Raw genomic sequence first — 89,275 nt, 5'->3', positions numbered from 1 at the left:
CAGATGCTCTCCCAGCTGAGCTAATCTTCCGAATGCGAACAAAACAAAAGCCGTTTTGACAACTATTTAATAATATCATCATACTAATTGGACGTCAACTAAAATCTTGATTTTTATTGGCAGATAACATCAAAAAATTGATTATCAGGACTCCTTAAACGATTACTTCATTATATAATCGCTTTAATATCGATGGCAGATCTTTTCGATTAGCAGCTCCCCTCCCACTGGGCTTAAGAATTAATTATACAAATTGCTGGGAATCTGAAAGCTGCTTCGAATAAATGTTACAATTAGGTCGTAGTAAATTTAACTAAGTCGTGAAAGGATGATTATTTTGGCTGAAACACATCAAAAAGTTGTACTAGTTGGGGACGGCGCTGTGGGTTCTTCATACGCCTTTGCCATGACTCAGCAAGGGATCGGTGAAGAATTTGTCATCATCGACATCAATAAAGAACGTACCGAGGGTGATGCACTCGATTTAGAGGATGCCACTCCATACACCTTCCCTAAAAACATCTACGCTGGCGATTATCCTGACTGCAAGGATGCCGACCTGGTGGTCATTACTGCTGGTACTCCGCAAAAACCCGGTGAAACACGATTAGATTTGGTGAACCGGAACCTTAAGATTCTTGCTTCAATTGTAAAACCAGTTGTCGCATCCGGATTTAATGGGATTTTCCTTGTTGCTGCTAATCCCGTTGACATTTTAACCTACGCCACTCAAAAGTTATCTGGTTTCCCCAAAGAAAAAGTGATTGGTTCTGGGACCTCGCTTGACACTGGTCGCTTCCGCGTCGGAGTTGCCAAAAAATTAGGCCTTAATCCAGCTAGTGTGGATGCCTATATTTTAGGTGAACATGGAGATTCTGAGTTTGCCAATATCGACGAAGCTACGGTCGGTAACGTTCCATTAGTTGATTTTGCCGCCAAACGGGGCTTAACCAAGGAAGATCTTCTACAGATTGAAGATGAAACCAGAAATAAAGCTTACCAAATCATCAATATGAAAGGGGCAACCTTCTACGGGGTTGGAACTTCTCTCATGCGAATCTCGCGTGCAATTTTACGCGATGAAAATACCGTTTTGCCCGTTGGTGCTCCTTTAACAGGTCAATATGGGTTAAATGATATCTACATTGGGACCCCTGCCGTCATCAACGCCAGCGGAATTGCCGATGTCTTAGAAATCCCATTAAGTGCTGAAGAACAAGCTAAAATGGATGCTTCTGCTAAGACCTTGCTAGCAACTGCTCACAAGGGAATGGAAGAAACAGGCTTAGAATAAGCCACTTTTGCCCAAGCTGCTCTGCTTAATTTTATAAATAAAAAAGCACCTTCGCTAATTAGGCCGACTTAGTCGACTAGTTGTTGAAGGTGCTTTTATTTAGATATTTAATTTTATTAATTTTCAAGCCTGTCGTTTTTGCCTAGTCTTTAACCGTTAACATAGGCTTTCAAGCGGGCGACTGCTTCTTCAAGCTTAGCTTGACTGGTAGCATAGCTGATGCGGACATAGCCTTCGCCACCGGCGCCAAAACTACTCCCCGGAATCAAGCCAACTCGCGCTTTTCGCGCTACCTCCAGACAAAACTCATAACTATTTTGATTGAACTGTTGCGGAATTTTTGCAAATAAATAAAAGGCCCCCTGCGGCAGTTGATTAGCAAAGCCGAGGTCATTTAAAGCCATGTGCAAATAGTCTCTCCGACGCTCGTACTCAACCCGCATCTGGGCTGCATCGTCTTCACCATCGCGAAAAGCGGCTGCAGCTGCAATTTGAGCAGCGGTCATAACCGAAGTCGAAATCAATTCATGCACTTTAGCAATTTCCGTCATAATATCTGCAGGACCAGCAACAACCCCAATCCGCCACCCGGTCATAGCGTGCGATTTTGACAATCCATTAAATAACAAGGTTTGCGCTGGGATAAACTCAGCAATCGAGGTATGCGTTTGGTCATAAGTCAATTCACTATAAATCTCGTCACTGATTACCAATAGATCGGTTTTTGCTAAAACTGCCGCCAACTCCTGCACCTGTTTGCGACAATAACTAACTCCCGTCGGATTCGCAGGGAAATTCAAAATAATTGCCTTAGCCTTTGGATGCGCCGCCAACTCTGTTTGCAAACGGGCCGGCGTTAGTTGGAACTGATCGTTGGCCGTGTTGATTTCCACCAAGCGAGCTTCGTTTAACTCTAATAATGAGTCATAGACCGGAAAAGCTGGCGTCGGCATCAAGATTTCATCTTGTGGATTTACAAACGTCTCTAGCGCCACGTACATCGCTTCGGTTACTCCATTAGTGATCACCACTTGGGTCGTTGGATCATAATCAAGTTGATATTTATTACGCAAAAACTGAGCCGCCGCCGTACGGGTCTCCAAAAGACCGCGCGTCGCTGTGTAGTGACTCTGATCAGCATTAATCGCCGCAATTGCCGCATCCTTGACGTGGCGTGGCGTGGGGAAATCAGGCTCGCCTAAGGTAAGATTGATCAACCCAGGAATGTCCGCAATTTTCTCGCTAAATTGATAGATATCAGAAAGCCGCGCCGCTTTAACGGAGGGCTTAATTTTTTTCATTAAATCTGGTGTCATACTCTCGCTCCAATTACTTTCAGAATCCAAACAAACATAGCTTATTTTACACTAATTCCTCACAAAAACCGGGAATAAGGGTACAATTAACTAAATTATAAAGGAGTTTTGGCATGAAAATTAATCAATTTGCTACTATCACAACTGATTATCACACCCAACTAATCGAATTAGAACGTGTCGGCTTCAAAACCAACACGATCGGTGCCAAGCAGCGGCTAGCTGCCTACTTAGAAAAAGTCTATTGGCAACAACAGCAAACTGGATCCCTCCAAGAGCAAGAAGCGCAGTTGTTAGCTACTCCAACCCAGACAATGGCGTCCTTTTTGGCGAGCAAAGCGCCCCTTACACCAACCATCTTTGCTTTACTTAGCCTGCAATTACTGGGATTTTTACCGTGGGATGATTTTGATCCCAACCACCCCCAAACTAGTCGTAAAAATCTTGGTTTAGCCCCAATTGAAATGGTAACAACCGAAACAGACGTCGCAAGGGCTTGGTACCAGTTGCTAACTACCCATACCCGTTTTGGCCTCACCTATTTAGATCACCTAGCCAGCCAAGGATATTTCACGCAACCACATTTTCGACAGAATCAGCAGCTCTTTTTCAATGGTAAGGCCCAGGCAACCTTTCAAACAAATGCCTTTCATCATGAACTAGTGTACGTACCGACTGATGTTGATACTGATGGCGATGGTTTGCTGGATTTAATTCGGGTTGAAATCACCCGTCCAACCAGTTCGGTACCAGTTCCTGCCGTCTATACCGCCTCACCCTATGATCAAGGAACTAACGATCGCTATGGCGAACAGCTCACACATCAAGTTGACGTGCCCCTGACTAGAAAACAACCGGCTCAACATCACCACCAACCTTTCCAACCGCTGCCACGAAAAGCGAAGTCCCCCGTAACCGAGCCTGCCACCAGTCAAACACTTCAATGCCCACCACCACATCCGGGATATACGCTCAACGACTACCTGCTTCCGCGGGGATTTGCCAGCATTTATGCCGCCGGAATTGGTACCATCGATTCTGACGGTCTCCAAACCTGTGGTGATCCTGCCCAAACAAACGCTACGATTGCCGTCATTGAATGGCTACACGGTGACCGACCAGCCTTTGTTAGCAAAAATCGTAAGCAAGCGGTGGCGGCAGACTGGTGCAATGGCAACGTTGCCATGACCGGTCGCTCCTATCTGGGGACGTTAGCAATTGCGGCGGCAACGACTGGGGTTCCTGGTCTCAAAACGATTATTCCAGAGGCGGCGATTTCTTCTTGGTACGACTATTATCGTGAAAATGGGCTGGTGGTTGCGCCTGGTGGGTTTCAAGGTGAGGATTGTGATGTGCTCGCTGCTGAAACTTTTTCCAGACGTCAACGACCGGGGGATTATCTAAAAGTACAAACGGCGTTCGAGCAAGAACTCGCTGACTTGCAGCAAGGACAAGACCGAACTAGCGGTAGTTATAACCAGTTTTGGGATGATCGCAATTATCGTAACCACTTGCAACAAATTAAATGTGATGTCCTGTTAGTCCACGGGTTGAATGACGAAAATGTTAAACTTAAAAATCCAGCAGCCTTGTGGGCTGGTCTCAAAGACCTCCCAATTAGTAAAAAATTGATTTTACACCAAGGTCAGCATGTCTATCTAAACAACTTTCCGTCCTTTGATTTCACAGACATCGTCAACCTGTGGCTTAGCAATAAACTCTATCAGTGTGATAACCACGTTGATCAAGCACTACCAACGGTTATTGTGCAGGATAATCTACTTCCAGAAACCTGGGAAACCCGCCCGAACTGGCTCACCGCTCCCCAAAAGTCCCTGCCACTAAGCTTTAATCATGCTTCGTTTCACAATGAAATTGAGCCAGCTACCTTTAAGTTCTACTGCCAAAATCCGGAGCGCTGGAAAACTGACCTATGGAACCTTTCAGATGACAGATTAGCTAACCAACGAGTCACCGCCTTAATCCCGCACAAAACAGGAACCATTAACGGAATTCCTCGTCTGGAATTAACCCTTAGCAGTAGTCAACCTCTAGGCTTGATCAGTGCCATGCTACTTGATTACGGCGAAGCGCACCGACTCACCACCCAGCCCACCAAGTTAATGCCCAACGGGATGCCTCTGGGGTATCGCTGGTATACCGACAATCTTTTTGAGTTTACACTGGCTCAGCAACCGAGCGCAGCGCACTTGATTGCCCGTGGTCACCTAAACTTACAAAACCGGATTAGTGCAGATCAAGATCAAAACTTAATTGCAAATCAGTTTTATCACGTTGAACTCCCATTACAACCAACTTACTATCATCTTCTCGCGGAGCGCAAACTAGTGGTCATTTTATTTAGTACCGACTTTCAGATGACCATCCGTGGCAACCAAGCCATTACCTATCAACTGCAGCCGCAAGCCAGTCGGTTAATTTTACCCTGGCAAACTGACTAAGTTTCATCAGACGGTCTGCCTGCTAATGTTGTGTAAATGACAAGCCTTATCTTGCTAAAAAAACTTAAGCAAAAAGCCCTAATCAAAACTGATTAAGGCTTTTTTGCTTGGGTTTCGAATTACACGGAGCTGCTCAAAAATTAATGTAGGCGTCGTCGCAGGTAACTGGACAAACCGTCAATCAGAATCACCATTAAGACGATCCCCAGTAAAATCACTCCGGTTTTGGACCAATCGCGCGTTTGGAGTGCAAACATCAGCGGAGTTCCCACCCCACCGGCGCCCACAATTCCTAAAATGGAAGCAGAACGGACTGAGATCTCAAACCGATACAAGGTTGCCGATAAAAAAGCGGGCAAGATTGCCGGAAGCGTTGCCAACCAAAAACGTTGCAACTTCGTTCCTCCAGTTGCTTTAATCGCAAGCTCTGCTCGGTGATCCATTGCTTCGATGGACTCGGAAAAAAGTTTCCCCAACATTCCCACCGAGTGAAATCCAACCGCCAGGACTCCCGCAAACGAACCGGGTCCAACCGCTTTGATAAACATGATGGCCAAGATAACTTCGGGAAAGGCACGAATCGCTGTTAATAATAATTTACCAATGGTCGCCCGCGGATGAAACCACCGCGAATTGGTCTGGGCAGCAAGGAAGGAAAAGGGCACACTAATGATGGCCGAAATAAAAGTTCCCAAAAATGCGATGGCTAAGGTAATGACCAGTTGGGACACCAAATCTTCCCCACTACCATTGTAAATATAGGACCAATCTGGATTAAACATGCCATGCAAAATTGATGCACTAACCTGCCCAGCAGATTTTTGAATGGGAACTAAGGGAATCCCACGAATTGACCACCAGTACAATGAAATGATGAGGACAATACCAATCATCCATTCCCAACGACCCCATTTACTCCGTAACTTCTTCATTGTAAATGCCTCCTCGTCAGGTTGCTGATCAGATCAATTATCAACACGACCACGAAGATAGCAATAATAATAACCGCCGTTTGTGGATAGGCAAACTGATCCAAACTCTGTTGCAAATCGAGTCCGATTCCGCCAGCGCCTAGATACCCAAGCACGGTTGACGCACGGACATTAATTTCTAGTGCATACAAAATATCACTAGCAAATCGACCAGCTAACTGTGGCAGCATGGCAATCCGAATCGTTTGCAGCAAACTAGCTCCCGTCGTCTGAAGCGCATACACCGGACCCATATCGATGGTCTCAATAATTTCATAAAAGAGTTTTGAGACCATCCCAAAGGAAAAAATTGCTAGCGTAATCATGCCAGTCATTGGTCCAATTCCAAAAATCGCCACAAAAAGAGCTGCCAATAACAGGTTTGGTAAGGTTCTAATCAAAGACAAGCCTAATCTAACCAAGCTCCTTCCCCACCAATTTTTAATGATGTTTCGGGCGGCCAAGAAGGCGAATGGTACTGCCAAAATCGTCCCCAGCGTGGTTCCCAATACCGCCATTTGAATTGTTTGTGCCAACGGCTTTTGAATTTGACTGAGATAATTCCAATCCGGTTGCTGCATCTGTTTTAAGATCACCAGAAACTGGGGCGAATTTTTTGCAAATGCACCCACGTCCACGCCCGTCAGCTGGGCGGAAATAACCGTCAAGAGACCCAGTAGCAGGGTCACACTAATGCCAAGCACGTGATAGCGTTTCCAAAAACTAAGTTGCGGGACTTGCATAACTACTCCTTTCCGTGTTCATAAATTTCTTGTAATTCTGCTTGGTTACTCTGGTCAGCAGCCCGATCGTAGACTATTCGTCCATCCCGCAGACCAATAATTCGGTCTGCATATTTGAGTGCCAACTCAACGGAATGTAGGTTAACTAAAACCGTGATTTTTTCATATTTTTTCAAGTTGTATAAATCGCGCATAACGCCAGTGCTAGTCTTTGGATCTAGGGAGGCCACCGGTTCATCTGCTAAGACCAGGGTCGGATCCTGCATCAAGGTTCGGGCAATCGCAACCCGCTGTTTCTGCCCACCAGAAAGTTGATCCGCCCGCTGGTATAATTTTTGGACAAGGTTAACTTTTTTTAACTGTTCGACAGCCAAGGCTTGGTCCTGCGTACTATACCATCCCAGTAACGTTTTCCAAGTCGGATAATAGCCTGTTCGACCAGCTAACACATTTTTTTGCACCGTTGCCCGCTCAACTAGATTAAAGCCTTGAAAAATCATCCCGATTTGACGCCGCATGTGCCGTAGCTTTCGCCCACGAACCTTGGTAACATCTTGCCCATTAACAAGTACGGATCCATTAGTGATTTCAATCATCCGATTAACCGAATTTAGGAGCGTACTCTTCCCAGCTCCAGACAAACCAACCACGGCGACAAACTGTCCTTTAGGTACGGAAAAATTAATGTCATCCAACCCCAAAACACCATTTCGATAACGTTTGCTTACATGTTGAAACTCCAATACCGTCTCTGCTGTCACCAAAATTCCTCCTATTTACTAAGCTGATTAACAATTTTCAAATTCTTGCGAACGGGGTCAAAATTGCTATCCTTCGCTGCCACATAACCTTGATGCCCATAAATTTGATAGATTAAATCGTGCCCTTTTTTAGTTTTAGCAATGTTTTCAAATGCCGTCGTAATCTTACGATTCCAAGCTGGATCCATATCATTTCGTACTGAAATCGTATCGTTTGGAATCGGTTTGGTCATATATAACACCGTAGTATCGGTCATTACCTTAGGATCATCCTTTGCGGCAATCTTACGAGCTCCCTGAAAGACAAACGCGGCATCAGCATTCCCGTTATAAACTGCTAGGACTCCCTGATCAGAACCTTTGACGGTAAAAGTCTTAATCCCATCTTGATTAATGTTGATCCCCTTCTGTGATAATTCGGCCGCTGGGAATACGTAGCCGGCAGTTGACGTGGTATCTTGCGTGGCAATCTTCTTCCCTTTTAAATCAGATAATTTTTTTACTTTTCCGCCTTTTTTAACCACAATCTCACCATAGTAATGATCACTGGGCGTCTCAGTTAGATTCTCATCATTTCCAGCAGCATATTTATAACGAGTTGCTTGCAATAACGCCTTAATGCCATAGTTTTTGTGTCCTAGAACATAACTAGTGGGAGTAAGAAACGCGATGTCGGCTGTTTTAGAACCAAGCGCCTCTACCATTGCATTTCCACTAGTCGCCACCGTCACCTTGACCGGCACGTGCAACTGTTTTTCTAACATCTTTTGCATCGGCTTAGCCTGTGCTTCCATCTTGCCCGCATTTGAAGATGGATTAAATTCAACCGTCAACTTTTTGGGCTTATAGTTAGCCGTTGTTGACTGATTGGACTTGCCACAGGCTGCCATTCCAACTGCTAAACAAACCAGCGCGCTTCCCAATAAACCTACTTTCCACCACTTCTTCTGCATCATTGAACTCCCTCCAACTCCTAGTGTTTGTAATGATGCTAGTTTAGCAGAATAAACCAACAATAACAATGTTTTTTGATTAATTATTCGTAATTATCTAATATTTTTGTCTTAAATATCCTTTACTTAAATAATGTTCGTGTTTTACTCAAAAACCGGGATTAAAAAAACAGCCGTTGCCAACGACTGTTAACCAATGATTATTTAAAATTGTGGTTGCGGAGTAAGCTTTTTAATCCCGTGCATATAGGGTTGCAAAGCCTGTGGAATCGAAACGCTACCATCCTCATTTTGAAAATTCTCCAAAATTGCAGCCACAGTTCGTCCAACTGCCAAGCCAGAACCATTTAGGGTATGCACATACTGCAAATTCCCAGCTTCATCTCGATATTGAATGTGAGCTCGTCGGGCTTGAAAATCAGTTGTATTTGAACAACTAGAAATTTCTCGATAGCAATTTTGCGATGGCATCCACACCTCGATATCGTGGGTCATTGCTGCCGTAAAACTCATGTCACTGCTGGTTAACGTAATGACATGATATGGGATTTCTAATTTTTGTAACGATGCTTCCGCCTGTTGGGTGATTTCCGCAAGTGCTTCCCATGAATCTTCTGGTTTTGTAAACTGCACCATTTCGACCTTGTTAAATTGGTGGAGCCGAATCAGTCCCTTCGTGTCCCGACCGGCACTACCAGCTTCCGAGCGAAAAGCAGGGCTAAGCGCCGTGAATTTCACGGGTAACTTCTCTGACGGAATGACCTCATCTCGATAGAAATTCACCAGGGGAACCTCAGCCGTTGGAATCATGGTTAGATCGCTGTCCTTGATTTCAAAACCGGCCTTTGTTTCTTTGAACTTAGGAAACTGCCCTGTCCCATACATCGAAGCAGAATTGACCATGTAAGGTGGGAGCACTTCCGTATACCCTGCGGCCTGATTTTGATCTAGATAAAAATTATAAACGGCTCGTTCTAACAAGGCGCCTGCTCCCAAATAGTAAACAAACCGACTCCCAGAAACTTTGGCACTCCGTTTAAAATCTAGAATGTGGAGCTGCTCTCCAATTTCATCATGAGAACGAGGGGAAAACGAGAATTGGGGGAGCTCCCCAGATTTCCGCAATTCCACGGCGCCCTCTTCCGTCAGACTAACGGGAACCTGATCACTAGGAATGTTGGGTAAATGTGCTTCGAGGTCTAATTGTTGCTGAGTAAGCTGTTCTAGCTGTTCATCCAACTGTTTAATCTGATGGCCAGTCGCACGCATTTGTGCGATGGCATCATCGGCTGCTTCATGGCGTCGTTTCTTTTGTGAAATCTGATCAGAGACGTCATTTCGTTGCGCTTTAAGCTGTTCCGTTTTGACAATTAGCTCTCGACGCTGTTGATCTAACTGCAACAATTCATCAATAGTAGTCGCCTGAATCCCTCTAGTTTCCATTTTTTGCTTGAACCAGGTTGGGTTTTGGCGAATAAGCTTACGATCTAACATAGTTTCCTCCTGAAAATTTGGCTAAACAAAAAGACTTTCGTCATCACTGGGACGAAAGTCTTTCCGCGGTACCACCCAAAGTTCCTGCTAACGCAGACCCTTAATTTATAATTGTAACGGCATCACCGGGCAGGATTAACTGCCAGCATCTACATACCGGAATTTTCGGACGATGACTTGCACCAACCGCCATCTCTCTGTTGTCCTACTTAAAAGTATGCTGCATTAATTAATGATTAATATAGCATAGATTCTAATCAAGTGCCATAATTTGTTTGATTTTAGCATCAAGCGTTGCCAAGACGACCTCTTGATCAGCTGGATTGTTAACAAAATCAAACTGATCGCCATCAATTTGAATTTTAGGGGACAGCTTATAGTTAGCATACCAACTGGCGTACCGCTGGTTTAACTCTTGATAGTATTCATACAAACTGGCATCATTGTCCAGTTGTTCAAACACCCGACCGCGCCGCTGAATGTGTTCTAGCATGGTCTGAAAGGAGACCCGCACGTAAATTAACAAATCTGGAATTTTTTGAAAATCATTTTCCCCAACTTGATCCAACATATTTGCCAACAGTTCATCATAGGTTTCCACTTCAGTTGCGGTAGCCCGCCCGAGATCAGCATTGAGATGAAAAAGAAGTGAGTCCTCAAAGATTGATCGATCCATAACACTCAACGGGTCAGCGGTCGCTGCTCGCAAACTAGCTAACCGTTTATTCAAAAAATAAATTTGTAACAAAAAGGCATATTTACGTGGATTTTCATAAAACAACGGCAGAATTTCATTATCATCAACAGACTCGTAAAAAGCAGGAGCCTGCAGATGCTGCGCCAGGATCGTAGTTAACGAAGTTTTCCCTGCTCCGATTGGTCCAGCTAAAACCAGCATCGTCACACCTTCTTTTTATTGTTTTTGGTTGTCATCAGTTAACTGTGCCGGTGAGACATCAATGTCATCAAGGGGAATTAGTTTTGTATGGTGAATCCATTTATAACTAAGATATAAGATCAGTACCAGCGGAACGCTAATGTAGGTTACTCCAATTTGAAACCAGTTGCCGTGGGCAAAGGCCCCCACGTCCTGGCCAAAGATTACCACAATACAAAGAATCAAACACATAATGGGCCCAAATGGGAACCACTGGGCGTGATATTTTAGTTCTGACAAAGTATGTCCTTGTTTAACAAAAGCACGGCGAAACCGGTAGTGAGATAAGGCAATCCCGAACCACGCAATAAAGCCGGTTAAGCCTGAGGCTGCCACTAACCACAGATAAAGTTTTGGCCCAAAAAAACTGGTTAAAAAGGTTAATAAAGAGACTACGGTAGTCGCCAGCAGTGCCAACACTGGGATCCCACGTCGACTGACCCGACCAAACCGTTTCGGTGCATAGCCTTCATCTGCCATTGAATATAGCATCCGCGTGGAAGCATACATCCCCGAATTGGCTGAAGAAATCACCGACGTCAAAATAACGGCATTCATCACACTTGCAGCCGCAGCTAGTCCCGCCCGTTTAAAAACAATCGTAAAGGGACTGATAGACACATCGCTAGCCGTTGAGCCTAACAGATCGGGACTAGTGTACGGAATAATGGCTGCAATCACAAAAATGGCTAAGAAGTAAAATAAAATAATCCGCCAAAAAACCTCATGAATTGCCTTTGGCACACTGTGACGAGGATCATCAGCTTCCCCGGCCGTAATCCCGACTAGTTCGGTTCCTTGAAAGGAAAAGCCGGCAACCACAAAGACACTAATAATGCCGGGAACGCCACCAACAAAGGGAGCCTGGCGATAGGTGAAATTAGTTAGCCCCGTCGCATGTCCGCCCATAATTCCAAAAATCGTTAAAAATCCAACTCCCAAAAAGATAAAAATCGTCACCACTTTAATCAGAGACATCCAAAATTCAGTTTCGCCAAAAGCCGAGACTGCCAGCACATTGATTCCAAAAATTAGGATCAATGCCAACCCACTCCAAATCCACGTGGGAAAATGTGGGAACCAGAACTGCATGACTAAGGCAACGGTCGAAATGTCAACGGCAACTGTAATCGCCCAGTTAAACCAATAATTCCACCCCATGGCAAACCCCACGGCTGGATCAACATACTTGGTTCCATAAGTAGCAAACGAACCTGAAACGGGGAGATTCGTTGCCATTTCACCAAGGCTGGTCATTAAGAAATAAACCATGATCCCCATCAGGATGTAAGCCACTAGCGCTCCGCCTGGCCCCGCGGTGTGAATCGCCGAACCACTGGCCACAAACAACCCCGTCCCAATACAGCCTCCTAAGGCAATCATTGATACGTGTCGAGACTTCAAACCTCGTTTAACGTGTTCTGGTGCCGTCTTTACCATGTAAAAATCCTCCAAAAATAATTGCAAACAAAAAGACGTCGTCGCAAACTGCGGTAACGCCCCTTTGTCTGGTAAATCGATCCCACAAAGCGCCCCGCATTTACATGCGACAGTGTTTGACTTGTTCAATCAAACCCCAATCAAGCCAGTGCTAATAGCTTGATTTCGGCGATGGCCCCTTTTAATTGGTTTCTACGACTGAGCAGCCTCCCCCAATTTACTAATGAACAACGCACCTCTTTATTTAAGATAATTAAACTTATTCTAGTATAGATTTTTAAAATTCGGATTGCAAGACGGAATTAATTTTTGAGCCGTTTCAGGTTATTATATAATGGAAAGCAGAAAGGAGTTTCCAATGAACAATCATGCTCTCTTAGTTATTGACTATACGAACGATTTCGTGGCCGACCAAGGTGCTCTATCCCTAAAAAAACCAGCCCAAGCCTGTGAAAATCGAATTCTCGAACTGGCCGAAAAGTTTCGTAAAAACCAGCAGTTTGTGATTTTACCAACTGATGTGCATCAACCCGATGATCCTTATCATCCAGAATCAAAACTTTTTCCAACCCACAACGTCCGAAATACGTGGGGAAGATGCTTATATGGCGGTCTACAGACCTGGTATGAAAAGTACCAGCAACCAGGTAAAATTTGGCAAATTGATAAGACCCGCTACAGCGCCTTCACCGGTACTGATTTAGATCTACGCCTGCGGGAACGCCAGGTTAGCACTGTTCATTTAGTTGGGGTAGCCACCGATATTTGTCTGTTGCATACAGCCATCAGCGCCTACAACCTCAATTATCAGATCATTCTGCATACCGGTGGTAGTGCTGGTTTTACCGGTCAAAACGAACAATTCGTCTTTGACCATCTCAAAAGTAGCCTTGGAGCTAAAGTTATCGAATAAGCCAGCAACTAGCAATTAAAATTAAAACAGCGCCTACTGGCAATTGCCAAGGTCGCTGTTTTTTTTGTTAAATTATGAAGCAGCACTTCGTTGCTGGAGCTTGGAATGATGGACTCCATACCCAAAATAGACCACCACTCCAATTACCAGCCAGATCGAGACTGAAAGCTTGGTTTCAGTCGGCAACATAATAATAAAGTAAATACTGGCTAGCCCTGCCAGCACAGGGAGGACTGGATACCAAGGCATTTTAAACCCATCATTTTTAATGTCAGCCCGCTGTCGCAATGGAAGGATTCCAAAAGAAATGCAAGCAAATGCCAGCAAAGTTCCAGCATTAATCAGTGATGCCAGCTGAGCAAGTGGCACTAGCCCTGCAAATACGGCCTGGATAATTAGTGCAAAAATAACGGCATTCGTTGGAACATGATGTTTGTCAGAAACCTTTCCCATTACCTGTGGTAGCAAGCCATCTCGTCCCAAGGCATAAACCAAGCGTGAACCTCCAAAGAACATCGTCAACATTGCCGTGAAAATCCCAAACAACGCCCCAATTGTAATCAGTTTGTTCCAGCCATCCAAATGAACCACGTGCAAGGCATAGGCCGCTGGATCATCCACATTCAATTGTGAATAATGCACCATGCCCACTAGTACTAACGAAAACGTGACGTACAGTACTACTGCAATCAAAACGGTGCCGAGAATCCCACGGACCACGTTTTTCTTCGGATTAATGGTTTCAGCAGAGTTAGCTGCTAGCGCATCAAAGCCAATAAAAGCAAAGAAAACGGTTGCCGCCGCGGTCGAAATGCCCCCCATTCCAAACGGTGCCCCATGAAATTGTTTTGGATAAAAAGGAACATAGTTACTGGTCTTAATATAAAAAATTCCGATCCCGATAAAAATCAAAATAATTGCAATTTTAACAAGCACCGCCACATTTTCGACCCGTTTTGACAATTCTGCCCCTAGCAAAACTATCACTGCAATCACACCAACAATGATGACCGCGGTTAGATTTATTACCCCGCCTTCTAAAGGTCCAGCCTGTAATGCCACCGGAATTTTAATTCCAAATGGCGCTAGCAAATTTTGGTTGAAATAAGCAGCAAAACCCGTGGCTTCCGCAGAAACTGCCAAAAAGTACTCAAGTACTAGCGCCCAACCAAGGAGCCACCCAACGATTTCACCATAAACCACTGTCCCAAAAGAATACGCCGAACCGGCAATCGGCATTGCTGATGAAAACTCCGCATAAGCCATCCCAACAACCCCTGACAACAAAGCTGCCAGTAAAAATGCAATTGCCACGGCTGGCCCAGCATGTTGTGCTGCTTCATGTCCTGGCAAAATAAAGATTCCAGTTCCAATCACTGCACCAATTCCTAGTGCGACCAAATCCCAGGCCGTCAAAGTTCGCTTTAGTTTTGCATCAGCCGCTAGATAATGCGCAACTGATTCTTTTTTAAAAATGTTTGTGGACATACTATTTTCTCCCCATTAGTTAAAATTATTTTAGGTCTTGCAGTTAAACTAGTTTAGCAATAAATTTAATATACAAGGAGCTTTTGAATAAGTAAAATTAATCTTTTTAATTTAAGTATTAGGAGAACTTATCTATGAACCGGTTATTAGCACTACAAAAAATTATTGAGACCGGTAGCTTTACCCAGGCAGCTGCTGCCTTAGGCTACACCCAGTCCTCCATTAGTCAAGCAATCGTCAGTCTCGAACAAGAATTTCAGGTACAACTGTTGAATCGCTCCCGTAGTGGAGTATCTTTAACCCCCGCAGGCGCAAAACTTTATCCTGCGTTTCAACGCTTATTACAGACCTATAACGATACCCAAGTCTTAGCTAATCGGATTAATGGGTTAGAAACTGGTACGGTGCGAATTGGAGCAACTAATAGTTTGTCGCGGTACTGGCTTCCAGATCTCATCAAAGGCTTTGAAACAGAACATCCCCACGTCCATTTCACGCTGTATCAAGGTGACTTTGATGAGATCAGAACCGATATTCGAACCGGAAAAGTGGACTATGGCTTTTTAAAACCAAGTTATACCAGCGGACTTACCACTAAGTTCCTTAAAAACGAACAATACGTTGCAATCGTTGAGCGAGCGCACCCGCTAGCAACCAAGCAGACCATTACACTTTCAGAATTAAAAGCCGGCTCCCAAAACATCATCCTTATTCCCGAAGGATCCCATCAAGAAGTTTTAGCAGCCTTTGCTGGCGCCGGCGTTGATCCAGAAATTAAAGATCAAATCCAAGACGATTACACCGTGATGGCGATGGTGGCAGCAGGGCTAGGCGTTAGCGTGATTTCAAAATTAATGGTAGATTCTGACGCCTTTCCCATCCAACCAATTGCACTAGATCCGCCAATTATCCATCCAATTGAACTAGCATACCGCCCTCATGCAACGCTTTCATTAGCAAGCCAACACTTTTTACAGTACATGCTAGCCCAGCGTCAACAACTCCGGTGAGCAAGTCAGCTGCTAACTTTGCTTATTTTACTTTCAAGGTGGTTAAATCTATGGACAAAAGTCGGTTACTACGAATCAAAAATGGTTATAACATTTTTATTGTACTGTGTGCCCTCGTCTCAGTACTCATGGTGCTCTTGGATTTTGCAGGAGTGTTAAAACTCAACCACCAACCCTATCAACGGATTGATCTCACCATCTGGGTTATCTTTGTCATTGATTATTTTGGAGGGTTCTTCTTAGCTCGGTCCAAAGTAACCTACTTGCGATCACATTTCTTTGACCTATTGGCAATTATCCCTGTCAATTCCATTTTTTCGTTTTTCAAACTATTTCGTTTCACCCGCTTATTACAGCTAACCAAACTAGCTAAGGTATCACGTTTATTCCGACTGGTCGGGATTTTTGGAAAACTGCGCAGTCGAGCAGCTCAATTCTTAAAACAAACCGGTTTCATCTATCTACTATTACTCTGTGGTTTGATTTTTATTATCTCTGCTGGCGTCTATTCCCTTTCAGAAAATGTTTCATTTGCAAAAGCTCTCTGGTGGGCCGTTGTAACCTCCTCAACCGTTGGCTACGGTGACATAAGCCCCCACTCAACGGTTGGCCGCGTCGTCGCTGTTTTATTAATGCTGGTAGGGATTGGCTTCGTAGGGATGCTCACCAGTGCGTTTATTGCCATCTTCAATCCGCCTACTAACTTGCACAATAATATCCCAGCAGAAATTCGGGCTTATCAGCAGCTTGCAGCGGATGGCATCATTACCCAAGCAGAATTTGAAAACAAAAAACAGGAACTGCTTCGTTTGAAGTAGTTCCTGTTTAGATTAAATTTAAAAGTTAATAACTCGAATTTTGAAAAATATGCCAGTGACTCAACTGCGGTGCTAACCAGCGGTAAAGATACTCTGAAATTTGTAGCCATGCGTATCCAAGGGCAAAGGCTCCAATCACGTCCGTCGGAAAATGAGCATTCAAGTAAACCCGCGATAGCATTACCAACACCAGCCAGATTCCCAACAGCGAACGAAGTAGCCAGCGATTAGTCTCGCGCTTCAACCGTGGGATCACTAAAATCCATAAAACACTAACCACCATCAAAGTTCCAATGACATGTCCGCTAGGAAAGCTATAACCAGTATCCTGCTTAAGATGCAACATCGGACGCGGACGAGCAACTATTGTTTTGACCACAAAGGCCAGGGCATTAGCTCCGACCAATAACGCTAACGAAAAAATCGCTGGGATCTTATAGCGCGATCCCCACAAAAAGAATGCAATTAGCAACATCCAAATCACATCTAACTTCGGACTAGCCATAAAGCTAACCAAGGTGTACAACGTATCAGCAGATCCGAACTTTAACTTTTGGACAACCATAATCAGTAAGGTGTCAAAAAAGTTTAAAAACCCCGTCTGCATCTGCACCCCAATCAAAACCACCCCAAAAATAATAGCGGCAATCACTAACTTATAGGGGCGACTTGGATCTTGTTTTATAATCATTTTTCTTACCTCCGCAAACATCTGAATAAAGTATACCATACCAAACTAATTGTTACCGACCATTCACTAAAAAGCAGGCGATTTTAAACTACCTAAAAAAAGCGTACAATAACAACCATGACTACCATAAGGAGTGAAAATTTTATGTACCTAAGCTTATTGATAATGCTAATCGTCGGTGTCTTAGTCGGGATTTTCGGTGCCGTCCTCGGAATTGGGGGTGGCATGATTATTACCCCCATCCTAACCCTTGGCTTTGGTCTTGACATTAAGTATGCCATCGGGGCCAGTATCGTAGCTGTCATTGCCACCAGTTCGGGAGCAACCATTGCTTACTTAAAAGATAACGTCCTCAACCTCCGCGTTGCTATGTTTCTAGAATTAGCTACCTCCCTAGGAGCAATTATTGGCGCGCTCCTAACCGGAATTATCAATCCATTGTTTCTCTACCTACTATTTGGTTTGCTACTGTTTTTTTCCGGATTCAATATGGTGCGCAAGTTGTGGGGACACAGTCGAGAAACCGGAGCAGCTCATGATGATCGCTTGGCTACCGCACTAAAATTAGATGGATCTTACTACGACAAACAACTTCAAAAACAAATTGACTATCACGTTACCAATGTACCTGGTGGTTTGAGCGTGATGTTTGGTGCTGGGATTGCCAGTGGGTTGCTTGGAATTGGTTCGGGGGCTTTCAAAGTGATTGCCATGGACACCTTCATGCAAATGCCATTAAAACCATCCAGTTCCACTAGTAATTTGATGATGGGTGTTACTGCAGCTGCCAGTGCCACCATTTACTTTCTAAATGGTTCAATTCTCCCGCAAATCGCCGTCCCAATGGCACTTGGAATTATTGTTGGTGCCGCAGTTGGTTCTCGTATCATGCAGCACCTTTCAGCTAAATCAATTCGGATCATTTTCATTCCGATTTTACTATATCTCGGACTACAGATGATTCTAAAAGGATTTGGGGTGACAATTTAAAATGAAAACAACCAAAAAACCAATTGCAACCGAAACCAATCAATTGGAAAAGACCATTGGTCGCATCATGCGCTGGGGAGTAACACTAGCCATCATCATCATGGTGATCGGTTTACTGGCGTTTCTCCTGCACGGTGGCCTTGGTTATCCAAACAATTACTATGTGCACAGTTTTAAGGAACTTTTTTCAGGTTTAGCCGAACAGAAACCATATTCAATTATGATGCTAGGTATTTTTATCTTAATCTTGACTCCGGTTCTTCGCGTAGTTGCCTCGATCTACTCATTTTACCGCGAACATGACTGGCTCTACGTCGTTATTACTGCGCTTGTCTTGCTCATCCTAATCGCTAGTTTCATCCTCGGAATTTACTTTCGTCGATAATTAGTCGCTCGCCAAGTCGAAAACAAGCGGTGCACTACGTCTCCCGCTTGAATAAATAGTTCTGCCAACAAAAATCCCATTGCCAGGGCTCCTGCAATCATGACCACCTGCATCACATACGAAAATGCTACATGGGGCTGGCGAAGCGCTATGTACTTCATAACTTGATAAGCCTGCCCGCCCGGGACAAGGGGCACTAATGCCGGAATGTTAAATACAATCACCGGCATTTTTTTATACCGTGCTGCTAGCATACCCACAATTCCAATTGTAAACGCCCCCACCAAGTTTTCAGCTACGTAATTGTCACTAATCAGCGCCTGATAACCCAGATAACTAACATAACCGGCCGTTCCGACCAAGCCACTGAGATTTAGTGCCCGTGGCGAAACATTGATCAGGACAGCAAACCCGACAGTGGCAATATAAACTTCAATTAAAACCAGTATAAAATACATTCATTTGCTCCTAACTACCCCAACCAAATCAAAGCCAGTGAAACACCAAATCCCAGAGCACAGGCACAAATCAATGCTTCAATGCCCCGTGCTGGTCCACTAATCAGATTCCCATAGATCAGATCCCGAACCGCATTAGTAATCTGAACTCCAGGGACTAGTGGCATCACGGCCCCAATGATAATATTGTCGGCACTATGACCCAGTCCAAGGCGCACTGCCATAATTGCAACCATTCCAATCACCGTTGCTGCCACAAATTCACTAATGAAGCTAGCGGTAACTCGTTTTCGCACCCCCTGATAAATCAACCAGCCAAGCATCCCTACGACCGAGGTCAACCAAAAATCACCATAATCGTGGGTAAAGATAACTGAAATCATCCCAGAAAGCAATGCTGCCGCCAAGAGCCGTTGCCAAAATTGATAATAACGACCAAAGTACGGAATTTTTTGTAGCATCCGATAAAAACGATGTAAAGTAATTTGATGAGCAGCAAATTTGCGCGACAGCCGGTTAACAACTTCAATGCGACGCAAATCAAAGTCTCGCTGATCAATCTCAGCAATCTTAGCAACGGTGTCGTCATCATCAATTGAAATCATAATTCCCGTAATTGTCACATAAGCTCGCAAATTGGGAACGCCTGCATTGGCTGCAATTCTTTTGATCGTGTCGGAAACTCGATTAAGTTCCGACCCGTTTTCAATCAAAATTTTCCCAGCTAGCAGGCAGGTTTGAACCAATAAATTCTTTTCTTTAATTGAGAGAGTCGGTTCGTTCATTACATCAGCTCCTTTAATTGGGCAAAAACATCATTACCGTTATTTTACTATCGTCAGGGACGTTTTAACAGGCAGCGCAGAAACCAATTTACTAACATTCGCAAAATCGCTATAATTAAGAAGATAGTGCTGCTGTTTAATTAGGAGGATCTCAATGAGCGATAATTCAACTTTTTCAAACTTGGAAACTACCGCCAAGGCAAAGGCAATTAAATCATTTCTACCTTTTTACATTCAAAAGCTGCGAAGTGATGAATTGGATGTTATGACAACCTTTGACAAACGGCAAGTCATGGCTAATATTAACCGCGTCATTTTTGATGCCAGTACTCAAGCAACTAACAACTTATACGACTTTGTCGCCGACTACTGTCACGAAAACCTCTTAATGCTCATGCAGGAATTACCACAAGCATACTTTGAAAATGGTAATCCAACAACTGATTGGGATGCTTGGTACACCGAACAAACGGATCAACTAGATCCAAATGCCACACTGTAATCGGTAAAAAGACCTGCGGTGATCCAAATCGATTCGCCGTTTCATAGATGTTTCAAACAAAAAGGCCACTCCATATCAACGAGTAACAGATTGATATGGAGTGGCCTTTTCTTCAATTTTAAACTATTCATTTCTTTCGAACACCTTGCCAAGCGTCTGTTTCCTTGTGAACGGGATTATGCATGCATCCAGCAAGCGTGCCAACAGTGTGATTATCATTAATCAGCGCTTATTTAGCTACCAATGATTTGCCAATTCGATGGTCAAAATTCATAATAATCGGAATGATAATCATGGGAAGTGCAATCAGCAAAATCAATCCATTACTTGGTCTAGCAAAAAAGCCACTGATTACAGAAGCAATTGGTGCTAGACTACCAAAAATAGCAAAGACAATCCCCATTACTAACCCTAACATTTTTCCTGGAACTTGTTGTTGAATGGCAGTGACAAAAATCATATTGGCAAAAAAGCTGAAGATGCCGTAACCTAACCAAGCGATTATGAGAAAGCCAAAGCGCATGGTTTGATTGGACATCAACTGAAAGCTAACCGGTAACAATCCCAGCCCGAGTGCTTGCAACAATAAAAATTTAGGATAATTTTTAGCCATCTTCATCAATTTATTCGCATGTTTACTAAGATACAAGCCCCCCAGTAAGGCTGAGACACCAATGATTAAATCTTGCACCGAATAAGCAATCGGATACTGTGGCAGTTGCTGACTTAGATACAGTGGCATGAGATACCAATACAACCAAAAGCTTAAATTGACAATGGCTGCGTAAGGTAAAATACGCTTAATAATTGGAATTTGTAGCGTTATTTTAAGATCCTTCCAAAGTGAGCGCTTACTTGTACCAACAACGGGAGCAGTAGCTGCTTCTACTGGTTTTTTGATGAACAAAACCAAGAGTGCTGATCCAATTAGTAACCCCAAGACCACTGCATACGCATCAACAACATCAAACAACATGATCAACACTCCCCCTAACGCTGCCCCGGCAATTGTAGCTACTTGCGTTGCGATACTTATCAACGAGTTATTGTGGATCAGCTCGCTTTCATCGGTGGCGTAATCAGGAGCGATTGATTCAATTGCGGGTCCATAAAACGATCCTAGTATACTTAATAGCAGATTAAGTGCGATGAGCAGCAATACCAATTGATGTGTTACATAGTAACTAATAAAAAAGAGGGCAAATAATAAACATCTGAGCATGCTCGCATACTTAATAATCGTTATCTTAGCAACTTTATCGGCAAAACGCCCTCCCAGCGGTGTTAATAAGATATTAATGATGGATAACGAGCCAAAGACCGCGACCATCTTCTGGTCATGTAAAACGGCTCCCAAATACCAAATCGTGTAGACCGAAAATGCCATTGAAGCAGTGGCTGCAACGAAATCATTAATTGCTAATTTCCAAATAGTTTTCATATCAACGAATTACCTCAATACCTAAGTCTTTTATCTTTATTTTCTTTTGAAATCATTTTAGGAAAATAAAATGGAATATCTTCATTCAAAACTAGCAGTTGTAACGGTTTATAAAAATTATTAAAGTTCATAATATTATGCTTTTATGCCCTTGTAAAGACATTTTTATTCGTTTTTTACTGTTTATGTAATAAAAAAAAGCTACATAGTACGTCTCTATGGTTGCTAACGATGGCTTCGTCAGAAAATGCTAACATCTAACTTATTGATTCAGTAATTAAAAAAGACGAACTCGGAAAGTTTATCCAAGTTCGTCTGTACTACTAAACATCCTGATCTGTATCGGAAAAGAGCGCTTCGTCCGCCCCCCGAGTCGTTTCAGGTTGAATCGTTACGTGTTTAATTTGATATTTCGACTTTAATAGTTGATTAATCTGATCGTAGATTGGTTGCACTGAGCTTAGCGGCATGTCACGCAGATTGACGTGGGCTGAAAAGACGATGCTGTTTTCATCGACCATTAAAGCATGTACATGGTGCACACTGTAGACGCCGTCAATTAACAACAGATCATGCTTAATGGCCGGATAGTCCAAGCGGGGAGCCGCCTCCATCAAGATCGAAATGGTGCGCCGAATTACCGGCCAGCATTCCCATAAGATGTAGAACGAAACCACCAGCGTAATCAATGGATCGATGATGGTCCAGTGATACAGTTGAATCAAAAGCGCTCCGACAATAATCCCCAGCGATGATAATGTATCACTCAAAAGGTGCAGATAGGTCGCCTTCATGTTTAAATTATGCTGTGAGCCTCGATGTAATAAGAGCGTTGATCCTAAGTTTGCGATGGTACTGATGACCGCCACGACAAACATTAATCCTCCGTGAACTCTTTCTGGGTGCTGAATCCGGCTAAGGGCTTCCACCATTAAAAATACCGAGATCAATACCAAAAAGATCGAATTAAACAGTGCCGATAAAATTTCTGCCCGCTTAAACCCGTAAGTATTAGTGTGCGTTTGTTTTCGACGACTCAATAAATGAGCGGCGTAGCTAAAAATGATTGAGAGCGAATCACCTAGATTATGAACCGCATCTGAAAGCAACGAGAGACTACCAGAAAGTAGTCCTCCGACAAATTCCAAAATGGTAATTAATGAATTCAATACCGTAACTTCGAGAAATCGGAGTCCGGACAGCGAATCCTCCTTCATAGTTAAAGTCCCCTTTTTCAGGTTTAAATTCTTGGACCTTCATACTCACTGCGGGGCAATTTCTCAAAATCATACTCGGCTACTGCTGCGGGATCTTTCAAATATGCCTGTAAGCTTTCAGAAATCATCAAATTAACCGTGGCCGTTTTTTCTTGAAAAACAATCACCGGCTTTTTCATCTGAACAGCCGCCCCAATTTCATAAGCAGTGCCGCTATCAACTTGATCATCCACAAAGTCAACAATCGCTAACACTGCATCGGCAGCCATTAAATGTTCCATATCGACGCGGTAAATCGCCTGCGCCCACGGCTTAGTAAATTCTTGATAATCACCTTGCAATTTATATTTACGAGGCGAGAAATAACTGGTTACTGTCGGATTTTGTGCAAGAGCTTGTTCGATTTTTTCAATCCGAGTGACCTGTTCTGCATCAAAAAAGGGACTAGCTAAGTAGATTTTGGCCATTATTCTGGTTCTCCTTTGTCATCTGCTACAAGGCGCCAATCGCCTTCATTTGCTTTTGAAATTAGATTAAAAAAATGTAGTAATTGTGCTGCTCGTTGCCGATCGTGTTGAAACAGGCGGTTTAATCCTTCTCCGGTATTCAGTGGCCGATCGAGAGCGAACTGTCCATCAGTTGTGCTGGTTCCTTGGGCAAGAGCCATCACAGTTGCTTGTGTTGCAATCTTGGTGACAACCAAAAACAGCGTAAAATCATCATTGGCTTGCATATAAACTGGCATGGCCCACACATCCGAAGCAATCTCAACCAACTCATATTCGTTAAATTTATAATCTTTATGATTTTTGGAAGTGACCGGTGTTTTTAGCGTGAACATCATCTTAGCAAATGCCGGTTGCCCTAACTCTAATTTGTCCTCCATCTCATTCCCCCGTCTCCAGTTTCTATTGATAGTTTAGCATATCATCTGGGAGCGGAGCCGTAAATTTTCGCAACTGCTGACAAAAAGGATCAAACCATTCTATACGCAAGGCATGCAGTGCTTGCCGATCCATCCCTGCATGCATTGGACCTCCATATAATTGATCACCCAGCAACGGATGCCCCAGTGCTGCAAAGTGGGCCCGAATCTGATGGGTTCGACCAGTCTGCAGCTGTACTCGGACGACCGTGGCCGTGGCTGTTTGTTGCTCAACCCAATATTCAGTTTGAGCCGGTTGCCCAGTTGTAAGCACTGCTCTAGCAATTTCACCCGGGCGACGACCCAGCGGTAGCGTAATAACGTCATGCTGGTTAGTCAACCGACCACTGACTATCGCTAGATATTCTTTATGAAAAGTCCGGTCAGCAAGCTGTTGCGTAGCATAGTTGTTTGCCAACCGATCCTTAGCAATCAGCATGATCCCACTGGTAAACCGATCCAACCTGGTTACCAAATGCGGACGAAGGTTCTCACTTCCCGCCTGCTCTAACCGACCTTTAACTCGATTAACTACAGTATCCGTCCGATTACTTGGTCCGGGAACGGAAGTTAAGCCCGCCGGCTTATTAATGACCAGCCAGTGTGCGTCCTCATAGATGACCTCCAAGGGATGCAAACTACTGGCTAACTGGGGATCTGGGCGTTCCGGTGGAAACACTACCGTAATTTGATCACCTGGGGCGACTTGAGCAGCCGGCGTAATCGGTTGCTCATTACGATAAAAAGCTTGTGGCTGTTGTTTTACTTCTGAGTAGAGCCGCTGGCTTACCCCTTTAAGCAACAAAAACTGCTTTACTCCCAAGGTCGTATCAGTTCGATTCATCCAGCTAATTTTCATGGGTATCGCCTCCTCATTGAATTTATTCATAAAAAAAACAGCTCCCAATGACAGAAGCTGTCATTCATCAATCACGAAAAATCCGATGACCAATAAATCGCAGATCGTAAATCCCGATTCCCCCAATTAATAACAAACCGATGCCAGAGATTAAGAAAGATAGTCCTGGAGAGTTCGTATTAAATAGATTGTTGACACTTCCTAGCGCCACAGGAGCTAGGAAAATCCCACAGTTACTTCCGATTAATAAAATTGATGTAACAACATTTAAATTTTGGGGTTCTGAAATCTCAGTCGCAATATTTAAGATATAAGAGACCACAATTGTGTCAAGCATCGTCACCAAAAACATCCCGAAGGCTGCTGTAAAAAACGAGTGGGCAAAAGAAACAATTATCTGACTCACTCCGCTTGCAATAATCGCAAGTGGTAACAAATATTTCCGCAAATACTGCAAGGCTCGCCCAAAAATAATTCCGCCCATTAATCCAAAAAAGGGAGCAATACTAATAATCATGGCCGCCTGTTGCACCGAGCCAATCTTACTATCCTCAATGAACTCCGCCAGTCGGACAGTCGCTCCCACGTAAGTAATCTGGTAAACCGCTAATAAAATTGTCCAAAAAAGTACATCAGGATTTAAACGCCGCCGACGCTCCTTTTTAACCGCTGTTGGAGTCGATGTTGGGGTGGTTGGTTCTGGAACGTAGAGATAAAAAAGAATTGCGACGGGAAAAGCCAGCCCATACACTAGAAAAGAGCTGTGCCACCCGTAATCAACTAGCAATGCTCCCGCAATATAAGCACATACGGCATCCCCAAACATTTCAAAACCACTTCGAATCCCCATCAAAATGTTTTTTTCATCGCCAGCAAAAAAAGTTCCAATCAGACTAACTGCCAGTCCATTAATTAGCCCCAACCCGACCCCAAAACCAAACCGGGAGAGCAACATCAAATAGTAATTCGTGACTATTAGTGGCAAAATTCCAAATAAGCCACTGATAATTAGACCTAAAATCACTGTCTTTTTGGGGGAAAGCTGTTTGGCAATCCAACCACTCAGTAACAAAAAGATAATAACTGCCAGCGAAGGCATCGTGGCAATTAGTTCGATTGCAGCATATGAATGACCTGGAAAGGCCCGCTGCCACTCTGGAACGGCAGCAGAAACTGAGAGGGAACTAGCTAATACCAGTGAAACCGATAACAAAGAAAATCTCATCATTAACGGATATTTAGATTTGTTTTTCACCTTGGATCGTAGTCTAAAATTAGCCATCGTCGTCACCTCACAAATTGAATGTCTTCATGGTAACGCATGTCAGTACTTCCTGCAATTACCGCACCACATCCCATGAGCGAAATAAAAAAGCGTTCGCAACTGCGAATGCTTTTTATCTTAATCAATTTTATTAAGCCGGAGCAAGAAGGCATTGATAGAAACTACCACCGTCGATAGTGACATGATAATGGCTCCAATTGCTGGTGACAAAACAATTCCAATTGGGGCTAGCACGCCAGCAGCGAGTGGCATCGCAATAATATTGTAGCCTGCTCCCCACCACAGATTTTGCACCATCTTTCGATTGGTAGCCGTTGCTAGATTAAGAAAGTTTACAATATCATCTGGATTACTGTGCACCAAGACTACATCGGCAGAATCGATGGCCACTTCTGTTCCGGCTCCAATGGCGACTCCGATATCAGCACGCGTTAAGCTTGGCGCATCGTTAATTCCGTCACCCACCATCATCACGTGGTGCCCCTGTTGCTGATAACTCTTGACGATTTGTTCTTTATCATCAGGTAGCAATTGTGACTGATAGGCAATCCCACCAAGTTGTTTTGCCACCCGTTGCGCAGTTAATTCATTATCACCCGTAAGCATCACTGGTGTAATGTGCATTGTTTGTAGCGTTTTGATTAGTTGAGTGGCTTCTGGCCGTAAGACATCACCCTGGGCGACTAAGCCTAAAACTTGATGATTTTTAATTAAATAACTAATCGAATTTCCAGCTGCGGCCAGCTGCTTAAATTGATCCCGCTGATAAGCGATTTGGTGCTGATCTAAATACTTAGCATTCACAATCTGATAAGTTTCATTTCCAATCTCACCTTGCAGTCCAACCCCTTGGATCGTTTGGACGTGATTGGCTGGTTGATAGCTCAATTCCTGATTTTGGACTTCTCGCAAAATTCCAGTTGCCAAAGGATGGCTGGAATTAGCTTCCAAAGATGCAAACTTTTTTAGCAACTCCGTTTGCTTCAGCTTTTGATTAGCAACAACTTGGTTGACCTGAAAAACTCCTTGAGTCAAGGTTCCCGTTTTATCCATAAAGACGTAATCAAGCTGGCGCACGGCCTCTAGTGACTCGCGATTTCTGATTAGCAAACCATTTTGAGCAGCGATCGAGGTACTCCGTGCTACGACAAGCGGAATCGCCAACCCCAAAGCATGAGGACAAGCAATTACTAACACCGTTACCATTCGTTCCAAGCCATAACTAAATCCCGCAATCAGTGTCCAAACCACCAATGCTAGAATACCAATCACTAAAGCAGCATAGAACAACCAACGTGCCACCAGTGCGGCCATGGTTTCTGCCTTTGACTTCTCTTGTTGCGCTTGTTGAACCAATTTAATTACCTGGGCTAGATAGCCATTCTCACCAGTAGCGGTAACTTTCACTCGGAGGGTTCCGTCGCCATTAATTGACCCGCCAATTACTTGATCGGTGGTCTTTTTCTCGACGGCTTTTGCTTCTCCAGTGACCAAGGATTCGTTGACCGAACTTTCCCCAGCAATCACGACCCCATCGGTTGGAATTTTAGCTCCAGCTTGGACTAAGACAATTTGACCGTCTTTCAGATCACTAAGTTTGATCGTTTGCACCTGCCCAGCAGAGTCAACGACCTGGGCTTCGTCTGGGAGCAAGGCTGCCATTTTTTGTAATGCATTCCCGGCGTTCATCACCGAATTCATTTCAATCCAATGTCCTAACAGCATGATGACAATCAAGCTGGCCAATTCCCAAAAGAAATTCATATAGTGTCCCTGAGGATTCACAAACTGCTGCATAACAAATGAATATAGACTATATAAATATGCCACGCTAATTCCCATCGTAATCAGGGTCATCATCGCCGGTTCATGCGCACGAAGTTCTCCTTTAGCACCCGCAAAAAACGGTTGCCCACCGTAGAAGAACAACAGCGTCGCAAAAATCAGAACCACCCATTCTGAGCCCGGAAAACTAGTTTGAAACGGCAATACTATTCCCATAAATGGTGATAATAGCAGAATTGGTAATGAAAGCAGCAAAGAAATCCAAAACCGTCGTTTTAAATTTCCCATGTGCATCATGTGTCCACCCATCATCATGCTACCATCCATCGATCCATGATCCATCTGCATCTTGCTGTGATCCATGTCCATCTGACCCATACTAGGTTGATTTTGATTATTTTGCATATCCATTGTTTTCACTCCATTCTAGTTAAATTAATCACAAGTTCCATCTGGTAAACAATTGCAATCGACTTGTTTCGGTGCCGTCATGGCTCTGACATGTGCCAATTTTTCAATCTTTTGTAAATCAGAGCGACTCAACTTTTCCTGTTCGATTAATTCAATCAAAGTTTGTCCTTGTTTCATAGCACAAAAATGACTAAACATCGTCACAGCAGTTTGATTCATCGCCGTTTGCTCATTCACCACTGCCTGATAGGTAAACTGCCGTCCCTGCTTGGTTGTTGTTAAAAATTCTTTATCGCAAAGACGTTTTAATAATGTTTTAATGGTCGAATCCTTCCAGTCAGATTCGTTTTGTAACGTGTCAATCACTTCCCGGGTTGTACAAGATCCTAGCGTCCACACAATCCGTAACACGCTCCATTCTGCTCCAGAAACTGTTTTTTCGGTCATTTATCCGCCCCATTTTTCGTCTACAATCGTAATCAACAATACTTAGTATAGTTTACATTTGTAAACTATACAAGTAAAATGACTGCTAACTTTTCATAAAAAAAACGCCAGAATCAAATTGCAATTCAAGCGTTTTTAACCTTCTAAATTTAGTATTGACGTAGGTACAAGCGATCGATTCGATGTTGTTCTCCTTTATGAATAATCAAATTAGCACGGGGACGAGTCGGAAGAATATAGCGTTCTAGGTTCGGTAAATTGATGGTTTTCCAAGTCTTAACTGCCATCATCAAAGCCGTCTCTAAATCATACTTAGCATATTGATTAAAATAGTTATTCGGATCAGTAAAGGCAGTTTTCCGTAATTGTTGGAATCGATTTAAGTACCACTGTTTTATCAAGCTCGTATCAGCATCAATATAAATTGAAAAATCAGTAAAATCACTAATAAAGACATTTTGATCTGCTGGTAATTGGAGCGTATTAATCCCTTCCAAAATCAAAATATCTGGATTATTAATTGTCACATGCTGATCAGGAATGATGTCATAACTTTGATGAGAATAAACCGGGGCCTGCACCTGCTGAGCGCCACTTTTAACCTGCTTTAAAAATTCGATTAACGCGGGCATATCATAACTAGCTGGAAAGCCTTTACTAGCAAGCAAGCCGCGCTGTTTCAAGACTTGATTGGGGTACAAAAATCCATCAGTAGTTAGTGACTGGGTTTTCCGATTTGGTAACAGCGTCTCACAGAGATACTGCAATAAGCGTGCCGTTGTTGATTTCCCAACCGCCACGCTCCCAGAAATCCCCACAATAAAAGGGATATGGGGTGGTTGTTCCTGCAAAAACTCAGCACGCGTAATCTCTGCTTGACGTTGACTATTAACCGTTAAATTTAGTAAGTATACCAACGGTAAGTAGACCTGTTGCACATCAGTCACATCGATCTGGTCATTAAAGGCTTTTAAGCGATCTAACTGCTCACTACTAATCGGATTAATATCTGCTGGGTACAAACTATTCCATTTTTGTTTAGTGTAACTATTAAAATTTTGCATCAATTACTCCCTTACTAGCTGATAATCATCTGGATTAACTTGGGAAAAAGCGGGCGCTGGAGTCCCTACAGAGATAATGGTCAGTTGGTGCATGGCTCGCGTGCACATCGTATAGACTAGTTCATTAGTGCTCTGGTTAGGATAATTTTCTTGCGATACGTTCCATAACATAACCTGATCAAATTCTAATCCCTTAGCGAGATAAGCTGGAATTACCAGTATCCCCCGCGTCAGTCGTTGATTTTCCGTTTGAATCAATCGGACGGTTTGCCCGCAAGCTTCAAGCTGATCACGGACCACGTGAGCTTCCTCAAGTGTCTTAGTGATAATTGCTGTGGTCCCCTGTAACTTAGTTTGTAACTCATTAGCCAAAAATTGGTAGGCCGCTGTCGCCGATTTAACTTGCTGGATAACGGGAAGGGGGCCGCGACGAGCAAACGATTCGATCGTCGCTCCCGTTGTTAGTAATTGTTTGCTAAAGTTGGTAATTTCTGTGGTAGAACGATATGATTTTTGCAGGTTGATCATTCGAGTGGTGGCGGGATCAAAAAGTTGGCTCAATTCTCGGCTCCAGGCAGGGGCACTTTCATGCGTAAAAATAGCCTGATTGAGGTCACCCAAAAGCGTAAACTTAGCCCGTGGAAAATTCCATTGTAAATAGGCCAACTGGAACCCGGTATAATCTTGTGCCTCATCGATAAACAGAAATCGCATCTGAGGGTCTGGATGTTTGCCAAGTGCTAAATCAAACAGCGCCAAATAAATGGAAACATCACTCAAACTAATCTTACCAGCTTTAAAATCGCGAACCGTTGTCGTTACAGCTTGCTGCCACCTAGGCGCATCTAACCCCACCGTTGCAAGAGAAACTAGTTTTGGCACCGCCTGCAAAAAATCAATGAATTGCTGATTAATATTGAAGAACCGGTTGCGTTTAATCTGATTACGGACCTTTTGAAAAGTCTCTCGTACCAGTTTTCGGGCTAAAAATTGATACTGTTGCTGCTCTGTTTGTAAGGGGGTTGGCGCCGTGGCAGTGAGCTGCTCGATTTCTTCGCGTGAAAAGTTTTGAATTTTTTCATCAACCCACCGCTTCTTCATCTCACTTTGAATGTGGCGATTAACAATTTTTAATAGCTCTGATTTGGTGGCTTCCAACCGATTGTGCAGGTTATAGTTTTGGTTAAAATGATAATAAATTTCTGTAATTTGCTCCTTACTGATCAAAACCTGACCCCGGAAGAGAATGTTTTTAAAATCCATTCCAGCTTGATTGAGCTGCTCTGCATACTGTTGCAATAACTTAAAAAAGTTGAGACTATTCTTAAAATCTGTCACTGCTGCTCGTTGTGGGTTCAAATTGTTCAGGAATCTTGCTTCTAATGTTTCGATTGTCAAACGTGGAACTCGCCGACTTAAAAACTGATAATAAGTCATCTGCACCATATTTTGTTCCCCCAGTTCTGGGAGAACCTGGCTAATGTAGTCGTTGAACAGTTGATTAGGTGAAAATAGGATTAGCTGACCGGGCGTTAAATTGCCTCGATAACGATACAATAAGAAAGCAACCCGCTGAAGCACCGCTGCTGTTTTTCCAGAGCCCGCCGCTCCTTGAACAATTAAGAGCTCCGACTTCGTATCCCGAATAATCGTGTTTTGTTCCTGCTGAATGGTCGCAACAATGCTCTTCATCTTTGGGTTTGATTGTTGTTGTAAGTTCTCAAGGAGCACGCGATCTCCCACCGCTTCTTCAGTATCAAAGACCAGTTTGACCTGAGAACCAACTACCTGCAATTCTCGTTTGAGTTGCACGTTAACCTTTCGCGACCCCATCGGGGCTTCATAGGTCATCGTGCCCATTCCGCTATCATAGTAAACACTACAAATAGGAGCGCGCCAATCATAGATTAAATAATTATCTGCATTATCCAATGCGGCAAACGAAGCTAACCCGATGTAGATCTTTTCTAGAGCAGCATCCTTCCCCTCGGTTAAGTCAACCCTAGCAAAATAGGCATTTTGTTCCAGTCGTTGTAAGGTCTTCAAATCCCGAGTGGCGGTCTGCCAACGGTTTTGATGCTGGGTCAGTAACTGTTGCTGTTGGCGAACTGATACTCCCGTTTCCATCTGACCTTCATAAGTACTGGTTTTTACCCGCACATCATCATAAAAGTTACTTTCAAGGTCTTTTTGTTTTGCCTTAGACTTTTTAATCGTATCACCAAGCTGTTCTTGGGCAACTGCCAATTGTCCTCTGACAAAATCAAGCCGTTTTTGTTCTATTTTGTATTGATTCGCGGTTCTCTGATCCATTATGTAGCTTCCCTCCCAATAACTAAACTTGACTAGTAATTTTACCATAAATAACTCGCAATAACGACCTTTCCAGGACAGAGACGTAGTATGATAGAATCAAACTAGTTTATCTCCAGGAGGATTATCGCAGTGGCAACTACCAATCTCTATTTCGTCCGACACGGACAAACCCAGTTAAATCGATATCATCGCCTCCAAGGGTGGGCCGATTCCGATTTAACCTCCCAGGGAATCGCGGATGCAAATCAAGCTGGGCTAGAACTTGCTCAAATCAATTTTACCCAGGCGTTTAGCAGTGATACCATCAGAGCTCAACACACCGCTAACTTGATTCTAGCAGCTAATCAAGTATCATCCATTACTGTGGCTGAACCCCAAGCCGCACTAAGAGAAGAAAATTTTGGTTTCTTTGAAGGCAATGATGCGGGTCAAACTTGGAACATCATCGGTGGTCCGCATAATGCGGTAACCTATGGCGAACTAATTCGTCAATTTTCAATTGAAAAAACCCGTGACATGATTGCAGCAGCAGACCCTTATGGTGACGCAGAAACTGATCAACAATTCTGGGATCGCTTACAACCAATCCTTGATCACATTAGTGCACACGCACCGGCTAATAGTAACATTCTAGTAGCCTCACATGGAACTTTAATTCGTAGCCTTGTTAGCAAATATAGCGATCATGATATTACCGCTCCCATTCGCAACGGTAGTCTCACAAAAATCACTGTTACTGATCGTCAGTACCAAGTTGCTTGGTATAACCAGAGCAGCTTGCCGACTGACTAGAAGGGAGCCTCCTTGGAACAAAATATCAATACGATTATTATCGGACTTAATCTGGATCAAGCCGATTTTAATTATTCAATGGAAGAACTGGAGCAACTTACCACCGCTAATCATTTAAAAACCGTGGGTAAGGTAACACAAAAACTTCCCCATCCAGAAGCGGCAACCTACTTTGGCAAGGGGAAAGTCGAAGAAGTGGCTCAACTAGTAGTTACCACCAACGCCAGCACCATTATCGCTAACGACGAACTCAGTCCTAGTCAGATTCGCAACCTTGAAAAAGCTACTAATGCAACTGTTATGGATCGAACAGGACTGATCTTGGAAATCTTCGCTACCAGGGCTCACACTCGGGAAGCAAAATTACAAGTAGAGTTGGCTAAATTAAAATACCAGTTACCACGTCTGCGAACCGGAGCCAGTCAACACCTTGACCAGCAATCAGCTGGGGGCGGGCTCGCCAACCGGGGAACCGGAGAAACAAAATTAGAATTAAACCGGCGAACGATCGAACATCAGATTAACCACGTTCGCCATGAACTCAAGGAAAGCGAACAATCCCACGCCACTCAACGAAAGCGCCGCGCCGAAAGTCATCTCAAAACCGTCGCGTTAGTTGGTTATACTAATGCTGGTAAATCAACCATCATGAATCAACTCGTGCAACGTTTTGGCGAAAATGAAGACAAACAAGTCTTTGTTAAAAATATGTTATTTGCGACTTTAGATACTAGCGTACGTAAGTTAGAGCTTCCTGGACACCGTAGTTGCTTGCTCAGTGACACAGTTGGGTTTGTTAGTAAACTACCGCACCAACTGGTCGCCGCTTTTCAAAGCACTCTTTCAGAAGCAGCTCAAGCTGACCTGCTCCTCCAAGTCGTTGATTATTCAGATCCTAATCAAGCCCTGATGATGGAAACTACGAATGCCACACTGCAAGAAATTGGCGTCCCAGAACTTCCTATGATTACCGTCTTTAATAAAGCCGATCTCGCTGGGACTGCTTACCCCATTCGGACGGGGCATGAGATCATTATTTCCGCTAAAGATGAGCATTCCATCGATCTCTTGGTGGAGACCATCACCACTCAATTATTTGCCGACGAAGTAGTTAAATCATTTACCATTCCGTTTGCTGATGGAGCCGTCGTTGAATCCCTCAACCGTCAATTCGCCGTCCAACAAACGGACTACACTGAAGCTGGAACAGTTCTAACAGTCCGGCTCCCCCAGGCAGCAGTAGGTCGTTACCAAAAATATTTAACCAGTAATTAAAATTAACGTTTGACATTTCAATTTAAAGTGATTAGAATACAATTACTACTTGAAGAAGAAATCTAAGCGTTGCTTCAAAGAGAGTCTGATGTATTCTGTAATTCAGATGTTGTTGCTTAGTTAGCCGCTTCAGGGTTTAGCTTAATACCGATAAAAGTGCTTCCAGACTGCAGCTGGAAGAAACTGGGTGGAACCGCGCACTCGCGTCCCTGACATTGATTTGTCAGGGACTTTTTTAATTTTTTATCGGGATTAACTTTCTTTAGTCATAATTAGCTATCAAGGTGCTTTGAAACTTTTTCAAAGAATTTGGGTGGAACCGCGCGCTTGCGTCCCTGGCAGTAATTTGTCAGGGACTTTTTTATTTAGGAGGAATTATCATGAAATCACCAGGAAATTCAGAACAGGTTGAACTAAATCGTTCCCTTGGACTGTGGTCAGCATTGTCACTAGTGATTGGAACTATTATTGGAGTTGGCATCTTTGTCCGCCAAGCTGCAGTTATTAATGAAGCTGGTTCCGCCAAAGCTGCCTTATTGGCATGGCTTGCTGGTGGGTTACTAACCCTAGCTGCTGGGCTTACGATTGCAGAAATTGCTTCGCAAAATCCAAGTACCGGAGGACTCTATGCATACATGGAACAAATCTACAACCAGTTTTGGGGCTTTCTCTCTGGCTGGATGCAGATCATTGTCTATGGACCAGCCATGATTGCCGCCCTTGGTTCTTATCTAGCCGTCCTAGTGGGTGATTTTTTCAATACTGCTCCCATCTGGCACCTGCCAATTGCACTTGGATCTGTTTGTCTGGTAGGTATCCTCAATATGTTCCCCAATCGTTATGGGGGGGCATTTGCCATCATCACCACGATTTGTAAACTAGTTCCCGTTGCCGCCCTCATCATTTTTGGTCTCTTTTTTGGTCGCGCAGATGCCTTTTCTAGCAGTATCCAGGGGCTTCAGACCACGGCCGGGGGCTTTGGGGTAGCAATGCTCGCCACTTTATTTGCTTTCGATGGTTGGATTTTAGTTGCCAACCTTGGCGGCGAAATTAAAAATCCCAGAAAAATGTTGCCACGAGCCATTACGCTTGGAATCTTAACTGTCATGGGAATCTATCTTTTGGTTTCTTATGGGGTATTAAAAAGTATCGGTGCCCAAAAAGTTCACGACCTAGGAACGGCTGCCATTCCTTACATTGCGCAAAAAGACTTCGGGCAAATCGGTGGTAAAATCCTCAGTATTGGGATTATCATCTCTATTATTGGTTGTATGAATGGTAAAATTATGACTTTCCCCCGCATTATGTATGCAATGGCCAAACAGGATCAGCTTCCATGGTCGAAAAAGTTGGCCTATCTCAACCGCAAAACGCGCACCCCAATTTTTTCAATCATTGCGGTCATCGTGATTGCTGGGCTCATGATTGTTTTGACTAATCCGGACCGCATCTCAGAACTTTGCATTTTCACCATCTATTGTTTCTATGTCATGGCGTTTGTAGGGCTCTTTCTCTTGCGACGCCGAAATCCAAACCAACCACGGGTCTTCTCTGTTCCGTTATTCCCACTTACTCCCCTATTAGCAATTGCTGGGTCGTTGTTTGTGATTGGCTCAGAGATTTTATCTGATCCGATCGGTGTCATCGTATCGCTCAGCATCGTGGCAGTTGGCTGTCCCGTCTATTACTTTAAAGTGATGCGCAAGCACCATAACTAATGCTAAGTCCTCAATCCTCAGAACAATTAAGGAGCGAGGGCTTTTTAGTTCGTAGCGACCTCGTCTAAAGCTGGGCGTGAGCTTGTTTAAATTTTAAATTCTGTTAAACTACTTAAATATTCGCCCACTAGGAGGATTTTATGAAATTAGTGACAGATACTGCCCCTTTCAGCTCACAACTTCAAGCCTATCGCATCACCAATCCTGAATTCACTACTCCACCAATTACTGCGATTGAAAGGGCACATCGCGATCAAAACCAACATCCGGTGCTACTAATCAACGATGCTAACGAAGTCTGCACTTTTTTAATGCTCGATACTGACTCCACTAAAGATAAGTACACAGAAAATCCACATAGTATTTTATTAAAAAGCTTTTCCACAAACGAACGTTTTTTAAGACACGGCTACGCCCAAGCCACCTTAGATTTATTGCCAGGCTATCTTAGCACTAATTATCCGACCATTACTGAGTTAGTCTTAGGGGTAAATCAGCGTAACCAAGCCGCACAACATCTTTATCAAAAGGCTGGTTTTACAAAAACAGGTCAAGTCATTTCTGGTCCAAATGGTCCCCTTCTTGTCTTCACCAAATCGCTGAGCTAACTTGTTGGTAATTAAAACCAGCTGATTGCATGACCAGCTACCAACCACCCTCTCCATACTAAAAAGCATCCGTTCAATCATGAACGCATGCTTTTTAATTTGAATTAAGTTGTTTTAGTACGGTTTACGCTGGTTGTGAATCAACCCGTTGGTTAATCAACGTTGTTATAACAACAACCAGCTAGTGCTTACCACTTTTATCCCTTTTGTAGTGGCATTTTTCTAAATTAATGTTGGGATTTAAAATTTAACTTACCCATCTCGGATTATTTAGCTGATTTTCTCTGTTTGTTTCTTTTTATTCCAGTATCGGTAACCAACGACCAACGCCATAAAGAAAATCACTGTCGCAATTACTGAGATCCGCGTAGCTTGATCAAAGAGGAGCACGATTAAGATTGCCACGTAGAAGGCAATGGTGACATAACTGGTAATTGGAAACCAGGGCATTGCAAACGTTGCCGGTTGTCCGACCGTCGCTTGTTTAAATTTGATGTGGGTCAACATAATAATCAACCACACAAAAATAAAACTAATTGTTGCGACTCCCGTAATTAACACAAAAATCTTGCTAGGGAAAAAGTAGTTTAATAAGACAATGCCCAAAAAGACCACAGAAGAAACCAAAATACCCACGTATGGAACGTTGGCACGCGATAATTTGCTAAATACTTTGGGAGCCTGACCGTTACGGCCTAAAATATACAACGTCCGCGACGTGGAAAAGATCGCCGAATTAGCTGCCGACAATGCTGCCGTTAAAACCACAAAATTAATCAAATTAGCTGCAAATTTAATCCCCAATCCCGAAAAAATTTGAACAAACGGCGACTGATTGGGATTAATTTCATTCCATGGATAGACCGACATGATTACAATCATTGACCCGACGTAAAAAAGTAGAATTCGAACAGGAACCGAATTAATTGCTTTGGGAATATCAGTTTGTGGATCCCGGGTTTCTCCGGCCGTTAATCCGACCATTTCAATCCCCGTAAAGGCAAAAATCACCATGGGAAAGGCCAGAATGAATCCCCAAACGCCGGTCGCAAAAAAGCCCCCGTGACTCACTAAATTAGTCAATGAAGCGGTATTCCCTTGGGTATGAAAACCGACAGCAATCATCCAGACTCCCGCTACAATTAGCGCCAAAATTGCAAAAATCTTAATACTAGAAAAAGCCGACTCGAGCTCACCAAACCATGCCACGTTGATCAAGTTAAAAGTCACTAAAATTGCCACAACAATCAGAGGTGTTACCCACTGCGGAAGTGCTGGAAACCAGAAACGGAGATAGATCCCAGAAGCCGTTAAATCGGCCATTGCCAAACTAGCCCAGCTCAGCCAGTACGCCCAACCAATCGCAAATTCCCAGCGATCACCTAAGTATTCGCGCACAAAATCAATAAAAGAATGTAAGTGCAGATCTGACAAGAGTAATTCTCCGACTGCCCGCATCATTAAGTATGAGAAAATCCCGGTAATCAGATAAGCCACAATCAGCGCCGGACCAGCTGATTTAATCGCCGTCCCAGAACCCAAAAACAGTCCGGTTCCGATCGCCCCTCCAATTGCAATCATTTGTACGTGTCGCGAGGTTAAACCGCGCTTTAAATCCTGCTGCTGTTTTGCCACCATTTCCATCACCTTTCTTTAACAAACTAATGATTTTCGTAAAATAAGTATAGCGGTAATCTTATCAATTTATAAAAATCTAGTCAAACAGACAAAACCTAGTGTAACTGCTAGAATGTGACTAGGGAGGTGTCCATGTGCATAAACTAAGAACAATTCTATTGATTACCGCGTTTATTTTAATTTTGATCTGTATGACCGCACTTTCGATGTACTCAAAGCAGCGACACCCTCAAGTAACAGGAAGTTGGCTGGCTACTACTACACTGGTTTGTAACCAACCCGGATAGCTTAAGCCCCAACCAAAAAGAGCAGTCTTTCGACTGCTCTTTTATCGATGAAAATTTTCACAGGGTTACCATGTTTATAAATCATGGAAAACTGAATCCTGTTCGTTGTCGGTTGCTATTACCCTTAAACCTTGCTAATTTATTTAGCTCTTCAGCCTCTTTAGCAAGTAAAGCATTCTTTTCAGAAGCTTTTAAATTGTATTTAGAGATCGTCTTGTAAACTGCCAATTATTTTTAAAATCCATTCGTCATATTTATCATCTCTTTTATTTATTATAATTATGGTATAATAATTTCTTTAGGAGATGCTTCGATGAATGAAAATTTTATTAAGCTAAAAAAAGCAAACTTGGGTTATGGTCATGATGAAAAACATATCGTTTTAAATGATATCAATATTGATTTTTTACCTGGAACAATCACAGCAATTGTTGGTCCTAATGGCGCTGGAAAATCTACTCTTATAAATTCCATTGTTGGGGTTTTGCCACCCCTATCTGGAAAAATTGAATTTAAGGTTACAAATGATTTAAATCAGCCAAATTTTAATAAAGTAGGGTTTTGTCCTCAAGTACCACTAATTGATTGGTTTACTAGTGTTAAAAACAACGTTATTCTGGGACCGCTCCTATCCGGAAAAACCCTTAAAAAAAGCCGTAAATTAAGTATTAGTGCTATGAAACAAATGCAGATTTATGATTTAAGGAATCGACCAATGGATCATATTTCCGGAGGTCAACAGCAAAGAGTGCAGATTGCAAGAGAGTTGGCTAAAAATCCCGACGTCTTTATATTAGATGAACCAACTACGGGGTTAGATGTTTATTCATCGGAAAAACTATTTAAATTTTTAAAAACAAAATCGATTGCAGGATCAATCGTAATCATTTCAAGTCATGACCTAACAATTGTTGAAGAATATGCTGATAAAATCGTTTTAATTGGAAATAATAAAGTAAAATTTAATGGGTTAATGAGCGAGTTTATTCAAAAAGGTGCTCGCAATAAGTTGGTAGAAATCACACCTAAATCTGGTAATTTTAGTCAGGTGGTTAAACAATCAGTTAGTACTTTTAAAGAATCTGACAATGGTAACCTAATTATTAACTTTAGTGAATTTGAAAAATTTATGAATGTAGCTGAAAAAAATAATGAAGTTATTGATTATATTAGTATGCAGCAAAAAAGTCTACGCGATATTTATCTAGATATGAGTTTGGAGAAGTGAGCGATGGATCCATTAAATTTTAAAAAACAATCCATTGGTTTTAGGGGAGCATTTATTGTTATGTACAATGAAATTAATGCTTTCTTCTCTAATCTTGGTGGATTAATTTCAATGACGATGCAACCAATCCTTTTTTTTGCATTTCTGGTTATGGGATTAAATTCAACGACTAATAATTTTAATTACCATGGCATAATTATTTCATATGCATCATACGCTTCTATTGGTGTAGTCGGTTTAATTATGACAACTCAGATGTCGCAAGCTGTTTATCGAAGCACTGTGGACAAACAATTCGGATTAATGGCCATTAAATTTATGAATGGGGTTAGACCATTTCAATATATTTTAGGGATGAGTGTTTTCCCAATATTTGGTTATTTATATCAATGTTTGATCCTTTATTTATTGTTAATCGTATTTAAGATAAAGGGATTGGTAGTCTTATTCCCGATAGCCATCTTGGTGGGAATTATAATGTTGTTATTTTGGAGTTCCTTGGGAATAATTTGTAGTTGCCTGTTTAAAAATTATCAACAACGGGATATCTTCATTCAATTAGTATTCACCCCCATCGCATTTACTGCCCCTTCTTTTTATCTTGACGGTCATGGACCTCTATATCTAAAAATACTAGCAAATATAAATCCAATGACCTACCAGTTACGTGCTTTGCGATCGATTATATATAGAATCCCTGATATTACTACAATAATAACTTCCCTACTGCTAACCATACTTGTTGTTATTTTAACAGCTTTCTTACTTGATAAAATTCAGCTTACTTTACAGGAAAAAATTTAAAGCAGTTCCGCTGGCCTTGTTTGTTGGGCTGGTTCCTTAGATTACAGGTCACAAGCTTGTTCACATTGCAGAATCATTACTAATGATTAATTATTCACTTTGGTCAGCGAATTTTCTTTAGATTTAGAAGCATCGTCCTCTATGTCTTTCGAGTTCAAACCAAAAAGGCCTAATCACGAAATAATTAGAACCTTAATATTAAATTTACCAACCACAGTTAACAAAAAATCATAAAAAAGCGCTAATCATCCTGTGATTAGCGCTTTAATTTTTAATTTAAAGATCTTATTTAACAAAGTGACTTATTGATCTTAGTCGGTTAAATCGGATTTAATATCATTAATCTTATCTTTAACATTTCCTTTTTCTTCATCGAAATCACCAGCTAGTTTCTGAGCTGGATCATCCTTCAGCGTCCCTTCAACCTGTTCAGCTTTACCTTTGAACTGATCACCCAAACCGTCCAGTTTGTCAACTAAATAGTCAATCCCGTCAGAATCTTTCACGAGCGCGTATCCTAAGATAACATTGGCAGCTAAGCTAAAACCTAGTAATAAATTTTTCATGGTAAAACCTCCTATAATTTAATTAAGTTAAATGTAACACAATCAATCATCAGGCGCAATGACAATTAATCGGCATTATCAGCGGATGACTCGACACCCGTACCGTGATATTCAGCTTGAATTATTTGTCGCAAGTCTTCGATCAATGGCTCTTTCGGATTTGCCGTTGTACATTGATCACCATACGCTAGTTCTGCCAGTCGTTGGGAGCGTTTTTCAAGCTCTGCTTCATTAACTCCCTGCGCCTCAAGACTCAGCGTTATCCCAACTGAATGTGCCAATTCGATAAAGCGATGCACAAGCGCTTCTTTTAATTCTTCATTAGTTTGCCCCGGTAACCCTAGATAGCGAGCAATCATGGCGTAATCTTGATCTGCTCGAAACGATTCATATTTAGGCCAAGTTGCAATTTTCTTTGGTTGTTTAAAATTGTAGCGAATTACATGCGGCAACGTGATGGCAATCGCAATTCCATGGGTAATCCCAAATTCTCCGCCAATTTTATGGGCAATCGAATGGGTGATTCCCAAAAAGGCATTGGCAAATGCCATCCCAGCAATTGTTGACGCCGTATGCATTTCAGCACGGGCATGTTGATCCCCATGGTAGGCAGCCGTTAAATTGTCAAAAATCAGTTTGATAGCTTGCAACGACAACGGTCTAGTATAGTCAGAAGCCATCGTTGAAACATAGGATTCAATGGCATGAGTTAGGGCATCGAGTCCCGAAGCCGCGACGGTACCCTGCGGTACACTCATTACAAATTGTGGATCGACAATGGCAACATCTGGTGTCAATGCATAATCAGCTAATGGGTATTTGACATGGTGTTGCTCGTCAGTAATAACCGAAAACGGCGTAACTTCTGATCCGGTTCCCGAAGTACTAGGAATAGCAACCATCTGCGATTTACGCGGTTTTTCAAACCGATAAACCCGTTTTCTGATATCAAGAAATTTTTGGCGGGCGCCAAAGAAATCGGTGTCTGGTTGTTCATAGATCAACCACATCATTTTAGCCGCATCAAGTGGTGACCCACCTCCAAGCGCAATGATCGTGTCCGGCTGAAAGGCCTGCATTTGCGTAACCCCGGCCTGTATCATTTCTAGGTTAGGTTCGCCGTGAATATCATCAAAAATGTAGTACTGAACCTGATTTTGACGGGCATTTAGTTCATCTAAAACCTTGTCAACATAATGATACTTAACCATTGAAGGACTGGTAACAATAAACGCTTTAGTGATATTAGGCATGTCTTTAAGATAACGAACCGAGTTTTTTTCAAAATAGATTCGTGGTAGTTTAATCCACTGCATATTATTCCTTCGCTTAGCAATTGTTTTGATGTTCAACAAATCCATGTCGGTCACATTATGCGAAATCGAATTTTCGCCCCATGAACCTGTCCCAAGGGTTAGTGACGGAGTCATATTATTGTAAAGATTTCCGATACCTCCTAACCCCGAGGGCGAGTTCACGATTACTCGCGAAGCTTTGACTGCTACCCCAAATTTGGTGGCCAGCTCATCATCGCTAGTCTGAATAGCAGCGGTATGCCCCAAACCACCGTATTCCAACAATTTTTCTACTTTCGCAATGGCATCGTTTTGATCAGTTGCCGTATAAACCGAAATCACTGGTGACAACTTTTCTCCAGACATTGGATAATCTGGTCCAATACCAGTCATTTCAACTGCTAACACCTGAGTATCCACAGGAATCTTGAGATTAGCTAATTCAGCAATCTGCTGTGCTGTGGCTCCGGCAATGGGGCCCTTGACACTCAGTCGCTCCGGATCAAACATCGCTTCCGTTAGTTGCTGTTGTTCAGCCTGCGGAACAAAATAAACTCGATTTTTTTCTAATTCGGCTTTAACTGCCGAATAAATCTGCTGATCAATTACCGCACTGTTCTCAGTGGCACAAATCATTCCATTATCAAAGGTTTTTGACAAAACCAAATCATTAACTGCTCGCAAAATGTTAGCGGTTTTTTCAATATACACCGGACCATTTCCAGGACCGACTCCTAAGGCTGGTTTCCCCGTCGAGTAAGCGGCCTTCACCAATCCTGGTCCCCCGGTCGCCAAGGTACAAGCGACGTGGGGATGATTGATCAGATAATTCGTTGCTTCCCGGCTGGGTTTAGTAATCCACTGAATGGCATCTGCAGGTGCTCCAGCTGCCACTGCTGCATCACGAACAATTTTTGCTGCCTTGATTGACGACTGCAAAGCTTGCGGATGAAACGAAAAAATAATGGTGTTTCTGGTTTTCATGGCAATAATTGCCTTAAAGAGGGTCGTCGAAGTTGGATTAGTAACCGGCGTGATTCCAGCAATCACTCCCAGTGGTTCAGCGACCTGCTGATAATCTTCCTCAGGATTATCATTGATTACGCCCACGGTTTTATCATTGCGAATACTATGCCAAATTTCTTCTGTTGCAAACAAATTTTTGATAGCCTTATCTTCTGCAACTCCGCGGCCAGTTTCTTCATATGCCAACTGACCAAGCATTTGATGGGCATCCACCCCTGCCATAACCATGGCTTGAGTGATTTTGTCAACCTTCGCTTGATCAAATTGACTCATTGTATCCAACGCTGCCTGTGATTTTTTAACTAGTTCATCGATCGTTTGTGCGACCTGATTAGTTTGAGTTTCACGTTTCATAGTGTAGCTCCTTTAAATAGATTTTGTTCAACAATTCACATATGTGTTAAAAATAAAAGCGGTTCCTGACCGCTCCGCAAAGATTAATGCGTAAAGTCGAAGACGACCCGTCCAACAATTTTACCAGCCTTCATCTTGTCAATTACCTGATTAATATGCTCCAATTTATCCGTTCGAACGATCGGTTCCACGGCGTGCTCGGCGCCAAATAAAAAGGTTTCACGTAAATCTTCGCGCGTCCCGACTAGCGAACCCGCTACTTTGATTCCATCAAGCACCGCACTGGTAATATTAAGCCCCATTTCCCCCTTAGGTAAGGCTACCGCCACCAGAGTTCCAGCTGGAGCCAAGGCTTTTACGGCATTTGTAAATGCCTGTGAACTAACTGCAGTGACCACAGCCACTTGAACGCCCCCATTTGTCTGGGCAAGCAACTGCTCAGTTGCATCATCATCATGGCGATTAATGAGAACATCAGCACCATGTTCCTTGGCAGCAGCCAGTTTTTCTGGGTCACCATCCGTTACCACTACTCGGGCCTTAAACACATTTTTGGCTAGTTGAACTGCCAAATTGCCTAGACCCCCGGCGCCAACAATTTCAACCCAGTCACCTGGTTTAGTGTGTCCTTCCTTGAGCGCTTTATAAGTTGTCACGCCTGCACAAGTAAGTGACGTTGCCTGAACGGGATCCAGCTCTGCGGGAACTTTTACCGCGTACTTAGCATCAACAATGCAGGCTTCCGCCATCGCCCCGTCCACGCTAAAGCCAGCATTTTTAACCTGCCGACACAGGGTTTCATTACCGGTAACACAATATTTACAAGTTCCATCTGCAGAGTAAAACCATGCAATTGAAACGCGATCGCCAACCTTTAGATTTGTAACTTCCTCACCAATCTGGGTCACCTTACCAACCCCTTCATGACCGATAATTCGACCAGGAACTGCTCCAAAATCACCGGCAGCCACGTGCAAATCGGTGTGACAAAGACCGCAATATTCAACCTTCACAAGGGCTTCATAGGGCTTGATTGGTCGTAACGAGACATCCTTGATGTCCACATATCCATCTGAATTTTCCCGCACAACTGCTGCTTTTACCATTATCGTTCCTCCTAAAGCTAGTTTCAAAATAAAATTTCACTTGTTAAAACATTCACATTTACAAGAATAATAATAACACCTTTGGAATTGTTTGCATACCCGGTGTTATTTTCTTAAACTTTTTTTATTAATTTAGCACAATTCTTCCGTTTACTAATGCCACCATTGCCAGTAACGCCGCTAGTGTAATGATTATCATAACTAACCATTCAAAGCTTGTCAGCTGCCGATGTTGCTCATGAGCTGCCCACCAATAAAAGACAAAACCCAAGACATATGCAATTGAACACAGCCAGAGGTACTGGAGCCCGGCAAAGATAATCCCAAGCACTTCAAATCCCAGTGCCACTATTCCGGGAACCATAAGCTTCAGCGAGTGTTGGGCCCAGCCAACTTTGATTTGGTAAGCTCCGACCAAGGCGTAACAAACTACAATGGCAGCCGTACAAAAGGAAATCGCCACTTGGTAAGCTTGATTAGTAAAAAGGAGCGAAACTAAAAACAACTGTAGTAACACTTGGGTTAACCACAGGGAATTAGCGGGCGCTCTATGCCGATTTAAACGACCAAACCACTGGGGCAAGAGATGTTCGTTGGCCATCTGACTGGTTGCCTCCACTGGTAATAGCGTCCAGGATAGCCAAGTTCCCATTACTGTCAAAATCAAAGAAATGCTGACAAACGCTCCACCCACAGGACCAAGCATTTGTTCCACCACATAGGTTAGGGCTGGATTGCCAACGTGTGCCAATTGGGCTTGCGTCAGATATCCATACGGTAACATCGAAATGACCACGTTCAAAATCAATAAGGAGATAAACCCAATAATAGTTGCTCGACTAGCATCCGTGCGACGGCGCGCACGATTAGCCATCATCGTAGCACCCTCAATTCCAATGAAAATCCACATCATGATCATAATACAGTGCTTAATTTGCTGGAAAATCCCACTAGGGGTGGCGACTGAATAGGTAAAATTGCTGCTAAAATTTTGCCAAAAATGAGCAGTAAAAATACCGGCATTAAAGGTAACGAGCCCCAAAAGAATGAAAGCCACCAAGGGAACTAACTTTACGATCGTCACAATGGAATTAATAAAAGCCGCATTTTCAACCCCGTTAACTACCAACCAGGTCAATAGCCATGAAATAATCGATGCGGTAATGATGGCTGGTCCAGAATTCCCTGATTTAAATACCGGTAAAAAGTAGCCGAGAGCCGACATCATCATCGTAGCAAAGGCAATGTTTCCAATCCAAGCTGACAGCCAGTAACCCCAACCAGATAAGAAGCCCGCAAAATTACCAAATCCTGCTTTGGCATAGTCAGAAATTCCCGTTAGTTCTGGATGGGTTTCACTCAATGACTTTAAGCTGAGGGCTAATCCCAAGATTCCAATCCCGACAATCAACCAGGCTAATAATGCTGGCCCCGGCGTAGCAACCGCTGCCAATTGCTGACTAGCGTTGTAAATCCCAGCGCCAATGCTCGAACTAATCACTAACATGATTAGTCCCACCAAAGAAACGCCGCCTTTTCTATTCATTAGTTAAAAATCCTTCCCAAATAAGCGCTTCGATTCAAAATAAGGTTAAATCGCCGAGCGTTGCCGCCATGATCGCCATAATTGCCGGTTTCCGGTTGCCCGCTTCTTGAAACTGCCGGGCGTACTTACTACGAAAAACCGTATCGGTAACCTCCAAAGCCGGACCATCTAAACCATGACATTGACTGGCAACCTGGGCAGCCGTAGTCGTATTGCCATCATGAAAAGCCGGCAAACAATGCATGAAGATCAACTGGTCAGTGGGTGTCTTAGTTTTTTCAAGTAAGGCCGAGTTAACCTGATAGGGACGCAACAAATCAATCCGTGCTTGCCAATTATGTTCACCCATGGAAACCCACACATCAGTGTAGATGACGTTAGCTGCTCGCACCCCTTTCTCAATATCTGCGGTTACTAGTGGTCGGGCTCCGCTTTGTTGCGCCAATGTCTGTGCTTTTTGCTGCACAGCCGCGCTCGGCTGCAAGGCGGGAGGCGCGACGATGTGAACGTTAACCCCCAGCATCGAACCAGTTACCAACAACGAGTTCGCCACATTATTCCGCCCGTCACCAACGTAAGCCAGATTAATTCCACGCAAATGCCCAAAATTTTCCTTAATCGTCAAAAAATCAGCGATCATCTGCGTTGGATGCCACTCGTTTGACAAACCGTTCCAAACCGGAACTTGGGCGGCAGTGGCCAACGTTTCTAAATCTTGCTGGGCAAATCCGCGATACTCGATCCCGTCTGCCAATTCACCAAAAACTCGACCGCTGTCTTCAATCGATTCCTTCGTTCCAAACTGGCTGGAGGTTGGATCGATGTAAGCCACGTGGGCCCCCATTTCAGCGCCACCAAGTTCAAATGATAACCGCGTTCTAGTGGAAGTTTTTTGAAACAGTAAAATCAGCGACTTATCATGCAGGTATTGAGGCACCCTTCCGTGTTGTTGCTTTTCCTGCTTCAACTGGCTAGCAAATTCAATTAAAGCTTCCAGTTGGGCGGGTGTAAAATCAACTTCCTTTAAAAAAGAGCGACCCTGCAAACCTTTTAATTTATTTAGCACTGTCATCAATTTGTCTCCTGTTAGTTTGCTAGCGGAGCTCGGCGAATCGGTTGTGACATGCACCGCGCTCCGCCACGTCCTCTTGATAATTCTGATGAGTGAATTTCATACACTTGGAGTCCATGCTGCCGCATCAATTCCACTGAAACGTGATTACGATCGTACGTAATTACTTCTCCAGGAGCAATCGCTAGGTTGTTAGAACCATCATTCCATTGTTCTCGTGCTGCCACTACTGGATCACCATTTCCGGTTTCCATCACATCAATTTCTGACAAATCCAACACTTCTTTCAACGTCGCCGCCAGGTCAGTTCGATGCAACAGCCGCAATTCTCCATGTGCTCCTGGTTCTAAAATATTAATGTTCAGCTCACCTGCCTCATTCATGATTCCTGGATAGACGGTAAATTGATCATAATTTACCATTGTAAAAACCGTATCAAGATGCATCATGGCATGATTATGCGGAATTTCAACGGCTACCACTCGGTCAAAGTGTGAATGAGGATTCGTAAATAATTCTCGCGCTAACTTTTCAATTGACCGCGTTGAGGTTCTTTGCGAGACTCCAATGGCTAAAACATGATCACTCAACACTAACTCATCGCCCCCCTCTAGGCGAGCATCGCCCGTCCGTCCCTGCCAGAGATCGACTTTTCCAGCAAACCGGGGATGATATTGAATAATGTATTGTGAAATCAAAGATTCTGGTTGCCGAGCGGCAAAACTCATACGATTAATCGTCAACCCCGTTCCCATCATTGCCTGCGGATCCCTTGTAAAGTAGGCATTCGGAAGTGGGTCAAGGATAAAGGGATTGGCAGCGTCGGAACCAGCCACATCATGTAAAGAAGGCCGCTTAAAACTTACCTGGTTGCGGCGGACGCCTGCATAAATCGTCGCCACCAGATCTGCCGGTGCCAAAGTATGAAAGTAAGTCATCAAATCATGCGCTGCTGACCCAGTATAATAATGTTCTCGCAAATAATCGGTTAGAAATGCATCTAAAACCTGCTCATCTTGAAAAATATCTTCCAATAATTGCTCAACATAGACCGTCTCAACCCCGTGTTTGCGGAGAGTCTGTGCAAAGTAATCATGTTCTGCAGCCGCAATCTTTTGGTAAGGAACATCATCAAAAAGCATGCGCTCCATCGTCTGTGGTGTAATATTCTCAACCTCTTGCCCTGGTCGATGTAATAACACCGATTGTAAGCGTCCAATTTCTGAGTTGACTTGAATCGCATTGTTTTCCATGATTTAAATCCTTTCCATCCTACTTCGTTTGAGGCTTGCTGATTTAATCTCTATCGCTATTATACAAGAATTACCCACAACAATTTACCGACAGTCAACAATTAATTAAAAAAAGACTTCGCAGTCCTGCGAAATCTTTGGTCGATTAGCCTTGTTCCTGTTTTTGCACCGCCAAAACTTGTTGGTAAATTCCCGTCATCCACTCAGCATAAGTTTGCTTTGGGGGCACGGTCTCCGTAATTTTGATCACCGGAACCTGGTGCTTTTTCGCTAGAGATACCATTTGACGAACCACTTTGCTATCATTTTGAGTATTGTCTACAAAAAACGCGACCTCCCGTTTTTCCAACGACGCACGCAAATCACGCACTGCTTTAGGACTCGGATCAACTTCTTTATCGATTGCATTCGCGAAACTAGCATTTGCGACTTGATAACCCATATATTTTAAAGCGTCATTAAATACCGGCTCACTCACTGCCACTTTCTGATTCAGCTGCTTAGTAGCCAGATTAGTTCGCGCTTGGTCAGCTAGATTCGTTACCGCAGCATACTTCTTTTGTTGAGCCGCTGCATTCTTTTGAAACTGTTTTTGTTGCTTGGGACGCAAATTGCGCGCCTGCTGTTCAATCTGTGTAATCATTTTTCGTGGCATTCTTGGATCAAAAAACAAGTGCTCGTTCTCACCATCGTGGCGATCTAAAACGTGGGCTGCCACCACTTGGGGCTGTTTTTGAGCAAGCTTCGCCATCCAATCATCGTAACCAATCCCATTCCAAATCAACAGATCGGCCTGTTCAACCGTATGTGCCGTTTCGGTTCCTGGTTCAAAATCGTGAGGATCAGTCGTTCCTTGCACGATGGCCGTCGCTTTTCCCTCCTGACCCAGTACTCCTTGTGCTAATTGGGCATAAACATTTGTCGAAGCAACCACTTTTAATTGGTGGTGCTGGCTACTAGCTGGTTGCTTTTTTTTACAACCAGCTAATAACAGGGGAATGAGTAAAAGGGTCCCGATCAAAACCCAGCGTCGTGTTTGTTTCATTGCGTTTCCTCCTAATCCGTGCTAACTTAAAATTGTCGAAAGTATTAAACCAGCGTTGAATTCAACTATCAAAGCATAACACTGTTACGTAACTCTTGACAACTATTTCTTTGAAAGGAGTCGCTTATCACTAATCATCATGAGCAACTAGCCACCAAACAGGTGCTACTTGAAGCCGCCACGACGGTTTTTTTAACAAAGGGCTTTGACAATGCCACTATTCGCGAAATTTGTCGCAAGGCAAATCGCACCACTGGAGCCTTTTATCAGCATTTTCAATCCAAAAACGAACTCCTGAAAATTATCCTGAGCCCACTGTTCACAGCCCTTACTAACAGCTACAAGCAGCAGCTTCAGCAGGGACTTGCCGCTATTAACAAAGTCAAGATCGGTCAAATCTGGCAGGAGTATTTGTTGAATCTTGACCCTCTGATTACAATCATCTATGCCCACCCACAAAAACGAGCATTACTCCTATTTGATGCAGCCGGTTCCCAGTACAGTGATTTAGCCGAACTGACCACCCGGTACTTCACCCAACAATTTATTGAACTGATCAATGTTATGCAGCAACAGCACGTGATTCCCTTTGAATTTCAGTTCAATTACCAAGAACTCCACTTCCGAGTCTTTGCTTTTTTTGCAACTGTCTGTGACATCCTCAAACATAACTATCAGGAAGCAGAAACCAAGGCGCTCTGTCGGGGACTCTACCAATTTTTTTATCCCGGATGGCTTACCTGGTTACAAATCAAACAGCCAGGATAACAGTGCTATCATTTTCAAAAATGCCGAAAAAGATTTATTTTTAAAATGGTATAATTAGTTTTGAAGGGGGAGTTTATTATGAAAATCATTGCTTACGGAATCAGAGACGATGAAACACCTTATTTAGAAGAATGGGCCACCCGTCATCCAGAAGTATCAGTTGCTAAAGAAACAGAGCTTTTAGATGAAACCAGTGTCGCTAAAACTGCCGGTTATGATGGGGTCGTTGCTTATCAACAAAAACCATATACAGCGACGGTTCTCGACCGACTTGCTAGCAACGGGGTCAAAGTTCTATCATTGCGAAACGTGGGGGTCGATAATATCGATCGACAAGCCGTTAAACGAAATCATCTACGGGTAACAAATGTCCCAGCCTACTCACCAGCTGCCATTGCTGAGCTAGCTGTTACTGATATGATGCGTCTCTTACGTCATTCCAAACGATTTGAAAGTAAACAACGCCAAGGAGACTTAACGTGGGCACCAGACATTGCTGAAGAAATGAATCAGCAAACGGTGGGAATTTACGCCACCGGTCGGATTGGACGGACCGTTGTCCAGATTGTTCAAGGATTTGGGGCGCGGGTCATCGCCTACGATCCTTATCCTAATGCTGAACTACAAAAGGCGGGAATCTATGTTGAGACCCCTGACGAGTTGTTTGCCCAATCTGATATCTTGACGTTACACGCACCTGCCTTAGCTGCAAATGATCATCTCATTGATGACGAAGCCATTGCCAAGATGAAACCCGGGATCAAAATTATTAACGCTGCCCGCGGGAGCCTCATTGATACGGACGCTCTGATCCGTGGACTTGACAGTGGTCAGGTTAGTGGTGCCGCTCTGGATGTTTACGAGGACGAGGTTGGCATTTTCAATACCAAATTTGCTAACTTTGACGCAATTCCTGATGATCGCTTAAAAAATCTTATGCAACGAGATAATGTATTAGTGACGCCCCACGTGGCTTTTTACACAAAAGTGGCCGTTAAAAATATGGTTCAATATGCTTTAGATGCCAATCTATCAATTCTGACAACTGGCGCTTCTGATAAAGAAGTCCAGCTATAACTTTCCATTAAACAAAAAACAAGCACTGCTTTTCGCAGTGCTTGTTTTTTTAGTAATAACGACTGCGTTCCATCGACAAACCCCGAAAAAACGGTTATGATAACAACCGTTATGCACTTAGAGGAGGCTTATATGCAACAGTTATCAATCGTTATCATCTTATTGGCAGCCCTAATTACACCGCTATTATTAAACCGTTTTCAGATTTCAGCCCTCCCAACCTCTGTCGTTGAAATTTTGGTTGGAATTGCTTTGGGCCCTAGTTTATTAAATCTAATTCAAAATGATGGGATTTTAAAAGCACTCTCTGGAATTGGCGTAATTGTTTTACTATTTTTGAGTGGCTTAGAAATTGACTTCGGCATTTTTCGACCCGGGTCCAAAAATCCTTCCCAACTTGAACAAAAACAGCGAGCCGCTGCTTCCAAATACTCTCCCCTCAAACTTGCGGGAGCTGGTTATTTCTCAATTATGGTTCTCTCCCTACTGTTAGGCTTTATCATGAAATTGACCGGACTGTTTAACGATCTTTGGCTCGCCGCCATTCTCTTTATGACGGTTTCTCTTGGGGTAGTTATCTCCGCACTAAAAGAAAGAGACACGCTTGGAACCAGTTTTGGTCAAATAATTTTGTTGATATCGGCGTTAGGAGAAATTGTTCCTATTATTGGTCTGACCATTTATGCTTCTTTATTTGGTACCAATTCCAAATCACTGTGGCTGACCCTAATTGTCTTTGCAGTTGCCGGCTTACTCTTGTACCGGTTTCGTAATTTCTTCAAACATCTCGACCAAATCAACAAATCCACCACTCAAGTCGACGTTCGCCTCGCCTTTTTCATGATTGCCCTCCTGTCACTTATCGCAGTAAGTGTCGGTTCTGAAGCCGTTCTTGGCGCCTTTGTTGGGGGAATGGTTTATAAATTACTCCAGCCATCTGAGAGCACGCGTGAAAAATTAGATTCGATTGGTTATGGATTCTTTATCCCCATTTTCTTCATTATGAGTGGCGTCGGACTTAATCTCCGCCAGTTACTCAGCACACCAAGTACGCTCCTGTTGATTCCATTGATTCTAGCCGGCTATCTCATTGCTAAACTAATGTTGTATCCCATTCTACGCCTGCGATTTAATCGTAAAAACGCTTTAGCCGGAACCGCCCTTCCCATGGCCACCATTACAATGGTGCTAGCCATCCTAAACGTGGCAGCAGAACTCAAGGTAATCACTCCCCAACAATCAGGTGATTTTTTATTGGCAGCGATTATTACTTGTGTTGTGGGTCCCCTAACCTTCAATCACTTTTTCAATCCTGCCAAGGATATCTATCACAACATCAAACTCAATATTTTTGGCGTAAACATCGTAACGATTCCCTTAGATCAACAACTAAGTCGTAGCTGGTATGATGTCATGGTTTACACCGCCAATCCCAAAAGCTATGAATCCTTTAATAGTGAAGCCAACGTCAGCTTATTACCAACGCTCGATGCCGAATACTTGAGTGACCACGGCTATTTTGATTGTGATATTGCACTTTTTGCTTATCTTGATGCTGAAAAAAACTACCAATTAGCTAAAGCAGCTAAACGTTACGGCGTGAAACGGGTAATTGCTCGCTTTGAAGATCGTAATGTTAAGAATTCACATGAAAAGGAATTAACCAGTCTTGGCGTCGAGGTTTATAACACCTTCTCGATTAGTATTGCCATGCTGCGCGAACTGATTGAAGTTCCTTCGACCTTTAACATGATTAAATCAAACGAAACGGTAATCCATGAAGTTACGCTGAAGAACCAAAACTACATTGGAATTCCCCTGCGTCAGCTCCCATTTATCGATCAAATTACGATCAATCGGATTTTTCGCAAGGGCAAAATTGTCCAGCCCACGGGCGATACGACTCTACAGCTTAATGATCGGATCATTTTTTCAACAGCTAGCCCGCACCGATCTGAAAGTAATCGGATTCGAAGTGAAATTGCTAAATTAAATTAACCAAAATAAAAGTCACGTCCACTGGTAACTGCCAGCGAGCGTGACTTTTTGTTTGCAATCTTAATTAGGCTTGAAACCGTTGTAGTGCCCGTGAAACATCTTTTGTCGCTGGATAGATTGCTTGATAGCTCTGATATAGTTCATCATATTTAGCCACGTTGAGTGGATTAGGTTGATAAACTCGCTGCGTGGTTACAAACACCTCAGCACAAGCTTGAAAATCAGGGAACCAACCGAGACCAACCGCAGCTAACATCGCTGCTCCTAAACCGGGTCCTTGTTCATTTGCGAGCTTAGTGACCGGGGTATTAAAAATATCTGCTTGCAGTTGCAGCCAGAAATCACTTTTGGCACCGCCACCAATGGCAACCACCGTATCAAAATCTGATTGCTGGCTACGATAGATATTTAACAGATCCCGAAAACTAAAAGTAATGCCTTCAATCACCGCACGGGTAAAGTCTGCGCGTTGCTGGCGAGCATCGACACCAATGAAGCTTCCCCGAATGTTGGCATCTGCATACGGTGCTCGTTCCCCAACAATGTAAGGCGTGAACAACAACCCATGAGCTCCTTTTGGTGCTTGGGCCGCTGTCTCAATCATCTCATCAAAGGATTGATCCTCGCAAAAGGTTCGATGATACCAACTCAATGAATATCCGGCTGCCAAGGTAACGCCCATCGAATAATATGCATTCGGGATCACGTGGTCCTCCAACTGGACTTGTCCCTGATACTCGTCATTTGGTTGAGCTTCATATTTTAAAATTACTCCCGATGTTCCAATGCTGGAAAGAACCTTATTCGGGGTCAAGATGCCGGCTCCTAAAGCTCCACAAGCATTATCAGCTCCACCTGCAAAAACGACCGTCTGTTGTGAAAGTCCCGAAAATTCTGCGTACTGAGCAGTAATTGTGCCAACTTTTTCTCCCGACGGTACCAATGGTGGCAAAATCCGCTTGGGGATACCACAGGCATCGCAAATAACATCACTCCATTGGTTAGTATGCAAGTCGAGCAGCGTCGTCCCGGTTGCATCCGAATAATCAATCCCCAACGTTCCCGTCATTCGATACCGAACATAATCCTTTGGCGTCAAAAAGAGTTCTGCTTGCTTCCAAATTTCCGGTTCATTTTCTTTAACCCACATTAACTTGGGTAACGTAAACCCTTCAAGGGGACGATTTCCTGTAATCTTAACAAATTGATCGCCTAACAGCTGATCAATTTCGGCACACTGTTTGGTGGTTCGAGTATCATTCCACAAAATAGCGGGTCGCAGCACTTGGTATTGCTTATCCAAAAGCACCAAACCGTGCATTTGACCGGAATAACTAATCCCTTCGATATCTTCAGGACGGATTTGATCATCAAGAATTAACCGAACAATCGCAACGGTCGTGGACATCACCCAGTCATTGGGGTTCTGCTCACTATAACCTGGTTGCGGTTGATTTAGTGGGTAGTCAAACGATTGCTGGGCTAGAATGGTTCCGGCTCGCGTTACTGCAGATACCTTTACGGCACTTGTTCCTAAATCTACTCCTAAAACACACTTGGTGGTCATTCGTCATCCTCCTGAGCTACGCTCGGCTACTGATTTTATATTGGTTACTTGGTTTAATTATAGTAAAAAAAGAGCCGTAGCCCAACCAAAAAAGTAACTAGCGCCTAATAAGTTAGGTTAGCTAGCTACTTTGATCAAACTATTTCATTGGCGAAGAACTTGGCTGTTGATATGCTACTTGGAGCTCCACATGATAATCATCGTTATTTTCCATCAAACCGTTGCGACCCAGCATCTTATATTTACCACCGGTTAAATAAGCTCCCGCTAAATATAACTTGCCTCGTTGCCGATCTAATTGCGTAACCGATTGCAAACCCACCGTTTCAATTTTACCGATCACATCGGCCTGCGCAGCGTTGATCCCAGCTCGAACCTGGTAACCGTCTGGTTGATTTTCCAATGAAAAATAGGGAATCAAAACCCCTTTTCCAATCGCCGAAACTGTTTTGGTAGTGCCATGTTTCAGCTGCCGAGTTAACTCTCGATCAGTTGTCCCCCCATAATTTTTCTGAAGCAATTGTTCATTTTCAAGCGCAATTGCCAACTGGTTTATAAATGCTTGTTGGGCGGGATTACTAACTAGCGTTGCTGGCATGGTCTCGCGATCATCGAATAAACCGTTCGCAGGAATATTACGATACTGCGTTGGTGGCGTATCAGTAGCGCTTTTGGGGTTAATATGCAGCAGTTGATAGAGCTTAGGAGTTAAATCAATCTTTGAATTACGATTCAGAAAATAATAAATGGCATTAAGATAGAGAAAATAAGCTAAGACGATAGTCACTAACAAAAACAAACTGCCGCGAACTATCACCCCATTTGTAAGAAACCGATAACTAATGTAAATCAGATATAACTCGCCCAAAAAGCCTAAAATAACGTACAGTCGGGACTTCGTTTTTGGTTCAATGTTAATGTAAGATAACCAAGAATTGATTCCATCAAGAAAACTAAACATGGTTATTGACCCCCACTCTTCTGATTTGATGTGCTAGTTCCTTGACTACCACCTCCCGTGGTCGTCGAATTAGTTGTTTTATTGGATTGTTGCGAGTTATTTGTATTTTGGTTGTCCTCATTACTCTTGGATGAGTCGGTATTTTTATTTTCCGAATCATTAGACTGCTGTGAGTTATTATTATTCTCGTTAGTCCCAGTAGTTTGGTTATTGTCCTGGTTTTGGTCTCCTGTCTGCTTATCAGACTGCTTGGTAGGCTGGTTCTGATTATCATCGGGTTGCTGCTTAGGTTGGTTCTTATTTCCATCAGAATCAGTTTGTTGATCATTAGTCTGATTGGTCTGATCATTTGACTTGTTGGGGGTCGATTGATTGGTAACTTTAGCCCCTTCCCGAGTATGCGTTACCTGGTTCGTAACCACATTAGTGGCTCCCAACCCCAATGAAATCGCGAAAATCGCAAATGGAGTTAAAAAGGGCGGTATGCGATTCATAAGCTCATCTCCTTCAAAATCGTCAGCCTTAACTATCTCAAAGAAACGTTAAAGATAGTTTAATGTTAGCTTAATTTTTCCATAATTTCGTCCAAACGTTTGACCGTCGTCTTCCAATCTTGGTTTGTTATTTGATAAAAATTACCGCTTGGAGGTAACGAAAAATTCCAGTCGCGCTGATTTTCAGGACTATCCAAACGGTTTTGAATCGCTACCAGCTGATCACCGCGAACTTGCATCCGGTGCTGTTGGACAGTCCTACTGGATAGTTGCAATACCAGCACGATCACCTGCCGACCCAGTGCCTTTACATAAGTTTGCGCCCCCGCTGTATCTAGAACAATGGAACAAATCGATCCCTTTTGCCACGCTCGTTGCAATTCCTCATACGAAGACCCATACTGATGTCCAGCATAGTGAACTTGCTCTAACAAATGTAATTTAGCAAAACTCGCTGGCGTTTCAAAATAGTAATCTCGACCCGCTTGTTCGCCTCGTCGAGGCAATCTAGTCGTGTGGGTCACAATCGCTGGAATCCCATAGGTTTCCGTTAGGTAATCTTGAACCGTTGTTTTCCCCGTTCCGGCAGCGCCGGTCAAAACAATGAGCTGCTTCACAATCGTCATCTCCATGCCGTTTACTTTAGTGACCCAGTTGTTTTAGCGACAATGCAAGCCGACCACAACATCTTATAGTCTATTCTACCGCAGTTTGAAGGTGACGTAGTCCCCAGCGCAATAAAATTGGAGATATAATGGTTGTCAAAACAATTACTAGCGTTAGTTCGGAATAAAGCCCACTGGAAAGCAGGTGTTGCTGCAACCCCAGTTGTGAAATAATCAAGGCCATCTCACCACGAGAAATCATCCCTGAACCTACTATATTACTCGTGCCCCAATCAAGACCAAACCAGTGTGCGCTCAGACCACAGCCAATCCATTTAGTTAACACCGCGACGACGGTTAAGAGCCCGACCAATGCCAATCCTTGCCAACTAGTAACCAACTTCAGATCCAGTCCAACCGAAACAAAAAAGATCGGAATTAGTAAAACTGAACCCACCAAGTTGGTACTAGCAACAATTGTTGCCTTCCCAGAGGTTCGTGCCACTGCAATTCCCGCAAAGAATGCTCCAAGGACCGCACTAAGATGCGCTACTTCGGCTAACTCCGCTAATAACAATGCAATTATCAAGCCAACGGTTGCCAGCAACACTGGATCACGAAACCGAACGACCAGCTGAATAATGGCCGGGACTAGCCATTTAATCACAATTGCTAGTCCTCCCAGATAGCAGAGCTGTTCTAAAACAACTACCCAAAGCGACTGTCCGTTAGCGCTAAACAAGCTACTAAATAAACTCAGCAAGACAATTGAAATTAAATCATCTGCAACAGCAGCTCCTAAAATCACGGTACCGCCAATGGTCTTTAACTGTCCGAATTCTTGCAACACCGCAACGCTGATGGAAACTGAGGTAGCAGCAAAAATAACTCCCCAAAAGAGGGCATCACGCAAACCTTGTTGCCAAAGAAGCCCCAACGCTGTAAATGCAAGTAATGGTAGCAACACGCCACAAACAGCAATGCCCAGCGACGCCTTGGCGTGCCGCTTAATCTGATGAAAATCGCATTCCAGTCCGGCTAAAAACATCAGGACAATCACTCCCAAGTTTGCAGCAAGTCCTAGTGCCTGTGTAGGCTGTAACCACCCAAGCACCGCCGGTCCCAAGACCATCCCAGCTAGGATTTGACCCACAACATTTGGCAAGCCGATGCGCATCGCCAGCTGCCCTGCTAGAAGCGCTGCCACTAACAATCCAGCTAAAGATCCCAATTCACCCATAGTAACCTCCGTCTTTTACAGTCAATCAAGTTTAAACCGATCTCTTCTAGCATACCAAAATTAACCACGCCCAGAAAAAGCGTGCCTTTTTGAGAAATCCGCTGGTCGCAAAAAGAGCTGAGCGTGGTATGATTAAAAATAAAGTTTGAAAGCGGGGATTTAAAAATGAAACAAGGAACGACCATTATAACACTCGACAACGGCTACCATTTATGGACGAATACCCAAGGAACCGGATCAATCCACTTACTAGCCCTTCACGGTGGCCCAGGAGGAACCCATGAATACTGGGAAGACACCGCACAACAACTCAAAAAACAGGGACTAGATGTCCAGGTTCACATGTATGATCAACTTGGATCATGGTATTCAGACACCCCTGATTGGGACAATCCGGAAGTTGCCAGCCAGATTCAAACCTACGATTATTATGTTGATGAGATTGAAGAAGTCCGTCAAAAGCTTGGAATCGACCAGTTTTACCTGATTGGTCAGTCTTGGGGAGGAGCCCTCGTTCAACTGTATGCTGCTAAATACGGTCAACATTTGAAGGGCGCTATCATTTCTTCTATGGTTGATCGCATCTCAGACTATACAGACCATCTCAACCAGATTCGCAAGACTGCTTTAAGCCCTACTGAACTTGAATACATGCAACAGTGTGAAGCAAATAATGATTACGATAATGATCGCTACCAGCAGCTTGTCGAAAAATTAAATGACGCTTATGTTGATCGCAAAAAACCAGCTGCAATTGCTCACCTAGTCAACACCATGAGCGTCCCCCTTTACAATGCATTTCAAGGTGACAACGAATTCGTAATCACCGGTAAACTTGGGGAATGGAACTTTACTGACCACCTTAAGGATATCAAGGTTCCAACGTTAGTCACCTTTGGCGAACATGAAACCATGCCACTAGCAACGGGACGCCGAATGGCTGAAATGATCCCTAATGCGCAGTTTGTTTCAACCCCAGAGGGTGGTCATCACCACATGATTGACAACGCTCCGGTTTACTACCAACACTTAGCCAACTTTTTGCAATCTGTCGAGGCGGGAACTTTCAATCAAAAATAGCTAACCAAAAAGGCTCTGCTCGCTAATCCTCCATCATCGAGGGTTGGTAGCAGAACCTTTTTAGTTAGAAGCCCACATCGTCATTTCATTAATCAGCTGTTGTTTAAGTTCATGCGACGCAAACGAAGCCTGAACCGCGTTAAGATTGCACTGGAGCAGCTGCTCACGGGTTAAACCATTTGTTTGCGCTAACCCAAAATATTCCTCCGTTAAAGTCGTATCAGAAACGGTCCGATTATCAGTATTAATACAAAGTCGCTGTCCTTGACTCAGCCACCGTTGCAACGGGTATGCGGATCGAGTCGGAAGCGCGCGCGTTTGGACGTTACTGGTGGGACAACCTTCGATACAAATTTGACGCTGTTGCAATAATTTTTCCAAACGATGGTTCCCATGCGCTGCAATCCCATGACCGATTCTAGTACTTCCAGCCTGCACGGCATCCCAAATATTCTGAGCACAGCCACATTCACCGGCATGTAACGTCAAACCAACCTGCTGCCCCGTCACGATTAAATTAAGTGGTGCCTGATATTGGTTAACAAAATCTGGTGCTTCCGGACCAGCCAAGTCCACACCTGCAACTTGGTCATGTAGATCGGCTGCGGTGGCAAATACTTGCTCGACCATTGCTTCGTCATCCGTCCGCATCCCACAGACTAAAATATTACCATGGATCTGATACACAGCCTCTGCCTCAGCAATTCCAGTCGCCACTGCTTCAATTGCATCAATCACGCTTAGCTCCCCCGCCGTGGAAAGCGTTGGAGCAAACCGTAACTCAAGGTATCGAACCCCGTCTTGTTCAGCTTGTTCCATCACATCATAGGCCGCCCGCTTCAAAGCAGGTGCTGTTTGGAGGTATGGTAACACGAAATCAAAGGTTTTCAGGTAATCAGCTAAATTTTTCCCATCAGCCGGTCCAACCATCTTTCGAGTCAACTCCATCAAATTACTTTCAATCTCCATGTTTTGTCCCCGTGCAATCTGTCGCAAGGTATGTGGTCGAATTGAACCGTCTAAATGACAATGAAGTTCGGCTTTTGGAAATCTTTGAATCTCAGCACGCGTTAGCATTCACATCTGTCCCTTCTGAAAAAATAATTTAAATTGTTATTATGTTAATGGAAATCCTCCCTACTTGCAACCAAATTTTTACCTTCGCATTAAAAAAAGAGCGAACAATAATCAGTTCACTCTTTTTTATTATTCGTTTATTTCAAGCTAAGTTTTTCGACATCAATGACTTTGTCAGCCAGTCCTTCATAGAAACTTGCTTCATGACTGACCACAATTGCATTCCCCGGAAAGCGCTTAATAGCTAATTTGAGAGCTTTTTTCGTTTCATCATCTAGGTGATTGGATGGTTCATCTAAGATCAAAAAATTACTGGCAACAAATTCTAAGAGCGTTAACTTCACTTTAACTTGTTCCCCACCCGAAAGCATTGCCAGCGGTTTAAAGGCGTTTGCCGCCTCCATTCCTGACCGTGCCAATTTGCTACGAATTTCTTTTTGAGTTAACCGTGGTTGTTGGTCTTGAATCAACTGCATAGGAGTCTGTTGTGGGTCATCCCACACCAAATCTTGACTAAAATAGGAAACCTTGGCAGAAGGAGAAAAAGTTGCCGAACCTCCAAGTGGAGCAATAATTCCCAGAATGCTTTTAATCAAGGTTGATTTCCCCACTCCATTAAAGCCCTGCATTCCCACCTTTTGATCCGTATCCACCGAGAAAGTTACCGGCTGCAATAACGGTTGCTGATACCCGACCGACAATTGGTTAACAACCAGAGCATTTTGAGAGCCCGTTTCTAGGTAAGGAAAGGAAAATTCCGCTTGGGTATTATTTTTCGGTGGATCAATTCGATCCATGCGATCCAGCATCTTTTCTCGTGACTTAGCCATATTAGAATGACTACCAGCTTTGTTTTTTTGAATAAACTTTTCTGCTTTTTCAATCTGAACTTGCTGTTTTTCAAATTCCCGTTGTTGGGTCTTTTCTTTTTCATTACGTTGCCGCATCGCAGATTTAAAGTCACCGCGATACTTAGTGATTTTACCAAAGGCCACATTAACAATACAGTTAGTAACCGCTTCTAAAAATTCATAATCATGAGAAATAATGATGGCGGAACCCGAAAATTGATTTAGGTAATCTTCTAGCCAGTTAATGTGCGCTGTATCTAAATAATTGGTTGGTTCATCTAAGAGCAAAACATCTGGATCTTCCAAAATTAGCTTCGCTAAAATAATCTTGGACCGCTGACCACCACTCATCGTGGCAATCTCATGATCCCGGCCAATATCATCAAGTCCTAGTCCAGTAATAACCTGTTCCACTTTGGTCTCAAGCTCATAAAAATCACTGGCTTCTAGTTGTTCAGAAATTCGTCCCGCCTTTTCTAAGTAGGACTCGTCCATCGTTGTTGCATATTCATTGTATAAATCAGTCATCCGCTGATTCAACTGGTATAAATCTGCAAAGGCCGTGTGTAAAAAGTCAACTAGGGTGGTCTCTTTGGGAATATCTACATACTGATCCAAATATCCAATTCGAATATCCTTTTGCCAATTGATCCTACCTGACAGCGGAAGTTCCTGTCCCGTAATCAATTTAATTAGCGTCGACTTCCCGACCCCATTTTGGCCAACGACCCCCATGTGCTCACCCTTATTGAGTTGAAAATTTGCGTCTGCATATAATTTTTTATCTGCAAAACTCATGCTTAAGTCAGTAACATCTAATAGGGCCATACGCTCATCTCGCTTTCGTTGCAATCCATAATAAATATTTTACCAAAATTTGAGAGAATCTTACAGTATGTTATACTAGCAATTATCTTTTTTAGAAAAGGAGATGCTCCCGTGAGAGTACACGACATTGCTCAACTCCAAATTCATGTCCGTGATTTGGAAACGACCCTTCAATTTTATCATGAAGTTCTTGATTTACCAGTGCTCGTTGCTAATCAACACGAAATATGCTTTCAATTAGGGAAGCAACGACTTCATTGCCAACTAATCGATCCCCAGAAGCTAGGACCTGCGCATCCCACTTGCGGAGCTGCTTTTTTTAGCATTCTCATCAAAGATTCATTAACTGATCTAGCCGCTCATCTAGCTAACTATGCCATCCCGATCGTCAAGGGGCCGTTAACCATAAAGCATGGTAAACAACTCCAAACGGCGCTCTATATTAATGATCCAGACGGTAATCTAATTGAAATTGATGAACAACACCCCTCAAATGTTTACTCAGAAAGGATTTAATTAACGTTTATGAATAACAACAATCCAGCTAAAATCACTAAAACCAAGATGTCACTTTTTAGCGTTGTCATGTTAGCCCTCAGTTCGATCATTGGGTCCGGATGGCTCTTTGGTTCATGGGAGGCGGCCAAAATTTCCGGTCCGGCGGCCATCATTTCCTGGATCATCGGTGCCATTGTAATCGGAATTATTGCTTACATTTATATCGAACTTGGTACCATGTTTCCAGAAAGTGGGGGGATGAGTAAATACGCCGGTTACACCCACGGACCCCTACTAGGTTTCATTGCTTCGTGGGCTAACTGGGTCTCTTTGGTAACCTTGCTCCCTATCGAAGCCGTTGCCGCAGTTCAATATATGAGTTCTTGGCCGTGGAGTTGGGCCAATTGGACCCATGGATTCGTTAGTAATGGTACCGTAACTACGAGTGGCTTACTAGTAGTTTTCTTATTCATTTTGATTTTTACATTACTAAACTACTGGTCAGTGAACATCTTGACGAAATTCACAAGTCTGACGTCCATTTTCAAACTCGTCGTGCCCTCTGTGACCATTATTATGTTGTTACTATCAGGGTTTCATCCGGAAAACTTTACCATGGCAGCGGCCGGTGGCTTCTTTCCCTATGGATCGGCGCCAATTTTTGCAGCCACTACGGTTTCTGGAATTATTTTTTCTTACAACGCCTTTCAAACGGTGATTAACATCGGGGATGAAATTCAAAATCCTAAAAAAAATATTTGGCGGGGAATTGTGATTGCCCTAATTATTAGTATTGCCATTTACGTTTTGTTGCAATTTACCTTTATTGGTGCGATCGAGCCACAGATGCTCGCAAAAGTTGGCTGGAACGGCATCAATTTCAAATCACCATTTGCCGATTTAGCCATTATGTTAAACATTAACTGGTTAGTGATCCTTCTTTATCTTGATGCCTTTGTTTCACCGTTTGGAACGGGGGTCTCCTTTGTGGCCTCGACCAGTCGAACGCTGGCGGCGATGACCCAATCGCACCACATGCCTAAGTTCCTCGGAAAAATCAATCAAAAATGGGGCACCCCCCGAATTGCCATGATTGCCAACTGGATTATTAGTTGTCTGTTAGTATCTGTCTTTAAAAACTGGGCGATTCTTGCCAGCGTAATCTCAACCTCCACGTTGATTGCTTATGCGACCGGACCCGTGACCCTAGCTGCCCTTAGAAAACACGCTCCCCAATTCAAACGTCCGGTTCGGATCAATGCCTATAAAATAATGGCTCCCCTAGCCTTTGTTTTAGCCAGCCTGGCAATTTACTGGGCAATGTGGCCGACAACGATGGAGGTTATCATCGTGATTGCCCTAGGCCTACCATTCTATTTCTTTTACGAAGGAAAGTTAAACTGGTCCAACACCAAACAAAAATTTGCTGGAAGTTGGTGGATGATTGCTTATCTGTGTTTCATGGCCGGGTTTTCCTACATTGGATCTACTCCCTTTGGCGGACAGAACTGGATTCATTACCCCTTTGACTTTCTTGTTATCATTTTAATGGCCCTGGTTTTCTATTACTGGGGAGTTCACAGCTATCAAAATACTGCCGAAATGACGGATGCCCAATCCGTTAATGATCGCGTTAAAGAGCACTAGCGATTGATACTTCAAACTTTATCGGCTTAATGTGCTAATCTTTTAGTGATTGGAGGAATGAAATGAAAAACGAATCGTCAGAGCACCGTTATCGGCACTATGATTTCAACACTACGCAAACACGACAACAAAAACATCGACCCGTCCGCATCTGGCCTTGGATCATCGGGCTAGCCGTTGTGGTCCTTGCATTAGCCATCTCCGCCCGTTTTATCATCCATCGAACCCAGCCTACTAATTCAACGTCCCAACCTAGTACCACAAAGCCAACTTCTAAAAAATCACAAACTAAGCAGTCTCCCCCACCAAAACCACGCGGGGAGCAAGCGCAAAATTCACCATCCCAAACTTCAAATCAAAATAATGAGCAAGCAACTCCAACCCGCACAACGAACACCCCGGTGACCAAAAAAGCCACAGCTACGCCAAGCAAGCCTGCTGATCAAAGTGAATCACCAAGAAGTGACCCATCAAACTCAACCTCATCAGAGTTTGCGCAACCGCATGTTTTTGATTCAGTTGTCGATGCAAAAAACTGGGCTAGTGCAACACAAAATAACTGGCTCGCCGCTGGATACAATAACTACACCATTACGCAAAATAGCCAGGGCTTCTACGTGCTGACGTTCGAACGGTGATTGGTTGTTTCAAATTAATTTTTTCTTACCGCCCTTTTTAGGTTATAATGACCACAGGAGGGGTTCCAATGAAAATTCAAGTACCACTATCAAACGGTTATCTTCCTGATGCCTATACAAAGCACGCATCTGCTAATTATCAGCTTCATCATCACCCAATAACTTCATTTCCAATTACATTTGAGGATGTCCCAAAAACAGCTGTTTCATTAGCCTTGGTGTTACTTGACGATGATGCCATTCCCGTTTGTGGTTTTACCTACATCCACTGGGTGGCAGCTAATTTGCCCGCCACGCTCACTGAATTACCTGAAAATGCCAGTCAAAGTGATAAAGTTGCGATGACTCATGGTAATAATAGTTTGGCAGGTAACCTTGTCCAAGAAACTGATCCGCGCCTTTTTCAGCATTATTTGGGTCCCATGCCGCCAGATAAGGAACATCAATATCAACTAACTGTCTATGCGGTTGACCAAAAATTGCCACTTACTGATGGTTTCTGGTTGAATCAACTTTACCAACAGCTAGAAGGACACGTTCTTGCCTCGGCATCCATTAAACTGCCAGTCAAAAATTAGGAGGTTGCATATGCAAAACGAATACAAGCGCATTTTAGTTCCCGTTGATGGTTCCAAGCTAGCGGAAGCAGCACTTCAAAAAGCTTGCGAAGTTGCTCAGCGGAATAACGCACGAATCGATGTCTTGAGCGTTTTAAATACTACTAGTTTCGGTTTCTCCTACGGTGCCATTGATGGTAGTACGATCACGCAGATGGTCGATGACGAATTAGCCTATCTCAAAAAAATTACTGAGCGAGCTAGCCAAAAAACCGGTGTAAAAGACATCCATTATCACGCTCGGTTTGGTAGCCCTCGCAACGTCATTACCTATGACTTTACCCATGATTACCAAATCGATCTAATCATGATGGGCGCTACTGGCAAAAGTACTGCCGAACGAATCTTAGTTGGGTCAGTGGCTAGCTTTGTTAATTCACACGCTCCCTGTGATGTAATGATTGTAAGAACTAACCTAGATAACGAACCTATCAAGTAGCAAATGATTAACGAATGCTTGCTGAATTTTGCTTTCGGTAAGCATTTTTGTTTGGTGTTAAAACATCCCCCCACCAGGAGCCCGGCGGCTTGTTTACGGATATTTAATAATTAGTTCCGGCGTTTAACTGGTAAATTTGTAAAATATCCGTAAAATTAAGTACTAGTGTCTGAACTTTTAAAATTAAAGGAGAAATATCCATGTGTGGATTTTGTGGTTACGTCAACAAAAATGGAATTCCCAAACAAACGATTAACGAGATGGCAAATAAAATTAAACATCGTGGTCCAGATGATGATGGTTATTTTCAAGATGAAAATATTTCAATGGGCTTTCGGCGGCTTTCAATTATCGATCTAGCTCACGGAGCCCAGCCGATGTTTGGTGATCATGAAACCAGCGTGCTAACCTTCAACGGTGAAATCTATAACTACCAAGAACTACAGCAGGAACTAATTGCTGACGGGCAAACCTTCAATACTGATTGTGATTCAGAGGTACTGGTGCGTGGCTACGAAGCCTGGGGTCCTGATAAGTTATTAAGTAAAGTCCGCGGAATGTTTGCCTTCGTCATCTACGATGAAAAACAAAATCAAATTTTTGGTGCTCGCGATCATTTTGGCATTAAGCCCCTCTACTATTACGATGATGGCACCAATTTCATGTGGGCATCTGAAGCAAAAGCCTTTTTAGCTAATCCTAACTTCAAAAAGGAATTTAACGAGGCTCTCTTAGCGATCCACTTGAGTTTTGAATTTATTCCGTCTGCCGAAACCCTCTTCAAAAACGTTTATAAAGTAATGCCTGGCGAATACTTTATTTACAAAGATGGTCACAAAGAACTGCACCGCTACTATCAGTTTAATTATGATCACATTGATCATTCTCAAACAATCGATGGTGCAGCTGACGAGATTAAAAAGCTGGTCGCAGAGTCTGTTAAAGCTCACATGATTGCGGATGTTCCTGTCGGCAGTTTTCTTTCTAGTGGGGTTGACTCTAGCTACGTTTTCAATGAAGCAGCGAAAGTTAAACCTATCCATTCCTTTTCATTGGGATTCAATAACTCCAAATTTAGTGAACTGAGCTGGTCAACGAAATTTGCTAAGGAGATTAACCAGGAAAATACTCCCCTTACAATTGATGGTGATGATTATTTTAATCTACTACCAACCATGATGTACTATATGGACGAACCGCTTTCTAATCCCTCGGCTCCCCAGTTGTTTTTCTTATCTCGAGGCGCGCGTAAGGATGTCCCGGTTACACTTTCTGGTGAAGGGGCCGACGAATTCTTTGGTGGCTACAACACCTATCTAGAGGCTTTCACCTTTGAGCGCTACCAGAAAATAGTTCCTGGTGTCATTAGGCGAGCCCTTGGAAAGGCTGCCAGTATTTTCCCAAGATTCCATGGGCGCCGGTTCTTAATTCGTGGTGCCGAACCCCTCTGGCGAAGATATTATCGGGTGAACTACGTCTTTGATGAAGTTGATCGCCAAAAAGTTTTAAAAAACCCCGCCTTAAATCGAGATACTGCCAAGTACACCAAGCATCTCTTTGATGCTGTGGCCGATCAAGATGAGGTTACGCAAGAACAGTATTTTGATATTAACACGTGGCTGCCCTTTGATATCCTGCAAAAAGCAGATCGAATGAGCATGGCTAATAGTTTGGAAGTCCGAACTCCCTTAGTTGATAAAGAAGTTGCTGGCTTTGCCTCCACGATGCCAACCAAGACGCGAATCACTTTTGAAAACAAACAGCCAATTACGAAAGCTGCCTTTCGCAAAGCTGCCGCATCACAAGTGCCTAAGGTCGTAGCTGATAAGGAAAAGCTTGGCTTTCCGTCTCCAATTGCTCAGTGGATTAATGATCCGAAATACCACGAGCGAATTGTGACAGCGTTCCACTCTGATATCGCCGAAAAGTTTTTTAATGTTGACCAACTCGACTATATTTTGGAACAGCACGCTCATGGAAAATCGAGCATGCAAAAGATTTTTACGATTTATACCTTTATCCTTTGGTACGGAGTTTACTTTCCAGAGGCTACTAATACTAAATACGCTGACGACGTGGTCCTAACGCCCACCGATCTCTAAGCTATAACCGGAGCCGCCATTAATGCGGCTCCCTTTTTTATGCCACAAACCGGCTCTAACCTTAGCAACATGCTATAATTAAGCTACTTTATCCTCAGGAGGACTTTATTCATGGACGTCAATACTAATGAATTACGCGATCGCTTTTTACGATATGTCAGGGTCAACACCCGATCTAATCCCACGTCACAAACCATTCCCTCCGATCAAAAAGAGGTCGCTTTTTTAGCTGACCTCAAGGAGGAATTACAGAAACTTGGCCTTCAAAACGTCCGGACCAATAAACAAAGTGGCTATGTTTTTGCTGAATTACCAGCAACGGACGATGCTCCTCGTGCTACCCTCGGGTTAATTGCTCACGTAGATACGGCTGATTTCAATTCTGAACACGTCAATCCACAAATAATCAAAAATTACGACGGTCATTCGGTTATTAAACTTGATGCCACCGGTAATTACCGCCTCGACCCAGCGGTCTTTCCCAACCTTAAAAATTATACCGGTCAAACCCTCATTACCACTGATGGCTCAACTCTTTTGGGAGCTGATGATAAGGCCGGAGTTGCAGAAATTATGACGGCACTACAGCTTCTTAAAGCCCATCCCGAGACAAAACATGGGCGAATTGTCGTTGGATTTGGTCCCGACGAGGAAATTGGTACTGGGGCTGACCACTTCGATGCTAACGATTTTGGGGCTGATTTCGCCTATACAATTGATGGCGGCCCGCTTGGCGATCTGCAATACGAAACCTTCAATGCTGCCGCTGCAACGGTTACTTTCAAAGGAACTAATGTGCATCCATCTGAGGCAAAAGACGTGCTGGTGAATGCATCACAACTAGCCATTAATTTTCACGAGCAACTGCCTAAGCATGACCGACCAGAACACACGGCCGGTCGCGAAGGATTTTTCTTCTTGACAGACATCGCTGGCAACTGTGACGAAGCGACCCTAAACTACATCATTCGTGACTTTGACCGGCAAAAATTTGAAGACCGCAAACAACTCTTCACTAACTTAGTTGCTCAGCAAAATCAACAATTTGGAACCCCAAGAGTCCACTTAGAGTTAACTGACCAATACTACAATATGGGTGAAGTCCTAAAAAAAGATCTAACGCCGGTCGAACTTGCCAAAAAAAGCATGGAACAGGTAGGAATTACTCCTCATATTTTCCCTGTCCGTGGGGGTACTGATGGATCCAAAATTTCTTTCATGGGCATTCCAACCCCAAATATCTTTGCCGGTCCGGAAAACATGCACGGTCGTTTTGAATTTGTGTCATTACAGACCATGGAACAGGCAGTTCGCGTTATTATTCAATTAGCGCAGGCAGTTCCCACCAGATAAACCATTTAAGGGCGATGAAATTCCCCCTAACAATTTAGAAAAAATTAGAGCCCCCGAAATCTCAAAGTCAAGATTTCGGGGGCTCTAATTTTTTAGGCTATTTAAATTGAATTTTAACGTACTCCTGATATTTAGGAAGCGATTGCATCAGTTCTTGATGAGTTCCGTGGCCACTAACTTGACCATCATCAATAAAGTAAATCTCGTTAGCATCCACAATCGTACTCAGCCGATGGGCGATAATCAAGGTGGTACGGCCAGCCATCAACTGATTCAGCGCTTTTTGCACCATGGCCTCTGATTCCGAGTCCAGACTAGCGGTAGCTTCATCAAGCATTAGAATTTGGGGATTGCGCAGAAATGCGCGGGCAATCGCTAAACGTTGTCGTTGTCCTCCACTAACTTTAACTCCTCGTTCCCCCACTTGGGTATCGAGCTGCTGATCCATTTGACGAACAAATTCATCGGCATAGGCCAGTTTCAACACATGCCAGATTTCATCATCGGAATAGTCCCCTGCCAGTCCATAAGTCAAATTATGGCGGATCGTTCCAGCCATAATCGCTGAATCTTGACTAACAAACCCTAACTGCTGGCGCCAACTCTTAAGATTTAAATCGTGAATATCTTGTGTCCCGATTTTAATGGCACCGGCTGTGGGCTGATAATACCGCTCAATCAAATTAAGAATCGTTGATTTTCCACTCCCAGATGGACCAACAAAAGCTACAGTAGTATTTGGTTTAGCCGTGATGTTAATATCGGTCAAAATCGGTTGCCCTGTTTGATACGAAAAATCAACATGTTCTAGATTCAACGGCTGATTAGCAACCACAGGGATTGTCGGCTGGGAAAAATCTTCTTCGGTCTCTGCTAACAACTCCTGGATATGCTCTGTTGCTCCACTCGCTTTTGCTACCCGAACTGAAAATTGTCCTAAAATCGAAACCGGGGAGATCACCTGAAATAAATACATCAAAAAAGCAAATAACGTTCCCATCGTCATCGTTCCGGTTGCCACCCGGTGAGCTCCATAAGCTAATAGTCCTACCATTAAAGCCATCATCGTGGTTCCCATCAATGGCCCAGCGATTGAGTTGTAAATGGCTTCCTTTAAACCGATTTGATATAAATGATTAATGCTTTGATGTCCCGTCGTTACCTCGTACTGTTCCGCATTTGATGCTTTTACTAGCCGAATCTCACTCAAAGTGTCATCCACCTGACCATTGAAATCCGCAAGAGTCTCCTGGCGAGCATGTCCCACTTTCATTGTCTGGCGCATAATCGGGCGCATCATAATGAAGACTCCCGGCACAACAATGAACATAATCAGCGTCATTCGCCAGTCCATCACCAACATGAAGAAGAAAGCTCCCACCAGTTGAAAAATAGCGGTAACGGCATTGGGGAAAAAGTTAGATAATAAATCCTTAATCTGGTCGGAATCATTAACTAATCGTGAGGTCATCTGTCCAACCTTCACGTTATCAAAATACGTAATTTTTAGATTAATCAATTTTTCCCATAAAATTTGTCGCAATTTTGCAACTACTTGCTCACCAAAGGCTCCCAAAAAAGTCCCAGAAATTGCGCTAATAACTGCGCTAAGGATAAACAGCGCAATGATAATTGCCAACAAGGTGCCATTTAGCCCCTTGCTAAATTCGTTAACCAACAGTTGCGCAAACTTAGGCACTACCAGTTGCCCCAGGGTAGCGATTAACCCTAACGTTAAACCAACCAGCAACTGCCAATATTGGGGTTTCGTTTGGCGGATCAAACCAGCAAAGCTTCGAATTTTAAACTTACCAGTTTTCTGATTATCTTGTTTTTTCAATACCTGCCTCCAAGCCATAAGCTCATATTATTAATGTGGAAATAACGTCAATAGAAAAAGAGACTTCCAACCAGTACCAGTGGTAGGATGTCTCCAAGTGTCTCATCGGCATGGGCAGCAACGCTTCAATTACCGCCCAAAATGCGCTCCCCCGGAATCGAACCGGGATTATGAGGACCGAAATCTCATGTGCTATCCATTACACTAGGAGCGCCCAATAGTTTAATTGTAGCCTATTTTGCAAAAAATTCAATCTTTATTTCTTAACCAGCTGACCATTCTGAAGTGGGGTGCTAATTTAACCCCGCACACCGAGCTATCGACCCCCGGCAATCTGTTGGGCAGCGGTTTCTAAGTCCAAGCGTAACTGCAGTGCATCTGCTTTAAAGTCTGCCACTAGATCAATGCCACGAGCCTGATACGTCCCCAACTGTTTTCCGGTCACACTTGAAAAAATCAAAGTTCGGTCATCGGCCAGTGTAACGGTATCATAGAATCCCTCTTCTGCTGCAATTAAATACTGCTGGAGCAGTTGTTGCACGGTCTGTAGAATCAGGGTGCGTTCGGTTATCTGGTTACCAGCAGCGGCTTGCCGACCGAGCTCTTGGTTAATTTCTTCCATATTTTCTGGAATCGCCATTGATTTCTCCCCTTTAATTCAATAATCTGATTTATTATAACCCAATTTACTGAATATCTGAAAGAAAGCAATTTTAATAAACGTATGCTAAAGTAGGGCTGAAAGGAATGATATTATGCACATTGGCATTATTGGCGCTGGTCCGCGAGGTCTCATTCTCTTAGCAGACCTTTTACAGGCAGCATCACAAACAGGGAAACTCTCAATTTCACTTTTCGATCCCAATCCAATTGGGGGCAAAGTTTGGTCCCCAACCCAACCTTTGGATTACATTATGAATTCACCAGCACAACTAGTAACCCTATTTAATGATAATCAACCCGGTGCAAACTTCTATGAATGGACTCAGAGCAAGGTTGCTCGTGACTTCGTTACCCAGGAAAACTATCAGCATGACTTTTTGGCGCTGATGGAGCAGTTACAGCCAAATGACTATGCTCCGCGAGCTCTCTTTGGTGTTTATTGTCAATGGTTCTATCGCCAACAATTAAACCGGTTGGTCCCACAGCAGCAAGTTACTTATTTACCAACCACGGTCACCGCCGCCCAACCAACTTCCACTGGGTTCATCCTGGTGACTCCCAAACAACAAATCAATGTTAACAAACTAGTGATTAGCTCTGGAAATGTTGCAAATCAACTAACAAAAACTGAACAAGCGCTTCAGGACTATGCAACCGCCCATCAGCTAACCTATCTTGGTCCCAATCACCCCAACGAAGTTGATTTGACTAACATCAAGCCTAAAACTAATGTCATCATACGGGGGATGGGTCTTTCGTTTTTTGACTATCTTAGCCAACTTACAACTGCTCGGGGTGGTCGCTTTACCCGGAGTGGGGACCACGGTTTGACATATCATCCTTCTGGTCAGGAGCCCCATATTATTGCGGGATCTAGACGGGGAGTGCCTTATTATCCAAAACCAATCAACCAAGCCCAAGTTGGGGAACAACGACCTGCTATTTTTTTAAATCCTGCTCACATCCAGCAGGGATCAGTTGCTGGCAAGTTGCCATTTAAAACTTTTATTAACCTCGTCCAAGCAGAAATTGAGAACGTCTACTATCGCATCATATTGCAAAACAATCATCCCCAATCTGATGTCGCTGAGTTTAGCGCTGGCTTTGCGGCTGCCGCTGATCGCACAGCCTTCTTAAACAACTACCACTGGCATCCCGGCGAGCGACTGGATTGGAAAACCATCCTAAATCCTGTCGCTGGAACTAAAATTACGAACATTGCCGATTACCAACAGACCCTCCAAACTTGGCTTGCCAAGCTGGTGGCCGATGCTCGGCAAGGTTCAAATCATGCTCCCATTACAGGCGCACTTGCCACGCTGATCGATCTACGAACCACTATTCAACGGCTAGTCACTGACCAGGCCTTTACCGATCGTGATTATGTAGAAAAATTTCTTCCGAGCTTTAATTCATTTGCCGGATTTCTAACTGCTGGTCCACCAGTCGCACGCTATGATGAACTGATGGCTTTAATGCGGGCTGGAATTGTAACAATTCTTGGACCACAACTTCAGGTGGTCGGAGTTAAACACCAATTTTTGGCTCGTTCCAAATTTTATCCAGATGAACCTTTCCTTGCTCAGGCAATAATTGAAGCCCGGTTACCTAGTGCCAATTTAAAACGGACCACGAATTCTTTATTAGTTTCTTTGCGAAAACAAGGTATTATCACTGCCTACCAATTTCATCCTGAGAACAATGAAACCGTTACTAGTGGAGCAGTAAAGACTGACTTATCCACCTACCATCCGATTAATCAGCAAGGAAAGCCAAATGATCAACTTTACGTCTGGGGTGTACCCTTGAGTGGCATTGAGTGGATGACAACTACTTTGCCACATCCTGCCGTCCATGATCATAATTTTTCCGTTGCCGATTTGATTACCGAACAACTGTTAGCGAATCCCGCTGCTTCATCATAAAGAGAAGACGAATCATCGTGATTTCACCGTTCACCATCGTTAATCTGAGGTAGCCTACTTAAAAACCTTTATAAATTAAAAAACCGCTCACACTGTGGGCGGTTTTTATTGTCATTACACTATTTTTGAACTTGGACAATCAATTTACCACGTACGTGACCAGCCTTAAGCTGATCGTAAGCAGCTCCCGTTTCTTCCCAAGGAAAAACCTTGGCAATCACTGGATGTAATTCATCGTGGGTGACCCAATCAGAAATTATTTTCAGTTGGGAACCGCTTGGATGCATCAATAAAAACTGGTATTTAGTTTGCTTTGCCCGCGCTCGTCGCTGTAATGGGTAACTAGCCGCCGCAAACATTAATTCTTTCAAAATCCCCAGCTGCTGTGATTCCGCGAGTGCTGCAGTTGGGACCCCACTGATACTAATAACTTGACCACCAGGACGCAAAATCTGAAAACTATCCTGCAAGGCCCGACCACCCAGCGTATCGAAAACCAGATCATAGTCATGAAGCACCTGTGAGAAATCCGTCTTTCGGTAATCAATCACCTGATCAGCTCCAAGTTGGCGCAAAAAGTCAGCATTTTCAGCACTAGCGGTCGTGGCAACAAAAGCTCCCATTCGTTTGGCCATTTGAATGGCCAACACACCAATTCCACCAGCTCCAGCTTGAATTAGCACCCGTTCTTGGGGTTGGAGATTTGCGACATCATGAAGCACTTGGTAACTGGTCAGACCGGTTAACGGTAGCGCGGCTGCTTCCGTAAAACTCAGTTTTTCTGGTATTTTAGCAACCTGTGTTGCTGGTACCGTGAGATACTCAGCCAAGGTTCCCGCATGCTGGTGATCAGGACGTCCATACACCCGATCACCGACCGCAATACCGGTAACTTGCTTTCCAACGGCGACTACTGTCCCCGCGAACTCATTGCCCATGGTGAGGGGCAACTTCGCTTTCATCAGTGGTTTCATTTTGCCCGCCTGAATTTTGTAGTCCACGGGATTCAAACCGACCGCCATAACGGCTACTAAAAGCTCATCTGCCGCTGGTTGCGGGGTAGCTACGGTAGCAAAAGCTGCTGGTCCTTGATAACTTTTAAATTGATAAGCTTGCATCTTAGTTGAAATTTCCATCATAACCTCCGTTATTGCATAAATCTAATGGTGACCTAAAAATTGTTGCTTGGTCAGTTCAGCATCAAGATAGTCAAAAGCTATCTCAACCACTTCACTGCATCTGAATCGTTTCCGTTTACTAATCAATGGATCATCTTCATCAAAGTACCGCAACCCAAGTTCCCCGGGCTGGCGACTGCGAATCGGCAACCCAAAGTAAGCCGTCCCGTCCGTCAATTTAATGCGTACTAGCCGTTTAAACCGGCGGGACTGTTCGAGAATCATTTGAAATAAATCAACCGTTTTATCAAAGGCGCGCTCATCGTTTAGGAGCGGCTGCCGATAGGTTCCCTGACTAAGATTTAACCCCACAAAATGATTTAACAAGCGTAGATAATCACTTTTAATAATCACCTGTCCAATTTCATCTAATCGAATCAACTCATATCCACCAAACAGTCCATTCATATCCACCACTGCAAACACCGCTGCATTAGCATTAACCGCCCGCACTTGACCAATGAAAAATAATTCTGGTTTAAGTTTGGGAACCATAATTACCCGCTGTCCGTTTTCACAAGCCCGGTTGAGAATCGCAAAGATCTTGAGTGATGTTGTCTCACTAAGGGGTTCAAGATGGGGCCGAAAGAGCAACGAATGTGATTGACCTAACAACCGCAACTCAGTCCCTAAAAATTCCGCCGAACAAATCTGATGCTGATCTAGTTGGCGCTGCCCCGCTTCCCGATTATCAAATTTGTCAAAAGTACGTAACTTGACGTGGTCTCGCTCCACAGCGGTGACAAACCCTTCCAGCATCGTCCCATCCTGCAGAGTTAATAAGAGTGCTTGTTGTTCAACCAGCGCCGTACCCAATACCTGGGTAAGCAGCGCCACCTTCTGATTCAGCTGATAAGGAACTGGCTGTGCGTCAATTAATTTTAGCCGTTGCGCCATTTGAATCCGCTGTTCCATTTTAGCAAGGTCATCACTTTCAAAATCAACATCAAAAATGTCCTGGTAGGTCAAGTAAACGTAACCATTTGCCAAGCCATCTTCCGTGTAGGTCGTCATAATGACCCCACCCTGATCAAGAGCTACCACGATCCCCGTATAAAAAATAGAAGAGTTGTTTTGCATGACGTTTACCAAAGTTTCTTGCTGCAAAGATATTCGCAGATTTTCTTTAATTTCTAAGCGCTGTTCTGATGCCATTTTCCCACCTGTTTCTGCTACGAAAGCGCATTAGCCATGTAATTATGCAATGCGGTTCCGGTCTTTCCGCAACTCAAGCCGACAATTAATTTAATTCGGGCTTTTTGCCCGTTTAGTTGCTCACAAAACGTCAAACCAAGGGATCGTAATTCAATCCCCCCACCTTCGTAAGCATAAATTGGTTGAGCGGCACCGCTTAAACATCTGGATACCAAGATCAAGGGAATCTTCGCCTTTAATAAGGATTTAATCGAAGTTAAAACCGAAGCTGGCAAGTTCCCGGCTCCCATTGCTTCAATCACAACCCCCCGAGTTTCTGGACGATTAACGGCGTTTAACAAGAGATCATCCATCCCCGCACTCGCTTTTAACAAGTACACGTGATCGACTACGTGATCAATCTGGCTATAAGCACTGCCTAACAACTGTTGCGCAAAAGAAACCTGACCATGATCAACCGTCCCTAAAGTTCCATAGACGGGATCTTTAAAAGTATCAATACTGGTCGTATGGGTCTTTGTAACATAACGAGCCGCATAGATTCCACTGTTGAAAACGACTAACACTCCTTTATTTCTGGCACTGTCACTAGCTGCCACTTGGATGGCTGATTTGAAATTAAATACTCCATCTGCCCCGATTTCATTGGACGAGCGCATGGCACCAGTAACTACCACTGGAATCGTGTTGGGTAGTGTTAAATCCAAAAAATAGGCGGTCTCTTCCAAAGTATCGGTTCCATGAGTCACCACCACTCCATCAATTCCATTATCAATCGCTTGCTCAATACGTCGTTTCACCCGTAACATCGTCGCAGGCGTCATCTGCGGTGATGGTAAATTTAATAATTCGTCGTTTTCTAATTGAATGTCAGTTAATCCCAAAACTTCATTATTATCAATGGGATTTTTTTCATTTGGTAGCACTCCGCCGTTCACTCCTTGTGACATCGAAATCGTCCCACCAGTGTGAATTGCTAGAATTTTTTTCATGAAGTAAACTCCTATAATTATAAAATACTCAGCTTATATAGTACCACACTCGCCACCCATTCGATGGATTGACCAAATCTAAGGGTTTCATTTCGATCGCTTCTCAACTATACTAAAAAAATAAGGAGTCCTTACAAATGAAAGAATCGGAACGTTACTATCAACCGCATACTTCCAAAGAAGCACTCCGCAAAGTGCAAGCACTCTTCAATTCCTACTGTCGAGCACCGCTGACCACCGAACTCCTGCAATATCATCACCAGTTAACGCAACAGGTTGTAACTGATATTTTACCGGCAGCCCGCCGTGAACAACAACCGGCTCGTGTCGCTGCCGCCAACCGCATTTATCAAATCATGTTACGTTGGTCAGCTGTGCGCTTAGCGGGTCAGCCTTGGATAGGGAAACTGGTTGACTTTCAGCTAATTGAACCACAAAATAGCCCCAAACGACAGGTTCGGACCACCAAAATACATTCGCACCAGCCAGGTCGCAGTGTTCGTCACTAATCAACTAACCATATAATGAGGTGTTTTCATGGCAAAACGAAAAAAAATTGAACGTCAAGAACGCGCAAAGGTCATCATCGATATGAACGACTTTTTGATTAAATACGCCGAATCAATCCTAGGACCAAAACCTGATTTAGCTCAACAACTGTATCAGGCGGGGAAAGATGAGATCAGCGGTATTGATCAACTCCTACAAGATGACGGTTTTGGTCGCAAAGATAAATACGAAGATATTGCTACCGGCTTTGTCTATAACTTCTATCAAGTCGATTCTGCAACAAATAAACAAGTTGCTAAAGAATTAGTGCAAGAAGCCATTCGTGATATGGGGAAAAATGCTAAAAAATACAATCGCTGGGCCGAAGAGTAAACAACCCTAGTGGTTGTTTTTTTACTAAACAGAGGAGTTGATTGCCATGCCCAGTAGGATCGGTGTCCGCGAGTTGGTCAGCTTTATTCTTCGTAGTGGCGACCTCAATCGCCAACAAACTAGTATGAATACCGCCCAGGCTGGAACTAGAATTCACCAACGACTCCAGCGAAAGCAGGGAAAAGCCTATCATGCTGAATACGCTTTATCAACAACCATCCAACTAGCCGACCAGCCTTTACTGGTCCACGGTCGCGCTGATGGGGTGGTTTTCGCAGCGAAGCACGCACAAATTGATGAAATTAAAACTTCTGATGTTGAATTTTCTGAACTAACTGAAAATCAGTTGCAGCTTTACTGGGGACAAGTAAAAATTTATGCTCACCTCCTATTTGCTGAAAACCCGGAGCTTTCTAGTATTACTATGCGCTTGATCTACGTCCAAACCCCTGAAGAAACTAGTAAGATTACTACTAAAACGATCGATCGACAAAGCGCTGCCGCCTTTTTTAAACAGGTTACCGATGAGTACGCAGAATGGCTGGCACTAAAAACCAAGCTAAAACAGGAATGCATCACCAGTGCTAATCAGGTTAACTTTCCCTTTCCAAAGTTTCGCCAAGGTCAACGCCAACTTGCGGCGGTCGTCTATAAAACGATCGTAAATCGACGTCACCTCTTCGTGGAAGCCCCAACCGGTACTGGGAAAACCATTTCCACCATTTTCCCCGCTATTAAAGCCTTAGGGACTGGGCAATGCGAACGTATTTTTTATTTAACAGCTAAGCAAAGTACCCGCCGGGTAGCCGAGCAAGCCATTGCAGCTCTCAGCCAACAAGGACTACGTCTTCACAGTCTGACGATTACGGCCAAGGATCAGATCAGATTTCCAGCCGAACAGGGCGTAGCAGATGATGCCAATCCCTACATGCTAGGCTATTATGATCGACTCAAACCGGCACTCAAAGATTTATTGCTTCATCAAAACCAACTAACTCGTCCTATCATTGAGCGTTATGCACAAACCTACCAGCTGGATCCCTTTGAATTTTCACTGGATGCCAGTCTTTTTTGTGATGTCATCATTGGTGATTATAACTATTTATTTGATCCCATCATCCATTTACAGCGCTTCTTTGCCGTTGAAAATCCACTAAACTGCTATCTAATTGATGAAACCCATAACCTTGTGGATCGGGCTCGCGAAATGTATTCCACAGAGCTTGATGACGAACCAATTCAACCACTATTAAACGCCCTTCCAGCTGATCAAGCGACGCGTAAAGTCAAGACTGCCCTACGCCGCGTCCAACGCTCTTTTACTAACCTAAACCAATCGTTGGTGGAACAGCAGGTCGAATTTATTAATCAAACTAACCCTGACGAAGATTTCAATACTGCCATCGAAAAACTTAGTGCCCGCTTACATCAATGGCTTAGAAAACGGGAGCCGAGTCCACTTGTCGAGCAGGTTCTCGCCTATTACTTTGTCTGTTTACGCTATCTAAAGCTCGTTGAACTTTTTAATGACCATTTTCGTTGGCGGGTATTGCGGGTCGATCAAAAAACCTGTGTCCGACTCCTTTGCCTGGATCCCAGTCCGTTTATCGCTGAAACCCTGCAACAAGGGGGCGGATCCATTTTATTCTCAGCAACACTCTCACCGCTACCGTATTATCGCCAGCTCCTAGGTGCTGAATCTAACAGTCTCCAATACCAGTTACCTTCACCATTTCCACCCGCACGACAAGCGGTTTTGATCACATCGTATCTAAAAACAACTTATCAAAACCGGACAAAGGAACTGCCCCAGTTATTGGCAAGTCTAAAAATTTTAATTAGTGCCAATCCGGGGCATTACCTGGTTTTCATCCCCTCTAATGTTTACCTAGATCAGATTTATCAAGCCTTCCTTAGCAAATATCCCGAAGTAAAGACCGTGAAACAAACGGCTGACATGTCTAGCGATGACCGCGAATCTTTCTTACAGGCCTTTGCCCCTGAGCAACCACCAGTCCTAGGCTTTGCGTTACTGAGCGGTATTTTTTCAGAAGGAATTGACCTAGTTGGCAAACAACTGATTGGCGTTGCCATTGTTGGTGTCGGTTTGCCAAAGATCAACCCTGAAACTAATCTTCTCCAGGACTATTTTACCCAAAAAAATGGATTCGGCTTTGCATACGCCTATCAACTCCCCGGCTTTAATCATGTCTTGCAAGCCGCTGGACGATTGATCCGTTCTAGTACTGATCGTGGGATTGTTGCTCTTTTTGACCAAAGATTCACTCAGAAAAGATATACCAGGCTATTTCCGCCTCATTGGTCTCATTATCAAGTTGTGTGCAACCAACATCAGTTTAAAGAAAAGGTTAAGAATTTCTGGAATGAAGATTTATAATCTTTATTAGTTGAAATGTTGCCCCGGTTGGTTCTATTATGTTTAGGGTAACAAATTTTTAAAAGGAAGGAGGCTTATTATGGCGGACGAGCGATATGATAATGCAATGCAACGTTTGAAAGATAACGATGTGCGGATTACCCCCCAGAGACAAATTATTTTAAAGTACTTGATTGATACTGATGACCATCCCTCAGTTGAAACTATTTTCCATATTTTGGGAAAGACGTTTCCAAATTTGAGTATGGCGACTGTATATAACAATTTACGACTTTTCAAGCGGTTGAATCTCATTATTGAGATGCCAAGCGTCGACGGTGGTTATCGGTATGATTTTTATGACCATCCCCACTTGCATGCAACTTGCGACAATTGTAATAATATTTTTGATTTGGAAGATCCAGAATTTGAAGAGATTGAACAACATTTCAAAGAAATTGCTACTAAAGATGGTTTTAAACCAACCATCACAAATGTAGAAATTCACGGAATTTGTTCCGATTGTCAAAAGAAAGAAACTGCTCAAAATAAATAGCGTGATTTAAACCCCATGAATTGGTCGATTTCGGCTGAATCATGGGGTTTTATCATGGTTAAACTAGCAGTGCCCTGTTGTTAACTGCTCTTAGGGGTGGATTCTGTTATAATAGTTATTAAATTAAACTTATCATCTAAGGTGGCGGATTATGAATTTATACTCGTATCAATATCTCATCCATAACTTCAGCGCTAGTAATTATCTCTTTATTGGACTCGTCATCCTCATTGCTACAATCATCAGTTGTACCGCCTTCTTTTATTATCGTAACCGTAATAATCCGCGGTTTAGAAATCTGCTGGTGCTCGTCTCTCTGATCGGAGCCTTAATCATTGTGATGCAGACCGGTCAGTTTCTCGAACAACAAAATTCTGATACCAAAACCGGACAAACGGTAACGGTTTTAAAAAAAATTGCGAAAGAAAAACAGGTTCCACTGAACCAAATGTATGCCAGTTCTAATAATCTTAGCGATGGAATGACGATCCAAGCTGGTAATCATTATTTTGTCTTGCATTTTAATAATGATTTATCTAATTACCGTTTAGAGCCCGTCAAGCTGGTTAGTTCACCAAAACATATCAATAAAAGTAGTTTTAGTCTGACCAGCATTATTGATAATAACAATGACTATGGCACGGTCGCACTCAAATTTATTGTCGGCTTCATCATGATCGTCTTACAAATCAACCTCTCTGGAAAGGGAAATTTGGCGCCCTCTAATGCGGTTGATCAGCTCCAAAACTACATTCTTGGGGGGATCATTGGCGGAGTTATCTATAATCCCCAAATTACCGTAATGCAGTTTGCAGTCATCTTACTAATCTGGGCCGTGATTGTTTTTACCGCTAAGTTTTTAACTGGTCAAAGTAATCTACTCAATCGTTTCATTAACGGTAATCCACAAGTCTTGATTGATAACGGACAAGTTAACGTAACTCGGTCATTACAAAGTGGTATCAATGCCAATGAGCTAGCTTTTAAATTAAGAACTCATGGAATTACCAGTGTTAAAGATGTTAAAAATGCTACCTTAGAGCAAAATGGTCAGTTAACCGTTACCACCTATGATGATGAATCCGTTAACTATCCGATTATCACCGATGGTCAAATTAACAAGGCTGTCTTAGACCATCAAAAACTTACAGAAACCCAACTAGAGGAAATGTTGGCTCAACATCACACTCGTTTAGAAGACATCTATATGGCACAATTTGTAAATCAAAAATTAGAGATTGTGCCATATCCCACAAAGAAATAAATCTAAATAACTCTGAAAGATCAACGTCTCAAACCAAGATGATAATTGTTTGGTTTGAGATTTTTTTAATTTGTTACTAAATTAACTTTACTTTTCGAGTAAGATGGTCTAGAATATAATTGATATAAATTTATAAATATTATAAAGGAGTTGTCTTTCATGAGTCAACAACCAAAATTTTCACTGGCCCAAAAAATCAATGTTTTACGGGCCAGTGTCATGGGAGCAAACGACGGTATTCTCTCAATTGCTGGGATTGTACTCGGGGTGGCTGGTGCTTCCACCAGTGACTGGGCTATTCTCATTTCCGGATTAGCTGGGATGCTAGCTGGAACCGTGTCGATGACTATGGGTGAATATGTTTCTGTCAACACCCAAAAAGATTCCGAACGTCAGGCGATCACTCGCGAAAAAAGTCGCCTTAAGCATCACTTTCAAGCGGAGTTTAAATTTGTGGAGCAAAAATACCTTGCTACTGGGATTGCTCCTGAGCTGGCTACCCAAGCCACTCATGAAATGATGGATAAGGACCCCTTGTTAACTGCGGTCAGAGAGCGCTATTCGTTTGATCCCACCAAATTCACCAGTCCCTATGCCGCTGCAATTGCTTCAATGATTTCCTTTCCCTTGGGGTCGCTGCTTCCACTCATTTCGATTTTTATTGGTCCATCGCACTGGCACGTTCTCACCACCTTTGTAGCAGTGGTTATTGCGCTAGCTATCACCGGCTACATTGCTGCTATTTTAAGCCAGGCCAATCGACTCCGGTCACTGTTGCGCAATGTTATTTCTGGATTGATTACGATGTCCGTTGCTTATCTCATTGGACGCTTAGTCGGGATTTTGGCCTAGGAGGAGCTTATGAAATTACCTAATCGTCATCGCAAAACCACCATGGATGAAAAATTAAATGTCCTGCGAGCCGGTGTTCTTGGCTCCAACGATGGAATTCTGACCGTGGTTGGAGTACTGTTCTCCGTTGCGGTTGCCAATGCGAATCCATTTACAATTTTTATCGCCGGGCTGTCTGATTTATTGTCGTGTGCTTTCTCGATGGCTGGTGGCGAATATGCCTCCGTTAGTTCCCAACGTGACACCGAAAAAGCAGCCGTTGCAAAGGAACAACGCTTACTAGAAGTGGATTTTGCAAGTGAACGTGCCGATGTCATTGCTTACTACCAAGCCCGAGGCATCAGTGAAGCCACGGCAACAGCCATCGCTGATGATCTCCTAAGCAAACGGCCCCTGCAAACGATGATATCAATCAAATACGATCTTGAGATTGACCGCTACATGAGTCCCTGGAGTGCTGCATTTTCTTCCCTAATTTCGGCCGCCAGTGGAGGCGTCTTGCCTTTATTAGCGATGACCCTCCTGCCCAGTAATTTAAAATGGGATGGAACCATTCTAGCCGTAATCATAGCTGTTGCCATCACTGGTTTTCTCAGCGCCAAACTTGGTAATGGCATGGTCAAGATTGCAGTAATTCGGAATGTGTTTGTTGGAATCATTACTATGTTTATCCATTATTTTGTTGGGATTATTTTTGGACATTATTTCTAAATGTAATTAATTTTTACTAAAAATAAACCTGCGGGATCCCTTACTCAGCATTAGCTTGACCACGCTTAAAAGTTTTAAAAATTCCGTCATATCGGCTTTTTCAAGTTGTAACTTGTTTGACAATTCAAACTTGAACTTGTTATGTTGTTATGGAGGTTTTTTTAATTTGGAGTTACCTCGAATAGAAAGGAGTAGTTCTGTGGCTGAAAAACAAGTCAAAATCAAGGTCGACCATCTTAGTAAGATTTTTGGTCCCCATGTTAATAAAGCACAAGAACTTTTGTCAGCAGGAAAAAGTAAAGCCGATATTCTAGCTCAAACCAATAGTACGGTAGGGGTTGACAATGCCGACTTTACCATCAATGATAACGAGATTTTCGTCATCATGGGGCTTTCCGGATCTGGAAAATCCACAATGTTGCGAATGTTTAATCGACTCATTGAACCTACCTCTGGTACTATCTATGTCGATGACGAAAATATTATGCAACTAAGCGGTAAGGGCTTACTCGATTTGCGGCGCAAAAAAATGAGCATGGTGTTTCAAAATTTTGCACTTCTGCCTAACCGTACGATTCTTGATAACGCTGCCTTTGGACTAGAAGTCCAGGGAGTGGCCAAGGAAACGCGTAATCAAAAAGCACATGAATCACTGGAACTAGTCGGCTTAAAGGGCTATGACGATAGTTATCCCGACGAACTTTCCGGAGGAATGCAACAACGAGTGGGCTTAGCTCGGGCCATTACCAATGATCCTGACATTCTTTTAATGGACGAAGCGTTCTCAGCACTTGACCCGTTAAACCGACGCGAGATGCAAAATGAGCTACTGGATCTGCAACACCAATTGCACAAAACGATCATCTTTATCAGTCATGATCTGAACGAAGCTTTGCGGATTGGGGATCGGATTTTGATGATGCATGACGGTGACGTAGTTCAGGTTGATACTCCTGAAGACCTATTAACCCATCCGAAAAACGATTACGTCAAAGCTTTCATTGAAAACGTTGACCGTTCTAAGATTTTGACTGCCGGGAACGTCATGATCAAGCCTAATACCGTTAACATCGAAAAAGACGGTCCTAAAATGGCGCTCCGTCGCATGAACGACGATCAAATTTCTAGTATCTTTGTGGTCGATAACGACCGGCATTTCTTAGGACTCATCGATGCCGATGATGTTGATCAGATGTTAAAAAACAATCAGCGTGATTTACACGATGTTTTAAATACAAACATTCCACGTACTACCGCTGAAAAACCACTTTCTGATTTAATGGCCGAAATTTCAAAATCACCAGTTCCCTTTGCAGTCTTAGATGATGAAAAACATCTAGAGGGAATCATTCTCAGAAGTCGCGTGTTAGAAGCACTTTCTGGTGAACGAGTTGAAGGAGGCAGTGATCATGAATAACGCTCTAGTAATTTTAAGTGGCATCCCGGCAATTCCTTTAGCTAAATGGATTAACAGCTTTGTAAACTGGTTAACCGGCTTTGCTGGATTTTTCAATGCCTTAACTGCCGGGATTGGTGCCATCTTAGATTCGATTCAGTGGATTTTAGATCTTTTCCCAGCCTGGCTCTTCATTATTATAATTTTAGCCTTAACCTGGTATATCTTGAGGAGCACCAAACACTGGGGCTTCATGATTTTCGAACTGCTCGGATTGGCACTGATCTGGAATCAAGGCTTTTGGCACGATATGACCCAGACCCTCACTTTGGTATTAGCTACTAGTTTGATTATTATTGTCATTGGAGTTCCCCTCGGAATTTGGATGGCCAAAAGTAACACGGTTAATATGATCGTTAAACCGATCCTTTCCTTTATGCAAACCATGCCAGCCTTTGTGTACCTGATCCCAGCGGTGGCCCTCTTTGGTATCGGAATGGTGCCTGGGGTTGTTGCTTCCGTTATCTTTTCTTTGCCACCAATTGTCAGCACCACTTGTTTGGGAATCCAACAGGTTCCGGCAGACTTACAAGAGGCAGCTGTCGCATTTGGCTGTAATAATTGGCAAAAATTGTATAAAGTTGAACTGCCGATTGCTCGAACCACGATTATCTCTGGAATTAATCAAGGAATGATGTTAGCACTATCGATGGTTGTCATTGCTTCTATGATTGGAACGATGGGACTAGGTTCATTAGTTTACTTTGCCGTTGGTCGAAATGATGCCGGCGCTGGGTTTGCTGCTGGAATCGCCATCGTGATTCTTGCCATTATCTTGGATCGCTTATCAGAAGGTTTGGGTAGTAGCAAACGTCACCAGAACAAATAAGGAGGTGTCTGCATGCGCAAACGCAAATATTTAAAGACTGTACTCGGTCTCACAACCTTGGGAATACTCACAATAGCTCTGACCGCTTGCAGTATTACTCCAAAGAAATACGACTCAAAGGCTAAATTGGGTCCTCAGGTGCACACCACCATTACCGGAATTGATGCTGGTGCAGGAATTATGAGCTCAACCCAAAAGGTTATCCCCGCATATGGGCTGAAAGAACAAAACTGGCAGTTGCAAACTAGTTCCACTGCCGCCATGTGCAGTCAGCTACAAAAATCAATTAAATATAAACAGCCGATTGTGGTCACGGCCTGGCAACCACACTGGATGTTTAAAAAATACCCCATCAAGTTCTTGAAAGATCCCAAAAACATTTACGGAAAAGCTGAAGAAATCAAAACAGTTTCCCGCAAAGGCTTTGAAAAGGACAATCCAGGCGCTTATAAATTCTTTCAGCAATTTCACTGGAATTCTAATCTAATGGGCAACGTAATGTATCAGAATTTCAAGGGTGCTGATCCACAAACAACCGCCAAGCAATTTATCAAAGACCATCCCCAACAGGTTGCTGAATGGACGAAAGGTGTCCCCGATGGAAATGGCAAAAAGGTCCGGATGACCTACGTTACTTGGGACGATGCAATTGCATCAACTAACGTTACCGCTCAAATTCTGCGTGATAAAGGTTATAACGTCACAATTTCTGCCATGGAGGCGCAACCACAGTGGGCTTCGATTGCTCGAGGTTCTGCTGATGTAACTACGTCGGCTTGGCTTCCAACGACTTCTGGTCCCCTATACCAGAAGTTCAAAAACCAGGTTCAAGTCGTCGCTACCAACTGTCCTGGTGCCAAAGTCGGTTTGGCCGTACCAAAGTATATGAAAAACGTTAACTCAATTGAAGATTTAAAAAAATAATCTCATTTATAAAACCGTCGCTGTTTCCTTGCGACGGTTTTTTTGATACCATTTAAACAATTCCGTCAGCTTAGAAAGGATCTCAACCTATGAAAAAAACCGATTTTCCTATTAATCAAGCACTGCTAAAACAAGATCTCTATCAAGCAGTCAATGGGGCTTGGTTAAAACAAGCCGTCATTCCAGCGGATCACGCCTCCGTGGGTGGTTTCATGGATCTTGTCGATGACATTGACAAGACCCTGATGCATGATTCAGAAGCATTTCGCACTGGGCAAACAACACCGACCACGCCAGAGTTAGCTGAGTATACTAAATTTTACCGGTTAGCAATGGATTTTACTGCAAGAGAGCAGGCTGGTGCTACTCCGCTCCGTCCGTTAATCGACCGCGTTACTCAACTAACTTCTTATGCAGACCTTAATCAGCAACTGAGTGATTGGATTTTAACTGGACTCCCAGCTCCCCTTAGTCTAGAACTTGATCCGGATATGAAAAATGCCACCACCATGGCTCTCTATGCCAGTGGACCGGGACTGTTTTTACCTGATAAGACCTACTATCAAAATAACAATCCGGCTTACGAACAACTCATGCCCATCTTTGCTAAAATGAGTGCCCGCTTGTTAGAACTTACCGGTGTTGCCAGCCACGACGCCCAGGCAATAGTTAAACAGGCACAAGCGTTTGATGCCGAGGTTGCTAAATGGGTTAAATCAGCTGAAGAAGCGGCTGACTATAGCGATATGTACCATCCTTATACCGCCGAGCAGTTCGCCCACGCTACTTCTGCCCTAGATTTAAGCGCCCTGTTAAACGCTCTGGTCGACCAAGTTCCAGAAAAAATTATTGTAACTGAACCAGACTTTTTTACGCATCTCGGTGAATTGTTGCGTCCCGACAACTTTGAAAACCTGCGGGCCTGGTTGCTAGTTAAAACGGTCAACCGCTTCAGTAATTATCTTTCCGAAGAATTTCGCCAAGTTGGCGGGCAATTTAGCCGTGCACTTGCTGGCAAAAAGACCGCTGTCAAACCTGAAAAAGCGGCCTACTATTTAGCAGCCGGAACCTTTGACCAGGTGGTAGGTGATTACTATGGAAAACGTTACTTTGGTCCACAAGCCAAGGCTGACGTCCACCACATGGTTGAAGCTATGATTGACGTCTATCAGAATCGGCTCGCCCACAACGAATGGTTGAGTCCAAAAACCAAGCAAATGGCTCAGAAAAAACTGGCAAATCTTGGGATCCAAGTTGGTTATCCTGACCAGTTAGATCCACTTTATCAGCTCTTCCACGTTGACGAACAACAATCTCTATTAGAAAATACGCTTAATATCATTGCCATTAGCCAACGTGAAAAATTTGCCCAGTGGAATCAGCCCGTCCAAAGAACCCGCTGGGAAATGAGTGCTAATACCGTCAACGCTTACTATCATCCTTTCAAAAACATCATTGTTTTCCCTGCAGCGATTCTCCAAGCGCCCTTTTACAGCCTCGAACAGTCGCCAAGTGCCAATTATGGTGGCATTGGTGCCGTGATTGCCCACGAAATTTCTCATGCGTTTGACAACAATGGCTCGTTATTTGACGAAACTGGTAATCTACACAATTGGTGGACATCCGCAGATCACGAACATTTCCAACAGCTCGCTGACCGGATGATTAATCAATTCGATGGGCTTCCCTTTGCCGACGGAAAAGTGAACGGCAAACTGACAGTCTCTGAAAATATTGCCGATGCCGGCGGTTTGAGCTGTGCAGAAGCTGCTGCCAAACAAGCTACCCCGGTTGACTTGACCGAATTCTTTATTAACTGGGCTAGAATCTGGCGAACCACGGACACCACTGAGTACCAACAACTACTCCTTTCCATCGATGTCCATGCTCCCTCACCATTACGAGCTAGCGTCCAGGTCAAAAATCTGACAGATTTTTATACTACCTTCAAAGTTACTCCGACAGACGGAATGTATCTTGCTCCCGAGGACCGCGTTCAAATCTGGTAATGTATTATTTCCATAGTGAAAGCACCCCCAAAATTAATTTTGGGGGTG

Annotated in this window: 80 protein-coding genes, 1 tRNA gene and 1 riboswitch; of the genes, 38 read left to right on the top strand and 43 right to left on the bottom strand. The window is 43.4% G+C overall.

The genetic code is table 11. The annotated features are described in order from the left end of the window. The first annotated feature begins 328 nt into the window (after positions 1–328). Positions 329–1,294 carry an L-lactate dehydrogenase gene (locus B808_RS01530; protein ID WP_035421485.1) on the top strand — a complete coding sequence of 322 codons (966 nt, stop codon included), beginning with the start codon at positions 329–331 and terminating at the stop codon, positions 1,292–1,294. Positions 1,295–1,443: 149 nt separating this feature from the next. Here B808_RS01530 and B808_RS01525 read toward each other — a convergent pair whose 3' ends face one another. Beyond that, a complete protein-coding gene (locus B808_RS01525; RefSeq protein ID WP_035421483.1) occupies positions 1,444–2,610 on the bottom strand; it encodes an aminotransferase class I/II-fold pyridoxal phosphate-dependent enzyme in 1,167 nt (388 codons plus the stop codon). A gap of 113 nt (positions 2,611–2,723) precedes the next feature. On the opposite strand from B808_RS01525, the gene B808_RS01520 reads away from it, so the two are divergent. Beyond that, positions 2,724–5,072: a Xaa-Pro dipeptidyl-peptidase gene (locus tag B808_RS01520; protein ID WP_035421482.1), complete on the top strand. Its 2,349-nt coding sequence runs from the start codon at positions 2,724–2,726 to the stop codon at positions 5,070–5,072. 140 nt (positions 5,073–5,212) lie between these two features. Here B808_RS01520 and phnE (B808_RS01515) read toward each other — a convergent pair whose 3' ends face one another. From phnE (B808_RS01515) to B808_RS01485, 7 genes are all read right to left on the bottom strand, one after another. Then, positions 5,213–6,004, bottom strand: coding sequence for a phosphonate ABC transporter, permease protein PhnE (phnE, locus tag B808_RS01515; protein ID WP_009166842.1), 792 nt, complete (start codon positions 6,002–6,004; stop codon positions 5,213–5,215). Beyond that, positions 6,001–6,786, bottom strand: coding sequence for a phosphonate ABC transporter, permease protein PhnE (phnE, locus tag B808_RS01510; protein ID WP_035421481.1), 786 nt, complete (start codon positions 6,784–6,786; stop codon positions 6,001–6,003). The genes phnE (B808_RS01515) and phnE (B808_RS01510) overlap by 4 nt, the downstream gene beginning before the upstream one ends. A gap of 2 nt (positions 6,787–6,788) precedes the next feature. After that, positions 6,789–7,553, bottom strand: a complete 765-nt coding sequence (gene phnC / locus B808_RS01505) for a phosphonate ABC transporter ATP-binding protein (RefSeq protein WP_035421480.1) — start codon at positions 7,551–7,553, stop codon at positions 6,789–6,791. Between the two features lie 5 nt (positions 7,554–7,558). After that, entirely contained in the window at positions 7,559–8,500 is a 942-nt protein-coding gene (gene phnD, locus B808_RS01500) for a phosphate/phosphite/phosphonate ABC transporter substrate-binding protein (RefSeq protein ID WP_081716719.1), read from the bottom strand. Between the two features lie 204 nt (positions 8,501–8,704). Then, positions 8,705–9,994, bottom strand: coding sequence for a serine--tRNA ligase (gene serS, locus B808_RS01495; protein WP_035421478.1), 1,290 nt, complete (start codon positions 9,992–9,994; stop codon positions 8,705–8,707). Between the two features lie 253 nt (positions 9,995–10,247). Then, a complete protein-coding gene (locus B808_RS01490; protein WP_035421476.1) occupies positions 10,248–10,892 on the bottom strand; it encodes a deoxynucleoside kinase in 645 nt (214 codons plus the stop codon). A 15-nt stretch (positions 10,893–10,907) separates the two neighbouring features. Next, complete coding sequence (locus tag B808_RS01485; protein ID WP_009166848.1) at positions 10,908–12,371, bottom strand: amino acid permease; 1,464 nt, start codon at positions 12,369–12,371, stop codon at positions 10,908–10,910. Positions 12,372–12,450: 79 nt separating this feature from the next. Beyond that, positions 12,451–12,620: riboswitch (Lysine riboswitch) on the bottom strand. A 109-nt stretch (positions 12,621–12,729) separates the two neighbouring features. On the opposite strand from B808_RS01485, the gene B808_RS01480 reads away from it, so the two are divergent. Further along, complete coding sequence (locus B808_RS01480) at positions 12,730–13,284, top strand: cysteine hydrolase family protein (RefSeq protein ID WP_009166849.1); 555 nt, start codon at positions 12,730–12,732, stop codon at positions 13,282–13,284. A 72-nt stretch (positions 13,285–13,356) separates the two neighbouring features. On the opposite strand, the gene B808_RS01475 is transcribed toward B808_RS01480, so the two are convergent. Next, positions 13,357–14,772, bottom strand: a complete 1,416-nt coding sequence (locus B808_RS01475) for an APC family permease (RefSeq protein ID WP_009166850.1) — start codon at positions 14,770–14,772, stop codon at positions 13,357–13,359. A 134-nt stretch (positions 14,773–14,906) separates the two neighbouring features. Between B808_RS01475 and B808_RS01470 the strand changes: the two genes are divergently transcribed. Continuing rightward, on the top strand, positions 14,907–15,782 hold the full coding sequence (locus tag B808_RS01470) for a LysR family transcriptional regulator (RefSeq protein WP_009166851.1): 876 nt from the start codon (positions 14,907–14,909) through the stop codon (positions 15,780–15,782). Positions 15,783–15,832: 50 nt separating this feature from the next. Further along, on the top strand, positions 15,833–16,600 hold the full coding sequence (locus tag B808_RS01465; RefSeq protein WP_051393780.1) for an ion channel: 768 nt from the start codon (positions 15,833–15,835) through the stop codon (positions 16,598–16,600). A gap of 25 nt (positions 16,601–16,625) precedes the next feature. Here B808_RS01465 and B808_RS01460 read toward each other — a convergent pair whose 3' ends face one another. After that, the gene (locus B808_RS01460) at positions 16,626–17,291 is read right to left on the bottom strand and encodes a phosphatase PAP2 family protein (protein WP_009166853.1); all 666 of its coding nucleotides are present in this window, start codon (positions 17,289–17,291) and stop codon (positions 16,626–16,628) included. A gap of 144 nt (positions 17,292–17,435) precedes the next feature. On the opposite strand from B808_RS01460, the gene B808_RS01455 reads away from it, so the two are divergent. Together B808_RS01455 and B808_RS01450 are read left to right on the top strand one after the other, a co-directional pair. Next, positions 17,436–18,281 (top strand): sulfite exporter TauE/SafE family protein, encoded by an 846-nt coding sequence (locus B808_RS01455; RefSeq protein ID WP_009166854.1) that lies wholly within the window; start codon positions 17,436–17,438, stop codon positions 18,279–18,281. A 1-nt stretch (position 18,282) separates the two neighbouring features. Beyond that, a complete protein-coding gene (locus tag B808_RS01450; RefSeq protein WP_009166855.1) occupies positions 18,283–18,666 on the top strand; it encodes a DUF1634 domain-containing protein in 384 nt (127 codons plus the stop codon). Here B808_RS01450 and B808_RS01445 read toward each other — a convergent pair. Then, complete coding sequence (locus B808_RS01445) at positions 18,651–19,124, bottom strand: threonine/serine exporter family protein (protein ID WP_009166856.1); 474 nt, start codon at positions 19,122–19,124, stop codon at positions 18,651–18,653. The two genes, B808_RS01450 and B808_RS01445, sit on opposite strands and share 16 nt — an antisense overlap. A gap of 14 nt (positions 19,125–19,138) precedes the next feature. Continuing rightward, entirely contained in the window at positions 19,139–19,909 is a 771-nt protein-coding gene (locus tag B808_RS01440; protein ID WP_009166857.1) for a threonine/serine exporter family protein, read from the bottom strand. 154 nt (positions 19,910–20,063) lie between these two features. On the opposite strand from B808_RS01440, the gene B808_RS01435 reads away from it, so the two are divergent. Then, on the top strand, positions 20,064–20,411 hold the full coding sequence (locus B808_RS01435; protein WP_009166858.1) for a hypothetical protein: 348 nt from the start codon (positions 20,064–20,066) through the stop codon (positions 20,409–20,411). A 229-nt stretch (positions 20,412–20,640) separates the two neighbouring features. Here the strand turns inward: B808_RS01435 and B808_RS01430 are convergent, their stop codons facing one another. The 10 genes from B808_RS01430 to helD form a co-directional block, all read right to left on the bottom strand. Next, a complete protein-coding gene (locus tag B808_RS01430; protein WP_035421474.1) occupies positions 20,641–21,852 on the bottom strand; it encodes an MFS transporter in 1,212 nt (403 codons plus the stop codon). Positions 21,853–22,175: 323 nt separating this feature from the next. Then, positions 22,176–23,069: a cation diffusion facilitator family transporter gene (locus B808_RS01425; RefSeq protein WP_009166861.1), complete on the bottom strand. Its 894-nt coding sequence runs from the start codon at positions 23,067–23,069 to the stop codon at positions 22,176–22,178. Between the two features lie 23 nt (positions 23,070–23,092). Beyond that, positions 23,093–23,536 carry a nucleoside 2-deoxyribosyltransferase gene (locus B808_RS01420; RefSeq protein WP_009166862.1) on the bottom strand — a complete coding sequence of 148 codons (444 nt, stop codon included), beginning with the start codon at positions 23,534–23,536 and terminating at the stop codon, positions 23,093–23,095. Beyond that, a complete protein-coding gene (locus B808_RS01415) occupies positions 23,536–23,955 on the bottom strand; it encodes a hypothetical protein (protein WP_009166863.1) in 420 nt (139 codons plus the stop codon). The genes B808_RS01420 and B808_RS01415 overlap by 1 nt, the downstream gene beginning before the upstream one ends. A gap of 22 nt (positions 23,956–23,977) precedes the next feature. After that, positions 23,978–24,853: an RluA family pseudouridine synthase gene (locus B808_RS01410; RefSeq protein WP_009166864.1), complete on the bottom strand. Its 876-nt coding sequence runs from the start codon at positions 24,851–24,853 to the stop codon at positions 23,978–23,980. Positions 24,854–24,920: 67 nt separating this feature from the next. Beyond that, complete coding sequence (locus tag B808_RS01405; protein ID WP_225349209.1) at positions 24,921–26,135, bottom strand: MFS transporter; 1,215 nt, start codon at positions 26,133–26,135, stop codon at positions 24,921–24,923. Between the two features lie 120 nt (positions 26,136–26,255). Continuing rightward, entirely contained in the window at positions 26,256–28,334 is a 2,079-nt protein-coding gene (locus B808_RS01400; RefSeq protein ID WP_035421472.1) for a heavy metal translocating P-type ATPase, read from the bottom strand. 24 nt (positions 28,335–28,358) lie between these two features. Then, positions 28,359–28,781: a CopY/TcrY family copper transport repressor gene (locus B808_RS01395; RefSeq protein ID WP_009166867.1), complete on the bottom strand. Its 423-nt coding sequence runs from the start codon at positions 28,779–28,781 to the stop codon at positions 28,359–28,361. A 149-nt stretch (positions 28,782–28,930) separates the two neighbouring features. Further along, positions 28,931–29,845 carry a type I pantothenate kinase gene (gene coaA, locus B808_RS01390; RefSeq protein ID WP_009166868.1) on the bottom strand — a complete coding sequence of 305 codons (915 nt, stop codon included), beginning with the start codon at positions 29,843–29,845 and terminating at the stop codon, positions 28,931–28,933. 3 nt (positions 29,846–29,848) lie between these two features. Continuing rightward, positions 29,849–32,158 carry an RNA polymerase recycling motor HelD gene (helD, locus tag B808_RS01385; RefSeq protein ID WP_009166869.1) on the bottom strand — a complete coding sequence of 770 codons (2,310 nt, stop codon included), beginning with the start codon at positions 32,156–32,158 and terminating at the stop codon, positions 29,849–29,851. A gap of 132 nt (positions 32,159–32,290) precedes the next feature. Between helD and B808_RS01380 the strand changes: the two genes are divergently transcribed. The 4 genes from B808_RS01380 (at position 32,291) to B808_RS01365 (ending at position 36,554) form a co-directional block, all read left to right on the top strand. Further along, on the top strand, positions 32,291–32,953 hold the full coding sequence (locus B808_RS01380) for a histidine phosphatase family protein (RefSeq protein WP_009166870.1): 663 nt from the start codon (positions 32,291–32,293) through the stop codon (positions 32,951–32,953). A gap of 12 nt (positions 32,954–32,965) precedes the next feature. Then, the gene (gene hflX / locus B808_RS01375; protein ID WP_009166871.1) at positions 32,966–34,228 is read left to right on the top strand and encodes a GTPase HflX; all 1,263 of its coding nucleotides are present in this window, start codon (positions 32,966–32,968) and stop codon (positions 34,226–34,228) included. Between the two features lie 380 nt (positions 34,229–34,608). Continuing rightward, positions 34,609–35,946 (top strand): APC family permease, encoded by a 1,338-nt coding sequence (locus tag B808_RS01370; RefSeq protein ID WP_009166872.1) that lies wholly within the window; start codon positions 34,609–34,611, stop codon positions 35,944–35,946. 140 nt (positions 35,947–36,086) lie between these two features. Further along, positions 36,087–36,554: a GNAT family N-acetyltransferase gene (locus B808_RS01365; RefSeq protein WP_009166873.1), complete on the top strand. Its 468-nt coding sequence runs from the start codon at positions 36,087–36,089 to the stop codon at positions 36,552–36,554. Between the two features lie 270 nt (positions 36,555–36,824). Here B808_RS01365 and B808_RS01360 read toward each other — a convergent pair whose 3' ends face one another. Then, entirely contained in the window at positions 36,825–38,192 is a 1,368-nt protein-coding gene (locus B808_RS01360) for an amino acid permease (RefSeq protein ID WP_009166874.1), read from the bottom strand. A 134-nt stretch (positions 38,193–38,326) separates the two neighbouring features. Between B808_RS01360 and B808_RS06520 the strand changes: the two genes are divergently transcribed. From B808_RS06520 to B808_RS01350, 3 genes are all read left to right on the top strand, one after another. Further along, the gene (locus tag B808_RS06520) at positions 38,327–38,479 is read left to right on the top strand and encodes a hypothetical protein (RefSeq protein WP_155830445.1); all 153 of its coding nucleotides are present in this window, start codon (positions 38,327–38,329) and stop codon (positions 38,477–38,479) included. A gap of 313 nt (positions 38,480–38,792) precedes the next feature. Further along, on the top strand, positions 38,793–39,707 hold the full coding sequence (locus tag B808_RS01355; protein WP_009166876.1) for a metal ABC transporter ATP-binding protein: 915 nt from the start codon (positions 38,793–38,795) through the stop codon (positions 39,705–39,707). A 3-nt stretch (positions 39,708–39,710) separates the two neighbouring features. After that, on the top strand, positions 39,711–40,511 hold the full coding sequence (locus tag B808_RS01350) for an ABC transporter permease (protein ID WP_009166877.1): 801 nt from the start codon (positions 39,711–39,713) through the stop codon (positions 40,509–40,511). A gap of 311 nt (positions 40,512–40,822) precedes the next feature. Here B808_RS01350 and B808_RS01345 read toward each other — a convergent pair whose 3' ends face one another. From B808_RS01345 to B808_RS01315, 7 genes are all read right to left on the bottom strand, one after another. Further along, positions 40,823–41,077, bottom strand: a complete 255-nt coding sequence (locus B808_RS01345) for a CsbD family protein (RefSeq protein WP_009166878.1) — start codon at positions 41,075–41,077, stop codon at positions 40,823–40,825. Positions 41,078–41,142: 65 nt separating this feature from the next. Then, positions 41,143–43,752 carry a bifunctional acetaldehyde-CoA/alcohol dehydrogenase gene (gene adhE / locus B808_RS01340; protein WP_035421469.1) on the bottom strand — a complete coding sequence of 870 codons (2,610 nt, stop codon included), beginning with the start codon at positions 43,750–43,752 and terminating at the stop codon, positions 41,143–41,145. 83 nt (positions 43,753–43,835) lie between these two features. After that, positions 43,836–44,858, bottom strand: a complete 1,023-nt coding sequence (gene adhP, locus B808_RS01335; protein ID WP_035421467.1) for an alcohol dehydrogenase AdhP — start codon at positions 44,856–44,858, stop codon at positions 43,836–43,838. 127 nt (positions 44,859–44,985) lie between these two features. Further along, positions 44,986–46,404: a basic amino acid/polyamine antiporter gene (locus tag B808_RS01330; protein WP_035421465.1), complete on the bottom strand. Its 1,419-nt coding sequence runs from the start codon at positions 46,402–46,404 to the stop codon at positions 44,986–44,988. Positions 46,405–46,438: 34 nt separating this feature from the next. After that, positions 46,439–47,476 carry an ornithine carbamoyltransferase gene (gene argF / locus B808_RS01325; protein WP_009166880.1) on the bottom strand — a complete coding sequence of 346 codons (1,038 nt, stop codon included), beginning with the start codon at positions 47,474–47,476 and terminating at the stop codon, positions 46,439–46,441. A 14-nt stretch (positions 47,477–47,490) separates the two neighbouring features. Continuing rightward, positions 47,491–48,729, bottom strand: coding sequence for an arginine deiminase (locus B808_RS01320; RefSeq protein ID WP_009166881.1), 1,239 nt, complete (start codon positions 48,727–48,729; stop codon positions 47,491–47,493). Positions 48,730–48,874: 145 nt separating this feature from the next. Next, positions 48,875–49,774 carry a metal ABC transporter solute-binding protein, Zn/Mn family gene (locus B808_RS01315; RefSeq protein ID WP_009166882.1) on the bottom strand — a complete coding sequence of 300 codons (900 nt, stop codon included), beginning with the start codon at positions 49,772–49,774 and terminating at the stop codon, positions 48,875–48,877. 162 nt (positions 49,775–49,936) lie between these two features. On the opposite strand from B808_RS01315, the gene B808_RS01310 reads away from it, so the two are divergent. The 3 genes from B808_RS01310 (at position 49,937) to B808_RS01300 (ending at position 53,617) form a co-directional block, all read left to right on the top strand. Further along, positions 49,937–50,542, top strand: coding sequence for a TetR/AcrR family transcriptional regulator (locus B808_RS01310; protein ID WP_009166883.1), 606 nt, complete (start codon positions 49,937–49,939; stop codon positions 50,540–50,542). A 78-nt stretch (positions 50,543–50,620) separates the two neighbouring features. Next, positions 50,621–51,619, top strand: coding sequence for a D-2-hydroxyacid dehydrogenase (locus B808_RS01305; protein WP_009166884.1), 999 nt, complete (start codon positions 50,621–50,623; stop codon positions 51,617–51,619). Between the two features lie 132 nt (positions 51,620–51,751). Next, a complete protein-coding gene (locus B808_RS01300) occupies positions 51,752–53,617 on the top strand; it encodes a cation:proton antiporter family protein (RefSeq protein ID WP_009166885.1) in 1,866 nt (621 codons plus the stop codon). A 64-nt stretch (positions 53,618–53,681) separates the two neighbouring features. On the opposite strand, the gene xylB is transcribed toward B808_RS01300, so the two are convergent. From xylB to B808_RS01275, 5 genes are all read right to left on the bottom strand, one after another. Then, entirely contained in the window at positions 53,682–55,184 is a 1,503-nt protein-coding gene (xylB, locus tag B808_RS01295; protein ID WP_009166886.1) for a xylulokinase, read from the bottom strand. A 139-nt stretch (positions 55,185–55,323) separates the two neighbouring features. Next, a complete protein-coding gene (locus B808_RS01290) occupies positions 55,324–56,145 on the bottom strand; it encodes a DUF6681 family protein (RefSeq protein WP_035421459.1) in 822 nt (273 codons plus the stop codon). Between the two features lie 2 nt (positions 56,146–56,147). Then, a complete protein-coding gene (locus B808_RS01285) occupies positions 56,148–56,639 on the bottom strand; it encodes a hypothetical protein (protein WP_009166888.1) in 492 nt (163 codons plus the stop codon). A gap of 65 nt (positions 56,640–56,704) precedes the next feature. Beyond that, positions 56,705–57,256: a nucleoside/nucleotide kinase family protein gene (locus B808_RS01280; protein ID WP_404825384.1), complete on the bottom strand. Its 552-nt coding sequence runs from the start codon at positions 57,254–57,256 to the stop codon at positions 56,705–56,707. Positions 57,257–57,335: 79 nt separating this feature from the next. Then, positions 57,336–58,484, bottom strand: coding sequence for a cation:proton antiporter (locus tag B808_RS01275; protein ID WP_009166890.1), 1,149 nt, complete (start codon positions 58,482–58,484; stop codon positions 57,336–57,338). Positions 58,485–58,649: 165 nt separating this feature from the next. Between B808_RS01275 and B808_RS01270 the strand changes: the two genes are divergently transcribed. After that, the gene (locus B808_RS01270) at positions 58,650–59,564 is read left to right on the top strand and encodes a proline iminopeptidase-family hydrolase (protein ID WP_009166891.1); all 915 of its coding nucleotides are present in this window, start codon (positions 58,650–58,652) and stop codon (positions 59,562–59,564) included. Between the two features lie 60 nt (positions 59,565–59,624). On the opposite strand, the gene add is transcribed toward B808_RS01270, so the two are convergent. After that, the gene (add, locus tag B808_RS01265) at positions 59,625–60,641 is read right to left on the bottom strand and encodes an adenosine deaminase (RefSeq protein WP_009166892.1); all 1,017 of its coding nucleotides are present in this window, start codon (positions 60,639–60,641) and stop codon (positions 59,625–59,627) included. A gap of 137 nt (positions 60,642–60,778) precedes the next feature. Then, positions 60,779–62,320, bottom strand: coding sequence for an ABC-F family ATP-binding cassette domain-containing protein (locus B808_RS01260; RefSeq protein ID WP_009166893.1), 1,542 nt, complete (start codon positions 62,318–62,320; stop codon positions 60,779–60,781). 111 nt (positions 62,321–62,431) lie between these two features. Here B808_RS01260 and B808_RS01255 point away from each other — a divergent pair, with 111 nt between their 5' ends. The 7 genes from B808_RS01255 to pepT all read left to right on the top strand — a co-directional run bounded on the left by B808_RS01255 (position 62,432) and on the right by pepT (position 69,614). Then, positions 62,432–62,836, top strand: coding sequence for a VOC family protein (locus B808_RS01255; RefSeq protein ID WP_009166894.1), 405 nt, complete (start codon positions 62,432–62,434; stop codon positions 62,834–62,836). Positions 62,837–62,845: 9 nt separating this feature from the next. Continuing rightward, positions 62,846–64,465: an APC family permease gene (locus B808_RS01250; RefSeq protein ID WP_009166895.1), complete on the top strand. Its 1,620-nt coding sequence runs from the start codon at positions 62,846–62,848 to the stop codon at positions 64,463–64,465. 62 nt (positions 64,466–64,527) lie between these two features. Further along, positions 64,528–65,103 carry a superantigen-like protein SSL4 gene (locus B808_RS01245; RefSeq protein WP_009166896.1) on the top strand — a complete coding sequence of 192 codons (576 nt, stop codon included), beginning with the start codon at positions 64,528–64,530 and terminating at the stop codon, positions 65,101–65,103. 68 nt (positions 65,104–65,171) lie between these two features. Continuing rightward, positions 65,172–65,681: a YbhB/YbcL family Raf kinase inhibitor-like protein gene (locus B808_RS01240; RefSeq protein WP_035421456.1), complete on the top strand. Its 510-nt coding sequence runs from the start codon at positions 65,172–65,174 to the stop codon at positions 65,679–65,681. Between the two features lie 10 nt (positions 65,682–65,691). Further along, on the top strand, positions 65,692–66,159 hold the full coding sequence (locus tag B808_RS01235; RefSeq protein ID WP_009166898.1) for a universal stress protein: 468 nt from the start codon (positions 65,692–65,694) through the stop codon (positions 66,157–66,159). 200 nt (positions 66,160–66,359) lie between these two features. Then, positions 66,360–68,261 carry an asparagine synthase (glutamine-hydrolyzing) gene (gene asnB / locus B808_RS01230; RefSeq protein ID WP_009166899.1) on the top strand — a complete coding sequence of 634 codons (1,902 nt, stop codon included), beginning with the start codon at positions 66,360–66,362 and terminating at the stop codon, positions 68,259–68,261. Between the two features lie 111 nt (positions 68,262–68,372). Next, entirely contained in the window at positions 68,373–69,614 is a 1,242-nt protein-coding gene (gene pepT, locus B808_RS01225) for a peptidase T (RefSeq protein WP_035421454.1), read from the top strand. Positions 69,615–69,711: 97 nt separating this feature from the next. Here pepT and B808_RS01220 read toward each other — a convergent pair whose 3' ends face one another. The 3 genes from B808_RS01220 to B808_RS01210 all read right to left on the bottom strand — a co-directional run bounded on the left by B808_RS01220 (position 69,712) and on the right by B808_RS01210 (position 72,094). After that, positions 69,712–71,472, bottom strand: coding sequence for an ABC transporter ATP-binding protein (locus tag B808_RS01220; RefSeq protein WP_051393779.1), 1,761 nt, complete (start codon positions 71,470–71,472; stop codon positions 69,712–69,714). 124 nt (positions 71,473–71,596) lie between these two features. Then, a tRNA-Arg gene (locus tag B808_RS01215) sits at positions 71,597–71,668 on the bottom strand. A gap of 102 nt (positions 71,669–71,770) precedes the next feature. Continuing rightward, positions 71,771–72,094 carry a hypothetical protein gene (locus B808_RS01210; RefSeq protein ID WP_009166902.1) on the bottom strand — a complete coding sequence of 108 codons (324 nt, stop codon included), beginning with the start codon at positions 72,092–72,094 and terminating at the stop codon, positions 71,771–71,773. A gap of 115 nt (positions 72,095–72,209) precedes the next feature. Here B808_RS01210 and B808_RS01205 point away from each other — a divergent pair, with 115 nt between their 5' ends. Further along, positions 72,210–74,042 (top strand): FAD/NAD(P)-binding protein, encoded by a 1,833-nt coding sequence (locus B808_RS01205; protein ID WP_009166903.1) that lies wholly within the window; start codon positions 72,210–72,212, stop codon positions 74,040–74,042. Positions 74,043–74,161: 119 nt separating this feature from the next. On the opposite strand, the gene B808_RS01200 is transcribed toward B808_RS01205, so the two are convergent. From B808_RS01200 to B808_RS01190, 3 genes are read right to left on the bottom strand one after another with little or no spacing between them, the layout of a single operon-like run. Further along, positions 74,162–75,178, bottom strand: a complete 1,017-nt coding sequence (locus B808_RS01200; protein ID WP_009166904.1) for an NADP-dependent oxidoreductase — start codon at positions 75,176–75,178, stop codon at positions 74,162–74,164. 24 nt (positions 75,179–75,202) lie between these two features. Next, on the bottom strand, positions 75,203–76,375 hold the full coding sequence (locus B808_RS01195) for a hypothetical protein (protein WP_009166905.1): 1,173 nt from the start codon (positions 76,373–76,375) through the stop codon (positions 75,203–75,205). A gap of 17 nt (positions 76,376–76,392) precedes the next feature. After that, positions 76,393–77,367: an asparaginase gene (locus B808_RS01190; RefSeq protein ID WP_035421452.1), complete on the bottom strand. Its 975-nt coding sequence runs from the start codon at positions 77,365–77,367 to the stop codon at positions 76,393–76,395. A 137-nt stretch (positions 77,368–77,504) separates the two neighbouring features. On the opposite strand from B808_RS01190, the gene B808_RS01185 reads away from it, so the two are divergent. From B808_RS01185 to B808_RS01135, 11 genes are all read left to right on the top strand, one after another. Continuing rightward, positions 77,505–77,876 carry a hypothetical protein gene (locus B808_RS01185; protein ID WP_035421450.1) on the top strand — a complete coding sequence of 124 codons (372 nt, stop codon included), beginning with the start codon at positions 77,505–77,507 and terminating at the stop codon, positions 77,874–77,876. 28 nt (positions 77,877–77,904) lie between these two features. Next, positions 77,905–78,249, top strand: coding sequence for a hypothetical protein (locus tag B808_RS01180; protein WP_009167095.1), 345 nt, complete (start codon positions 77,905–77,907; stop codon positions 78,247–78,249). A gap of 46 nt (positions 78,250–78,295) precedes the next feature. Beyond that, positions 78,296–80,647: an ATP-dependent DNA helicase gene (locus B808_RS01175; protein WP_035421448.1), complete on the top strand. Its 2,352-nt coding sequence runs from the start codon at positions 78,296–78,298 to the stop codon at positions 80,645–80,647. Positions 80,648–80,726: 79 nt separating this feature from the next. Next, on the top strand, positions 80,727–81,182 hold the full coding sequence (locus B808_RS01170; RefSeq protein ID WP_009167093.1) for a Fur family transcriptional regulator: 456 nt from the start codon (positions 80,727–80,729) through the stop codon (positions 81,180–81,182). Positions 81,183–81,333: 151 nt separating this feature from the next. Further along, positions 81,334–82,446 carry a DUF3290 family protein gene (locus tag B808_RS06320; protein ID WP_009167092.1) on the top strand — a complete coding sequence of 371 codons (1,113 nt, stop codon included), beginning with the start codon at positions 81,334–81,336 and terminating at the stop codon, positions 82,444–82,446. A 159-nt stretch (positions 82,447–82,605) separates the two neighbouring features. Next, on the top strand, positions 82,606–83,298 hold the full coding sequence (locus tag B808_RS01160) for a VIT1/CCC1 transporter family protein (protein ID WP_035421446.1): 693 nt from the start codon (positions 82,606–82,608) through the stop codon (positions 83,296–83,298). A gap of 9 nt (positions 83,299–83,307) precedes the next feature. Beyond that, on the top strand, positions 83,308–84,009 hold the full coding sequence (locus tag B808_RS01155; protein ID WP_035421445.1) for a VIT1/CCC1 transporter family protein: 702 nt from the start codon (positions 83,308–83,310) through the stop codon (positions 84,007–84,009). 199 nt (positions 84,010–84,208) lie between these two features. Continuing rightward, positions 84,209–85,426, top strand: a complete 1,218-nt coding sequence (locus tag B808_RS01150; RefSeq protein WP_009167089.1) for a quaternary amine ABC transporter ATP-binding protein — start codon at positions 84,209–84,211, stop codon at positions 85,424–85,426. Continuing rightward, the gene (locus B808_RS01145; RefSeq protein WP_035421443.1) at positions 85,419–86,294 is read left to right on the top strand and encodes an ABC transporter permease; all 876 of its coding nucleotides are present in this window, start codon (positions 85,419–85,421) and stop codon (positions 86,292–86,294) included. Before B808_RS01150 ends, B808_RS01145 begins: the two co-directional genes overlap by 8 nt. A gap of 12 nt (positions 86,295–86,306) precedes the next feature. Beyond that, on the top strand, positions 86,307–87,218 hold the full coding sequence (locus tag B808_RS01140) for a glycine betaine ABC transporter substrate-binding protein (protein WP_035421440.1): 912 nt from the start codon (positions 86,307–86,309) through the stop codon (positions 87,216–87,218). Between the two features lie 89 nt (positions 87,219–87,307). Next, positions 87,308–89,227, top strand: coding sequence for a M13 family metallopeptidase (locus B808_RS01135; protein ID WP_009167086.1), 1,920 nt, complete (start codon positions 87,308–87,310; stop codon positions 89,225–89,227). The last annotated feature ends 48 nt before the right edge of the window (positions 89,228–89,275 follow it).

The sequence above is a fragment of the Fructilactobacillus florum 8D genome (genome assembly GCF_000512295.1).
Lineage (GTDB): Bacteria > Bacillota > Bacilli > Lactobacillales > Lactobacillaceae > Fructilactobacillus > Fructilactobacillus florum.
Note: the sequence above shows the minus strand (reverse complement) of the source record. Positions and strands in the feature narration are given on the sequence as shown.

Bases quoted from the DNA above. Each gene is read 5' to 3' on its own strand.
- B808_RS01260 (WP_009166893.1), bottom strand. From the start codon at position 62,320: ATGGCCCTATTAGATGTTACTGACTTAAGCATGAGTTTTGCAGATAAA.
- B808_RS01370 (WP_009166872.1), top strand. From the start codon at position 34,609: ATGAAATCACCAGGAAATTCAGAACAGGTTGAACTAAATCGTTCCCTT.
- B808_RS01440 (WP_009166857.1), bottom strand. From the start codon at position 19,909: ATGAACGAACCGACTCTCTCAATTAAAGAAAAGAATTTATTGGTTCAA.
- B808_RS01250 (WP_009166895.1), top strand. From the start codon at position 62,846: ATGAATAACAACAATCCAGCTAAAATCACTAAAACCAAGATGTCACTT.
- B808_RS01180 (WP_009167095.1), top strand. From the start codon at position 77,905: ATGGCAAAACGAAAAAAAATTGAACGTCAAGAACGCGCAAAGGTCATC.
- B808_RS01405 (WP_225349209.1), bottom strand. From the start codon at position 26,135: ATGGCTAATTTTAGACTACGATCCAAGGTGAAAAACAAATCTAAATAT.
- coaA (WP_009166868.1), bottom strand. From the start codon at position 29,845: ATGCAAAATTTTAATAGTTACACTAAACAAAAATGGAATAGTTTGTAC.
- B808_RS01170 (WP_009167093.1), top strand. From the start codon at position 80,727: ATGGCGGACGAGCGATATGATAATGCAATGCAACGTTTGAAAGATAAC.
- B808_RS01365 (WP_009166873.1), top strand. From the start codon at position 36,087: ATGAAATTAGTGACAGATACTGCCCCTTTCAGCTCACAACTTCAAGCC.
- pepT (WP_035421454.1), top strand. From the start codon at position 68,373: ATGGACGTCAATACTAATGAATTACGCGATCGCTTTTTACGATATGTC.
- B808_RS01430 (WP_035421474.1), bottom strand. From the start codon at position 21,852: ATGAAAACTATTTGGAAATTAGCAATTAATGATTTCGTTGCAGCCACT.
- B808_RS01245 (WP_009166896.1), top strand. From the start codon at position 64,528: ATGAAAAACGAATCGTCAGAGCACCGTTATCGGCACTATGATTTCAAC.
- B808_RS01240 (WP_035421456.1), top strand. From the start codon at position 65,172: ATGAAAATTCAAGTACCACTATCAAACGGTTATCTTCCTGATGCCTAT.
- B808_RS01270 (WP_009166891.1), top strand. From the start codon at position 58,650: ATGAAACAAGGAACGACCATTATAACACTCGACAACGGCTACCATTTA.
- B808_RS01420 (WP_009166862.1), bottom strand. From the start codon at position 23,536: ATGGCCAAAATCTACTTAGCTAGTCCCTTTTTTGATGCAGAACAGGTC.
- B808_RS01235 (WP_009166898.1), top strand. From the start codon at position 65,692: ATGCAAAACGAATACAAGCGCATTTTAGTTCCCGTTGATGGTTCCAAG.
- adhP (WP_035421467.1), bottom strand. From the start codon at position 44,858: ATGGTAAAAGCAGCAGTTGTGCGGGAAAATTCAGATGGATATGTGGAC.
- helD (WP_009166869.1), bottom strand. From the start codon at position 32,158: ATGGATCAGAGAACCGCGAATCAATACAAAATAGAACAAAAACGGCTT.
- B808_RS01345 (WP_009166878.1), bottom strand. From the start codon at position 41,077: ATGAAAAATTTATTACTAGGTTTTAGCTTAGCTGCCAATGTTATCTTA.
- B808_RS01145 (WP_035421443.1), top strand. From the start codon at position 85,419: ATGAATAACGCTCTAGTAATTTTAAGTGGCATCCCGGCAATTCCTTTA.
- B808_RS01320 (WP_009166881.1), bottom strand. From the start codon at position 48,729: ATGGAAAACAATGCGATTCAAGTCAACTCAGAAATTGGACGCTTACAA.
- B808_RS01455 (WP_009166854.1), top strand. From the start codon at position 17,436: ATGTACCTAAGCTTATTGATAATGCTAATCGTCGGTGTCTTAGTCGGG.
- B808_RS01360 (WP_009166874.1), bottom strand. From the start codon at position 38,192: ATGGTGGCAAAACAGCAGCAGGATTTAAAGCGCGGTTTAACCTCGCGA.
- phnE (WP_009166842.1), bottom strand. From the start codon at position 6,004: ATGAAGAAGTTACGGAGTAAATGGGGTCGTTGGGAATGGATGATTGGT.
- B808_RS01210 (WP_009166902.1), bottom strand. From the start codon at position 72,094: ATGGCGATTCCAGAAAATATGGAAGAAATTAACCAAGAGCTCGGTCGG.
- asnB (WP_009166899.1), top strand. From the start codon at position 66,360: ATGTGTGGATTTTGTGGTTACGTCAACAAAAATGGAATTCCCAAACAA.
- B808_RS01285 (WP_009166888.1), bottom strand. From the start codon at position 56,639: ATGAATCGCATACCGCCCTTTTTAACTCCATTTGCGATTTTCGCGATT.
- adhE (WP_035421469.1), bottom strand. From the start codon at position 43,752: ATGAAACGTGAAACTCAAACTAATCAGGTCGCACAAACGATCGATGAA.
- B808_RS01140 (WP_035421440.1), top strand. From the start codon at position 86,307: ATGCGCAAACGCAAATATTTAAAGACTGTACTCGGTCTCACAACCTTG.
- B808_RS01175 (WP_035421448.1), top strand. From the start codon at position 78,296: ATGCCCAGTAGGATCGGTGTCCGCGAGTTGGTCAGCTTTATTCTTCGT.
- serS (WP_035421478.1), bottom strand. From the start codon at position 9,994: ATGTTAGATCGTAAGCTTATTCGCCAAAACCCAACCTGGTTCAAGCAA.
- B808_RS01350 (WP_009166877.1), top strand. From the start codon at position 39,711: ATGGATCCATTAAATTTTAAAAAACAATCCATTGGTTTTAGGGGAGCA.
- B808_RS01300 (WP_009166885.1), top strand. From the start codon at position 51,752: ATGCAACAGTTATCAATCGTTATCATCTTATTGGCAGCCCTAATTACA.
- B808_RS01305 (WP_009166884.1), top strand. From the start codon at position 50,621: ATGAAAATCATTGCTTACGGAATCAGAGACGATGAAACACCTTATTTA.
- B808_RS01470 (WP_009166851.1), top strand. From the start codon at position 14,907: ATGAACCGGTTATTAGCACTACAAAAAATTATTGAGACCGGTAGCTTT.
- B808_RS01220 (WP_051393779.1), bottom strand. From the start codon at position 71,472: ATGGCTTGGAGGCAGGTATTGAAAAAACAAGATAATCAGAAAACTGGT.
- B808_RS01475 (WP_009166850.1), bottom strand. From the start codon at position 14,772: ATGTCCACAAACATTTTTAAAAAAGAATCAGTTGCGCATTATCTAGCG.
- B808_RS01520 (WP_035421482.1), top strand. From the start codon at position 2,724: ATGAAAATTAATCAATTTGCTACTATCACAACTGATTATCACACCCAA.
- B808_RS01460 (WP_009166853.1), bottom strand. From the start codon at position 17,291: ATGATTATAAAACAAGATCCAAGTCGCCCCTATAAGTTAGTGATTGCC.
- B808_RS01445 (WP_009166856.1), bottom strand. From the start codon at position 19,124: ATGTATTTTATACTGGTTTTAATTGAAGTTTATATTGCCACTGTCGGG.
- B808_RS01155 (WP_035421445.1), top strand. From the start codon at position 83,308: ATGAAATTACCTAATCGTCATCGCAAAACCACCATGGATGAAAAATTA.
- xylB (WP_009166886.1), bottom strand. From the start codon at position 55,184: ATGACCACCAAGTGTGTTTTAGGAGTAGATTTAGGAACAAGTGCCGTA.
- B808_RS01330 (WP_035421465.1), bottom strand. From the start codon at position 46,404: ATGAATAGAAAAGGCGGCGTTTCTTTGGTGGGACTAATCATGTTAGTG.
- B808_RS01200 (WP_009166904.1), bottom strand. From the start codon at position 75,178: ATGGAAATTTCAACTAAGATGCAAGCTTATCAATTTAAAAGTTATCAA.
- B808_RS01480 (WP_009166849.1), top strand. From the start codon at position 12,730: ATGAACAATCATGCTCTCTTAGTTATTGACTATACGAACGATTTCGTG.
- B808_RS01530 (WP_035421485.1), top strand. From the start codon at position 329: ATGATTATTTTGGCTGAAACACATCAAAAAGTTGTACTAGTTGGGGAC.
- phnD (WP_081716719.1), bottom strand. From the start codon at position 8,500: ATGCAGAAGAAGTGGTGGAAAGTAGGTTTATTGGGAAGCGCGCTGGTT.
- B808_RS01205 (WP_009166903.1), top strand. From the start codon at position 72,210: ATGCACATTGGCATTATTGGCGCTGGTCCGCGAGGTCTCATTCTCTTA.
- B808_RS01290 (WP_035421459.1), bottom strand. From the start codon at position 56,145: ATGTTTAGTTTTCTTGATGGAATCAATTCTTGGTTATCTTACATTAAC.
- phnE (WP_035421481.1), bottom strand. From the start codon at position 6,786: ATGCAAGTCCCGCAACTTAGTTTTTGGAAACGCTATCACGTGCTTGGC.
- B808_RS06320 (WP_009167092.1), top strand. From the start codon at position 81,334: ATGAATTTATACTCGTATCAATATCTCATCCATAACTTCAGCGCTAGT.
- argF (WP_009166880.1), bottom strand. From the start codon at position 47,476: ATGACAGTGCTAAATAAATTAAAAGGTTTGCAGGGTCGCTCTTTTTTA.
- B808_RS01190 (WP_035421452.1), bottom strand. From the start codon at position 77,367: ATGAAAAAAATTCTAGCAATTCACACTGGTGGGACGATTTCGATGTCA.
- B808_RS01525 (WP_035421483.1), bottom strand. From the start codon at position 2,610: ATGACACCAGATTTAATGAAAAAAATTAAGCCCTCCGTTAAAGCGGCG.
- B808_RS01400 (WP_035421472.1), bottom strand. From the start codon at position 28,334: ATGGATATGCAAAATAATCAAAATCAACCTAGTATGGGTCAGATGGAC.
- B808_RS01355 (WP_009166876.1), top strand. From the start codon at position 38,793: ATGAATGAAAATTTTATTAAGCTAAAAAAAGCAAACTTGGGTTATGGT.
- B808_RS01315 (WP_009166882.1), bottom strand. From the start codon at position 49,774: ATGAAACAAACACGACGCTGGGTTTTGATCGGGACCCTTTTACTCATT.
- B808_RS01435 (WP_009166858.1), top strand. From the start codon at position 20,064: ATGAGCGATAATTCAACTTTTTCAAACTTGGAAACTACCGCCAAGGCA.
- B808_RS01185 (WP_035421450.1), top strand. From the start codon at position 77,505: ATGAAAGAATCGGAACGTTACTATCAACCGCATACTTCCAAAGAAGCA.
- B808_RS01425 (WP_009166861.1), bottom strand. From the start codon at position 23,069: ATGAAGGAGGATTCGCTGTCCGGACTCCGATTTCTCGAAGTTACGGTA.
- B808_RS01490 (WP_035421476.1), bottom strand. From the start codon at position 10,892: ATGCTGGTTTTAGCTGGACCAATCGGAGCAGGGAAAACTTCGTTAACT.
- B808_RS01275 (WP_009166890.1), bottom strand. From the start codon at position 58,484: ATGGGTGAATTGGGATCTTTAGCTGGATTGTTAGTGGCAGCGCTTCTA.
- B808_RS01195 (WP_009166905.1), bottom strand. From the start codon at position 76,375: ATGGCATCAGAACAGCGCTTAGAAATTAAAGAAAATCTGCGAATATCT.
- B808_RS01135 (WP_009167086.1), top strand. From the start codon at position 87,308: ATGAAAAAAACCGATTTTCCTATTAATCAAGCACTGCTAAAACAAGAT.
- B808_RS01395 (WP_009166867.1), bottom strand. From the start codon at position 28,781: ATGACCGAAAAAACAGTTTCTGGAGCAGAATGGAGCGTGTTACGGATT.
- B808_RS01485 (WP_009166848.1), bottom strand. From the start codon at position 12,371: ATGGTAAAGACGGCACCAGAACACGTTAAACGAGGTTTGAAGTCTCGA.
- B808_RS01465 (WP_051393780.1), top strand. From the start codon at position 15,833: ATGGACAAAAGTCGGTTACTACGAATCAAAAATGGTTATAACATTTTT.
- B808_RS01415 (WP_009166863.1), bottom strand. From the start codon at position 23,955: ATGGAGGACAAATTAGAGTTAGGGCAACCGGCATTTGCTAAGATGATG.
- B808_RS01410 (WP_009166864.1), bottom strand. From the start codon at position 24,853: ATGAAAATTAGCTGGATGAATCGAACTGATACGACCTTGGGAGTAAAG.
- B808_RS01450 (WP_009166855.1), top strand. From the start codon at position 18,283: ATGAAAACAACCAAAAAACCAATTGCAACCGAAACCAATCAATTGGAA.
- add (WP_009166892.1), bottom strand. From the start codon at position 60,641: ATGCTAACGCGTGCTGAGATTCAAAGATTTCCAAAAGCCGAACTTCAT.
- B808_RS01160 (WP_035421446.1), top strand. From the start codon at position 82,606: ATGAGTCAACAACCAAAATTTTCACTGGCCCAAAAAATCAATGTTTTA.